Source organism: Sphingomonas sp. GC_Shp_5, from assembly GCF_026540855.1.
Taxonomy (GTDB): domain Bacteria; phylum Pseudomonadota; class Alphaproteobacteria; order Sphingomonadales; family Sphingomonadaceae; genus Sphingomonas.
On sequence record NZ_JALNUP010000006.1, the window covers coordinates 1 to 106,131 of the forward strand.

At 66.6% G+C, this 106,131-nt stretch carries 128 protein-coding genes and 2 tRNA genes (1 of these 130 only partly in view); 79 read left to right on the forward strand and 51 right to left on the reverse strand.

All coding sequences use genetic code 11. The features are described from left to right. The first annotated feature begins 660 nt into the window (after nucleotides 1-660). The 6 genes from OXR60_RS06140 (at nucleotide 661) to OXR60_RS06165 (ending at nucleotide 6,983) form a co-directional block, all read left to right on the forward strand. A complete protein-coding gene (locus tag OXR60_RS06140) occupies nucleotides 661-1,311 on the forward strand; it encodes a peptidylprolyl isomerase (RefSeq protein ID WP_267394903.1) in 651 nt (216 codons plus the stop codon). A 135-nt stretch (nucleotides 1,312-1,446) separates the two neighbouring features. Next, entirely contained in the window at nucleotides 1,447-2,625 is a 1,179-nt protein-coding gene (locus OXR60_RS06145; protein ID WP_267394904.1) for an NAD(P)/FAD-dependent oxidoreductase, read from the forward strand. 2 nt (nucleotides 2,626-2,627) lie between these two features. Further along, complete coding sequence (locus OXR60_RS06150) at nucleotides 2,628-3,305, forward strand: HPP family protein (protein WP_267394905.1); 678 nt, start codon at nucleotides 2,628-2,630, stop codon at nucleotides 3,303-3,305. An 84-nt stretch (nucleotides 3,306-3,389) separates the two neighbouring features. After that, nucleotides 3,390-5,171 carry a DEAD/DEAH box helicase gene (locus tag OXR60_RS06155; protein WP_267394906.1) on the forward strand — a complete coding sequence of 594 codons (1,782 nt, stop codon included), beginning with the start codon at nucleotides 3,390-3,392 and terminating at the stop codon, nucleotides 5,169-5,171. A gap of 130 nt (nucleotides 5,172-5,301) precedes the next feature. Next, nucleotides 5,302-5,781 (forward strand): YaiI/YqxD family protein, encoded by a 480-nt coding sequence (locus OXR60_RS06160; protein ID WP_267394907.1) that lies wholly within the window; start codon nucleotides 5,302-5,304, stop codon nucleotides 5,779-5,781. A gap of 122 nt (nucleotides 5,782-5,903) precedes the next feature. Next, entirely contained in the window at nucleotides 5,904-6,983 is a 1,080-nt protein-coding gene (locus OXR60_RS06165) for a hypothetical protein (RefSeq protein ID WP_267394908.1), read from the forward strand. Nucleotides 6,984-7,297: 314 nt separating this feature from the next. On the opposite strand, the gene OXR60_RS06170 is transcribed toward OXR60_RS06165, so the two are convergent. Continuing rightward, a complete protein-coding gene (locus OXR60_RS06170; protein ID WP_267394909.1) occupies nucleotides 7,298-8,167 on the reverse strand; it encodes a DUF3800 domain-containing protein in 870 nt (289 codons plus the stop codon). A gap of 201 nt (nucleotides 8,168-8,368) precedes the next feature. Between OXR60_RS06170 and OXR60_RS06175 the strand changes: the two genes are divergently transcribed. Both OXR60_RS06175 and OXR60_RS06180 read left to right on the forward strand, forming a co-directional pair. Beyond that, nucleotides 8,369-8,611: a hypothetical protein gene (locus OXR60_RS06175; protein ID WP_267394910.1), complete on the forward strand. Its 243-nt coding sequence runs from the start codon at nucleotides 8,369-8,371 to the stop codon at nucleotides 8,609-8,611. Between the two features lie 193 nt (nucleotides 8,612-8,804). Then, nucleotides 8,805-8,939 (forward strand): hypothetical protein, encoded by a 135-nt coding sequence (locus OXR60_RS06180; RefSeq protein ID WP_267394911.1) that lies wholly within the window; start codon nucleotides 8,805-8,807, stop codon nucleotides 8,937-8,939. A 171-nt stretch (nucleotides 8,940-9,110) separates the two neighbouring features. On the opposite strand, the gene lepA is transcribed toward OXR60_RS06180, so the two are convergent. The 3 genes from lepA to pnuC are packed head-to-tail and all read right to left on the reverse strand — an operon-like array spanning nucleotide 9,111 to nucleotide 12,070. Further along, nucleotides 9,111-10,919, reverse strand: a complete 1,809-nt coding sequence (gene lepA, locus OXR60_RS06185; RefSeq protein WP_267394912.1) for a translation elongation factor 4 — start codon at nucleotides 10,917-10,919, stop codon at nucleotides 9,111-9,113. 57 nt (nucleotides 10,920-10,976) lie between these two features. Then, nucleotides 10,977-11,498 (reverse strand): ATP-binding protein, encoded by a 522-nt coding sequence (locus OXR60_RS06190; protein ID WP_267394913.1) that lies wholly within the window; start codon nucleotides 11,496-11,498, stop codon nucleotides 10,977-10,979. Beyond that, on the reverse strand, nucleotides 11,495-12,070 hold the full coding sequence (pnuC, locus tag OXR60_RS06195; RefSeq protein ID WP_267394914.1) for a nicotinamide riboside transporter PnuC: 576 nt from the start codon (nucleotides 12,068-12,070) through the stop codon (nucleotides 11,495-11,497). The genes OXR60_RS06190 and pnuC overlap by 4 nt, the downstream gene beginning before the upstream one ends. A 108-nt stretch (nucleotides 12,071-12,178) precedes the next feature. On the opposite strand from pnuC, the gene OXR60_RS06200 reads away from it, so the two are divergent. After that, nucleotides 12,179-12,255, forward strand: a tRNA-Pro gene (locus OXR60_RS06200). A gap of 51 nt (nucleotides 12,256-12,306) precedes the next feature. Here the strand turns inward: OXR60_RS06200 and OXR60_RS06205 are convergent. From OXR60_RS06205 to OXR60_RS06220, 4 genes are all read right to left on the reverse strand, one after another. Further along, nucleotides 12,307-12,783, reverse strand: a complete 477-nt coding sequence (locus tag OXR60_RS06205) for a hypothetical protein (RefSeq protein ID WP_267394916.1) — start codon at nucleotides 12,781-12,783, stop codon at nucleotides 12,307-12,309. Nucleotides 12,784-12,854: 71 nt separating this feature from the next. Further along, complete coding sequence (locus OXR60_RS06210) at nucleotides 12,855-12,980, reverse strand: hypothetical protein (RefSeq protein ID WP_267394917.1); 126 nt, start codon at nucleotides 12,978-12,980, stop codon at nucleotides 12,855-12,857. A 75-nt stretch (nucleotides 12,981-13,055) separates the two neighbouring features. Then, on the reverse strand, nucleotides 13,056-13,238 hold the full coding sequence (locus OXR60_RS06215) for a hypothetical protein (protein WP_267394918.1): 183 nt from the start codon (nucleotides 13,236-13,238) through the stop codon (nucleotides 13,056-13,058). Between the two features lie 84 nt (nucleotides 13,239-13,322). Beyond that, nucleotides 13,323-13,916 (reverse strand): isochorismatase family cysteine hydrolase, encoded by a 594-nt coding sequence (locus OXR60_RS06220; RefSeq protein WP_267394920.1) that lies wholly within the window; start codon nucleotides 13,914-13,916, stop codon nucleotides 13,323-13,325. 71 nt (nucleotides 13,917-13,987) lie between these two features. Here OXR60_RS06220 and dinB point away from each other — a divergent pair, with 71 nt between their 5' ends. Then, nucleotides 13,988-15,106, forward strand: coding sequence for a DNA polymerase IV (gene dinB / locus OXR60_RS06225; protein ID WP_267394922.1), 1,119 nt, complete (start codon nucleotides 13,988-13,990; stop codon nucleotides 15,104-15,106). 13 nt (nucleotides 15,107-15,119) lie between these two features. Here the strand turns inward: dinB and OXR60_RS06230 are convergent, their stop codons facing one another. The 3 genes from OXR60_RS06230 to glmU form a co-directional block, all read right to left on the reverse strand. Continuing rightward, nucleotides 15,120-16,034 carry an ROK family protein gene (locus OXR60_RS06230; RefSeq protein WP_267394924.1) on the reverse strand — a complete coding sequence of 305 codons (915 nt, stop codon included), beginning with the start codon at nucleotides 16,032-16,034 and terminating at the stop codon, nucleotides 15,120-15,122. Nucleotides 16,035-16,144: 110 nt separating this feature from the next. Beyond that, nucleotides 16,145-17,968 carry a glutamine--fructose-6-phosphate transaminase (isomerizing) gene (gene glmS / locus OXR60_RS06235; RefSeq protein ID WP_267394926.1) on the reverse strand — a complete coding sequence of 608 codons (1,824 nt, stop codon included), beginning with the start codon at nucleotides 17,966-17,968 and terminating at the stop codon, nucleotides 16,145-16,147. Then, complete coding sequence (gene glmU, locus OXR60_RS06240; RefSeq protein WP_267394928.1) at nucleotides 17,968-19,320, reverse strand: bifunctional UDP-N-acetylglucosamine diphosphorylase/glucosamine-1-phosphate N-acetyltransferase GlmU; 1,353 nt, start codon at nucleotides 19,318-19,320, stop codon at nucleotides 17,968-17,970. The genes glmS and glmU overlap by 1 nt, the downstream gene beginning before the upstream one ends. Before the next feature lie 63 nt (nucleotides 19,321-19,383). Between glmU and OXR60_RS06245 the strand changes: the two genes are divergently transcribed. Continuing rightward, entirely contained in the window at nucleotides 19,384-20,076 is a 693-nt protein-coding gene (locus tag OXR60_RS06245; protein WP_267394930.1) for an HAD-IA family hydrolase, read from the forward strand. Continuing rightward, nucleotides 20,073-20,432 (forward strand): hypothetical protein, encoded by a 360-nt coding sequence (locus tag OXR60_RS06250; RefSeq protein WP_267394932.1) that lies wholly within the window; start codon nucleotides 20,073-20,075, stop codon nucleotides 20,430-20,432. Before OXR60_RS06245 ends, OXR60_RS06250 begins: the two co-directional genes overlap by 4 nt. Here OXR60_RS06250 and OXR60_RS06255 read toward each other — a convergent pair. Genes OXR60_RS06255 through OXR60_RS06270 form a run of 4 tightly spaced genes read right to left on the reverse strand, consistent with a single transcriptional unit; the run spans nucleotide 20,407 to nucleotide 22,862 of the window. After that, complete coding sequence (locus tag OXR60_RS06255) at nucleotides 20,407-21,414, reverse strand: nucleotidyltransferase family protein (protein WP_267394934.1); 1,008 nt, start codon at nucleotides 21,412-21,414, stop codon at nucleotides 20,407-20,409. The two genes, OXR60_RS06250 and OXR60_RS06255, sit on opposite strands and share 26 nt — an antisense overlap. Continuing rightward, the gene (locus OXR60_RS06260; RefSeq protein WP_267394936.1) at nucleotides 21,399-22,253 is read right to left on the reverse strand and encodes an HprK-related kinase A; all 855 of its coding nucleotides are present in this window, start codon (nucleotides 22,251-22,253) and stop codon (nucleotides 21,399-21,401) included. Before OXR60_RS06260 ends, OXR60_RS06255 begins: the two co-directional genes overlap by 16 nt. Next, nucleotides 22,250-22,516: an HPr-rel-A system PqqD family peptide chaperone gene (locus tag OXR60_RS06265; protein ID WP_267394937.1), complete on the reverse strand. Its 267-nt coding sequence runs from the start codon at nucleotides 22,514-22,516 to the stop codon at nucleotides 22,250-22,252. The genes OXR60_RS06260 and OXR60_RS06265 overlap by 4 nt, the downstream gene beginning before the upstream one ends. Before the next feature lie 4 nt (nucleotides 22,517-22,520). Next, nucleotides 22,521-22,862 carry a hypothetical protein gene (locus OXR60_RS06270; RefSeq protein ID WP_267395109.1) on the reverse strand — a complete coding sequence of 114 codons (342 nt, stop codon included), beginning with the start codon at nucleotides 22,860-22,862 and terminating at the stop codon, nucleotides 22,521-22,523. Nucleotides 22,863-23,120: 258 nt separating this feature from the next. Between OXR60_RS06270 and OXR60_RS06275 the strand changes: the two genes are divergently transcribed. The 10 genes from OXR60_RS06275 to OXR60_RS06320 all read left to right on the forward strand — a co-directional run bounded on the left by OXR60_RS06275 (nucleotide 23,121) and on the right by OXR60_RS06320 (nucleotide 32,971). Further along, the gene (locus OXR60_RS06275) at nucleotides 23,121-24,371 is read left to right on the forward strand and encodes an ATP-binding protein (protein ID WP_267394938.1); all 1,251 of its coding nucleotides are present in this window, start codon (nucleotides 23,121-23,123) and stop codon (nucleotides 24,369-24,371) included. A gap of 18 nt (nucleotides 24,372-24,389) precedes the next feature. Then, nucleotides 24,390-25,430 carry a substrate-binding domain-containing protein gene (locus OXR60_RS06280; protein WP_267394939.1) on the forward strand — a complete coding sequence of 347 codons (1,041 nt, stop codon included), beginning with the start codon at nucleotides 24,390-24,392 and terminating at the stop codon, nucleotides 25,428-25,430. After that, nucleotides 25,427-26,803 carry a phosphate ABC transporter permease subunit PstC gene (gene pstC, locus OXR60_RS06285; RefSeq protein WP_267394940.1) on the forward strand — a complete coding sequence of 459 codons (1,377 nt, stop codon included), beginning with the start codon at nucleotides 25,427-25,429 and terminating at the stop codon, nucleotides 26,801-26,803. The genes OXR60_RS06280 and pstC overlap by 4 nt, the downstream gene beginning before the upstream one ends. Next, nucleotides 26,796-28,094, forward strand: coding sequence for a phosphate ABC transporter permease PstA (gene pstA, locus OXR60_RS06290; RefSeq protein ID WP_267394941.1), 1,299 nt, complete (start codon nucleotides 26,796-26,798; stop codon nucleotides 28,092-28,094). The genes pstC and pstA overlap by 8 nt, the downstream gene beginning before the upstream one ends. Then, nucleotides 28,091-28,864: a phosphate ABC transporter ATP-binding protein PstB gene (gene pstB / locus OXR60_RS06295; protein ID WP_267394942.1), complete on the forward strand. Its 774-nt coding sequence runs from the start codon at nucleotides 28,091-28,093 to the stop codon at nucleotides 28,862-28,864. The genes pstA and pstB overlap by 4 nt, the downstream gene beginning before the upstream one ends. A 20-nt stretch (nucleotides 28,865-28,884) precedes the next feature. Further along, nucleotides 28,885-29,580, forward strand: coding sequence for a phosphate signaling complex protein PhoU (phoU, locus tag OXR60_RS06300; RefSeq protein ID WP_267394943.1), 696 nt, complete (start codon nucleotides 28,885-28,887; stop codon nucleotides 29,578-29,580). Beyond that, entirely contained in the window at nucleotides 29,580-30,272 is a 693-nt protein-coding gene (gene phoB / locus OXR60_RS06305) for a phosphate regulon transcriptional regulator PhoB (RefSeq protein ID WP_267394944.1), read from the forward strand. Before phoU ends, phoB begins: the two co-directional genes overlap by 1 nt. Before the next feature lie 103 nt (nucleotides 30,273-30,375). After that, complete coding sequence (locus tag OXR60_RS06310) at nucleotides 30,376-30,705, forward strand: hypothetical protein (RefSeq protein ID WP_267394945.1); 330 nt, start codon at nucleotides 30,376-30,378, stop codon at nucleotides 30,703-30,705. 104 nt (nucleotides 30,706-30,809) lie between these two features. Then, nucleotides 30,810-31,721, forward strand: a complete 912-nt coding sequence (locus OXR60_RS06315) for an SDR family NAD(P)-dependent oxidoreductase (RefSeq protein ID WP_267394946.1) — start codon at nucleotides 30,810-30,812, stop codon at nucleotides 31,719-31,721. Between the two features lie 212 nt (nucleotides 31,722-31,933). Further along, nucleotides 31,934-32,971 carry a hypothetical protein gene (locus tag OXR60_RS06320; protein WP_267394947.1) on the forward strand — a complete coding sequence of 346 codons (1,038 nt, stop codon included), beginning with the start codon at nucleotides 31,934-31,936 and terminating at the stop codon, nucleotides 32,969-32,971. On the opposite strand, the gene OXR60_RS06325 is transcribed toward OXR60_RS06320, so the two are convergent. Both OXR60_RS06325 and epsC read right to left on the reverse strand, forming a co-directional pair. Then, a complete protein-coding gene (locus OXR60_RS06325) occupies nucleotides 32,968-33,309 on the reverse strand; it encodes a DUF2794 domain-containing protein (protein WP_267394948.1) in 342 nt (113 codons plus the stop codon). The genes OXR60_RS06320 and OXR60_RS06325 overlap by 4 nt on opposite strands. Continuing rightward, nucleotides 33,309-33,995 (reverse strand): serine O-acetyltransferase EpsC, encoded by a 687-nt coding sequence (gene epsC, locus OXR60_RS06330; RefSeq protein ID WP_267394949.1) that lies wholly within the window; start codon nucleotides 33,993-33,995, stop codon nucleotides 33,309-33,311. The genes OXR60_RS06325 and epsC overlap by 1 nt, the downstream gene beginning before the upstream one ends. Before the next feature lie 209 nt (nucleotides 33,996-34,204). Here epsC and OXR60_RS06335 point away from each other — a divergent pair, with 209 nt between their 5' ends. From OXR60_RS06335 to OXR60_RS06355, 5 genes are all read left to right on the forward strand, one after another. Further along, a complete protein-coding gene (locus OXR60_RS06335) occupies nucleotides 34,205-34,978 on the forward strand; it encodes a sulfite exporter TauE/SafE family protein (RefSeq protein WP_267394950.1) in 774 nt (257 codons plus the stop codon). Between the two features lie 169 nt (nucleotides 34,979-35,147). Further along, the gene (gene ahpC / locus OXR60_RS06340) at nucleotides 35,148-35,711 is read left to right on the forward strand and encodes an alkyl hydroperoxide reductase subunit C (protein ID WP_267394951.1); all 564 of its coding nucleotides are present in this window, start codon (nucleotides 35,148-35,150) and stop codon (nucleotides 35,709-35,711) included. A gap of 193 nt (nucleotides 35,712-35,904) precedes the next feature. Beyond that, complete coding sequence (gene ahpF / locus OXR60_RS06345; protein ID WP_267394952.1) at nucleotides 35,905-37,491, forward strand: alkyl hydroperoxide reductase subunit F; 1,587 nt, start codon at nucleotides 35,905-35,907, stop codon at nucleotides 37,489-37,491. Nucleotides 37,492-37,785: 294 nt separating this feature from the next. After that, nucleotides 37,786-38,688: a hydrogen peroxide-inducible genes activator gene (locus OXR60_RS06350; protein ID WP_267394953.1), complete on the forward strand. Its 903-nt coding sequence runs from the start codon at nucleotides 37,786-37,788 to the stop codon at nucleotides 38,686-38,688. 64 nt (nucleotides 38,689-38,752) lie between these two features. Beyond that, nucleotides 38,753-39,361 carry a fasciclin domain-containing protein gene (locus OXR60_RS06355; RefSeq protein ID WP_267394954.1) on the forward strand — a complete coding sequence of 203 codons (609 nt, stop codon included), beginning with the start codon at nucleotides 38,753-38,755 and terminating at the stop codon, nucleotides 39,359-39,361. 234 nt (nucleotides 39,362-39,595) lie between these two features. Here OXR60_RS06355 and OXR60_RS06360 read toward each other — a convergent pair whose 3' ends face one another. Genes OXR60_RS06360 through pgsA form a run of 3 tightly spaced genes read right to left on the reverse strand, consistent with a single transcriptional unit; the run spans nucleotide 39,596 to nucleotide 40,870 of the window. After that, nucleotides 39,596-40,045, reverse strand: a complete 450-nt coding sequence (locus tag OXR60_RS06360; RefSeq protein ID WP_267394955.1) for a molybdenum cofactor biosynthesis protein MoaE — start codon at nucleotides 40,043-40,045, stop codon at nucleotides 39,596-39,598. Next, nucleotides 40,042-40,299, reverse strand: a complete 258-nt coding sequence (gene moaD / locus OXR60_RS06365; RefSeq protein WP_267394956.1) for a molybdopterin converting factor subunit 1 — start codon at nucleotides 40,297-40,299, stop codon at nucleotides 40,042-40,044. Before moaD ends, OXR60_RS06360 begins: the two co-directional genes overlap by 4 nt. A 4-nt stretch (nucleotides 40,300-40,303) precedes the next feature. Continuing rightward, a complete protein-coding gene (gene pgsA / locus OXR60_RS06370) occupies nucleotides 40,304-40,870 on the reverse strand; it encodes a CDP-diacylglycerol--glycerol-3-phosphate 3-phosphatidyltransferase (protein ID WP_267394957.1) in 567 nt (188 codons plus the stop codon). A gap of 118 nt (nucleotides 40,871-40,988) precedes the next feature. Here pgsA and OXR60_RS06375 point away from each other — a divergent pair, with 118 nt between their 5' ends. After that, a complete protein-coding gene (locus OXR60_RS06375; protein WP_267394958.1) occupies nucleotides 40,989-42,278 on the forward strand; it encodes an MFS transporter in 1,290 nt (429 codons plus the stop codon). Between the two features lie 4 nt (nucleotides 42,279-42,282). Here OXR60_RS06375 and OXR60_RS06380 read toward each other — a convergent pair whose 3' ends face one another. Further along, nucleotides 42,283-42,450 carry a hypothetical protein gene (locus tag OXR60_RS06380; protein WP_267394959.1) on the reverse strand — a complete coding sequence of 56 codons (168 nt, stop codon included), beginning with the start codon at nucleotides 42,448-42,450 and terminating at the stop codon, nucleotides 42,283-42,285. Between the two features lie 114 nt (nucleotides 42,451-42,564). Between OXR60_RS06380 and OXR60_RS06385 the strand changes: the two genes are divergently transcribed. Then, a complete protein-coding gene (locus OXR60_RS06385) occupies nucleotides 42,565-43,041 on the forward strand; it encodes a GreA/GreB family elongation factor (RefSeq protein ID WP_267394960.1) in 477 nt (158 codons plus the stop codon). Nucleotides 43,042-43,276: 235 nt separating this feature from the next. Then, entirely contained in the window at nucleotides 43,277-43,459 is a 183-nt protein-coding gene (locus OXR60_RS06390) for a hypothetical protein (protein ID WP_267394961.1), read from the forward strand. 52 nt (nucleotides 43,460-43,511) lie between these two features. Here the strand turns inward: OXR60_RS06390 and OXR60_RS06395 are convergent, their stop codons facing one another. The 3 genes from OXR60_RS06395 to OXR60_RS06405 all read right to left on the reverse strand — a co-directional run bounded on the left by OXR60_RS06395 (nucleotide 43,512) and on the right by OXR60_RS06405 (nucleotide 45,931). Further along, a complete protein-coding gene (locus OXR60_RS06395) occupies nucleotides 43,512-44,867 on the reverse strand; it encodes a HAMP domain-containing sensor histidine kinase (RefSeq protein WP_267394962.1) in 1,356 nt (451 codons plus the stop codon). Beyond that, a complete protein-coding gene (locus OXR60_RS06400) occupies nucleotides 44,864-45,565 on the reverse strand; it encodes a response regulator (protein ID WP_267394963.1) in 702 nt (233 codons plus the stop codon). The genes OXR60_RS06395 and OXR60_RS06400 overlap by 4 nt, the downstream gene beginning before the upstream one ends. 102 nt (nucleotides 45,566-45,667) lie before the next feature. Next, a complete protein-coding gene (locus tag OXR60_RS06405; protein ID WP_267394964.1) occupies nucleotides 45,668-45,931 on the reverse strand; it encodes a hypothetical protein in 264 nt (87 codons plus the stop codon). 260 nt (nucleotides 45,932-46,191) lie between these two features. Here OXR60_RS06405 and OXR60_RS06410 point away from each other — a divergent pair, with 260 nt between their 5' ends. Both OXR60_RS06410 and OXR60_RS06415 read left to right on the forward strand, forming a co-directional pair. Then, on the forward strand, nucleotides 46,192-46,677 hold the full coding sequence (locus OXR60_RS06410) for a hypothetical protein (protein ID WP_267394965.1): 486 nt from the start codon (nucleotides 46,192-46,194) through the stop codon (nucleotides 46,675-46,677). A 125-nt stretch (nucleotides 46,678-46,802) separates the two neighbouring features. Continuing rightward, on the forward strand, nucleotides 46,803-47,633 hold the full coding sequence (locus OXR60_RS06415; RefSeq protein WP_267394966.1) for an EF-hand domain-containing protein: 831 nt from the start codon (nucleotides 46,803-46,805) through the stop codon (nucleotides 47,631-47,633). Nucleotides 47,634-47,853: 220 nt separating this feature from the next. On the opposite strand, the gene OXR60_RS06420 is transcribed toward OXR60_RS06415, so the two are convergent. From OXR60_RS06420 to OXR60_RS06430, 3 genes are all read right to left on the reverse strand, one after another. Then, on the reverse strand, nucleotides 47,854-48,915 hold the full coding sequence (locus OXR60_RS06420; RefSeq protein WP_267394967.1) for a glycosyltransferase family 1 protein: 1,062 nt from the start codon (nucleotides 48,913-48,915) through the stop codon (nucleotides 47,854-47,856). Nucleotides 48,916-48,922: 7 nt separating this feature from the next. Next, nucleotides 48,923-49,819 carry a UDP-2,3-diacylglucosamine diphosphatase gene (locus OXR60_RS06425; RefSeq protein ID WP_267394968.1) on the reverse strand — a complete coding sequence of 299 codons (897 nt, stop codon included), beginning with the start codon at nucleotides 49,817-49,819 and terminating at the stop codon, nucleotides 48,923-48,925. 79 nt (nucleotides 49,820-49,898) lie between these two features. After that, nucleotides 49,899-52,301 carry a DUF3772 domain-containing protein gene (locus OXR60_RS06430; RefSeq protein WP_267394969.1) on the reverse strand — a complete coding sequence of 801 codons (2,403 nt, stop codon included), beginning with the start codon at nucleotides 52,299-52,301 and terminating at the stop codon, nucleotides 49,899-49,901. Between the two features lie 83 nt (nucleotides 52,302-52,384). Between OXR60_RS06430 and OXR60_RS06435 the strand changes: the two genes are divergently transcribed. From OXR60_RS06435 to OXR60_RS06495, 13 genes are all read left to right on the forward strand, one after another. Continuing rightward, complete coding sequence (locus OXR60_RS06435) at nucleotides 52,385-53,365, forward strand: amidohydrolase family protein (protein ID WP_267394970.1); 981 nt, start codon at nucleotides 52,385-52,387, stop codon at nucleotides 53,363-53,365. Between the two features lie 255 nt (nucleotides 53,366-53,620). After that, nucleotides 53,621-54,862 carry a site-specific integrase gene (locus OXR60_RS06440; protein WP_267394971.1) on the forward strand — a complete coding sequence of 414 codons (1,242 nt, stop codon included), beginning with the start codon at nucleotides 53,621-53,623 and terminating at the stop codon, nucleotides 54,860-54,862. A 14-nt stretch (nucleotides 54,863-54,876) separates the two neighbouring features. Beyond that, nucleotides 54,877-55,419, forward strand: coding sequence for a hypothetical protein (locus OXR60_RS06445; RefSeq protein WP_267394972.1), 543 nt, complete (start codon nucleotides 54,877-54,879; stop codon nucleotides 55,417-55,419). A 115-nt stretch (nucleotides 55,420-55,534) separates the two neighbouring features. Beyond that, on the forward strand, nucleotides 55,535-55,696 hold the full coding sequence (locus tag OXR60_RS06450) for a helix-turn-helix domain-containing protein (RefSeq protein WP_267394973.1): 162 nt from the start codon (nucleotides 55,535-55,537) through the stop codon (nucleotides 55,694-55,696). A gap of 209 nt (nucleotides 55,697-55,905) precedes the next feature. Next, a complete protein-coding gene (locus tag OXR60_RS06455; RefSeq protein ID WP_267394974.1) occupies nucleotides 55,906-56,196 on the forward strand; it encodes a hypothetical protein in 291 nt (96 codons plus the stop codon). Then, nucleotides 56,193-56,429 carry a hypothetical protein gene (locus OXR60_RS06460; protein WP_267394975.1) on the forward strand — a complete coding sequence of 79 codons (237 nt, stop codon included), beginning with the start codon at nucleotides 56,193-56,195 and terminating at the stop codon, nucleotides 56,427-56,429. The genes OXR60_RS06455 and OXR60_RS06460 overlap by 4 nt, the downstream gene beginning before the upstream one ends. Then, the gene (locus OXR60_RS06465) at nucleotides 56,426-56,647 is read left to right on the forward strand and encodes a hypothetical protein (RefSeq protein WP_267394976.1); all 222 of its coding nucleotides are present in this window, start codon (nucleotides 56,426-56,428) and stop codon (nucleotides 56,645-56,647) included. Before OXR60_RS06460 ends, OXR60_RS06465 begins: the two co-directional genes overlap by 4 nt. After that, entirely contained in the window at nucleotides 56,644-56,910 is a 267-nt protein-coding gene (locus tag OXR60_RS06470) for a hypothetical protein (protein WP_267394977.1), read from the forward strand. The genes OXR60_RS06465 and OXR60_RS06470 overlap by 4 nt, the downstream gene beginning before the upstream one ends. Further along, nucleotides 56,910-57,893, forward strand: a complete 984-nt coding sequence (locus tag OXR60_RS06475) for a CHC2 zinc finger domain-containing protein (RefSeq protein ID WP_267394978.1) — start codon at nucleotides 56,910-56,912, stop codon at nucleotides 57,891-57,893. Before OXR60_RS06470 ends, OXR60_RS06475 begins: the two co-directional genes overlap by 1 nt. A 143-nt stretch (nucleotides 57,894-58,036) precedes the next feature. Then, on the forward strand, nucleotides 58,037-59,452 hold the full coding sequence (locus OXR60_RS06480; protein ID WP_267394979.1) for a DUF3987 domain-containing protein: 1,416 nt from the start codon (nucleotides 58,037-58,039) through the stop codon (nucleotides 59,450-59,452). Continuing rightward, on the forward strand, nucleotides 59,445-59,894 hold the full coding sequence (locus OXR60_RS06485) for a hypothetical protein (RefSeq protein ID WP_267394980.1): 450 nt from the start codon (nucleotides 59,445-59,447) through the stop codon (nucleotides 59,892-59,894). Before OXR60_RS06480 ends, OXR60_RS06485 begins: the two co-directional genes overlap by 8 nt. Before the next feature lie 235 nt (nucleotides 59,895-60,129). Beyond that, nucleotides 60,130-60,954, forward strand: coding sequence for a hypothetical protein (locus OXR60_RS06490; RefSeq protein ID WP_267394981.1), 825 nt, complete (start codon nucleotides 60,130-60,132; stop codon nucleotides 60,952-60,954). 583 nt (nucleotides 60,955-61,537) lie between these two features. Further along, nucleotides 61,538-62,758 (forward strand): DUF4238 domain-containing protein, encoded by a 1,221-nt coding sequence (locus OXR60_RS06495; protein WP_267394982.1) that lies wholly within the window; start codon nucleotides 61,538-61,540, stop codon nucleotides 62,756-62,758. 164 nt (nucleotides 62,759-62,922) lie between these two features. Here the strand turns inward: OXR60_RS06495 and OXR60_RS06500 are convergent, their stop codons facing one another. Next, nucleotides 62,923-63,600, reverse strand: a complete 678-nt coding sequence (locus OXR60_RS06500) for a DnaJ domain-containing protein (protein ID WP_267394983.1) — start codon at nucleotides 63,598-63,600, stop codon at nucleotides 62,923-62,925. A 253-nt stretch (nucleotides 63,601-63,853) separates the two neighbouring features. Here OXR60_RS06500 and OXR60_RS06505 point away from each other — a divergent pair, with 253 nt between their 5' ends. From OXR60_RS06505 to OXR60_RS06530, 6 genes are all read left to right on the forward strand, one after another. Next, nucleotides 63,854-64,195: a hypothetical protein gene (locus OXR60_RS06505; protein ID WP_267394984.1), complete on the forward strand. Its 342-nt coding sequence runs from the start codon at nucleotides 63,854-63,856 to the stop codon at nucleotides 64,193-64,195. Further along, nucleotides 64,192-64,479 (forward strand): hypothetical protein, encoded by a 288-nt coding sequence (locus OXR60_RS06510; protein WP_267394985.1) that lies wholly within the window; start codon nucleotides 64,192-64,194, stop codon nucleotides 64,477-64,479. Before OXR60_RS06505 ends, OXR60_RS06510 begins: the two co-directional genes overlap by 4 nt. 92 nt (nucleotides 64,480-64,571) lie before the next feature. Then, entirely contained in the window at nucleotides 64,572-64,883 is a 312-nt protein-coding gene (locus OXR60_RS06515) for a hypothetical protein (RefSeq protein WP_267394986.1), read from the forward strand. Further along, nucleotides 64,876-65,976, forward strand: coding sequence for a hypothetical protein (locus tag OXR60_RS06520; protein WP_267394987.1), 1,101 nt, complete (start codon nucleotides 64,876-64,878; stop codon nucleotides 65,974-65,976). Before OXR60_RS06515 ends, OXR60_RS06520 begins: the two co-directional genes overlap by 8 nt. 214 nt (nucleotides 65,977-66,190) lie before the next feature. Continuing rightward, complete coding sequence (locus OXR60_RS06525; RefSeq protein WP_267394988.1) at nucleotides 66,191-69,385, forward strand: hypothetical protein; 3,195 nt, start codon at nucleotides 66,191-66,193, stop codon at nucleotides 69,383-69,385. Nucleotides 69,386-70,028: 643 nt separating this feature from the next. Then, entirely contained in the window at nucleotides 70,029-70,208 is a 180-nt protein-coding gene (locus tag OXR60_RS06530; RefSeq protein ID WP_267394989.1) for a hypothetical protein, read from the forward strand. Nucleotides 70,209-70,229: 21 nt separating this feature from the next. On the opposite strand, the gene OXR60_RS06535 is transcribed toward OXR60_RS06530, so the two are convergent. Further along, complete coding sequence (locus OXR60_RS06535) at nucleotides 70,230-70,625, reverse strand: hypothetical protein (RefSeq protein WP_267394990.1); 396 nt, start codon at nucleotides 70,623-70,625, stop codon at nucleotides 70,230-70,232. Nucleotides 70,626-70,961: 336 nt separating this feature from the next. Between OXR60_RS06535 and OXR60_RS06540 the strand changes: the two genes are divergently transcribed. Next, the gene (locus tag OXR60_RS06540) at nucleotides 70,962-72,038 is read left to right on the forward strand and encodes an AI-2E family transporter (RefSeq protein ID WP_267394991.1); all 1,077 of its coding nucleotides are present in this window, start codon (nucleotides 70,962-70,964) and stop codon (nucleotides 72,036-72,038) included. Nucleotides 72,039-72,936: 898 nt separating this feature from the next. Here OXR60_RS06540 and OXR60_RS06545 read toward each other — a convergent pair. Together OXR60_RS06545 and OXR60_RS06550 are read right to left on the reverse strand one after the other, a co-directional pair. Further along, nucleotides 72,937-73,443, reverse strand: coding sequence for a TIGR02594 family protein (locus OXR60_RS06545; protein WP_267394992.1), 507 nt, complete (start codon nucleotides 73,441-73,443; stop codon nucleotides 72,937-72,939). Next, a complete protein-coding gene (locus OXR60_RS06550) occupies nucleotides 73,440-73,715 on the reverse strand; it encodes a hypothetical protein (RefSeq protein ID WP_267394993.1) in 276 nt (91 codons plus the stop codon). The genes OXR60_RS06545 and OXR60_RS06550 overlap by 4 nt, the downstream gene beginning before the upstream one ends. Before the next feature lie 60 nt (nucleotides 73,716-73,775). Here OXR60_RS06550 and OXR60_RS06555 point away from each other — a divergent pair, with 60 nt between their 5' ends. Further along, a complete protein-coding gene (locus OXR60_RS06555) occupies nucleotides 73,776-73,925 on the forward strand; it encodes a hypothetical protein (RefSeq protein WP_267394994.1) in 150 nt (49 codons plus the stop codon). Here OXR60_RS06555 and OXR60_RS06560 read toward each other — a convergent pair. The 3 genes from OXR60_RS06560 to OXR60_RS06570 form a co-directional block, all read right to left on the reverse strand. Beyond that, nucleotides 73,914-74,108, reverse strand: coding sequence for a hypothetical protein (locus OXR60_RS06560; RefSeq protein WP_267394995.1), 195 nt, complete (start codon nucleotides 74,106-74,108; stop codon nucleotides 73,914-73,916). The two genes, OXR60_RS06555 and OXR60_RS06560, sit on opposite strands and share 12 nt — an antisense overlap. Before the next feature lie 182 nt (nucleotides 74,109-74,290). Further along, nucleotides 74,291-76,687: an EAL domain-containing protein gene (locus OXR60_RS06565; RefSeq protein WP_267394996.1), complete on the reverse strand. Its 2,397-nt coding sequence runs from the start codon at nucleotides 76,685-76,687 to the stop codon at nucleotides 74,291-74,293. 93 nt (nucleotides 76,688-76,780) lie between these two features. Further along, nucleotides 76,781-76,927 (reverse strand): hypothetical protein, encoded by a 147-nt coding sequence (locus OXR60_RS06570; RefSeq protein ID WP_267394997.1) that lies wholly within the window; start codon nucleotides 76,925-76,927, stop codon nucleotides 76,781-76,783. A gap of 559 nt (nucleotides 76,928-77,486) precedes the next feature. Between OXR60_RS06570 and OXR60_RS06575 the strand changes: the two genes are divergently transcribed. Then, nucleotides 77,487-77,861, forward strand: a complete 375-nt coding sequence (locus tag OXR60_RS06575; protein ID WP_267394998.1) for a hypothetical protein — start codon at nucleotides 77,487-77,489, stop codon at nucleotides 77,859-77,861. Nucleotides 77,862-77,925: 64 nt separating this feature from the next. Here the strand turns inward: OXR60_RS06575 and OXR60_RS06580 are convergent, their stop codons facing one another. The 4 genes from OXR60_RS06580 to OXR60_RS06595 form a co-directional block, all read right to left on the reverse strand. Next, nucleotides 77,926-78,168 (reverse strand): hypothetical protein, encoded by a 243-nt coding sequence (locus OXR60_RS06580; protein ID WP_267394999.1) that lies wholly within the window; start codon nucleotides 78,166-78,168, stop codon nucleotides 77,926-77,928. A 349-nt stretch (nucleotides 78,169-78,517) separates the two neighbouring features. Beyond that, nucleotides 78,518-78,853 carry a hypothetical protein gene (locus OXR60_RS06585; protein ID WP_267395000.1) on the reverse strand — a complete coding sequence of 112 codons (336 nt, stop codon included), beginning with the start codon at nucleotides 78,851-78,853 and terminating at the stop codon, nucleotides 78,518-78,520. Between the two features lies 1 nt (nucleotide 78,854). Then, nucleotides 78,855-79,154, reverse strand: coding sequence for a hypothetical protein (locus OXR60_RS06590; RefSeq protein WP_267395001.1), 300 nt, complete (start codon nucleotides 79,152-79,154; stop codon nucleotides 78,855-78,857). After that, complete coding sequence (locus OXR60_RS06595; protein ID WP_267395002.1) at nucleotides 79,151-79,351, reverse strand: hypothetical protein; 201 nt, start codon at nucleotides 79,349-79,351, stop codon at nucleotides 79,151-79,153. Before OXR60_RS06595 ends, OXR60_RS06590 begins: the two co-directional genes overlap by 4 nt. 115 nt (nucleotides 79,352-79,466) lie before the next feature. Between OXR60_RS06595 and OXR60_RS06600 the strand changes: the two genes are divergently transcribed. Beyond that, nucleotides 79,467-79,874 carry a hypothetical protein gene (locus OXR60_RS06600; protein ID WP_267395003.1) on the forward strand — a complete coding sequence of 136 codons (408 nt, stop codon included), beginning with the start codon at nucleotides 79,467-79,469 and terminating at the stop codon, nucleotides 79,872-79,874. Between the two features lie 15 nt (nucleotides 79,875-79,889). Here the strand turns inward: OXR60_RS06600 and OXR60_RS06605 are convergent, their stop codons facing one another. Beyond that, nucleotides 79,890-80,615: a hypothetical protein gene (locus tag OXR60_RS06605; protein WP_267395004.1), complete on the reverse strand. Its 726-nt coding sequence runs from the start codon at nucleotides 80,613-80,615 to the stop codon at nucleotides 79,890-79,892. A 439-nt stretch (nucleotides 80,616-81,054) separates the two neighbouring features. Between OXR60_RS06605 and OXR60_RS06610 the strand changes: the two genes are divergently transcribed. Next, nucleotides 81,055-81,363: a hypothetical protein gene (locus OXR60_RS06610; protein ID WP_267395005.1), complete on the forward strand. Its 309-nt coding sequence runs from the start codon at nucleotides 81,055-81,057 to the stop codon at nucleotides 81,361-81,363. 168 nt (nucleotides 81,364-81,531) lie between these two features. Here the strand turns inward: OXR60_RS06610 and OXR60_RS06615 are convergent, their stop codons facing one another. Further along, nucleotides 81,532-81,771: a helix-turn-helix transcriptional regulator gene (locus OXR60_RS06615; RefSeq protein ID WP_267395006.1), complete on the reverse strand. Its 240-nt coding sequence runs from the start codon at nucleotides 81,769-81,771 to the stop codon at nucleotides 81,532-81,534. A gap of 175 nt (nucleotides 81,772-81,946) precedes the next feature. Between OXR60_RS06615 and OXR60_RS06620 the strand changes: the two genes are divergently transcribed. The 9 genes from OXR60_RS06620 to OXR60_RS06660 all read left to right on the forward strand — a co-directional run bounded on the left by OXR60_RS06620 (nucleotide 81,947) and on the right by OXR60_RS06660 (nucleotide 86,526). After that, nucleotides 81,947-82,333: a hypothetical protein gene (locus OXR60_RS06620; RefSeq protein WP_267395007.1), complete on the forward strand. Its 387-nt coding sequence runs from the start codon at nucleotides 81,947-81,949 to the stop codon at nucleotides 82,331-82,333. Next, nucleotides 82,330-82,635, forward strand: coding sequence for a hypothetical protein (locus OXR60_RS06625; RefSeq protein WP_267395008.1), 306 nt, complete (start codon nucleotides 82,330-82,332; stop codon nucleotides 82,633-82,635). The genes OXR60_RS06620 and OXR60_RS06625 overlap by 4 nt, the downstream gene beginning before the upstream one ends. After that, complete coding sequence (locus OXR60_RS06630) at nucleotides 82,628-82,867, forward strand: hypothetical protein (protein WP_267395009.1); 240 nt, start codon at nucleotides 82,628-82,630, stop codon at nucleotides 82,865-82,867. The genes OXR60_RS06625 and OXR60_RS06630 overlap by 8 nt, the downstream gene beginning before the upstream one ends. A 4-nt stretch (nucleotides 82,868-82,871) precedes the next feature. After that, the gene (locus tag OXR60_RS06635; protein ID WP_267395010.1) at nucleotides 82,872-83,264 is read left to right on the forward strand and encodes a hypothetical protein; all 393 of its coding nucleotides are present in this window, start codon (nucleotides 82,872-82,874) and stop codon (nucleotides 83,262-83,264) included. Between the two features lie 2 nt (nucleotides 83,265-83,266). Further along, nucleotides 83,267-83,686: a hypothetical protein gene (locus OXR60_RS06640; RefSeq protein WP_267395011.1), complete on the forward strand. Its 420-nt coding sequence runs from the start codon at nucleotides 83,267-83,269 to the stop codon at nucleotides 83,684-83,686. 2 nt (nucleotides 83,687-83,688) lie between these two features. Continuing rightward, nucleotides 83,689-83,922, forward strand: coding sequence for a hypothetical protein (locus tag OXR60_RS06645; RefSeq protein ID WP_267395012.1), 234 nt, complete (start codon nucleotides 83,689-83,691; stop codon nucleotides 83,920-83,922). A gap of 104 nt (nucleotides 83,923-84,026) precedes the next feature. Beyond that, nucleotides 84,027-84,197: a hypothetical protein gene (locus tag OXR60_RS06650; protein ID WP_267395013.1), complete on the forward strand. Its 171-nt coding sequence runs from the start codon at nucleotides 84,027-84,029 to the stop codon at nucleotides 84,195-84,197. A gap of 112 nt (nucleotides 84,198-84,309) precedes the next feature. After that, entirely contained in the window at nucleotides 84,310-84,777 is a 468-nt protein-coding gene (locus tag OXR60_RS06655; protein ID WP_267395014.1) for a hypothetical protein, read from the forward strand. An 87-nt stretch (nucleotides 84,778-84,864) separates the two neighbouring features. Continuing rightward, entirely contained in the window at nucleotides 84,865-86,526 is a 1,662-nt protein-coding gene (locus OXR60_RS06660) for an IS630 family transposase (RefSeq protein WP_267395015.1), read from the forward strand. 88 nt (nucleotides 86,527-86,614) lie between these two features. On the opposite strand, the gene OXR60_RS06665 is transcribed toward OXR60_RS06660, so the two are convergent. The 5 genes from OXR60_RS06665 to OXR60_RS06685 all read right to left on the reverse strand — a co-directional run bounded on the left by OXR60_RS06665 (nucleotide 86,615) and on the right by OXR60_RS06685 (nucleotide 89,725). Beyond that, nucleotides 86,615-87,082 (reverse strand): DUF5615 family PIN-like protein, encoded by a 468-nt coding sequence (locus OXR60_RS06665; protein ID WP_267395016.1) that lies wholly within the window; start codon nucleotides 87,080-87,082, stop codon nucleotides 86,615-86,617. Next, complete coding sequence (locus tag OXR60_RS19960) at nucleotides 87,079-87,771, reverse strand: DUF433 domain-containing protein (RefSeq protein ID WP_267395017.1); 693 nt, start codon at nucleotides 87,769-87,771, stop codon at nucleotides 87,079-87,081. The genes OXR60_RS06665 and OXR60_RS19960 overlap by 4 nt, the downstream gene beginning before the upstream one ends. Nucleotides 87,772-88,303: 532 nt before the next feature. Beyond that, nucleotides 88,304-88,996, reverse strand: coding sequence for a helix-turn-helix domain-containing protein (locus tag OXR60_RS19965; protein WP_267395018.1), 693 nt, complete (start codon nucleotides 88,994-88,996; stop codon nucleotides 88,304-88,306). Between the two features lie 193 nt (nucleotides 88,997-89,189). Beyond that, a tRNA-Ala gene (locus OXR60_RS06680) sits at nucleotides 89,190-89,265 on the reverse strand. Nucleotides 89,266-89,404: 139 nt separating this feature from the next. Then, nucleotides 89,405-89,725, reverse strand: a complete 321-nt coding sequence (locus OXR60_RS06685; RefSeq protein ID WP_267395020.1) for a TIGR02300 family protein — start codon at nucleotides 89,723-89,725, stop codon at nucleotides 89,405-89,407. 112 nt (nucleotides 89,726-89,837) lie between these two features. On the opposite strand from OXR60_RS06685, the gene aroA reads away from it, so the two are divergent. Both aroA and cmk read left to right on the forward strand, forming a co-directional pair. Beyond that, nucleotides 89,838-91,181: a 3-phosphoshikimate 1-carboxyvinyltransferase gene (gene aroA, locus OXR60_RS06690; RefSeq protein ID WP_267395021.1), complete on the forward strand. Its 1,344-nt coding sequence runs from the start codon at nucleotides 89,838-89,840 to the stop codon at nucleotides 91,179-91,181. After that, nucleotides 91,178-91,795 (forward strand): (d)CMP kinase, encoded by a 618-nt coding sequence (gene cmk, locus OXR60_RS06695; protein ID WP_267395022.1) that lies wholly within the window; start codon nucleotides 91,178-91,180, stop codon nucleotides 91,793-91,795. Before aroA ends, cmk begins: the two co-directional genes overlap by 4 nt. A 13-nt stretch (nucleotides 91,796-91,808) precedes the next feature. Here the strand turns inward: cmk and OXR60_RS06700 are convergent, their stop codons facing one another. After that, complete coding sequence (locus OXR60_RS06700) at nucleotides 91,809-94,337, reverse strand: TonB-dependent receptor (RefSeq protein WP_267395023.1); 2,529 nt, start codon at nucleotides 94,335-94,337, stop codon at nucleotides 91,809-91,811. Between the two features lie 484 nt (nucleotides 94,338-94,821). Between OXR60_RS06700 and rpsA the strand changes: the two genes are divergently transcribed. The 6 genes from rpsA (at nucleotide 94,822) to OXR60_RS06730 (ending at nucleotide 99,530) form a co-directional block, all read left to right on the forward strand. Next, nucleotides 94,822-96,540: a 30S ribosomal protein S1 gene (rpsA, locus tag OXR60_RS06705; protein ID WP_267395024.1), complete on the forward strand. Its 1,719-nt coding sequence runs from the start codon at nucleotides 94,822-94,824 to the stop codon at nucleotides 96,538-96,540. A gap of 134 nt (nucleotides 96,541-96,674) precedes the next feature. Beyond that, nucleotides 96,675-96,953: an integration host factor subunit beta gene (gene ihfB, locus OXR60_RS06710; protein WP_267395025.1), complete on the forward strand. Its 279-nt coding sequence runs from the start codon at nucleotides 96,675-96,677 to the stop codon at nucleotides 96,951-96,953. Nucleotides 96,954-97,082: 129 nt separating this feature from the next. Continuing rightward, nucleotides 97,083-97,256 carry a hypothetical protein gene (locus OXR60_RS06715; RefSeq protein WP_267395026.1) on the forward strand — a complete coding sequence of 58 codons (174 nt, stop codon included), beginning with the start codon at nucleotides 97,083-97,085 and terminating at the stop codon, nucleotides 97,254-97,256. Nucleotides 97,257-98,028: 772 nt separating this feature from the next. After that, nucleotides 98,029-98,337 (forward strand): glycine zipper 2TM domain-containing protein, encoded by a 309-nt coding sequence (locus OXR60_RS06720; protein WP_267395027.1) that lies wholly within the window; start codon nucleotides 98,029-98,031, stop codon nucleotides 98,335-98,337. 90 nt (nucleotides 98,338-98,427) lie between these two features. Then, entirely contained in the window at nucleotides 98,428-98,853 is a 426-nt protein-coding gene (locus OXR60_RS06725; RefSeq protein WP_267395028.1) for an OsmC family protein, read from the forward strand. A 140-nt stretch (nucleotides 98,854-98,993) separates the two neighbouring features. Next, nucleotides 98,994-99,530, forward strand: coding sequence for a glycine zipper 2TM domain-containing protein (locus OXR60_RS06730; RefSeq protein WP_267395029.1), 537 nt, complete (start codon nucleotides 98,994-98,996; stop codon nucleotides 99,528-99,530). A gap of 215 nt (nucleotides 99,531-99,745) precedes the next feature. On the opposite strand, the gene OXR60_RS06735 is transcribed toward OXR60_RS06730, so the two are convergent. Further along, nucleotides 99,746-99,967, reverse strand: coding sequence for a hypothetical protein (locus OXR60_RS06735; RefSeq protein WP_267395031.1), 222 nt, complete (start codon nucleotides 99,965-99,967; stop codon nucleotides 99,746-99,748). 94 nt (nucleotides 99,968-100,061) lie between these two features. Between OXR60_RS06735 and OXR60_RS06740 the strand changes: the two genes are divergently transcribed. The 6 genes from OXR60_RS06740 to OXR60_RS06765 all read left to right on the forward strand — a co-directional run bounded on the left by OXR60_RS06740 (nucleotide 100,062) and on the right by OXR60_RS06765 (nucleotide 103,992). Beyond that, nucleotides 100,062-100,808 (forward strand): hypothetical protein, encoded by a 747-nt coding sequence (locus OXR60_RS06740; RefSeq protein ID WP_267395032.1) that lies wholly within the window; start codon nucleotides 100,062-100,064, stop codon nucleotides 100,806-100,808. Between the two features lie 120 nt (nucleotides 100,809-100,928). Continuing rightward, complete coding sequence (gene crcB, locus OXR60_RS06745) at nucleotides 100,929-101,312, forward strand: fluoride efflux transporter CrcB (RefSeq protein ID WP_267395033.1); 384 nt, start codon at nucleotides 100,929-100,931, stop codon at nucleotides 101,310-101,312. Continuing rightward, the gene (locus OXR60_RS06750; RefSeq protein WP_267395034.1) at nucleotides 101,309-102,418 is read left to right on the forward strand and encodes an RluA family pseudouridine synthase; all 1,110 of its coding nucleotides are present in this window, start codon (nucleotides 101,309-101,311) and stop codon (nucleotides 102,416-102,418) included. Before crcB ends, OXR60_RS06750 begins: the two co-directional genes overlap by 4 nt. A 10-nt stretch (nucleotides 102,419-102,428) precedes the next feature. Continuing rightward, nucleotides 102,429-103,082, forward strand: a complete 654-nt coding sequence (locus OXR60_RS06755; RefSeq protein WP_267395035.1) for an HAD-IA family hydrolase — start codon at nucleotides 102,429-102,431, stop codon at nucleotides 103,080-103,082. Then, nucleotides 103,079-103,315, forward strand: a complete 237-nt coding sequence (locus tag OXR60_RS06760) for a hypothetical protein (RefSeq protein WP_267395036.1) — start codon at nucleotides 103,079-103,081, stop codon at nucleotides 103,313-103,315. The genes OXR60_RS06755 and OXR60_RS06760 overlap by 4 nt, the downstream gene beginning before the upstream one ends. Continuing rightward, nucleotides 103,312-103,992: an ATP12 family protein gene (locus OXR60_RS06765; protein WP_267395037.1), complete on the forward strand. Its 681-nt coding sequence runs from the start codon at nucleotides 103,312-103,314 to the stop codon at nucleotides 103,990-103,992. Before OXR60_RS06760 ends, OXR60_RS06765 begins: the two co-directional genes overlap by 4 nt. Before the next feature lie 185 nt (nucleotides 103,993-104,177). On the opposite strand, the gene gmk is transcribed toward OXR60_RS06765, so the two are convergent. The 4 genes from gmk to fumC form a co-directional block, all read right to left on the reverse strand. Next, nucleotides 104,178-104,828 (reverse strand): guanylate kinase, encoded by a 651-nt coding sequence (gmk, locus tag OXR60_RS06770; protein WP_267395038.1) that lies wholly within the window; start codon nucleotides 104,826-104,828, stop codon nucleotides 104,178-104,180. Between the two features lie 244 nt (nucleotides 104,829-105,072). Continuing rightward, nucleotides 105,073-105,270 (reverse strand): hypothetical protein, encoded by a 198-nt coding sequence (locus tag OXR60_RS06775; RefSeq protein ID WP_267395039.1) that lies wholly within the window; start codon nucleotides 105,268-105,270, stop codon nucleotides 105,073-105,075. Then, on the reverse strand, nucleotides 105,267-105,479 hold the full coding sequence (locus OXR60_RS06780; RefSeq protein ID WP_267395040.1) for a hypothetical protein: 213 nt from the start codon (nucleotides 105,477-105,479) through the stop codon (nucleotides 105,267-105,269). Before OXR60_RS06780 ends, OXR60_RS06775 begins: the two co-directional genes overlap by 4 nt. Before the next feature lie 64 nt (nucleotides 105,480-105,543). Further along, a protein-coding gene (fumC, locus tag OXR60_RS06785; RefSeq protein WP_267395041.1) for a class II fumarate hydratase crosses the window boundary here: on the reverse strand, nucleotides 105,544-106,131 show its end. It continues 804 nt past the right edge of the window; only the last 588 of its 1,392 coding nucleotides appear in the window; its start codon lies off the right edge, out of view; it ends in the stop codon at nucleotides 105,544-105,546.

The window sequence follows — 106,131 nt, forward strand, 5'->3', positions numbered from 1 at the left end:
AGACTTGGTCCTTGTGAGCCACCCTGCCCCGCCTCGTGACGGCGCTGCGCAGCGGGGAGCATCGTTCAGGCGGAGAGAATAACAGTGGCTGGCGCGGAGGACGCAGAGTTGCCGCATGCTGATATAGCATGCGGCAGGCCAGCGGCGGCTGGCTATCGTAGCCGCCCTCCCTCGGTTCACGTCTTCTCCGCGCCTCTGCGCGAAAACACCCTTCTTGCTGATGGCGTCGGAGGATCGCGTCAGTTGGGTGGCGATGTCAGATGGATCGTGCCGGAAGGCCGGCAGCGGGGGAGAGACCGACAAGGCCTCGATCCCCCGCGCCGACATCGTGCCGGTTGCCGGTCGTACCGGCGGCTCCGCTCCGTATGATTATCTACGGCGCGACGAAGGCAGCCATTGCCTAGCGCCTCGCGCGGACAAAAAAAAGGCCGGTCAGAGACCGGCCGAAAAGTTTTAGGAGAGGATGCCTGAAAGGCGGGTTCCTTTTGCGTCGCAGCATGGATCGACGCAAGTGCAAAAAGCGCAACCGTCATTTCGTTAACTGCATTCGCGCTTTCGCTTCCACGTTCGCCCGCCGTTAGACCCGCGCTTGCCAAGCCGTGTCCCTGTGCCTAGCCCCGGCTTCATCACCCGGCGGCCGCCATGATCACGAGTAAGCCCATGCGTTTCGTTTCGTCTTTCGCCAGCTTCGCCCTCATTGCCGCCAGCGCCCCGGCCCCAGCGGCTACTGCCGCCCCCGCGCATGGCGGTGGGCTGGTCCGGGTCCGGTTCACCACCTCCGAAGGGCCGGTCGTGATCGCGGTCGATACCCGCCACGCCCCCAAGACCAGCGCCAACTTCCTCGCCTATGTTGATGATGGCCGGTTCAACGGCGTCACCTTCTATCGCTCGGCGCGCAGCCGCAACGAACAGACCAAGGGCTTCGTCCAGGGCGGGATCCGCACCGACGCGCGGCGGATCCTGCCGCCCTTCCCGCTCGAGACCACCGCGATGACCGGGCTGCATCATCTCGACGGCACCATCTCGATGGCGCGCCGCGCCGAGGCGGGATCGGCCGGGGGCAACTTCTTCATCACCGTCGGTCCGATGCCGACGATGGACGCCCATCCCGGCTCGCCCGGTTATGCCGCGTTCGGCCATGTCGTCAGCGGCATGCCGACCATCCACCGCATCCTTGCCAAGCCGACCGGTGGGGGCATGGGTGGGCAATTGCTGCTCCACCCGGTGCAGCTGGTCAGCGCGGTGCGGCTCGACGGCAAGCCGCGGCCGACGGGCATGGTCAAGCCGTGGCTGATGAAGACGCATTCGTAAGGCTGGCGGACGATGCATGCGCGGCTTCCGGCTCGTCTCAATCATAAGGGCCCAGCCTGCGCTGGGATGACGATCCGAGGTGAACGACCATTTACGTCGTTGGACGCCTGCCCAGCCGTCGGCTAACGCGCCGCGATGCCACGCGACACCTTTGATGCCATCATCCTCGGCGCCGGTGCGGCCGGGCTGATGGCCGCCGCGGTTGCCGGGCAGCGCGGGCGGCGCGTGCTGCTGGTCGATCATGCCGACGAGCCCGGCAAGAAGATCCTGATCTCGGGCGGCGGCCGCTGCAACTTCACCAACCTCCACACCCAGGCCGACCGCTATCTGTCGGCCAACCCGCATTTCGCCAAGTCGGCGCTCGGCCGCTACACCGCCGCCGACTTCGTCGCGCTGGTCGAGCGCCACGGCATCGCCTGGCACGAGAAGACGCTGGGCCAGTTGTTCTGCGACGGCTCGGCGCGCCAGATCGTCGCGATGCTGCTCGACGAGTGCCGTGCCGGCGCGGTCGAGATCGCGCTCGGCCAGCCGCTCGGCGAGGTCGCGCATGACGGCAACGAGTACCGCGTCGCGATCGGCGCGCGGCAGGCGAGCGCGCCGCGCCTCGTGATCGCCACCGGCGGACCATCGATCCCCAAGATGAGCGCGACCGGCCTTGCCTATGATCTCGCCCGCCGCTTTGGGCTCAAGGTGGTCGAGCCGCGCCCGGCGCTGGTGCCGCTCACCCTGGGGGGCGAGGAGACCTTGTTCCGCGAACTATCCGGCGTCGCCGCCGAGGTGGTGGCGCGGGTCGGCAAGATCGCGTTCCGCGAGGCGGCCTTGTTCACCCATCGCGGCCTGTCCGGCCCGGCGATCCTGCAGATCTCCTCTTACTGGCGTCACGGCCAGCCGATCGCGGTCGATTTCGTCCCCGATGCCGCGCCCGACTGGCTCGCCGCCGCCAAGCGCAGCCAGCCGCGCACCACGGTGCGCCGCGCGCTCGCCGCCCGCCTGCCCGATCGCCTTGCCGAGGTGCTGGCCGATCGGCTCGGTCTCGCCGGCGAGCTCGCCAACCTCGCCGATCGCCGGCTCGACGAGGCGGCGCGCCGGTTGGGCGGTTGGGCGTTCAACCCCAATGGCAGCGAGGGCTTTGCCAAGGCCGAGGTTACCGCCGGCGGGATCAGCACCGCCGAGTTCTCGTCGCAGACGCTCGAGGCGCGGCGGGTACCCGGGCTGTATGCGATCGGCGAGGCGGTCGACGTCACCGGTTGGCTCGGCGGCTATAACTTCCAATGGGCCTGGGCGAGCGGCTGGGCGGTGGGCCAGGTGCTGTAGCGATGACGATCCCAACCCGCCTGTTCGCGCCGCTGCTCGCCGGCGCCACGTTGCGCGACCGCGTCGTCGCCGGCCTCGCCGCCGGCATCGGCATCGCGCTCACCAGCCTCGTCTCGAGCTGGCTGCTCGGCTGGAGCAGCTTGCCGCTGCTGGTCGCGCCGGTCGGCGCCTCGGCGGTGCTGCTGTTCGCGGTGCCGGCGAGCCCGCTTGCCCAGCCCTGGCCGCTGCTCGGCGGCAATGTCGTCTCGGCGCTGGTCGGCGTGACGATCGCGCAGCTGCTTGGCCATGGCCCGCTGGCCGCAGGCGCCGCGGTCGGCGCGGCCATCGTAGGGATGGCGCTGTGCCGCTGCCTCCACCCACCCGGTGGCGCTGCGGCGCTGACCGCGGTGATCGGCGGCCCGGCGGTGACCGCGGCGGGGTTCGTCTTCCCGTTCGCGCCGGTCGCGGTCAATTCGCTGCTGCTGCTGGGCACCGGTTGGGCGTTCCACCGCGTCTCGGGCCACCGCTACCCGCACCGCGCCGGGCCGCCGGTCGCCGCGCCCGGCCTGCTCCGCGCCGACATCTACCGCGCGCTCGCCGAGGCGCATGAGAGCTTCGACATCGCCCCCGAGGATCTCGAACAGCTACTCCAGCGCGCCGAGCGTCACGCTGAAACCCGTCGAGGCCAGCGGCCCGCCTGAGCCACCGCCCCGCGGCGGGACGGCGTGCCCCTATCGTTCGGGCCCCCTTGCTGCTATGGCACCGGTATCCCATTTAGGACCTTCATGCCTTTTTCATCGCTTCCCCCGCTTCTCGCCGAGGCGCTCACCGCGCGCGGCTATGCCGCCCCGACACCCGTCCAGGCCGCCGTCATCGAGCCTGAGGCCGCCGGGCGCGACCTCGTCGTCTCCGCCCAGACCGGCTCGGGCAAGACCGTCGCCTTCGGCCTCGCCATGGCCGGCGAGCTGATGCCCGAGGGCGCGCTGCCGCCCCCGGCGCAGCCGCTCGCCTTGATCATCGCCCCCACCCGCGAGCTCGCGCTCCAGGTTAGCCGCGAGCTGATGTGGCTGTACAAGGAGGCGCATGCCCGCATCGCCACCTGCGTCGGCGGCATGGACGCCTCCAAGGAGCGCCGCTCGCTCAGCCATGGCGCGCATATCGTCGTCGGCACCCCCGGGCGGCTGCGCGACCATCTCGAGCGCGGCGCGCTCGACCTGTCCAACCTCAAGGTCGCCGTCCTCGACGAGGCCGACGAGATGCTCGACATGGGCTTCCGCGAGGACCTCGAGCAGATCCTCGACGCCTCGCCCACCGAGCGGCGCACGCTGATGTTCTCGGCGACGATGCCCAAGCCGATCGTCGCCCTCGCCAAGCGTTACCAGCGCGACGCGCTGCGCATCTCCACCGTCGGCGAGGACCGCGGCCATGGCGACATCGCCTATCAGGCCGTCACCGTCGCCCCTGCGGATATCGAGCATGCGGTGATCAACCTGCTGCGCTTCCACGAGGCGGAGACGGCGATGCTGTTCTGCGCCACCCGCGACAACGTCCGCCACCTCCATGCCAGCCTGGTTGAGCGGGGCTTCGCCGCGGTTGCCTTGTCCGGCGAGCACAGCCAGAACGAGCGCAACCAGGCGCTCCAGGCATTGCGCGATCGCCGCGCCCGCGTCTGCGTCGCCACCGACGTCGCCGCGCGCGGCATCGATCTGCCCAGCCTCAGCCTCGTCGTCCATGTCGAGATGCCGCGCGACGCCGAGACGCTGCAGCACCGCTCGGGCCGCACCGGCCGCGCCGGCAAGAAGGGCACCGCGGTGCTCATCGTGCCCTACCCGCGCCGCCGCCGTGTCGACATGATGCTGAAGCAGGCCAAGATCGCCTGCGAGTGGATCCCCGCCCCCTCGGCGGACGACATCCGCGCGCAGGATCGCGAGCGGCTGATCACCACCTTGCTCGCGCCGATCGAGTTCGACGACGAGGATCGCGAGCTCGCCACGCGCCTGATCGCCGAGAAGAGCCCCGAAGACATCGCCGCCGCGCTGGTCCATGCCCATCGCAGCGTGATGCCGCAGGCCGAGGACCTGCTCGATTCGTCGTCGGCCGCCCCGCAGTCGACCGATCGTACCCTCAATGGGCCTGGGGGCCATCGCCCCGGCTTCGACGACACCGTCTGGTTCCAGATGGACATCGGTCGCCGCCAGAACGCCGACCCGCGCTGGTTGCTGCCGCTGATCTGCCGCCGCGGCCACATCACCAAGGCGGAGATCGGCGCGATCCGCATCAACCCCAACGACACGCTGTTCGAGGTGCCGCGCGCGGTTGCCGATCGCGTGCTCGCCTCGGTCAAGCGCACCGCCAACCCGGAGAATGACGAGGGCAGCCTCCAGATCATCCCGTTCACCGGCAACCCCCGCGAGGGCCGCGCGCCCCGCGGCGACGGTGACGGCCCGGCCCGCGCCCCGCGCGCGCCGCGTGACAACGCCGGCCGCCCGCCGCGCAGCAACGGCCCCGCCGGCGGCCCGCCGCGCCACCAGGCCAAGCCGTACAAGCCGCGCGGTCCCCGCCCCTGATCCCCGCGGCGCGATCCGTCACCCCGGCGCGAGCCGGGTTCTCGAGCGGCGCTGTCGGGGCATCGGCCTCACCGCACCCCGGCGGTCGCCGGGGTGACGGCGCGACGCAAAGGCCGGGATAGGCCGCCGCATGACTGACCCCGCCCCAACGCCCGTCACCGGCGGCGTCCGCATCCTGGTCGATGCCGACGCCTGCCCGGTCAAGGACGAGATCTACAAGGTCGCCTGGCGCCGCGCGGTGCCGGTGACGATCGTCAGCAACAGCCACTTCCGCATCCCCGCCCACCCGCTGATCGGCCGCGTCGTGGTGAGCGACGGCTTCGACGCCGCCGATGACTGGATCGCTGAGGCTGCCGACGCGCGCGCGGTGGTGATCACCGCCGATATCCTCCTTGCGGACCGCTGCCTCAAGGCCGGCGCCACGGTGCTCGCCCCCACCGGCAAGCCCTTCACCCCCGCCTCGATCGGCGGCGCCATCGCCACCCGCGCGATCATGGCCGACCTGCGCGCCGGCGGCGACCAGCTCGGCGGCCCGCGCCCGTTCGCCGCCGCCGACCGCAGCCGCTTCCTCCAGGCGCTCGACACCGCGCTCGCCAAGCTCCAGCGCTGATTTCCTTGCCCGGCGGGCAGCGGCGCGCACGTCGCGCTGCGCCACGCATCGCCGCCAAGGCCGCAAAGCTCATGCAAATAGCGCTGTCCTACAGCGAACCATATGGGTTAGCTCTGCGACTCATGAAGAACCTCACCCCCACCCCGCCCGAGCAGCGACCCGCGCCGGCTTCCTTCACCCCGGTGCCGCGGTTGCGTGACCGCCATGACGGCTGGACGCCCGAGCGCCAGCGCGCCTTCATCGCCGCGCTCGCCGACACCGGCTCGGTGCGCACCGCGGCCAACATGGTCAACATGTCGCCGGAGAGCGCCTATGCGCTGCGCCGCCACCCGGCGGCGGCGAGCCTGCGCGCGGCGTGGCAGGCGGCGCAGGGCATGGGGGTGCTCCGGATCAAGGACGAGGCGTTCGAGCGCGCGCTCAACGGCCAGCTCGTTCCCGTCTTCTGCGCCGGCAAGCTGATGGGCTATCGCCGCAAGAAGAATGACCGGCTGCTGATGTTCATCCTGCGCCATTATGGCGCGACGCCCGAGCAGCCTCGCCACACCATCCGCCACATCACCGCGCGCGCCAGCGCCGCGGCGATCGCCACCACCGGTGACGATGCCGCCACCCCGCTCCAACCGCTCGCTACCACCACCGGCGGCGACCAGCCTGCCCTCGCTGCCGGCATGGCTATGGCCGGCACCAACATCTCTCGGACCGCTGCCGCGGCGGCCCAGGCCACCATCACCACCGCCGCAGCGGGCGATGCGGCAGACGACGCCGACAGCCACGCCGCCACGCTTGCCGCCTTCGCCGGCGTGCCGCTCGACGCCGCCGCGCGCGCCGAGGTCCTCGCCGCGCTCGCCGCCAACGCGGTCCGCGCCGCCGAGACCCTGCCCGAGGACAACCCCGACGTCGCCTTCGTTCACCGCGGCGATGCCGAGGGCGAGTTCATCGGCGAATTCGTCGGCGACACCGACGACGAGCTCGACGACGAGGCCGAGCTCTTCAACCCCGGCGAACCCGGCTGGCGCGCCCTCGCCGACCCCGCCCGCCTAGACGCCATCGACGCGGCCGCCGCCCGCGTCCGCGCCGCTAAGGAGAGCGGCGAATGGGAGCGCCTGCCGGTACCGACCCCCGCGCCGCTGCTGAGCGTGGAGGAGCGTCAGGCGATGATGGCGAAGGCGGAGAAGCCGTATGATCCGGCTGATTGGGAGTGAGGGCAGTTGATGCTCGCTACGAAGCACAATTAGGTTGCTGCCAACAAATAGCACAGACGATGATGTTTACCGACGTGTTCGCGTTCGAGCCGCTGCGACGAACCGAGTCACTTGCACGCTGAGCCGAGACGTGCCGTCGCCACGTTGAATTGAGTTTTAATGTTGGCCTTTTACAGTGTTCTCCGGCGGGATGCGCTGGAACACCCCTCAGCCTGATCGCTTCGCGCGTGAAGGCAGCTGCACGGAAGGTTGCCCGTAGGATGGTGGCCTATCGCCCGTGAGGTGGACCGAGGGCCAGGGCCCGCCACTCTTCTTCAATAGCCAAACATTTCAAACAGCGGTTCATCATTTTGAGGGATCTGAGCTTGATGTGGAAAGGGCAAGCGCAAGAGCCCATAGCCCGCGGGATCTCTCTTGCCTTTAGCGATGGCAGTACGCGCCTTAAGTTCCTGTACCGACGTCAGCGAATAGTTTGCCTGCAGCGAGTCAGACGCCTGAAAGAACGAGCTAGCCACAATGTCGACCAACTGAAGGCCAGCTATCTTACTGTCCGGCATAACCTCACAGTATTTGGTCTGCAGTACACCCGGAACAACCTCCCTAGCCTTGAGAAAGGTTGTTTTAGCCTCAGCTTGCATGACAAGCGTATCTAGATAGCCATAAAGATGGCTATAGTCATGGCCACCTCTCTTTGAGAACACAACCTTGGCGACCTCTGACTGCCCTGATAACCTTAATGATCTCCTGCTGCACCAGTCCGAGACGCGTTCCAGCAGCAGACGAAGACACCAGTTGTAGAACTCTCCGCGCCCAAAGCCATTTCCGATGCGAGTATTCTGATAGCCCCGCATATTGGTTTTGTGCGACGCCACAGTAAACAGCCGTACCTCTTTGCGCGCAAGCATTCGCGCCACTCGCACTTGGTTAGAGGTCGAAAGATTTCTATAATGAAGCCGTTCAAGTGCCGGCTTCCGAACGGCGTCTCGCATGTCCGCCGCCCACCCCGGAACGTCGCCATCCCTCGCGCTGCTAACGACCATTGCAGAAAGGACGAACCATTCAGAAGCCTTTGCGAGAGCGTTTGGATCCTTCTGTTTGATCCCGGGATCGCCAGCCTCGTCGATGTATACTACGTACCCTATTTGTGTGGGAAGCATGCGAAGATCATTGAACAGACCACGCACAGAGTCTAGCCTCATCAAGCTGTTCAGGACGCCGACCATCCAAGCACATGGCATACCCTGGACTGACCACACCGTGGTCAATGTTGCAAAAGGGTCCTAGATGAGGACAGATCGACCCTAACCCTACCGTCTAAGTCGAGGACGATCTATAATTTTGCTCGCGTGACTCGCATCCGGCATATTCCCAGAGAGGAGCCGATGATGGGCATCGTCGAAGGCAAGACCTTTGCGAGCGATCATGGCGTCGTGGTGGAGCTTCCTGCGGAGGTGGCATTCGGCCCCGGCATCGACGTCACCGTCGAGCGTAACGGGGAAGTCATCACCCTCAAGCCGGCGGTGACTGCAGACGACGCCGCCGAGCGGCTAAAGTACTGGCGGACCATGCTGGCCGAACTCGACGCTCTGCCTAGACCGCCGCACGTGCGGCCCCGTGAACGGATCTAGTTCCCGGAACGTCCGCGCCGGTAGATAGGGCCCCTGCCGAACGCCAGCGTAGCCACGACGGTTCGTGATAGTGACGTCTTTGTCTATTGCCTCGCTGAAGCTGAGGTGCTCGCAGTGCTCAAATGGCCTGCCATGTCGCCCGGAACAGATGGTGATCAAGCACGTTTCAGCTGTAGTTGGATAGGAGGGTGAAATGCCTGACAAAAAGACCAGCGACAAAGCCGCGCACTCGGCGTCGGAAGTTTTGAACGACGGCCGCACCGGCAAAGATTCCAAAGCCGCCGCAGGCTCTGCGCTGTCGCAAAAGGAAGGCAGCAAGAAGAAGTAGCGCCGTAGCGACCAGCGTCCGAACAGCCGCCCGCCTCCGGTCCCGTCGCCCCGGACTTGTTCCGGGGTCCACCCCGCCACTCGCGCATGCCGCCGTTGCGGCGCCGTGGATGCCGGACCAAGCCCGGCAGAACGACGGAAGAAGCGCGGCCGCAGCCGCCGCCCCTCAACCCTACCCCTCATCCCCCATCCGCAACGCCGCGATGAACGCTTCCTGCGGAATGCTGACGCTGCCGTACTCACGCATCTTCGCCTTGCCCTTCTTCTGCTTGTCGAGCAGCTTGCGTTTGCGGGTGGCGTCGCCGCCATAGCATTTCGCGGTCACGTCCTTGCGCATCGCGCTGATCGTCTCGCGCGCGATCACCTTGCCGCCGATCGCCGCCTGGATCGGGATCTTGAACAGGTGACGCGGGATCAGCTCTTTCAGCCGCTCGCACATGCCGCGCCCGCGCACCTCGGCGGTGCCGCGGTGGACGATCATCGACAGCGCGTCGACCGGCTCGTCGTTGACGAGGATGCTCATCTTGACCAGGTCGCCCTCGCGATAGCCGATCTGGTAATAGTCGAAGCTCGCATAGCCCTTGGACAGCGATTTGAGCCGGTCGTAGAAGTCGAACACCACCTCGTTGAGCGGCAGCTCATAGGTCGCCTGGGCGCGGCCGCCCACATAAGTGAGGTTCTTCTGGATGCCGCGGCGGTCCTGGCACAGCTTGAGGATCGAGCCGAGATACTCGTCGGGCACGTAGATCGTCGCCTGGATCCACGGCTCGCTGATCATCGCGATCTTGTTGGGGTCGGGCATGTCGGCCGGGTTGTGCAGCTCGATATGGCCGCCATCGTGGCTGAGCTCGATCTCATAGACCACCGAGGGCGCGGTGGTGATCAGGTCGAGGTCATATTCGCGGGTCAGCCGCTCCTGGATGATCTCGAGGTGCAGCAGCCCGAGGAAGCCGCAGCGGAAGCCGAAGCCCAAGGCCGCGCTGGTCTCCATCTCGAACGAGAAGGAGGCGTCGTTGAGCCGCAGCTTGCTGATCGATTCGCGCAGTTTCTCGAAGTCGTTGGCGTCGACCGGGAACAGCCCGCAAAAGACGACCGGCTGGACTTCCTTGAAGCCCTCCAGCGCCTGCGCGGCGGGGCGCTTGGCATCGGTCAGCGTGTCGCCGACCCGCGCCTGCGCGACGTCCTTGATCTGCGCGGTGATGAAGCCGATCTCGCCGGGGCCGAGGTCGGCGAGCTGCTCGATCTTGGGGCGGAAGCAGCCGACACGGTCCACCAGATGGGTGGTGCCGGCGTTCATGAACGCGACCTGCTGGCCCTTCTTGAGCACGCCGTCCATCACGCGGACGAGGATGACGACGCCGAGATAGGGGTCGTACCAGCTGTCGACCAGCATCGCCTTCAGCGGCGCGTCGATGTCGCCGGTCGGCGCCGGGATGCGGGTGACGATCGCCTCGAGGATTTCGGCGATGCCGATCCCCGATTTGGCGCTGGCGAGCACCGCGCCCGAGGCGTCGATGCCGATCACATCCTCGATCTCCTTGCGCACCTGCTCGGGCTCGGCGGCGGGAAGGTCGATCTTGTTGATCACCGGCACGATCTCATGGTCGTGCTCGATCGACTGGTAGACGTTGGCGAGCGTCTGCGCCTCGACGCCCTGCGCGGCGTCGACCACCAGCAGCGCGCCCTCGCAGGCGGCGAGGCTGCGGCTCACTTCATAGGCGAAGTCGACGTGGCCGGGGGTGTCCATCAGGTTGAGCGTATAGGTCTCGCCATCCTTGGCGAGGTACGACAGGCGCACCGTCTGCGCCTTGATGGTAATCCCGCGCTCCTTCTCAATGTCCATGTTATCAAGGACTTGGCTCGACATCTCACGCTCGGTGAGGCCGCCGGTCTGTTGGATCAGCCGGTCGGCCAGGGTCGACTTGCCATGGTCGATATGCGCGATGATAGAGAAGTTACGGATCGTGGAGAGCGGAGTCATGCGCTGCCCCTAGCAGCCCTGCCCGCCGTCGTCATCATGGCCCTCGCCTGTCGCAGCTCAGTCCCGGCTCGAGCGCTCGATCGCGGCAAGGGTGGCGAGATAGCGGGCATGGCCGGTGCCGCTCACCAGCGCCCAGCGCACGCCGCGCCGCTCGAGCTCGGCGCGCGACAGGTCGAAGAAGCGCTGCCGCTCGGCCGCGGTGCCGAACAGCCGGGTGCCGTCCTCCACCCAGGGCAGGTCGATGTCGTAGAGCAGGTAGAGGTCGGCGGTGTTGTGCCAGGTGTCGAACCAGGGGTCGCGCCGGCCGAACATCATCAGCCCCCACACCGCGCTCATCAGCGGGTCGGTGTCGAGGATCACGGGGAAGCGGCCGCGGGCGAGCGCGGCGCGGGTCTTGGCGTCGTGGCCCTTCCCGATCTCGACCAGGTCGGCCATCGTCAGGTCGGTGCCGAACGCCTCGCAATAGGTACGCCCAAACTCGGCGACGCACGGGGTGTCGAAATGCTTGGCGAGCTGCGGCGCGATCGTCGACTTGCCGGTGCTCTCGGGGCCATGCAGGCAGATCGAGCGCGGCGTCATGCGGCGGCGGCGGCCTGACGCCGGCGGGCGCGCATCCAGTCGATCAGCCCGATCACCGAGAGCAGCAGCAGGACGACATACACGCCCGTCGTGAACCACAATTGCTTGGCCGCGTACAGCGGCACCGCGGCGCAATCGACCGCGATCCACAGCCACCAGCTCTCGATCGCGCGGCGCGCCTGCAGCGTCTGCGCAGCGATGCTGGTGATCGCGATCGCCGCATCCCACCACGGGTAAGCGGCATCGGTATAGCGGTGCATCAGCAGCCCCCAGCCGATCGTCGCACCCACGCAGCCGATCGCCCAGCGCGCGCGCGCTGCGGCGGGCAGCCGTTCGACCACCAGCTCGCCGGCGGCGGCGCGGTTGCGGGTCCAACTGGCCCAGCCGTAGATGTTGACCGCGAAGAAGAAGCCCTGGAGCAGCGCGTCGCTGTACAGCCGCGCCTCGGCGAACACGACAGCATAGACCGCCACCGCGGCGAGCGCGAACGGGTAGTTCCACACGCTCCGCCCCGCCACCAGCGCGACGTTGACGATGACCAGCAGGGCGGCAAGCGCTTCAATCCAACTCACGCCCGCGGGCCTAGCATCGCGGCGGCGCGGGTAAAGGCGAAAAGCCCGGTGCTTTTAGGGCTTGATGCGCGCCGGCACTGCGGCTAGGCGCTCCCACCTGCAATGTGTCGGGGCGTGGCGCAGTCTGGTAGCGCACTGGTCTCGGGGTCCAGGGGTCGTAGGTTCGAATCCTATCGCCCCGACCATTGCAGCGTTGGGGCTATGAGGTCCCTTCCCCCCGAACACCCGCTAGTCAGCTAGAGCATCACCGGCGTGTGCACCTCGGCGCGCGGCGCCTTGGGGCTGATCCGCTCCTGCCGGCCGAGCAGTTGCAGGATCGAGACGCGCTCGGCGACGACATGCGCGCGCAGGCTGGCGGCTTGCGCGGTCGCGCGCAGCCGATAGCCCCGCCAGTCATCGAGCGGCCCCGCCGCCGCCGCGGCGCGGGTATAGCTGCGGAAGTCCTCACCGGCGACGATGCAGGCGATCTTCAGCCGTCGCGCCTCCTTGGCGCGCTCGCCGCCGGCAAAGATCGCCGGCTCGAAGATGTCGCGATGCTTGAACAAGGCATATTCCATCAGCAGCCGCGCCATCTCCTGGCGGCGGTCGACCAGCATCGCGGCATCGGCGGCGAAGATGCTCTCCCTGCCGAGCACCGGCGACACCCGCGACAACACCGCGATGATCGCCCGGTAATGGCCGTCGAGCCGTACGGAGACAGAGGGTTCTCGCATGGCCCCGCCATAAGCGGGCCCGAGTTACGGCAACCTCCAGCCCACCCCCCGTACTTCTCGCAGGAGGCGACTCAGCGCCTGAACGCAAACCACAGCATGATGAGGATCGCCAGCACCGCGATCAGCGCGGTGTAGCGCAGCATGTGCGGCACCGCCTGCCGCTGCGGCTCGGCGTTGTTGTTGTCGTGATCGGCCATGGGCAAGCTCCGCTCGCGGAAGATGCGAGGCCGGTTCAACGCACCGCCCGCAACAATGGCCACGGCCTTATGGCGTCAGGCAGCGCGCAATTGCGGTTGGTGACCGAGTACCGCGCCACCGGGCCGCTCGAAATTCTCCGCCGTCGCGAGCAACCGCGCCGCGCTCAGCCTCAGCTCCACCGCCTGTTCGGGAGAGGCGCCATGCTCGGCCTCGTGCAGGCGGATCAGCGCCTCGTTCCGCAATTCATCGACATCCATGCTATCCGCTTAGTCCGATCATCTATCCACGGTGCTCACAGGAATGGTGAAGGCGGACTCAATGATCGTCCTCCCGCCGCCTGTTCACCCGGCGGCATCGATCCACTCGGCTAGGCTCAGCGCGCCGGTTTCGCTGATTTCGGCGCTCATGCTGTTACGCATGATGTCGAGCGCCCAGCGGGTCCGCTCGGGGTGAGAGCCTGCGACGCCGTTGCTGGGGATCCACAGCTCGTACTGCCGCATGTGCGCGTCCGCCGCGGTGAACAGCACGCAGATGTCCGCGGCAATGCCGGTGATGATCAGCCGGCTGACCGCGAGCTGCGGCAGCAGCACCGGCAAATTGGTGGCGTAGAAGCCGGAAAACTGCGGCTTGACGATGAAATAGTCGTTGTCGCGCGGGCGCAGGCGCTCGGTCAACTCATGCCCGGGCCCGCGCTTCGCCAGCGCCGCCTCGACGAGTTTGCCGCGTTCGGCATGCCACTGCCCATCATTGTCGTTGACGTAGATCACCGGCACGCCCGCGGCATCGGCAGCCTCGCGGAGCGTCAGGATCGCCGCCGCGGCCGAGTCGGCCGAGGGTTTCAGCTCGTCGCCTCCCTCAAAGTCGAGGGCATTGATCATGTCGATGATCAGCAGGGCGGTGTGTCCGACGGCGGGAGGGGGCGTGGCATCAGTCATCGCGCGACATTAACGCACCGATCGCAACTCGGCCTTGATCTGCAGCGATTTAGCGGCACAAAAGGGGAACCATGGTCGAGCCAGCCACGATGATCGATGCCGACAGCGATGCGCCGCCGCCGCAACGCAAGGTGATCCACGTCGACATGGATGCCTTTTACGCGAGCGTCGAGCAGCGTGACGATGCCACGCTGCGCGGACGCCCGGTCGCGGTTGGTGGATCGCGCGCACGCGGCGTGGTCGCAGCGGCGAGCTACGAGGCGCGGGCGTTCGGCGTGCGCTCGGCGATGCCGTCGGTCACTGCGCTCAGGCGCTGCCCGGATCTGGTGTTCGTGCCGCCGCGGTTCGAAGTTTATCGCGCGGTGTCGCAACAGATCCGGGCCATCTTCGCAGACTACACCGCGCTGATCGAGCCGCTGTCGCTCGACGAGGCCTATCTCGACGTCAGCGAGGATCGCCACGGCCTCGGCTCGGCGCAGGCGATCGCCGAGCAGATCCGCGCCCGGATCAAGGCCGATACAGGGCTCACCGCGTCCGCTGGCGTGAGCTATAACAAGTTCATCGCCAAGCTCGCCTCGGACCAGAACAAGCCGGATGGCATGTGCGTGATCCCACCGGCCAAGGGCGCGGCCTTCGTCGCCTCGCTGCCGGTAAAGCGGTTCCACGGCGTCGGCCCCGTCACCGCGCAACGCATGGAGCAGCTCGGCATCCTCACCGGCGCCGACCTGCGCGATCGCCCGCGCACCTTTCTCCAGGCGCATTTCGGCTCTTACGCCGATTATTTGTACGCCGCCGCGCGCGGCGAGGATCATCGCCCCGTGCGCGTCAACCGGCCGACCAAGTCGGTGGGCGCCGAGCGGACCTTCGAGACCAACTTGTCCGATCCCGCCGAGCTGCACGCCGCGCTCGACCGCGTCGCCGAAGCCGCCTGGGTGCGGATCGAGCGCAGCGGTGCGCGCGGCCGCACGGTGACGCTAAAGCTGCGCCACGCCGATTTCCGCACCATCACCCGTGCGCGATCGTTGACGGGCGTAGTGGCAAGCCGCGACACCCTGCTCGCGACCGGGATCGAGCTGCTCGACGCACAACTGCCGGTACCCGGCGGCATCCGGCTGCTCGGGCTGACCCTGTCGGGCATCCTTGGCGAGGATCCCGGCGAGGACGAGGATCAGCCTGCCCTGCCGCTGTGAGCGCGGAAGCCGTTCAGCCGGCGTTATAGGATCGCAGCTGGCCCTCGAGCGCCTGGCCGCCGAGCACGATCGCGCCGAGCGGCCCCGCATTGCCGCCAAGCGCGGGCGCGACCACGAAACTGTCCTCGCCGATCTCGGGCAGCGCGATATAGCCTGCCAGGCTCTTGACCATCGCCGCGCGCACCCGCGGGAACAGGTGCGGGTTGCCCACCATCACGCCGCCGCCCATCACGATGCGGCGCGGTACGCCCGTCAGCACCAACGTGTGGCAAAGCTGTCCGAGTGCCTGAACCACACCTTCCCACACCGGGTGATCGGCCGGGATCTCCTCGCCCTTCAGCCCGGTGCGCGCGCCGATAGCGGGGCCGGACGCCAACCCCTCGAGGCATGCGCCGTGGAACGGGCAGACGCCCACCCAATCGTCGCCCGGCTGGCGGACCGGGCGGATGTGGCCGAATTCGGAATGGGTGAGGCCGTCGACCGGCCGACCGCCGGCAATCAGCCCAACGCCAATCCCGGTGCCGACGGTTGCATAGGCGATGTCGCGCAGGCCCTCGGCAGCGCCCCAGCGGGCCTCTGCCAGCGCGGCGCCGACCACATCGGTGTGGAAACCGGTCGGCACCTTGTAGCGCGCCTCCAGTCGCCGGGCGACATCGGTGTCCGCCCAATGCGGCTTGGGCGTGGAGGTGATGAAGCCATAGTGGCCGGCATGGTGATCGATCGAGATCGGGCCGAAACTCGCGATCCCCAGCGCGTCGAACCCGCGCCAGCCATCGAGCACCGCCTCGACCGCCGCGAGCGTCTCGGCCGGCGTGGTCGTCGGCAATTGCACGCGATCCTCGATCTGGTCGGGGCCGCGCGCCAGCAGGCACACGATCTTGGTGCCACCCAGTTCGATCCCCGCCACCAACGGCGGCACACTTATCAACGCATCATCCAGTCGCTCACTATCGTCTCCCGACCGCGCCCACGGGGCACGGCTTCATGCCGTCACCAGCTATTCCGCTGTCCTAGCCGGCGGCGTGCCGGCCGGCCACGCTATTCGACAGTGACCGACTTGGCGAGATTGCGCGGCTGATCGACGTCGGTGCCCTTAGCGACGGCGACATGGTAGGCCAGCAGCTGCACCGGTACCGCATAAACCAGTGGCGCGATCAGCGGGTGAACCTTGGGCATGGTGATGGTGGCAATGCAGCCCTCGCCGGCAGCCTGGATGCCGTCATAGTCGCTGATCAGCACCACCTTGCCACCGCGTGCCATCACTTCCTGCATGTTGCTGATCGTCTTGTCGAACAGTGGGCCAGACGGCGCGATCACGATCACCGGCACATTCTCGTCGATCAGCGCGATCGGGCCATGCTTCATCTCGCCCGCGGCATAGCCCTCGGCGTGAATGTAGCTGATCTCCTTGAGCTTGAGCGCGCCTTCCAGCGCCAGCGGGTAATCGGTGCCGCGACCGAGATACAGCACGTCGCGCGCGCCCGCGATCACGCCCGCCATCTCGGCGATCGCCTCGTCATAGGCGAGCGCGGCGTTGAGCGCCGCCGGCGCCTCGCCGAGATGCTTGACGATCTGCTTCTCCTCGCCGTGCTTGAATTGGCCCTTGGCGCGCGCAAGGTTAGCCGCCAGCGCGGCGAGAACGGCGAGTTGGCAGGTGAAGGCTTTGGTGGAGGCGACGCCGATCTCGGGGCCCGCATGCGTGGGAAGCAGCAAATCCGCCTCGCGAGCCATGCTGCTGGTGGGCACATTGACCACCACCGCGATCGTCTGGCCCTCCGCCTTGGCGTGGCGCAGCGCGGCCAGCGTGTCGGCGGTCTCGCCCGACTGGCTGATAAACAAGGCGAGCCCGCCCGCCTCCATCACCGGCGCGCGATAGCGGAATTCGGAGGCGACATCGAGGTCGACCGGCACACGGGCGAACTGCTCGAACCAATATTTGGCGACCATCCCGGCATAGAAACTGGTGCCGCAGGCGACGATCGTCACCCGCTTGATCTGCGACAGATCGAACTCGGGGATCGGCAGCGTCACCCGATCCTCCATCCGCTGCAGGTAGGAACGCAGCGTCTGCGCGACCACGATCGGCTGCTCGTAGATCTCCTTGAGCATATAGTGCCGATGGTTGCCCTTGGAGATCAGCTCGCCGGTGACGCCGGAAATGGTGATCGCGCGCTCGACGGCGTTGTTGTCGCGATCATAGACCTGCGCGCCATCACGGGTGCAGACCACCCAGTCGCCCTCGTCGAGATAGGCGATGCGCTGGGTGAGCGGTGCCAGCGCGAGCGCATCCGAGCCGAGATAGGTCTCGCCGTCGCCATGGCCGACCACCAGCGGCGAGCCGAGCCGCGCGCCGATCAGCAGATCCGGATGCTTGCGGAACAGGATGGCGAGCGCGAACGCGCCGTGCAGCCGCGGCAACACCTCGCGTACCGCGCCGATCGGATCGAGCCCGGCCTCCACCTTCTCGCTGATCAGATGCGCGACCACCTCGGTATCGGTCTCGCTGGTGAACACCCGACCGCGCGCGATCAGCTCGTCGCGCAAGGATTTGAAATTCTCGATGATGCCGTTGTGGACCACCGCCACCTCGCCGGTGGCGTGCGGATGGGCGTTGTTGGTGGTGGGGCCCCCATGGGTCGCCCAGCGGGTGTGGGCGATGCCGGTGGTGCCGGGCAGCGGGTTGGCGGCAAGCTCGCGCGCAAGATTGACCAGCTTGCCCGAGGCGCGCCGGCGCTCGATCGCGCCATCGTGATCGGTGGCGATGCCGGCCGAATCATAGCCGCGATATTCCAGCCGCTTGAGCCCGTCGAGCAGCCGGTCAGCAACGTCGTCCGTGCCGACGATTCCAACGATTCCACACATTATTTGGCTTCCTTCTTGGCACGCGACGCAGCTTGGAAATGGGTGGCCCAACCCGGCTTCTCGACCTGCGGTGGCCTGACCAGCGCCAGCGCGCCCGGTGCGACATCACGGGTCAGCACCGATCCTGCCGCGACGATCGCGCCATCGCCAACGGTGACCGGCGCCACCAACGCACTGTTCGACCCGATAAAGGCCCCCGCACCGATCACGGTCTTATACTTGAAGAAACCATCGTAATTGCAGGTGATGGTGCCCGCACCGATGTTGGCCCCCGCTCCCACCTCGGCATCGCCGATGTAGCTGAGATGGTTCGCCTTGGCTCCCGCGCCGAGCACCGCTTTCTTGATCTCGACGAAGTTGCCGACCTTCGACGTCGCGCCCAACACCGCGCCGGGCCGCAGCCGGGCGTAAGGCCCCACCTCGGCGGCCGCTCCGATGCTCGCCCCTTCGATGTGGCAGAAGGCACGGATGGTGACCTTATCGGCAACGCTGACGCCGGGCCCGAACACCACATGGGGCTCGATCACCACATCGCGGCCGATCTGCGTGTCATGGGCGAACCACACCGTCTCCGGCGCGATCAGCGTCGCGCCCTCGGCCATCGCCTCGGCGCGGCGGCGGGCCTGCCAGCCGCCTTCCACCACCGCCAGCTCGGCGCGGCTGTTGACGCCGGCGACCTCGTCGGCATGGGTCTCGATCACCCGGGCGAAGCCCCCTTCGGCACCGGCGAGCATGACGATGTCGGGCAGATAATATTCGCCGGCCGCATTGTCGTTGCCGACCTCGCCGAGCAGGCGCCACAGATCGGCGGCGCGCACCGCCATCAGCCCCGAATTGCACAGGGTCTCGGCGCGTTCGTCGGCGCTCGCGTCCTTATACTCGACCATCTTGGCGATCCGCCCGTCGGCACCGGCGATCACCCGGCCATAGGCGCCCGCGTCGGCAGGACGGAAGCCGAGCACCACCGCGGTCGGGGTCGGCTCGGCATGGAGACCGTCGATCATCCGCCGCATCGTCGCCGCGCTGACCAGCGGCACGTCGCCATAGAGGATTAGCACATCGCCGGCGAAGCCTGCCAGCGCATCACGCGCCTGGAGCACGGCATGGCCGGTGCCGAGCTGTTCGGCCTGGAGCGCGGTGTGGATCCCGAGCGGCGCGACTGCCGCCTCCACCTGCTCGCGGCCGGCGCCGGTGACCACCACCACCCGTTCCGGCGACAACGCCGAGACGCTGTTGACGAGGTGGAGCAGCATGGGCCGGCCGGCGATCGGGTGGAGCACCTTGTGGAGATCGGATTTCATCCTGGTGCCCTTGCCGGCGGCGAGGATGATCACTGCGAGAGGTGTCGTCATGCGGCCGGTGACTGCCACGGAAGAGTTGCCATTTCCATAGCATCGGGCCAACCGCGTTGACCTATGACGCAGAATTCATTGCTCCGTTCGCCGTTCGCCATCGTCGGATTCGACCTCGACGGCACGCTGCTCGACACCAGCGGCGACCTTGCCGCCGCGGTCAACCACGCGCTCGCCACGGTCGATCGCGCGCCGCTCGGCGTCGATCAGGTCAAGCCGATGATCGGTGGCGGGGCGCGCCACATGCTGGCGCAGGGCATGGCGGCGACCGGGGGTTGCGACGAGGCGACGCTCGACCTCCTCCACCGTCGGCTGCTCGACTATTACCAGGCCCATATCTCGGTGCTGACCCAGCCCTACCCCGGCGCCTTGGCGGCGCTCGATGCGATCGAGGCGGGCGGCGGCACGGTCGCGATCGTCACCAACAAGCTCGAGGGCCTCGCCCGCACCCTGCTTGGTGACCTCGGCCTGCTTGATCGCTTCGCCTGCGTGATCGGCGGCGACACCATGGGGCCCGGCAACGGCAAACCCTCACCCAAGCCGATCGAGGAAATGATCCGTCGTTGCGGCGGTGGCAGCGCCGCCTTCGTCGGCGATTCGATCTACGACGTCCAGGCCGGCCAGGCGGCGGGGCTGCCGGTGGTGGCATGCAGCTTCGGCTTCCTGATGCAGCCCGTCGCCGAACTCGGCGCCAATGCGGTAATCGACCATTATGACGAATTGCTCCCCACCCTCGAGCGATTGGCCGCCCGATGACGATCTTCCGCTCCGTGCTCTTGTTCCGCGTGCTGCTCGCGCTGGCGCTGATCTTTGCGGTGACGATGGCGCTGGTGCCCCACCCGCCGCACATCCCCGGCAATCCGATCGACAAGGTCCAGCACATGACGGCGTTTGCGACGCTGGCGCTGCTCGCCGCGCTTGCCTTCCCGCTGATGCCGCTCGGGCGGATCGGCGAGCGGCTGTCGTTCATCGGCGCGCTGATCGAGGTGCTGCAGGCGATCCCCGCGCTGCACCGCGATTGCGACATCATGGATTGGATCGCGGACACGGCGGCGATCGCGATCGTGCTGGTGATCGTCGCGCTGGTCAGGCGGCGCCGCGCCGCCATTTGATCCACAGGTGTCGCGCCAGCATCGCCGGCGGCATCCGCAGCCAGTGCGAGCGGATGTAGAAGGCGAGCCGCGTCACCGGCCGGATCGGGCGCCCCCAACCGTCGCGCGCGAGCAGCCGGCGCTGGAACAGCCAGTCGCCGCCGCGCGAGCCCTGCCAACCAGCGGGGATCGGGGTGCCGAACAAGGCGGCGGCCAGGCGCATGGCGCGCATCATGTGGCGCTGCAGGCCATGATGATGTGCGCGCTCGGCGAGCCCGTCGGTGCCATGTTCCTCGACGAGGCAGTGGATGTCCCACAGGTTGCGCAGCCCGCCGGCGAGGTCGCCGTCGGCGAACAGATGCGCGGCGGCATGGACGATCATGTCGTTCGGGCAGAGCACCTTAAGGCCGTTCTCGAGCGGCATGCTCGCCGCGATCAGCGCCGCCGGGTCCGGCCGCACCCGGGCGGTCAGCGGCAGGATGGTATGATGGACGTCGATCATCCGATCGCGCGCGGCATGGATCAGCGGCGGCAGCTCGTGCATCCAGCGCCGATAGTAATCGTCGTCATAGGGATCGGGCTTGACCCATTCCCACCCCGCCGCGAGCAGCGCCGCCTCCACCGCATCGAGCCGGTCGCGCGGCACGAGGATATCGAGATCGCCGATCGAGCGCCCGCGCGCGGCGAGCAGGCCCGCGGCGACGAAGGCGGTTCCTTTCAGGAGGATCACCGAGCAGTCGAGCGGCGCCAGCGCCCGCCGGGCCATCTCGGCCTCCCACAGCGCCGCGCGCCTGCCTTGCGCCGAGGCGGCGCGGGCGTCGGCAAGGATTCCGGCGACCTCCTCGGGTACCGGCAGCGACTCGAGCCGGCGCGCGAGCGTGCCGATCAGCTGCTCGGCACGCGCCATGGTAATCAGCGCGGTCCAGTCGGTGTCGAGCGCAAGGTCGGTCGGCTCCGCCAGCGCCCGGGCGAGCAGCCGCGCATCGGTCACAGCCTTCGCCACAACGCCTCCACCTGGTCGATTGCGGCGGCGCCGTCGGGATAATCGATGGCATGGGCCGACACCGTGCCGACGAGCCTGGTCAGCGCGGAAAAGCCCGCCTCGCCGAGCCCGACATAGTTGGTCGAGGCCTGGGTCAGCCGCACGAACGCCTCGCTTGCCGGCATCGGGCGGGTCGCCGTGGCGGCACCGAAGCGCGGGAACAGCAGCAGCGCCGGACGGGCCGGCAGGTCCATCGCGGAGATCGCAGCGGCATCGGGGACCATGTGGCGGATATCGCCCTTGGGCGTGGCCGCCAGCAGCGGGCCGAACCGGGCGGTGGGCCACGCCGTGTGCGCGGCGGCGATCGCCTGATTCTTGAGGCTGATCAGCCGCGGAAAGGCATGAACCAGCCCGGTGGCGGGATCGATCAAGGCGAATTCGTCACCCATGAACCGCCAGCCCCGCGCGGCGAGCAGCGTCGCCAGGGTCGATTTGCCCGCGCCCGATTCGCCGCTCATCACCAGCGCGAGCCCGTCGCGCTCGACCACCGAGGCGTGGAGCAGCAGATAGCGGCGGCCGCCCAGCGCCAGTTGCAGGTTCATCGCCATCTCGGCCGCGAGCAGGCCGAAGGCGAGCGGCAGCGGCGCGGCATCGGGCAGGGTATAGTCGCCGCCGATCGTGACCGCCGGGCGCAGCCACCTTCGCCACGGCCGGGCCGCGTCCAGCCGCACGGTGAAGTCGGGCACGTCGGGCGCAGGATAGTCGCGGTAGAGATCGTCCAGCAGATCGATCGGGGCCCGCCATGCCGAGCCGATGCGAAAGCCGATCGGCCCGATCCTGACCGCCGTGCTGTATCTCATGCCGCCGACAACAATCCGGCCTCGACCAGCTCGTCGACCCGCGCCGCGAGCGAGGCGATGTCGGCATCGGCGAGCTCATAGTCGTCGCCGAGCCGCTCGAGCAGCGCCTCGATCGACAGCGCCTCGCCGGCGAGGATCGCCAAGATCTCGGGCGCGGGGCTCACCAGCAAATGGGTGATGCCGGACGGCCGGTGGAGGATCGCGGTGAACGCGTCGAGCTCGGCGATCAGCAGCGCGTCGCTCGCCGGCGCGCGATATCGCATCCGCTCAGCCGCGCGGCATCTGCAGCGAGGCGTAACAGGTGAAGCCCCCCTGCCCGCGCTGCAACCGGCGGATGTAGTTCACATAGGCTCGATTGCTGTCGTAGGTGGTGCCCGGCAGCTGGCCGCCGGCGAGCGCCTGCTTCACCTCGTCACCCTTGAACGGCCGTGGCGCCGGCGCATAGGCCCCCTTGGTGCCGGCCGGCACTACCGCGCCGCCGGCGTCGATATAGCCACCGGCACGGGCGCGCTCGGGCACCGCGATCTCGCAATGCATCACCGATCCCACGGTCTGCGCCAGCGCCGGGCGGATCGAGACCACCGCGCCTGCGGTGACGGCGCCCAGCATCAGCACCCGGCGGCGCGTGGCCACGCCATCGGCGAGCACGTTTTCGCCGGGCGCGGGGGCATGCGCCGCCGCTGCGCCATCGGCACCGCGCACAACGCCGTCGTCGGAAGCCTTGTCGTCGCTCATGCTGCCCCTGCTACCGGCGCATGCCTTTCACATTCGCTAACCACAGGCAAGCCATGGACCGGGGCCGCCGGCCAAAGGTGCCGTTCCGGGACAGACTGTCGCCACCGGCGAATTACGTTAACATGGATGATCATGGCCTCCCGATTCGTTCAGCGCCTCACCGGCGCCCTGGTGATTGCCGTGCTCGCGGCGATCGCGGTGTATCTGGTCGACGGGCGCCCCGATGGCGCGGCGGTGACGCTGGTCGGCGCGGTCGCCGCCGCGCTGGCGGCGATGGGATTGCGCGAACGCCGCCCCGCCGTTGCCAACCCCGACGTGCCCGATGCCGATCTGCTTGTCGCCGAGGTGCTTGACGCCATCCGGGAGCCGGTGTTGCTGGTCCGGGCCGGCATCGTCACCTGCGCCAATGCCGCGGCCCGCTCGCTGCTTGGCGGGCATATCGTCGGCGAGGATGTCCGCGTCGCCATCCGCCACCCGGCCGCCGCGGATCGGCTGGCGTCCCCCGCAGCGCTGCCCGATCGCCCGGTCGAGCTCGTCGGGCTCGGCACCCGCGAGCAGCGCTGGGAAATGCACACCGGCGAAACCTCGCACGGCGTGCGCATCGTCCACCTTGTCGACCAGACCGGCAACTATGCCGCCGAGCGGATGCGGATCGATTTTGTCGCCAATGCCAGCCACGAGCTGCGCACGCCGCTGGCGTCGATCCTCGGCTTCATCGAGACCTTGAGCGACGAGGCGGGCGAGGATCCCGGCATCCGCAACCGCTTCCTCAAGGTGATGTTCGACGAAGCCCGCCGGATGCAGCGGCTGGTGGAGGATCTCATCTCGCTGTCGCGGATCGAGGCGGAGAAATACCGGCTGCCGGGCGAGACGGTCGACCTTACCGAGCTGCTCGAGGAGGTTCACGGCGAGCTGCTCGCCGCCGGCGGACCGCGCATCGGCCAGGCGGCAATCACGATCGGCGACGATCTCCCGCCCGTGGTCGGCGACCGTGCCCAGCTCTCGCAGCTGCTCCACAATCTGATCAACAACGCCATGAAATACGGCAAGGCCGGCACGCCGGTAAACGTGACGCTGGCGCTGGATCGATCAGGGATGGTCCGCTTCGCCGTCGCCGACGAGGGCGAGGGCATAGCGCCGCAGCACATCCCGCGCCTCACCGAGCGCTTCTATCGGGTCGATGCCGGGCGCAGCCGCAGCGTCGGCGGCACGGGCCTCGGGCTCGCCATCGTCAAGCATATCGCCGAGCGCCATCGTGGCCGGCTCGATATCGCCAGCAAGGTCGGCGTTGGCACCACCGTGGCGATCACGCTGCCGCCGGCGGAGCCCGTGTCATCAAAGGGTAACGCGGCTGTCACACAGGCCGTCACGGGCGGCAACTGAGTCGCTGGCGGGGGCCTGATGCGCGTTCTTCTTCTCGGCCTCGGGCTGCTGCTCGCGGGCTGCCAGGACCAGGCGAACGGCGGCGGCGCCGGTGCGCGCGACTGGATCACCGCGGTCGGCTCGTCGACGGTCTATCCCTTCACCACGCTGGTCGCCGAGCAATATGTCGCCGCCAACCCGGGCGCGCGCGCGCCGGTGATCGAATCAACCGGCACCGGCGCCGGCATGAAGCTGTTCTGCGCGGGGGTCGGCGCCGGGCATCCGGACATCGAGGACGCCTCGCGCCGGATCAAGCGCAGCGAATATGCCGCCTGCCAGCGCAACCGGGTCGGGCCGGTCATCGAAATCCAGGTCGGGATCGACGGCATCGCCTTTGCCGAGGCCAACAACGGCGCGCGGATGGCACTGACGCCCACCGATCTCTACCGCGCGCTTGCCGCCACGCCCGGCGGCCGGCCCAACCGCGCACGCACCTGGCGCGACGTCAACCCGGGCCTCCCCGCCACCCCGATCCAGGTCTATGGCCCGCCCTCGACCAGCGGCACCCGCGACGCGCTCACCGAGCTGATCCTCGCGCGCGGTTGCGAGGAGAGCATCCCCGCCGCCAAGGCGCTCGCGACCAGCAACCCCGATGCCCATGCGGCGCTGTGCACCCGCATCCGCGAAGATGGCGCCTATATCGACGCCGGCGAGAACGACAATCTGATCGTCCAGAAGCTCGCCGCCAACCCACAGGCGATCGGCGTGTTCGGCTACAGCTATCTCGAGGAGAATGCCGCCACCGTCCACGGCGTCGCGATCAACGGCATCGCGCCGACCTATGCGACGATCGCGAGCGGCGCCTATCCGGGTTCGCGGCCGCTATACCTCTACGTCAAGAAGGCGCATCTGATCGCGGTGCCGGGTCTCAAGCAGTTCCTCCAGCTCTATGCGCTCAATTGGGGCGCGGGCGGCCCGCTGGTGCGCCGCGGGCTGATTGCGGCGCCGGCGGCGATCCGCGCCCGCGCGGCGGCGATCATCATCCACGATACCGCGCTTGATCCGCGGGATCTGCGATGAGCGGTCTAGCGATCTTCTTCGTCGTGCTCGGGCTGGCGCTGATCGGCTGGCTGTCGGCGCGGATGCGCGCCTCGGGGTTCCGGCGCAGCCCCTCGGTACGGTTCAGTTCGCTGCCCGCGCATTACGGCTGGTTCGTCGCGCTCGCCGCTTTGGTGCCGCCGCTGCTGTTCCTCGCCGCCTGGGCGCTGTGCTCGCCGGCGCTGGTCACCAATGCGGTGCTCGCCACGCCGTTTGCCACGCAATTGCCGCCGCCGGGGTTCGAGCGCGCCTCGATCCTGTCGGAAGCGCGGGCGTTGGGCGCCGGGCACAGCTTTGGCGCCTTCCACGATCTCGCGCGCAATCTTGCCCCCGCCTATGCCGCCGCCCAATCGCGCTACGACTGGATCGCCACCGCGCTGGCGCTGCTGCTCGCCTTTGGCTGCGGTGCCTTCGCCTTCGTCCAGGTCCGGCCGGGCTTTGCCGCACGTACCCAGGTGGAGCGCGGCATCATGGCGCTGCTGCTCGCCGCCTCGCTGCTTGCGATCCTCACAACCGTCGGCATCGTCGCCTCGTTACTCTATGAATCGGCGCGGTTCTTTTCGATCGTGCCGCTCGGCGACTTCCTGTTCGGCACCCATTGGAGCCCGCAGGTGATCGACGGCCGCGATCCCGGCGCCAACCTTGGCGCGGTGCCGCTGTTCTGGGGCACCTTCTTCATCGGTGCGGTTATCGCGATGGCGGTGGCGATCCCGTTCGGGTTGATGAGCGCGATCTATCTCACCCAATATGCGCACCCTACCACGCGGCGCTGGATCAAGCCCGTCCTCGAGATGCTCGCGGGCGTGCCCACCGTGGTCTACGGCTATTTCGCCGCGCTCACCGTTGCGCCGGCGGTGCGCGACCTCGGCGTCACCCTCGGTATCGCCTCGGCCTCGTCGGAGAGCGCGCTGGCGGCGGGGCTGGTGATGGGGATCATGATCATCCCGTTCGTCTCGTCCATGGCCGACGATTCGCTCGCCGCCGTGCCCGCCGCGATGCGCGACGGCAGCCTGGCGATGGGCGCGACCAGTTCCGAGACGATCCGCAAGGTGATCCTGCCTGCCGCCCTGCCCGGCGTGGTCGGCGGCATCCTGCTCGCGATCAGCCGCGCGATCGGCGAGACGATGATCGTGGTGATGGCCGCGAGCGGCGTTGCCACCCTCACCGCCAACCCGTTCGCCAGCACTACCACCGTCACCAAGCAGATCGTCGACCTGCTCACCGGCGAGGCCGAGTTCGACAGCGCCAAGACGCTCGCCGCCTTCGCGCTCGGGCTCACCCTGTTCGTCATCACGCTGCTGCTCAACATCGTCGCGCTGACGGTCGTCAAACGGTACCGCGAAGCCTATGAGTGACACGCTGGTTCCCGAGCTGCCGGTGAGCAACGCCGAGCCGCCAGCCCGCGCGCCGACCGACTGGCGCACGCATGCTCTGCAGCGCCGTATCCGGCGCCGCTATGCCGCCGAGCGCCGCTTCCGGCTGATCGGCCTGGCGGCGGTGTGGCTGTCGGCAGGCTTCCTCGCTTTCCTGCTCGCCTCGATGCTGTGGCAAGGCGTCAGCGGCTTCCGCCAGACGCGCGTCGCGGTGCCGCTCGATTTCGCGGCGATGCGGCTGCAGCTCGATCCGGCGCGGCTCCAGGGCCGCGGTGCCGATCTCGCGCTGGCGGGTGCCGGGCTGGAGGGCGCGGTCGACAGCGCCGCGACCCAGGCGTTCGGCAAGGATGGTGCCGATCTGCTCGCCGACGATGCCTGGCTGGTGGTTCGTGACCGGCTCAAGGCCGATCCGATGCTGCTGCGCCGGCGCGCGACGATCGACCTGCCCGTTTCCAGCCCGATCGACGTCGCCGCCAAGCATGACGGCACGCCTGCGGCCGAGGCGGTGGTGGCGCGGCTCGGTGCCCGCGGCGTGCTTTCCAGCGGTTTCGCGACAGGCTTCCTTACCGCGGCCGACGCCACCGACCCTGGCCGGATCGGTATCTGGGGCGCGTTCAAGGGCTCATTGCTGACGATGCTGGTGACGCTCGGCCTCGCCTTCCCGGTGGGCGTCCTCGCGGCGCTCTATCTGGAGGAATATGCGCCGCGAAACCGCTGGACCGACCTCATCGAGGTGTCGATCAACAATCTCGCCGCGGTGCCCTCGATCATCTTCGGCCTGCTTGGGCTGGCGGTTTTCCTCAACACGCTGCACCTGCCGCGCTCGGCGCCGCTGGTCGGCGGGCTGACGCTCGCGCTGATGACCATGCCGGTGATCGTCATCGCCGGGCGCAACGCGATCAAGGCGGTGCCGCCGTCGATCCGCGACGCCGCGCTCGCGGTCGGCGCCTCGCCGGTCCAGGTGGTGTTCGACCATGTCCTGCCGCTCGCGCTGCCGGGGATCCTCACCGGCACGATCATCGGCATGGCGCGCGCACTCGGCGAGACCGCGCCGCTGCTGATGATCGGCATGCGCGCCTTTATCGCCGCGCCGCCGGGCAAGCTCACCGACCCCGCTACCGTGCTCCCCGTCCAGATCTTTCTCTGGTCCGACGAGGTCAGCGCCGGCTTCGTCGAGAAGACCTCCGCGGCGATCATCGTCCTGCTCGCCTTCCTGTTGGCGATGAACGGCCTCGCCATCTACCTCCGCAACCGCTTCGAGACCCGCTGGTGACCCCTCCCAACCGACAGGCCAAGATTTCGGCCCGCCACGTCAGCGTCCATTACGGCGCGAAGCGGGCGATCGACGACGTCTCAATCGACGTCGATCAGGACAATGTGCTTGCGTTCATCGGCCCCTCCGGCTGCGGCAAGTCGACCTTCCTGCGCACCCTCAACCGGATGAACGACACCGTCGCCAGCGCGAGGGTGGCGGGCGAGATCCTGCTCGACGGCGAGGATATCTACGCCTTGACGATGGACGTGGTGCAGCTGCGCGCCCGCGTCGGCATGGTGTTCCAGAAGCCCAATCCCTTCCCCAAGTCGATCTACGAGAATGTCGCCTACGGGCCACGCATCCACGGCCTGGCGGTGGATCGCGGCGACCTCGACGACATCGTCGAAAGCTCGCTGCGCCGCGCCGGCCTGTGGGACGAGGTCAAGGATCGGCTTGCGGACAGCGGCACCGCCCTATCGGGCGGCCAGCAGCAGCGGTTGTGCATTGCCCGCGCGATCGCGGTCGATCCCGAGGTTATCCTGATGGACGAGCCGTGCAGCGCGCTCGATCCGATCGCCACCGCCAAGATCGAGGAGCTGATCCACGAGCTGAAGGGCCGCTATGCGATCGTGATCGTCACCCACAACATGCAGCAGGCGGCGCGCGTGTCGCAGCAGACCGCCTTCTTCCATCTCGGCACGCTGGTGGAGTTCGGCTCGACGTCGGACATCTTCACTAACCCGCGCGAGGAACGCACCCGCGATTACATCACCGGCCGCTACGGCTGAGCGACGAACAGGACAGTCATATGGTGGACCATACCGTCAAGGCGTTCGACGCCGATATCGGCCAGCTGCGGGGGATGATCTCGCAGATGGGCGGGCTCGCCGAGGATGCGATCGGCCTGGCGATGCAGGCATTGCAGCGGCCAGATCCCGCACTCGCCGCAAAGGTGCGTGCCGACGACAAGGCGATCGATGCGATCGAGGCGGAGGTCGAGCGGCTCGTGGTGCGCATCATCGCGCTGCGCGCGCCGATGGCGGTCGACCTGCGCGAGGTAGTCGCCGCGCTCAAGATCGCCGCGGTGGTCGAGCGGATCGGCGATTATGCCAAGAACATCGCCAAGCGCGTGCCGCTGATCGAGAGCGAGCACCGCATCGAGCCGATCTCGGTGCTACCGGCGATGGCCGACATGGCGGCGCGGATGGTGCGCGACGCGCTCGACGCCTTTGCCGCGCGCGACGCCGAGGCGGCCGTCCAGGTCTGCCGCAGCGATGCCGCGCTCGACGATTTCTACGACAGCATCTTTCGCACGCTGGTGACCCACATGGTCGAGAATCCGCGTACGATCAGCCAGGTCGCGCATCTGCTGTTCGTCGCCAAGAACCTCGAGCGGATCGGCGACCACGCCACCAACGTCGCCGAGATGGTCTATTTCGCCGCCACCGGTACCCAGCTTGCCGAGCATGAGCGCGGCGGCGCACGTTTTGAGGAGCAACGCTGATGGCCCGTGCACGCATGCTGCTGGTTGAGGACGACGCCGCACTGGCCGAACTCCTCGTCTATCATTTCAAGCGCGAGGATTTCGACGTCGCACACACCCCCGACGGCGAGGAAGCGCTGCTGCTCGCCAAGGAGAAGGCGCCAGACATCGTCCTGCTCGACTGGATGGTCGAGGGCCTGTCCGGCATCGAGGTCTGCCGCCGGCTGCGGCGGATGCCGGAGACCGCGAACGTTCCGATCATCATGCTCACCGCGCGCGGCGAGGAAGAGGATCGCGTCCGCGGGCTGGAAACCGGCGCCGACGATTATGTCACCAAGCCCTTCTCCCCGCGCGAGCTGGTCGCCCGGGTCGGTGCGGTGCTGCGCCGCGTCCGCCCCGCGCTCGCCGGCGAAGCGCTTACCTATGGCGACATCGAGATGGATACCGTCGGCCACAAGGTTCGCCGCGGCGGCGAGGTCGTGCCGCTCGGCCCCACCGAGTTCCGGCTGCTCAAGCATTTCCTCGAGCATCCCGGCTGGGTGTTCAGCCGCGAGCGGCTGCTCGACGCGGTATGGGGTCATGACAGCGACATCGAGAGCCGCACCGTCGACGTCCACATCCGTCGGCTGCGCAAGGCGATCAACATCGGCGATCTGCCCGATCTGATCCGCACTGTTCGTTCGGCAGGTTATTCCCTCGATTCAGGAACTTGACCATCGATCGGTAGAATCGGCAGCGAAACGAAGGAGCCAAGTCGGAAATCGGGCGTTGGGCGGGGGCGCTGACGCTTCTGCGCTTCAGATCAAGGAGACTTTCATGAAGCTCATCCTCTTGGCCGCTGTCGCTGCCATCGCCACCCCGGCTGTCGCCCAGCAGACCACCACCGACACCACCACATCGCAGACGACCACCGACACCACCACGGCCGCTCCCGCGCCGGTGACCACCGGTTCGGGCGATCCCGTCGGCGGCTACCAGCCGAGCGCGCCGGCTGTCAGCGGCGGCACGCCCGGCGCGTCGGTGCCCCCGACGTTCCAGCCGGCGCCAAGCCCGGACCAGGCCTATCCCGCCCCGGCTCCGCTCGCCAAATATCCGGTCTGCAAGAAGGGCCAGTACGACAAGTGCATCCAGCGCGGCGGCAAGTAAGCCCCCGCTGAGCATCCGGAGAGGCCTGCCGGCAGCGGCCGGCTTGCCCTCGCGTTCCGGTTGAGAGAAGGCGCTCCTCGATAATAGAGAGGAGCGCCTTTTTCATGTCTACGCCATCCGAGATCCGTTTCGACGGCCGCGTCGCGATCGTCACCGGCGCCGGTGGAGGCCTCGGCCGCAGCTATGCGATCGAACTCGCCAAGCGTGGAGCCCGCGTGGTCGTCAACGATCTCGGCGGCGCGCGTGACGGCACCGGCCAGTCCGATGCCGCGCTCCAGGTGGTCGACGAGATCAAGGCAGCGGGCGGCGAAGCGATGGCCGATGGCGGCAACGTCGCCGAATACGAGCAGATGGCCGCGCTCGTCGACCGCGCCAAGCGCGACTGGGGCAGCGTCCACATCCTCATCAACAACGCCGGCGTGCTCCGCGACAAGACCTTCGCCAAGATGGATCCGGCCGACTTCGAGTTCGTGGTTCGCGTCCATCTGCTCGGCTCCGCCTTTGCCACCAAGGCCTGTTGGGACACGTTCCGCGAGCAGCAATACGGCCGAGTGCTGATGACGACCTCGTCGAGTGGGCTGTTCGGCAATTTCGGCCAGGCCAATTATGGCGCGGCCAAGCTCGGTATTGCTGGGCTCGCCAAGACGCTCCACCTCGAAGGCGCCAAGCACAACATCCGCGTCAACAGCATTGCGCCCACCGCCGGCACGCGGATGACCGAGGGGCTCCTCCCCGACGCCGCCTTCCATGCCTTCGCGCCGGAGAAGGTCACCCCCGGCGCCTTGTTCCTGGTCAGCGACGAGGCGCCGAGCAACGTCATCCTCGGCGCCGGCGCAGGGGCATTCCAGACGTCGTATGTCACGCTGACCCGCGGCGCATTGCTCACCGGCGAGGCGCTGTCGCCCGAGGGCGTTGAGGCGGAATGGAACGCGATTGTCGATCGCCACGACGAGCTCGTCCCCTCCAGCGGCGGCGAACAGGCGCTGGCAATCGGCAAGCTGCTCCAGGGCGGTTGATCGTCGACGGCTCCCGCAACAAAGCGCGTCATCCGGCAAACGCTGGGATCTTTCGCGGTTGGCGTTGGACGAGAGGCGCTTGAGGCCCCAGCCCGCGATGGGGTGACGGCCGGTGGCAGTGCTCAGCCGCGATTCGGCGTTATCACCAAACCCGGGTGTATTGCTCGAGTAATTCACTTATGGTATCGCGACGCAAACAGGGAGGGAACCGCATGTACAGCGAAAGCGACATCGATGGCGCCGTGACCGCGGGGGTGCTGTCGCCACAGGCAGCCGCCGCTTTCCGCCAGCATGTAGCGGCGACACAGGCTGCGCCGGCGGTGGACGAGGAGCATTTCCGCCTGCTCACCGGGTTCAACGACATCTTCGTCTCGATCGCGGTGGTGCTGCTGCTGCTCGCGCTCGGCCAGATCGGCAGCTCGATCGCGCGGCCGCTGGCAGGCGTGCTGGTCGCCGGCGCGGCCTGGTTGCTCGCCGAATATTTCACCACGCGGCGGCGGATGGCGCTGCCCAGCATCCTGCTGCTGCTCGCCTTCGTCGGCGGCGTGGTCTCGCTTCCGTTCACGGTGGCGACGCTCGCCGATCATTCGCTGTCCACCGCCGCCGGCAGCCTGGTCGCGGCCGGGGCGGCGCTGCTCGGCGTGATCGCCGCCTACATCCACTGGCGCCGGTTCATGGTGCCGATCACCGTCGCCGCCGGCGCGGTTGCCGCCGTCGGGGTCGCGATCGGCCTTGCTCATGCGGCCTGGCCGACGATCGATCGCTTCACCTGGCCGTTGCTGCTGATCGGTGGGCTGATCGTCTTTGCGGTCGCGATGCGCTGGGACATGTCCGATCCGCAGCGCCAGACCCGCCGCGCCGACGTCGCCTTCTGGCTGCATCTCGCCGCCGCGCCGATGATCGCGCACCCGATCTTCCAGACGCTGGGGGTGTTCGGCAACGACATCGGCATCGCCACTGCGCTGGTGGTGCTCGCGCTCTACCTGCTGTTCGCGTTCATCGCGCTCGCGGTCGATCGGCGCGCGCTGCTGGTGTCGAGCCTCGTCTACGTGCTCTACGCCATGTACGCGCTGTTCCGCAGCGCGGGCGCGATCGAGCTCAGCGCCGCCTTCACCGCCTTGGTGATCGGCTCGGCGCTGCTCAGCCTGTCGGCCTTCTGGCACCCGATGCGCAAGTTGGTGGTGGGCACGCTCGGCGCGCTCGCCACCCGGCTGCCACCGGTGCAGATGACCCCGGCAACCGCCGTCTAGTCTTCCACCAGCTTCATCAGCCGGCGCTCGACGGGCGCGAGCACCGGGCCGAGCTCATGGCCCCGCTTGATCACCGCGCCATGCTCGCCGATCAGCGCCCACATGCCCTGCTTGTTGCGCAAGGCGGGGCGCTTTTCGATGCGGAACTCGGGGCGCTCGGCGGCGCGGCGGAAGGCGGCGAACACCGCCGCGTCGCGACCGAGGTCCATCGCATAGTCGCGCCAATGCCCGGCGGCGACCATCCGGCCGTAGAGATCGAGGATGCGGTTGAGCTCGAGCCGCTCGAAGCCGATCTGGCTGGGCCGACCGACCTGCGGAAACGGGGTGACGCTACCCATCAGGCGCGGTCACGGTCCTGTGCAGGCGCGCTCTCGGCGAGCAACGCGTCGAGCCGCTTGCGCATCGTCTCCAGCTCGCAGCGCATGATCTCCATCTTCTGGGTCTGCGGATCAAACATATCGCTGCACGGCGTGCCATAGGGGACGAAGCGTGACGGCACCGCACCGCCCTCCACCATCGTCGCGCGCGCGGGGATGCCGACCATCACCGCGCCATCGGGTACGTCGCGCGTCACCACCGCGTTAGCACCGACCCGCGCGCGCGGCCCCACCGTGATCGGCCCCAGCACCTGCGCGCCCGAGCCGATGATCACGCCATCGGACAGCGTCGGGTGGCGCTTGCCGGCGACGCCATTGTCCGGGCTGGTGCCGCCCAGCGTCACGCACTGATAGATGGTCACGTCATTGCCGATGTGTGCAGTCTCGCCGATCACGGTGAAGCCATGATCGATGAAGAAGCGGTGGCCGATCGTCGCACCGGGATGGATGTCGATCGCGGTGAGGAAGCGCGAGATGTGGTTGACCAGCCGGGCGAGGAAGAACAGGCGGGCGCGGAACAGGCGGTGCGCCACCTTGTGGAAGCCGAGCGCCCAGACACCGGGATAAAGCATGATCTCCCAACGCGACCGCGGCGCCGGATCGCGCGCCTTGATCGAATCGAGATATGCTACCAGCCGTCCGATCATCGCTCGCTTCCCCGTTCCGGCCCCCGATTGGCGTTACCGGCCGCGTTCCTGCGCCGCTATTTAGGGACAGTTCGGCGGCAATGCCATGCCCGCCGCCGTGCTACTTTCGCCGCACAAACCCCAGCTATGTTGTCGGGATTGCCGTTAACGTGCATCCATCGGCCCTCGGCCGCTGACCGGCCCGTGACATCATCCGGAGAATGCTGCCGATGTTCGAGTTCTTGGCCGCCGTTGACTGGGCGCATCTGTGGCCGTTCATCGCCATCGGCTTTGCCGCCCAGGTGGTCGACGGCGCGCTCGGCATGGCGTTCGGCGTGATCAACTCGACGCTGCTGGTGACGGTGATGGGGCTGCCGCCGGCCCTCGCATCGGCGAGCGTCCATGCGGTGGAGACCTTCACCACCGCCGCCTCGGGGATCAGCCACGTCGCGCACAAGAACGTCGACTGGAAGCTGTTCCGGCGGCTCGTCATCCCCGGGATGATCGGCGCGGTGCTCGGCGCGACCCTGCTCTCCAAGATCGATGCCTCGGTGGCGCGGCCGTTCGTGATGGCCTATCTCGCCTGCATCGGCGTCTACCTGCTGTTCCGCGCCTGGCGCGGGGTGGTCGAGCCCAAGAGCCCCAAGGTGATCGAGCCGCTCGGGCTGGTCGGCGGCTTCCTCGATGCCGCGGGCGGCGGCGGCTGGGGGCCGGTGGTCACCTCCAACCTGCTCGTCCAGGGCGCGACCCCGCGCCACACCATCGGCACCGTCAACACCGCCGAGTTCTTCCTCACCGCGACCGCCTCGGCGACCTTCTTCGTCCAGCTCGGCTTGGCGGCGTTCACGCTGCAGACCGTCGGGCTGCTGATCGGCGGGCTGCTGGCCGCACCGTTCGGCGGCGTGCTCGCCAAGCGGATCCCGACCCGGCCGCTGATGGCGATGGTCGGCGTGCTGCTGACGCTCACCAGCGCCTGGTCGATCTACACCGTGCTGTCGCGCTAACTTCGCTAAGGTCGCGCATATCGCGCTGGCTTTGAGGCCTTTCAGCGCTTCCGTCGATCACCCGGATACGATTGATCGACTCTATCGATTGACGCGATGCAGCATCTAAATTTCCGCACCGCAGCATAACACCCTATATCTCCGTCGCACCCTTTCCACGGAGAATTCCATGACCCTCATCGGCAGCCAGCTGAAGCCGTTCACCACCCAGGCCTATAAGGAAGGCAAGTTCGTCTCCGTCAGCGACACCGACGTCGCCGGCAAGTGGGCGGTGTTCTTCTTCTACCCGGCCGACTTCACCTTCGTCTGCCCGACCGAGCTGGAAGATCTCGCCGACGTCTACCCGACGCTGCAGAAGATGGGCGTCGAGGTCTATTCGGTGTCGACGGATACCCATTTCAGCCACAAGGCGTGGCATGACAGCTCGCCGGCGATCGGCAAGATCAACTATTACATGCTGGGCGACCAGAACCATGTGATCAGCAACAACTTCCAGATCCTGCGCGAAGGCCAGGGGCTGGCTGATCGCGGCACCTTCGTGGTCGATCCCGAGGGCGTGATCCAGCTCATCGAGATCACCTCGGAAGGCGTCGGCCGCAACGCCGCCGAACTGCTGCGCAAGATCAAGGCCGCGCAATATATTGCAGCGCACCCGGGCGAGGTCTGCCCCGCCAAGTGGGAAGAAGGCGAAGAGACGCTGGCACCGAGCCTCGATCTCGTCGGCAAGATCTAACCACCACCGCCCCTTCGGGAGCCTCAAGCGGCCCGGGGCGGACCATCCGTCCCGGGCCGTTTGCTTCCCGACGTCCGTTCGCCCTCCGCTTGTCGAAGGGCATTCACCGCGGGCTCACCGCGTCCGGCCAAGCCCCTCGACGGGCTCAGCGCGAACGCGCGGTGGACGCCCGCGGCCATTGCAAGGATTACCCATGCTCGACGCCAATCTGACGCAGCAGCTCAAGGCCTATCTGGTCAACATCCGCGAGCCGATCGAGCTCGTCGCCAGCCTGGGTGATGACGCCAAGTCGCGCCAGATGGGCGAGCTGCTGAACGAGATCGCCATCCTGTCCGACAAGGTGGCGGTCGTCGCCGGCCAGGATCGCCGCACCCCCAGCTTCATGATCCGTCGCGTCGGCACCGACATCGGCGTGCGCTTTGCTGGGCTGCCGATGGGCCATGAGTTCACCAGCCTGGTGCTGGCGCTGCTCCAGGTCGGCGGCCACCCGTCAAAGGCGGCGCAGGAACTGCTCGATCAGGTGCGCGGGCTGGAGGGCGAATATGTCTTCGAAACCTATTTCTCCCAGTCGTGCCAGAACTGCCCGGACGTGGTCCAGGCACTCAACCTGATGGCGGTGCTCAACCCCGGCATCACCCATACGTCAATCGACGGCGCGCTGTTCCAGGACGAGGTCACCGAGCGCAAGGTGATGGCGGTGCCGACCATCTTCCTCAACGGCGAGACATTCGGCCAGGGCCGGATGGAGCTCGAGCAGATCGTCGCCAAGCTCGACACCGGCGCGGTGGCCAAGGCGGCGGCGAAGATCGCCACCAAGGAGGCGTTCGACGTGCTCGTCGTCGGTGGCGGCCCGGCCGGCGCCGCGGCGGCGATCTACACCGCGCGCAAGGGCATCCGCACCGGCATCGCCGCCGAGCGGTTCGGCGGCCAGGTGCTCGACACGATGGCGATCGAGAACTTCATCTCGGTGCCGCACACCGAAGGCCCCAAGCTCGCCGCCGAGCTCGATCGCCACGTGCGCGACTATGAGGTCGACATCATGAACCTCCAACGCGCCGAGAAGCTGATCCCGGCGGCCACGGAAGGCGGGCTGCACGAGATCCGGCTGGAGAATGGCGCCTCGCTCAAGGCGAAGACCGTGATCCTCTCCACCGGCGCGCGCTGGCGCGAGATGAACGTGCCCGGCGAAGCCGAGTATAAGAACAAGGGCGTCGCCTATTGCCCGCATTGCGATGGCCCCTTGTACAAGGGCAAGCGCGTCGCGGTGATCGGCGGCGGCAATTCGGGCGTCGAGGCGGCGATCGACCTCGCCGGCATCGTCGCGCACGTGACGCTGATCGAATATGACAGCGAGCTGCGCGCCGACGCGGTGCTCCAGCGCAAGCTCGCCTCGCTGCCAAACGTCAAGATCATCACCTCGGCACTGACCACCGCGGTACATGGCGATGGCAACAAGGTGATCGGGCTCGCCTACAAGGACCGCAACCACGACACCGCGCATGAGGTGGAGCTCGAGGGGATCTTCGTCCAGATCGGGCTGGTGCCGAACACCGAGTGGCTGAAGGACGCGATCGCGCTGTCGCCGCGCGGCGAGATCGAGATCGATCATCGCGGCCACACCTCGCAGCCGGGGATCTTCGCGGCGGGGGACGTGACCACGGTGCCGTTCAAGCAGATCGTGATCGCGATGGGCGAAGGCTCAAAGGCGGCGCTGTCGGCGTTCGATTATCTGATCCGGTTGCCGGCGGAAGAGACGCGGGACTGGGAAGAGGCGGCGTAAGCGGCGCTGCTGCTCTTACTTCTACACGCAGATGATCGTCACCCCGGCGCAAGCCGGGGTGACCAGCGGCTCTTGCATTGCCCTTGTGGCTCGAGACCTTAGCCTTCGCTGGGGTGACGACTGGGCGGGACAAGCCGCCCATTCCTTCTTCGTCCTGAAACAAGTGCAGGATGACGACGGAAGGAGCCGTCTGCTCTTTTCGCGAACGAGCCTGCCACACCGGTCGTGACCAACCGGGCTAGCCTAATCGCCCGGATCCGTTACTGCGCGCCCTACCATCGACAGGAACGATCAATGGCGCAGACCTATCTCCCGACCCTCAAGCAGCTGCAATATCTGGTGGCGCTGCGCGACCATGGGCATTTCGGTCGCGCGGCTGAGGCGTGTTTCGTCACCCAATCCACGCTATCGGCCGGCCTGCGCGAGCTGGAGACGCTGATCGGCGTCGTGCTGGTCGAGCGGACCCGCCGCGTGGTGCGCTTTACCCCGCTCGGCGAGCGGATCGCCGAAAAGGCCCGGCGGGTGTTGCGCGAGGCGGAGGAACTGGGCGATCTGGCGCGCGCCGCCGGCCGGCCGCTGTCGGGCGAGATGCGGATGAGCGTGATCCCCACCATTGCGCCGTTCATGCTGCCGCGCATCCTGCCGCGGCTGCGGCGCGACTATCCCGATCTCAAGCTGTTCCTGCGCGAGGAGCCGAGTGGCGCCGCCTGCGAGGGGCTGCACAACGGCCGCACCGATTGCGTGCTGCTCGCGCTGCCCTATGCCTGCGGCGAGGTCGCGTCGCAGGTGTTGTTCGACGACCGATTGTTCGTCGCCTTCCAGCCGCAGGACATGCCGAGCGACCCGCCGCGCGTGTCCGCCGACCTGATCGACGAGACGCGGCTGCTGCTGCTCGAGGACGGCCATTGTCTCAAGGATCATGCGCTCGGCGCGTGCAACCGCCCCGAGCTGCGCGCCGAGGCGACGATGCTCGGCACCTCGCTCCACACCATCGTCCAGATGGTCGACAATGGCCTTGGCATGACGATGCTGCCGGAGATGGCGATCGATGCCGGCATTCTCGAGCATACCGGCATCGTCGCGCGGCCGCTCGATGCGGACAATGCGGTGCGCCGGATCGCGCTGGTGTGGCGGCGCGCGTCGCCGCGAGAGCGCGATTTCCAGCTGCTCGCCGATGTGCTCGCCGAGGCGCATTGAACCCGCGGGGGAAACCATTAGGTCTGCCACGCGTCGTCAACCTTGGATAAGGAAGGTCAACCGTTTGAAGTCATTGTCGCGCCTCGGGATTGTCGCCGCCACCTTGTCGCTGGCGGGGTGCGTAGCGCCCGGCGACGCGCCGCCCTCACCCGCGCCGCGGTCGCTGCCGGCGGCCACCCCCGCGGGCTCGCCCGCCGACGATGCCGAGCGGATGCTGCCCGATGCGACGATCCTCGCCAATGTCGCGATCGCGCCGAGCCTCGCGACCCTGTCAGGCGCGATCCGCGCCGCCGGGCTTGGCGCGACCCTGTCGGGATCGACCCCGGTGACGCTGTTCGCGCCGTCAAACCCGGCGTTCGGGCGGTTCGGCCCCGGGGTACTCGAACGGCTGATGCAGCCCGCCAACCGCCCCGCGCTGATCGCGCTGCTGCGCTATCATCTCGTCGCCGGGCGGCTCAGCGCGCAGGACCTGATGGCGCGCATCGCCGCGGGCGGCGGCACCACGACGCTGACCACGCTCGCCGGCCAGCCGATCACCGCGACGCTGACCGGCCAGGTGATCACGCTCACCAGCGTCACCGGCAATCGCAGCTATGTGGAGGTGGGCGACCTCGCCCAGGCCAATGGCGTGATCCATATCGTCAACGGCGTGCTGGTGCCGACGCTGCCCTGACGAGGTGGGCAGCCGATCTGCGGGGAAGCGGTTCATCCGGCCTGCAACCCCCGCCATCGTCATCCCAGCGAAGGCTGGGATCTTTGTGGGGCCGGGCTGCCCGGCGCCGCAAAAGACGCCAGCTTGCGCTGGGGCGACGGCGACGGTGATCCATGGTCCGGGTGTGCCTAGCGCCTAGCGCTGGCGATGGATGCCGACACGCGTTCAGCATGACGGCGGGAAGAAGGCAGCGCCCTATTCCCAGCGCGCCGCCGCGGCGTGGTCGGTGTCGCGGGGTTCTACCCAGGTCGCGGTGTCGCCGCGGGTCTCGCGTTTCCAGAAGGGCGCGTCGGTCTTGAGCCGGTCGATCAGATAGGCGCAGGCCTCGAGCGCGGCGCCGCGGTGCGCGGCGGCGGCGGCGACGAAGACGATGCGCTCGCCGGGCTGCATCGGCCCGACACGGTGGACGATGGTCACCGCCGCCAGCGACCAGCGTGCGACGGCGCCTTCGGCGACCTGGCGCAGCGCGGCCTCGGTGGCACCGGGATAATGTTCGAGCTCGAGCGTCGCGACGCCGTCGTCGGCGCGGACCAGGCCGGTGAAGGTCGCGATCGCGCCGGCGTCGGTGGCCTCGATCAGCAGGGTCTCGGCGGCCAGATCGATGCCCTCGCGCTGCACCGCCACCCGGATCGGCGCCGCGTTCATCCGCCGGTCACCGGCGGGAACAGGGCGATCTCGCGGGCGCCGGCGATGCTCGCCTCGAGCCCGACGAACTGCTGATCGACCGCGGCGCGCAGCCGGCCGCGATCGGCGAGCGCGGCGGCATCGTCGCCGTGGCGCGCCGCCAGCCAGTCGACCAGTGCGCCGACGGTGGCGACGGTGGCGGGCGGGTCGATCACCTCCTCGGCACGGCCCATGCGCTCGCGCACCCAGGCGAAATACAGCATCTGGATCGCCACCGGATCAGTCCATGTGCCTGAGGCCGACGCGCAGATAGTCCCAGCCGGTGACGAGCGTCAGCACCGCCGCCGCCCACAGGCAGGCGAGCCCGACCGACTTGATCCACCACAAAGCGGGCAGCGCCCCAGCGAGGATCAGCGCACCGAAGGCGACGAGCTGCAGCGTCGTCTTCCACTTGGCGAGCTGCGACACCGGCAGCGACACCTGCAGCCCGGCGAGGAATTCGCGCAGGCCCGAGACGGCGATCTCGCGCAGCAGGATGATCAGCGCGGCGATCAGGTGGATGCCGGTGATCAGCGCCTGATCGTCATGCCGGGTGCCGACCAGCATCAGGATCACCGCGGCGACCATGATCTTGTCGGCGATCGGATCGAGGAACACGCCGAGCTTGGAGACGGTGCCCTGGGTGCGGGCGAGATAGCCGTCGAAATAATCGGTGATGCCCATCAGGCAGTAGAGCACGAAGGCCAGGCCGAAGCCCGCCTCCCAGCGCGGCCACCACAGCAGCCCGACGAGCAGCGGCAGGGCGACGATCCGCGACAGCGTCAGCAGGTTGGGCAGGGTCAGCATCGCCCCCCTCCTACCCTGCGATGGCGCCGGGGGGTAGCCGGGATTAGCGTTGGCACCGCCCCGCGCGCTGGGCTATGCCTGCCGCCCTCGTTGCCACGATCCAAGGCCGTGCGTTGTTATGCTGAATGCGTTGGGGTTGCTGAAGCAACGCCGCTTCCTGCCCCTGTTCACGACGCAATTCCTGGGCGCGTTCAACGACAATCTGTTCAAGACCTCGATGGTGCTGTTCGCCACCTACACGATCTTCAACGATCCGCGGATGGAGGCGAATTTCAACGCGCTCGCCACCGGCCTGTCGATCCTGCCGTTCTTCCTGCTCTCGGCGCTCGCCGGGCAATTGGCGGACAGCCACGACAAGGCGCGGATCATCCGCATCGTCAAGACCGCCGAGATCGGGATCATGCTGCTCGGCGCGGCCGGGCTGATGGTGGCGCGCGCGGGCTATCCCGGCGTCGGCATCGGGCTGATGCTCGGCGCGGTGCTGTTCCTCGGCGTCCATTCGACCTTCTTCGGCCCGATCAAATACGCCATCCTGCCCCAGCATCTCGGCCCATGCGACGTGCTCGGCGGCACCGGGCTGGTGGAGGCGGGTACCTATCTCGCGATCCTGCTCGGCACGGTGGTGGCGGGCTGGGTGTCGATCGAGGGCGCGGCGGCGCTGGTGCTCGCCATCGCCATCCTCGGCTGGTTCGTCGGCCGCCAGGTGCCCCCTGCCCCGCGCGAGGGGCCGCGGCTGGTGCTCAACTACAATCCCTTCACCGCCTCGTGGCGGCTGATCAACGCGACGCTGCACATCCCGCGCCTGTTCCTGGCGATCTGCGCGATCAGCTTCTTCTGGACGATCGGCGCGGTGCTGATCATCGTCTTCCCGCCGCTGGTGAAGAACGTGCTCTCGGCCGACGAGCGGGTGGCGAGCGGCGCGATCGCGGTGTTCTCGGTCGGTGTCGCGATCGGCTCGGTGGTGATCAATTCGATGCTCAAGGGCCGCGTCAGCGCGCGCTTCGCGCCGGCGTCGGTGATCGCGATGGGCGGGTTCGTGGTGCTGTTCTCGTTCCTGTGCCGCGATTGGACCCCGGCGGCGGCGGGCCATTATTACGACTGGACCGAGTTCGTCGCGCAGTCGGGCGCGATCCCGATCATGCTCACCCTGCTCGCGATCGCGACCACCGGCGGCATGTTCGTGGTGCCGCTCTACGCCTTCCTCACCACCACGGTGGAGAAGGACCAGACCGCGCGGACGGTGGCGGCCAACAATGTCGTCAACGCCGGGGCGATGACGATCGGCTCGATCGCGGTGTTCGGGATCAGCGCGCTGGGGGTAACGCCGGTCAACATGCTGTTCCTAGTGGCGGCGATGTGCCTCGTCTCGGCGTGGATCGCGCAGCGGCTGCACCTCGCCTGCGACTGAGGCGTCAGAAGATCAGCATGTAGAAGCAGACGAAGAAGGCGCCGAAGCTGAGCATGAACAGCTTCCAGTCGGAATCCTGATCGACCTGGGCCGGCAGCCGCGGCGCCGGCGGCAGGCTCTGCCGGAAAGGATGACGCGCTGCTTCGTTGGTGAGAACTAATCGTCTGGTCATGGCGAAAACGTTAACGCCGCGTTTACGATTCCGACCAGAATCTAAAATGCCCGGAATCGGGACTGTCCACACGCGGGACAGCCGCGGGGGCGGGCAACAGGCAGAGGATGAGTGATGAGCGTCGCCTTCCGTCGCGAGAGCGACGAGGAACATCTCGAACCCAAGTTCGAGCTACCAATCCCCGCCGGGCCCAATCTGGTCACGCGCGCCGGGCAGCAGCTCATCGAGGAGCGCATCGCCGAGCTCGAGGCAAGGCTCGCCGCGACCGACGCCGGCGACAAGGAGGCGGTGGACCCGCTGCGCCGTGACCTGCGCTATTGGCAGACGCGCCGCGCGACCGCGGCGGTGACGCCCGCGCCCGCCGATGGCAGCGCCGGCTTCGGCGCGATGGTGACGATCCGCCTGACGGGCAAGCAGCGCGTCATCGCGATCGTCGGCGATGACGAGGCCGACCCGCGCGGCGACCGCATCGCCTTTTCCGCCCCGCTCGCGCGCGCGCTGTTCGGGGCCGAGCCGGGCGACCTGCTGCCGTTCAACGGACGCGACGATGCGATCGAGGTGATCGCCGTGGCGGCGATCGACGAAGGCTGATCGCATATCGGTCTGAGCTACGGGACTCCCCCCGGGGGGTCCCGTAGCTCAGGTTTGCCGGGTGCCGGGGAGCACCCGATGTCGATGGCGTCATGATTGGGAGAGAACATCACCGACACCGCCACGGTGCCGGCGCCATGTTGCGGCGAGATTTCCGCAGCGCCCTGCCGGGGCTCATGCCGGACATTCGCGGGCAACGTGCCGGGTGCAGCAGAGGGCGACAAGGAGATTCCCGATGCACCTCGCCTCCCACGCCCTCTCGCCGGCCTGCACGCGTGGCGTTGCCCGTCACCGGCCGAACCGCCCCCAGCCCTGCGACCAGCCCGGGGTGCTGCGCGCGCGCTGCCGTGGCTGCGGGCTCAAACTGATGCGCACCGCAATCAGCCGGCATTGGATCATCGCGGATCGGCTGGGCTGAGACCAAGGCCTTGCGGCAGACGGGGGCGAGGCACCGGCCTCGCCCCCGCCCCTCACACCGGCAGCGTCACCGTCGCCAGCGCGCCGCCGTCGGGATGATTGATGATGGTGGCATCGCCGCCATGGGCGCGGGCGACGCCGCGGACGCTGGCGAGGCCGAGGCCGACGCCGCCGGTATCGCGGTTGCGCGAGCGCTCGCCACGGAAGAACGGCTCGAACACATGCTCTAGATCGTCTGGGTCGATGCCGGGGCCATGATCGCGCACCTCGATCACCGCATGGCCATCCACCCGCGCCAGCGTCACCTCGGCATCGCCGGCATATTTAAGGGCGTTGCCGATCAGGTTGGAGAGCAGCGCCTTGAGCCCGGTCGCATCGCCCTCCATCACCAGCGCATCGCCATCCTGCAGCACCACCTTCTCGCCATGATCGGTAAGATCGTCGGTGACGCTCTCGACCAGCGAGCGCAGGTCGAGCCGGCGCCGGTCTGCTGCCTGGGTGGCATCGCGGAAGAAGGCGAGGCCGGCGGTGATCATCACCTGCATGTCGTGGATGTCGGCGGCGCTTGCGGCGCGGATCGCCTCGGGCGCGCGCTCGAGGCGGAGGCCCAGGCGCATCAGCGGCGTGCGCAGGTCATGCGCGATCGCCGCCATCATCGTCGTGCGATCCTCGACATAGCGGTTGAGCCGCGCCTGCATCCGGTTGAACGCGGCCGCCGCCTCGGCGATCTCGGCAGGGCCGTCGATCGGCACCGGCGCCGCGCGCGGATCGCGGCCGAGCCGCTCGGCGGCGCCGGCGAAGATCGCGATCGGCTTGGCGAGCCGCCGCGCCAGCGCCCAGGCGAAGGGCGCCACCACCAGCATCGCCACGACCAGCCAGAGCAACGCCCGCCAGCGCCAATTCTCCAGCCCCGTGCGCGAGGCGCGCGCGAGCCGCCAATGACCGTCCGGCTGCTGCACCGACACTTCGAAACTGCCGAACAGCACCTGGCTGCGCGCGTCGGGCGAGCCGCGCGGCATCATCGGCGCCATCCGCCCCATTCCCAGCGTCCGCACCATCATCGGCGGCGGACCGCCGAACGACACCCGGACCTGCTCCAGGGGCACGCCCATCTGCGCCGCGATCTCGGCGCGCGCGCGCACCCCGTGGTCGGGATTCTGCCGCGGCACGCTTTCTTCCTGCGAGAGCAGGATTTCGCCGCTGGTGTCGCGGCCGCGCCGCAAGGCCGCCACGACCTGTGCCATCGAATAGACCCGCGGCGTCGGCGGCCCGACATAGACCACCAGCGCGAAGTTGAGCAGCTGCACCGCCGCAACGCTGGCGAGCATCACCAAAAAGATGCGCAGGAACAGCGGGGTGCCCGCCCAACGCTTCGAGGTGCGCGAGGCGCTGCCGGACGCGGTCGTCATGCGCGGCTGACCGCGGGCACGAACAGATAGCCCTCGTTGCGGATGGTGCGGATGATGTCGTCGCCGTGGCTGCGCAGCTTGCGGCGCAGGCGGCTGATCTGGACGTCGATGGCGCGGTCGAACGCCTCCGAATTGGGGCCGCGCGCCGCCTCGAGCAGCAATTCGCGCGACAACACCCGGCGCGGCCGCTCGACGAACGCGCGCAGCAGCGCGAACTCGCCATCGGTCAGCGCCACCAGCACGCCCTGCGGATCGAACAACTCATGGGCGACGACGTCCATCTGCCAGCCGTCGAACGCGAAGCGGACCTGCGCCACCGGGCTAGCAAGGTTGCGGCTGCGCAACGCGGCGCGGACGGTGGCGAGCACCTCGCGGGCGCTGCACGGCTTGGGGAGGTAATGGCCCGCGCCGACCTCGAGGCCGACGATCCGGTCCCGCTCCTCGCCGAGCGCGCTCAGCAGGATCACCGCCGGGCCGTTGTCGCGGGTGATTCGCTGGCAGGCGGAGATACCGTCCTCGCCCGGCATCATGATGTCGAGCAGCACCACGTCGATCCGCTCGCGCGCCAGGATCGCATCCATCTCGCGCGTATTGGCCGCGGTTTCCAGACGATAGCCGCGATCGCGCAGGCTGTCCGACAGCAAGGTGCGGATGTCGCGATCGTCGTCAACGACCAGAATGGCAGCGGTGGTATCCATGGGGCGATGAAACGTCATGCCGGCAACTTTGCCAAGTCTTTGTTGCCGCTAGATATCAGCGGCGCGGAACGCCGCCGACTGTGGCCCTGCGGCCACAGCCCGTCATCCTATCGCGGGGCCGATCGGTGGGTAGGCGCGGCGCAACTGTACGCCCGCCTCGCCGAGCGGGCTCCGCCGCGCCGGATAGCCGCCGAGCGCGCCCGAGGCGCGGGTGGCGTGCATCACCGCCAGCGAGGCATGAGCGGCTGCCGCGACCGGGTTGACGGCGTTGATCGCGAGCACCGCTTCCTGTTCGGAGCGGCGCGACGCGCGCGCGAATTCGCTGGGTGCCGGTCGCGGCGCTTGTTGATGCTGCTGATGATCCACCGGTCATTCCTCGTCGTTCGCCGCCATCATGGCGATCGACCGTTGCAGCGGTATGTCGCGCCCGTGTCATCGCCGCTCACATCGTGTCGAGCGGCGCGGCGCGCACGGAAATATTGCGGCTACATGCGCGGGCTATCGCGCCCGCTGGCGAGTCGCGCGACCTTGTCGGCGGGAAAGTGCATCGGATATACTCGATGCTAACCTTCTCCTGCCCATCGGGTGCGGCCGAGATCGTCGGAACCAAGGCCAAGCAGTTTACCATGACGTCGATTTCCTCCCTTCCCGTGATCCGCAGCGTCACCGCCGACGACGGTGCGCAAGCAGCCGCGCAGGCTGCGGCGCAAGCGGCCGCCACGGCGGCGGCGGCTGGGCAGGATGCGGCCGCGCCAGCCGACAAGACGATCGATTCGGACGCGAGCCGCAGCGCCGCCCACCGGTCGATCGATCAGCGGATCGATGCATTGGTGGCGCGGCAGCGCGGCGACCATGCGATCACCGCCGATCAGGCCGACGAGCTCAAGCGACTGCTCGCCGGCGGCGCGACAGCCCCAACGTCGACTGATGCTGCGGGCGGCGACTCCGCGGCACCGACCGCCTCGACCGGCACCGCGCCCAGCTTCGGCGATCAGCTCGATGCGCTCAGCAAGTCGCTCGACAAGCTGCGCACCAGCCTGACGCGACACGCCGCTTACGGCGCAGGCAGCACCGCGGGCGATGGCGGCCTGGTGTTCGACCGGCTCGCCTGAACCGTTACCGTGGCGGCGGTAGCCGCATTTTCGCGCGCAGACATATCGCGGCAACATCGCGCTGGTTGAGCTTGCTCCCATCGACCGTCGCGCCTGCCGGGCGTGGCACAGGGGGAGTTTCGTCCATGCGCCGTTCCATTCGTTTCGCGCCTGCCGTGCTGGTGGCGCTGATGCTCGCCGGCTGCGCGACCACGCCGCACCCCCGCCCCGGCGATCACGCACACGGCGGCCACGGCCATCATCCGGGTGGACCCGGCGGGCCGGGCGGCCCTGGTGGACCAGGCGGCGGCGGCCACGGCCGGGTGTTCATCAGCCCGATGGGCGAGCCGTTTCACGGCAGCGAGACGCAGCGTGATCCCGAGCGGCAATGGTTCGACGCCGCCGACACCAACCATGACGGCAAACTCTCGCCGGCGGAATTCCAGGCCGATGCGACGCGGTTCTTCGCGGTGCTCGATCGTCACCACGACGGCGAGATTGATCCCGACGATATCGATTATTACGAGAGCACGCTGGCGCCCGAAGTCCGCTCGGGCCAGGGCGGTGCTTTCCAGGCGCCGCCCTCCGACAACGGCGGCACCAGCAAGGCGCCCGCCTATGACGCCGGCCAGCTCGGCGCCTCGCGCTACAGCTATTTCGATCTGCCCGAGCCGGTTTCGGCCGCCGACCGCAACCTCAACCGCGGTGTCGATCCCAGCGAATGGGCCTATGCCGCCGACCATCGCTTCGCCTCGCTCGATCGCGACAAGGACGGCTTCCTGACCTTTGCCGAACTGCCGCACCCGAGCGGGCGCAGCAGCCGGCCGAGCGGCGGTGGCGGCAGCGGCCGGCCAAGCGGCCATGGTGGTCACGGTGGCGGCCACGGCGGTGGCATGGGTGGCGGCGGCGGCATGGGTGGTGGTGGCATGGGCGGCGGCAGCATGGGCGGCGGTGGCGGCTTCGGCGAAGGCGGCTGATCCGCCGCTGTTAGCCTCACGATGGTCGCCAGCGGCAACGTTCCACGGCCATCTGGCTCACCCGACTCACCAACGCTGCCAAGCCGTCACCCCAGCGCAAGCTGGGGTCTTCTGCGGCTCCTTCGCGGCGCTCCCCAGAAAGATCCCAGCTTGCGCTGGGATGACGGGGTAGGGCCAGCCTGTGACCCGCGGCTTAGGGCTTATCGCCGTCAGCCCCTCGCTACGCCGACGCCGCGGCGCTCCCCGTCCACGTGCCTGCCCCGCCCGGCCGCGCCGTGCGGATGCCCGGCGCGAGGTTGCCGAGGAACTGCCGGGCGCTGTTCGCCCAGGTGAAGCCGGCACCATAGGCCGCGCACGCCGCGCGATCGAGGCGCAGCGCCGCGGCAATCGCGCGATCGAGGTCGTCGTGCATCGCGCCGACCGCCGGATCGAGCAGATCGCGCGGGCCGATCGCGGGTAGCGCCGCCACCGGGGTGCCGCACGCCAGCGCTTCGATCATCACCAGCCCGAAAGTGTCGGTGCGGCTGGGGAAAACCAGCACGTCGGCGGCGCGATAGGCGGCGGCAAGGTCCTCGCCGAACCGTGCGCCGAGGAAATGCACCTGCGGGTAGCGCGCGGCGAGCTCGGCGCGGGCCGGGCCGTCGCCCACCACCACCTTGCTTCCCGGGTGGCGCGCCGCGAGGAACTGCTCGATGTTCTTCTCGACCGCGACGCGGCCGACATAGAGCTGCACCGGCCCAGGCAGCCCGCGGATCTGCACATCCCTCGCCCCTTCCGGCGTGAACAGCGCGAGATCTACCCCGCGCCCCCAGCGCCGCGCCTGGCCGAGGCCCTGGCCGGCGAGCACGGCGTCCACCGACGGCGTCGAGCTGAGGATCGCCTCCGACGGGCGGTGGAACCAGCGGATATAGCGCCACGGCCAGGCCGGATCGATTCCCGTGCGCGCCGCGACATAGGCGGGAAACTGGGTGTGGTAGGCGGTGGTGAAGCGCTGGCCGCGACGCAGGCACCAGCGCCGCGCGGCAAGGCCGAGCGGCCCCTCGGTGGCAATATGGACCGCGTCGGCGGCGAACGGCTCGAGCAACCGCGCCACCCCGCGCCGCCCGGTCAGCGCCAGCCGGATTTCGGGATAGCTGGGGCATGGCAGCGAGCGGAACTGCTCGGGCGAAACGATCAGCAGCTGGTGCCCCATCGCGATGAGCTCGCGGCTCACCGCGGTCAGCGTCCGCACCACGCCGTTGACCTGGGGCGCCCAGGCGTCGGTGACGATCGCGATCCGCATGGGGCGCTCAGGCCGCGATCGCGGCGGCGCGGGTGGCGGCGGCCTCGGCAGCGTTCCGTGCGGCGATCTCGTCGCCCCAGTGGAGCAATTCCATGGTGCCGTCGTGCTGCTCGACCAGCGCGGTGCAGCCCTCCACCCAGTCGCCGTCGTTGTAATAGGCAACCTTGCCGATGGTGCGCATCTCGGCGGTGTGGATATGACCGCAGACCACGCCGTCGACGCCGCGCGAGCCGGCGGCATGCGCCACCACTTCCTCGAAATGCGAGATAAAGGCGACCGCGTTCTTGACCTTGGCCTTGGCGTGCTTGGACAGCGACCAATAAGGCATGCCGAGTCGCCGCCGGGCGCCGTTGACCCAGCGGTTGAGCACCATCAGCAGCGTGTAGGCGGTGTCGCCGACATGGGCGAGCCAGCGGTGCGCGAGGGTGATGGCGTCGAACTCGTCGCCGTGGAGCACCAGCAGGCGGCGGCCGTCGGCGGTGCGATGGATCGCCTTGCGGCGGATCGCGACGCCGCCGAAGTTCATGCCCGCGAACTGGCGGAACACCTCGTCATGATTGCCGGGGATGTAGATCACCTGGGTGCCGCGCTTGGCGCGCTTGAGCAGCCGCCACACCACGTCGTTATGCGCGGCGGGCCAGTAGAAGCGCTTCTTGAGCTGCCAGCCGTCGATCATGTCGCCGACCAGATAGAGGATGTCGCTGTCGACATGGTCGAGGAAGTCGATCAGCATCGCCGCGTTGCAGCCGCGGGTGCCGAGGTGGACGTCGGAGATCCAGATCGTCCGGTAGTGCCGCCGCCGCTCGCCGTCGGCGTGGAGCGGCGTGGTCGGCCTGGCCGGCCGCGGCAAGGTGAAGCCGAGGATGTCGGCGCCGGGCGCCTCGAGATCCGAACCGTTCTTCATGGCAATGCACTCCCGTTGGTGCGCTTGCCCACGGGTGATGACCGCTTAGTGTGACGGGTGCATCACCGCGCCGTGACGATCAGGTTGCAGCGGCTACCGTAGCCGTCGCGGGGAGCGGCGCGCCGACCAGTTCAAGCCGCTGCGCGACGGTGCCGATCTCGACGCCCTCCTCGTTGAACCGGCCGAGCAGCGTCATCAGCACGTTGCTGCGCGCGCCATAGGCATCGCGCTGGGTGGCGACATGGGCGAAGCAGTTGAACAGGATGCGGCCGTCGACGATGCTGTCGATGAACGCCTTGGGCGCCGGCTCCGCAAGCACCGCGGGCTCAGCCGCGAACGCCTCGAACACGATGCCGCGCACCTGCGCGGGATCGGTGCCGAGCGGCACGGAGAATTGCAGCTGCACCCGCCCCATCGCGTTCGCCAGCGTCTTGTTGAGCACGGATTTGGTGATCAGCTCGGAATTGGGGACGATCAGCGTCGAATGATCGGCAAGCTCGATCTCGGTGGAACGCACGCTGATCCGCCGGACATCGCCCTCGTCGGCACCGACGCGGACGAGATCGCCGATCTTGATCGGCCGCTCGGCGAGCAGGATCAGCCCGGAGACGAAATTCTGGGTGATCGCCTGGAGACCGAAGCCGATCCCGACCGACAGCGCCGAGAGCAACAGCGCAATCCGCTCCATGCCGATGCCGAGCGAGGCGAGCGCCCACAGCCCGGCAAGCAGCACGCCCACATAGCGCGCGACCAGGCTCACCGAATTGCGCGCGCTGCCGTCGAGATCGGTGACCGGCAGGTAGCGGCCCTCCAGCCAGCCCATGAACAATCGCACCAGCGTCAAGCCGACGAACAGCACGATCACGCCGCGCAGGATGGTGCCGGGCGAGATGCTCACCCCGCCGAGCTCCACCCCTTGCGCGAGCGTGCCCATCCGCCCGAAGATCGAGCCGATGTCGGCACCGAACGGGCTCAGCGTCAGCCCCACTGCGACCATCACCAGCACCAGCCGCAGCACCGCCGACAGCAGCAATCCGAATTGGTCGACCGCGCTGCCGCGCAACCCCAGGCCGTGAGTCAGGCCGACGCCGAGCCGGCTGGTACGCAGGAACAGGCTGGTGGCGACATCGTCCGCCCCGATCATCAGGATGTAGGTCGTCGCGGCGACGATCGCGGTCCAGGTGACGGTGCGCACCAGGAACAGGCTGAGGCTGACATAGCCGAGCAGCAGCGCGACCAGGGCGATGCCGAGCACCAGCCAGGCGGCGAGCGTCGCCAGCGTCAGCCCGGCGCGCGTGACGACGAGATTGTCGGGATCGGCCTCGGCCGCCCCAGCCGCACGAATTCGCCCAATGGTGAGCAGCACGCCGCCGGCGAGCACGCAATGCAGCAGCGTCTCGGCCACCTCCGCGAGCACATGCATCGCGGTGCTCACCCCGATCGCGAGGTTGAACGCGTCGAGCAGCACCGTGATCAGCGCCAGCGTCGCCAGCAGCCACGTCCACGGCCGCATCCGCTCCGCCGTCTCTGTCGAGATGGGGAGCAGCCGCCACGACGGCTGATGGCGCATCAGCAACGCGCCCCCGAGTGCGCCGATAAAGCCGCACAGCCCCACCGCCTGCGCCAGGCTGTCGAGCAGCCCGCTCCACATCGGCGGCTCCATCCCGGACCAGCGCAGCGTCTGCACCAGAGTCATCCCGCTCAGCCAGGGCAGCAGTGTGCCGATCACCAGCCGCCACAGCGCGTTGGCGGACCGGCGCAGGCGATGCCCCGGCGCGCCCTCGATCAAGAACTTTTGCCCGGCCTTGCGCGCCGCGACCCGCACCGGGAACAACAGCGCCAGCGCCGCGAGCAGGCCGAGCAGCGCCAGCACCGGCCGGCCGGTCTTGAGATTGGCGCGGGCCTGGTCGGCACCTCCTTCGACGAAGCGCATCACCCGGCGGGTGTCGCGCGGCACCGCGGCGAACACAGCGCGCCAGAAATCCGGCTCGACCGGCGAATAGACGCGGGTCGACACCCGCTGGCCGAGCTGCTGCGCCTGGCTCTGGTCGATCTCGGTAACCAGCTGCCCCGCCTCCACCGCGAGCAGACGGCCGCGTTTGGCGCCCGAATCGAGCGCAGAGCGCTGCTGCGCGAGCCGGCTACGCTGGAGGCGGATATCGGCGGTCTCCACCACCCCTGCAGCGACCGGCCCGAGCCCGGCGATCCGGGCGTCGACCAGCGCCAGTTGCTGCTCCAGCCCTGCCACCGCATCATTGGCCGAGCCTTGCGCCGCCGCGGCCCTGGCGCGCAACGCGCGGCGCTGGTCGCTGTCGATCCGCGTATCGAGCGCGGTATCGACCGCCTTGATATCGGCATCGGCCTGGTTGAGTTGCGCCGACAGCGCCACCATCGGCACCGGCTGCACCTGCGCGGCGAGCGGTAGCGGCAGGATCAGCAGCAGCAGCAGCGACAGCAACAGGCGGAGATGACGGATCGGCATCCGCCTCGCCTAGCGTGTCGGCGGCGTGGCGCCAAATCGGCGATCGGGCGTTGATCCGCGTGCAACACCCACAGGAGCCGCTGGTGAAGCTGATCGGCATCGAAGAACATTATCTCACCCCCGAGATCCGCGACGCCTGGACCGCGATGAGTCTCGAGGCGAGCGATCCCGGTGTCGGCATCCATTCGAGCGAGATCGAGCGCCGGCTGCACGATCTTGCCGATGAGCGACTGGCGCTGATGGACGAGACCGGGCTTGACGTGCAGGTGCTGTCGCTGACCACGCCGGCGCTGCACGACCTTGGGCCCGAGAGCGTCGAACTCGCGCGGCGCGCCAACGACGCCGTGGCCGCGGCAATCGCCCGCCACCCTACCCGCTTCCAGGCGTTCGCCGCGCTACCGGTATCGATGCCCGACGAGGCGGCGCGCGAACTCGAACGCTGTGTCAAGGAACTGGGCTTCAAGGGCACGATGCTGTGCGGCCGGGTCGGGGAACGTAACCTCGACCATCCGTCGCTGGCGCCGGTGCTGGAGAGCGCCGCCGCGCTCGGCATGCCGATCCTGCTCCACCCGCGCACGCCCACCAAGGCGGTGCGCGACGCTTATTACTCGGGGTTCAGCCCGCAGATCGACGCCGCCTTTTCGATGTTCGGGCTCGGCTGGCATTATGATGCCGGCATCCAGTTCGTCCGGCTGGTACTCGGCGGCACCTTCGATCGCCTGCCCAACCTGCAGCTGATCCTCGGCCATTGGGGCGAGGTGGTGCTCTTTTATGCCGAGCGGCTGGCGGCGATGGACCGCTTCGCCGGGCTCGCCCAGCCGATCGCGCATTATTTCCGCAGCAACCTCTATGTCACCGCCAGCGGCATGTTCATGTCCGACTATCTCGAGCGCGCGCTGGCGATCGTCGGCCCCGATCGGCTGCTGTTCTCGACCGACTATCCCTATCAATATCGCCCCGGCGGCGACGCGCGTCGGTTCCTCGCCGAATGCGGGCTGGACGATGACGCCAAGGCGGCATTCGCGCACGGCAACTGGCAGCGCCTCACCGGCGACAGCTCATGACGAGCGGTCCTGTATCAGGGCTGGGGAAATGAGGTGAAGTCGGTCCCGATCGACCAAGGATAACTGCCTTCGATCAGGCACTTTTCGCGGAAATGGTGGAGCCGAGGGATACCTAACTTTAAATCGCTGACGATCGTCGGCAGTCGCGAATCGCCGGAAAACGGCAGAATTGCCCGCCTTGCATTTCGCCGAGCATCGTTGAACACCGCCCACAATCGCGGTAGTGTGTGGGACACGGTGAGGGACGGACACGCGATGGGTAAGCTGTCGGCATTGAAGATCAAGTCGGCGCCGCCAGGGCGCCACCCTGATGGCGAGGGGCTGTATCTGATCGTGCGCGACACCGGTTCTCGGCAGTGGTTGTTGCGCATCCAATCTGGTGGCGTACGCCGGGACCTCGGTCTCGGCACCGCGGAGACGACGCCCAGGACGAAGGAAGCCGCCGCCGCCGCGGAGCGGATCCCCGTCATCGATAGACGCTCCCTCACACTGGCCGAGGCTCGCGATAAGGCGGAAGCGTACCGCCGGATGATCATGGCCGGCCTTGATCCCGCTGAGGAGCGCAAGAAAGCCCCGGCCACCACGCCTACGTTCGAGCAGGCAACCCGCGACTGCCACGAGGAGATGAAAGCCGGGTGGCGAAACGACAAGCACACCAAGGTGTGGCTGGCCTGCATGGAAACACACGTCTTCCCGGTGATCGGGGACAAGCCGGTCGACACAATCGACAGCGTCACCGTGCGTGACCTGCTCGCGCCGATATGGATGGGTAAACAAGAGACATCCCGGCGGGTGTTGCAGCGCATCGGTGTGGTCCTCGACTTTGCGCACATCAAGGGCTGGCGGCCGACTGAGACGAGCTTGAAGTCTGTGCGCAAGGGCCTGCCGCGGCACAAGCGCGACGACAGCCACTTCAATGCAATGCCCTACCAGGATGTGCCCGCCTTCCTGGCGAAGCTGCGTGACGAGGTTCATACGTCCGGCCGTGACGGACTGGAGTTTACAATCCTCACCGCCGTGAGATCGAACGAGACACGGTTCGCGCGATGGCCCGAGATCAACATGAAAAAGGCTACTTGGACCATCCCTGGGGAGCGGATGAAGACCGGCGTGACCCATGTGGTCCCTCTTGCGCCAGCGGCTATCCGAATCCTTGAGCGGCGGTGGGAAGGCCGAACCGAGAATGATGGCTTGGTGTTCTTCGCCAGTCCCAAGAAGCCGATGTCCGACATGACGATGACCAAGGCGTTGCGAGACATGGGAGAGAAAGCTGCTCATGTGCACGGTTTCCGCAGCACGTTCACCGACTGGGCTGCTGAGACAACCAGCACGGCGAAGGAGGTGGTTGATAAGGCCCTCGCCCACAAACTCCCCGACAAGGTCGAAGCGGCATACCGGCGCACAAACCACCTCGAGAGGCGGCGCGTGCTGATGACGATGTGGGCAGACTATCTTTCCGGCGAGAAGAAGGTTGTTCGCCTGGCCGCATCGTCGTGACGGGACCGGTCGGGATGACGCCGGATGAGCAGCGCGCCGACGACCTCAATGTGCGCGCTTACCTCGCAATGAGCCGTGTCGAAGCAAACATCGTGAAGCACCTTACTGCCCTGCTGCGTTCGGACGTGCCGATCGATCCTATGGTTCGGCGAGCGCTCGCCGACGCGTTCGAAGGAAGAAACGTCGCCGATAGAGTCACGTTCAAGGTGACGGACCTTAAAGCCGGACCGCTCGGAGACATCGCTGAGCGCCGCTACCGGTTTCAGCGCGACATGGCGATCGCCCGCTACATCGAAGAACGCAGATCAGGGCCCGACCACCTCACCCTCGACGCAGCTGAACGCGCGGCAGAGTCGATCTTCGGGATTGGCCAGAAGACGTGTCACGCGGCCGTGGGCAAGGCGCGCAAGATGGCAGCATGGGTCGCGCAGCGTTATCCTGAACGCCCTGCCCTGCTCCGCCACCTCACGCCCGAACAGTATCGTCACCAGCTCGAGTGCGAGTACTTCCTCTTCCTTGATCAGGGCGGGTCCAAATCCGATGACCAGAGCAGCTAATTCCGCATCCGCAATTAGCTGCTAATTCTGGTTCTCGTATTGGTTCGATCACGCGCAGTGGTGCTGACATTTCGTAGACCACCGCTGGCCACCGCCAAGCGTTGGGAGACGACAAATGCAGCCCGAAGCTGTTTCAGTTGCAGACGCCGCCAAGATCATCGGACTTGGCATGACCAAAACGTACGAGCTGGTGAATGCCGGCACGCTCCATTCGATCAAGATTGGTCGTCGCCGGCTCGTCCGCGTCGATAGCATCCGCCAGCTGGTTGCCGCGTGAGCAACAATGGCAACAGCAACGGCTCGGGCGCCGAAGCCCGGAAATAAGAAGGGCCGCCCTGCCAGGCGACCCGTCTCAAAGCTCAATATTCACAGCAACAGCGTCATTACAGATACTGCTTCGCTCCTCCGCTTGCAACGGCTGTTCTCACTCGGGATCAGCGGTACACGCGCCAACGTCATCGCCAGCATGGCCTGGGAGGCGGGCGCATGATGGGCCGCACCGACACCAGCGCCGCAGCTTACGCCGGAATCGCGCCGATGGCGGATCACCTGCGCGCCATCGTGCATAGGGTCTTGTGCAGCCACCCGGCTGGGCTGACCGTTGACGAGACGTGCAGCATCGCCGGGTACGCCAGGTACTCGCTCCAGCCGAGATTCACCGAGCTGCGGAAAAAGGAGATGATCCGCGACGCGGGCATCCGCCGCCGGAACGTCAGCGGCGCAAACGCGATCGTCTGGCGCGCGACCGTCCTTGATCGACAGGAGGCGTCGGCATGAACATCCGCAAAGCCACAGCCGCCGACTTCCTGTGCCTGTTCGCCGGGCAGGCCGGCGTCCTCGCCAACGATCCGCTTCGCCGTTTCGCATGGCGTGAGCGCGCCGAAGACCTCGCCGCCTTTCTCGCGGCACATGAGGAAAGCATCTCAAACGCGTCGTTCATCACGCTGCTTCAGGTCGGCGGCCTGCTGATGCTTGAAGCCGAGCGGCTGGAAAAGGAGACCCAGTCATGACGGCCATCAACATGCATAGCGAGCGGATGCCGCTGGGTGATGGGTTCACCGTCTCCTTCACGTTCCGCGATCAGAAGCTCGAGGCGGATTGGCAGCCCCGCCTCCCGTACGGGCGCAAGGGTCGCAAATACCTGCCGGCCTACAAGCGCGCCCGTGACGAGTTCATTGCCCGCCTGGCTCGCCGGACTGGCCTCACCGTGCTGGTGGTGGACCTATGAGCGCCGTGATCCTCGGCCGCGAGCACTGGTATGCCGCCGTAGCCCGCCGCTGGAACCGCGCTTGGGGTGACCCCAGCGATACTCCGCCCGTCATCTACTTGCGTCAGGCGAATGGCGCAGCGACCTGGGTTGTGGTGGAGCCAACCTGCGGCATCGATAGCGTGTACTTCCCGTCGCACAGTGCTGCGGCGGACCATGCCCACCACCTGCAAAAGCTGCACGGCTGGATCGTCATCAACGAGAAAGCCGGGGGAGCACTGTGATGGCTCGCATGGAAAGCGCCGACCTGACGCGCATCGTCAGCGGCATCCGCGATCGCTTTCCCCTGTCGGGTGTAGCATCGAAAGCTGGCGTGAAGCTGCATCGTGCAGGCAACGAGCTGAAGGCGTGTTGCCCCTTCCATGCGGATCGCACGCCGTCGTTCACGATCTATGCCGACGACCGGCGAGCACATTGCTTCGGCTGTGGCTGGTCGGGCGACGTGCTCGACTTCGTACAGCAAGCCTATGACGTGAAGCTGCCCGGCGCGATCGAGATGCTGGACGGCGGCGCATTGCGGGAACTGGAACAGCAGCGGGCGCCCGCAAAGCCCAAGGCTGACATGCGGCCTGTGGCACAGCGCATCGTCAACGGGTCCGTCGCCATCGAAGGAACGCCGGCCGAGGTGTACCTGCGGTCGCGCGGGATTACGATGGACTTGCCGCACACCCTGCGGTTCGCCCGGATTCCGCCGCCTCAGATTGACGGCAACGGCGTGCTGGCGGCGAACGGCCCCGGTCTGCTGCCCGCACTGATTGCGATCGTCGCGGACGCGGCAGGCGAGCTGCTCGGGCTGCAGCGCACGTATTTGACCAAGGACGGGCGCAAGGCCGCCACCAAGCCGACCGACACCGACCGCAAGCCGAAGGTGAAATACAGCCTCGGCAACGTAATCGGGGGCTCGGTTCAGCTCGGCCCGGCGGCGGCGAGCATGCTGGTGACCGAAGGACTCGAGGATGGACTCACCTTGGCACAGGCGCTTGGGCGGTCGGTCTGGGTGGCGGCGGGCACGTCGATGCTGCCGGCGATGTCGTTCCCGGCGTCGGTGCGTGCGATCGTCATCGGCGCCGATGGTGATGCGCCCGGCGAGGTGGCGGCGCAAAAAGCGGCAGAGGCGTTCACCGCCACAGGCCGCGCGGTTCGCATCATGCGGCCGACGCCGCCGTTCAAGGACTTCAACGCCGAGCTGATGGGGAAGCGGCCTTGAACGCGGCAGCTTTCCAGGCGCACTATGATGGTGCTGAACCGTTCCGCCCGAGCAGCCCGCTGGTTGCTCCCCGGCGTGGCCCAAGCCCGTGGCCAGCGCCTGATAGGTCGATCCTCACCGGCGGGCGCACCACGCCTCCGGTGATGCCGACCGAGATCTTCGGTCCAATGTGGCCGCTGATCCGCGACCTTGCGGCGGGCGCAGGTGCGCCGGTCGACTATGTGGCGGTGGGCGTTCTCGGCGTCGTTGCCTCGCTGGTCGGCGCCAAGCGGCGGGTGCAGCCCTATCCCACCACCCCGCAGTGGCAGGAGCCGTGCGTGCTCTGGGTGGCGCCGGTCGGTGATCCGTCGTCGAACAAGTCACCTGCGATCGACGCCGCTACCAGCCCGCTGCGCGGCATGGAAACCGAGCTTGCCGAGCAGCATAAGAACCGGCTGATCGGGTGGCAGACCGAGAACGAGCGCGCCAAGGCGGAGCGTGCCGAGTGGCAGGCACAGGTGAAGGCGGCGACCAAGGACGGGGTGGCAACACCGTCGATGCCCACCGCCGCGGTCGAGCCCGACGAGCCACAGCGTCCGCGCCTAGTAGTGCAGGACGCCACTCCCGAAGCACTGGGCGAGATCCTGGCGGGCAACCCGAACGGAACGCTTCACCTGCGCGACGAGCTTGCCGCTTGGTTGATGAGCTTCGACCGGTATTCGCCTGGCGGTCGCGAGTTCTGGCTTGAGGCTTACGGCGGCCGGACGCACGTGATCGACCGCAAGAGCAACAAGGCGGGCCCGCTGTTCGTGCCCTTCAACGGCGTCACCGTCCTTGGCGGCATCCAGCCGGAGAAGCTGCGCGAGTGCCTGCTCAAGACGGCGGATGACGGCCTGGTTCCCCGCTTCCTGTGGGTATGGCCCGATCCGATCCTCTACCAGCGTCCCCGGCACATCGCCGACACCGCGCAGTTAGAGCGCATGTACCGGCGGCTGCAGCAGCTCGACGCCGGGCGGCTTGATGATGGCCGGATCGATCCGCGGATCCTGCTCCTAGCGGACGATGCCGCGGACGTGTTCGAAGCATGGGTCCGCGACAACGATGCCGCGGTTCGTGAGGCGTCGGCGCTCTATAAGGGCTTCGTCGGCAAGTTGCGAGGCATGGTGCTTCGGTTATGCCTCGTCGTCGAGCTGATGAACTGGGCGGCGAACGGCGATCGCGAGCCGACCACGATCAGCCTCGGCACCCTCGTCGCCGTGCTCGGGTTCGTGGATGACTATGCGAAGCCGTCTGCGCTGCGAGTGTTCGGCGATGCCGCCCTTCCCGAGGAGGAGCGCAATGCAGCTGCACTCGCGCGGCATGTCCTCAAGACCGAGGCGCAGCGGATTAACGCCCGCGAGATCCAGCGCAACAGCGGCATCGCCACCTTGAAGGCGGCCGCGGACGTTGAAGCCGCGACTGAGCTGCTGATCGAGGCGGGCTGGTTGCGGTCGGCGCCAGGACGGGATGGTGACACGCCCGGCAAGGCCCGCAAGGACTTCCTGGTCAACCCGGCGGTGCATGAGGTGGCCAATGGGTAGCTGGCGCGACGTGGCGGCAGCTGTTGCCCAGCGGCAGCCGCTCGCTGCGGTGGCTGTCGATGACTTCGGCTTGCCTGGTACTTTAGCCGCCTCGCTACGGCACCTAGAAGGACTGCCGCCGCCGCGGAAGCTGGAGCAGCCGTCCGGCTGGGCAGGCGTGGTAGCCGATGCTCTAACCCTCGCCCGAGACGGTTGGGCTGCCAAGGCGCTGGCGCTCGGCTGGACGGCCGGTGACCTGTTCGGGATCGGCCGGCGCGATGATTGGGACTTCCAGGGGCTCGCTGTCTGGCTGGATGGCCGGCGGATCCTCATGCTCGACGAGAAGCACGCCATCGTCGCCGGCAACCCCGCTGACTACCGATCGGCCTTCATCCGTGGCGGCATGCGGCACGGGACGCACCCGACCGTCACACCCGTGATGCTGTGGGAGTTCGGCCGGTGAGTGCGGGGCTATTGTCACTATTGTCGCTATTGTCACGGGCTCCCGCGTTCACTCTGACGCCCTCAGCCCTCGCGCGGCGTAGGCTAAAAAAGTCATCTATCTATCTATTTCGGAAAAGAATTCCGGCGAGGGCTGCCGTGGGCGCGAGACCCTCTGACAATAGTGACAATAGCGACAATAGGTCGGGGGCAGATGCCCCCATCGAACCGAACCGCGGCAATAATGGAGGCGCACAGTGACCGTCAAAGAGATCGCCACGGCAGGCGTTAAAGACACGCGCCCGGAGCCGTTCGACAAGGAGAAGCTCCGCATGGCGGAGGCTCGCGAGCGCTGGGTCGACCGCACGCCTCCGGTGCAGGTGGCTTTTCCTGAGGACGGCACCCGCACGATCCGTGCGCCCCACAACGACGACAGTGGGCACACCATGCGCCTGGGCGACACGTTCGGCACGCGCTCGCAGGAGTTTCTCGCGATCCAGCTGACCGAACTCAGCGCGGCCGTCCGAACGAGGGGGCACAGGGACGCTACCGCTCAGCAGCTGAATGCTGGCATCGCATTCGTTGCGGCAGTGGCACCGCAAGACGAGCTGGAGGCTGCCCTGGCCGTGCAGATGGCGGGATGCCATTTCCTGGCTACCGACCTCATCGGCCGGGCTGTCGGCGCCGATAATCTGGCGCACGCGCAGGCGTTCGGAAACCTGGCCGTGAAGATGCAGCGCACGTTTACTGCCCAGATCGAGGCGCTGGGGAGGATGCGCGGCAAGGGCCAGCAGACCATCCGCGTGGAGCATGTGACCGTCGAGGCGGGCGCCCAGGCCATTGTCGGCGACGTCCACCACCACGGCTCCGGGAGGGGCGGGTACCACCAGCAAAGCAAGGGACAACCTCATGCAACCAGTGAACCTACGGAACGCGCCGCGCTGCTTAGCCCGGACCCGCTCGGCAACGGCGTGCCAGTCCCCGGCGATGCCGAACGGCCGGTGTCGGCTCCACGGGGGCCTAAGCCCAGGCGCTCCGCTCGGAAACAAGAACGCGTTCAAGCACGGCCTGTACAGCCGTGACTACCTGGCCGCCCGGCGAGCGTCGGCAGCCATCCGGCGCGAGTGGCGTGATCTCGCGGATGAGATCCGCACCGATTAATTGCGGGTCACTACGCGAGGAGAAAACGGGAGCAGTACGCGCGCCCAGGCGCGGGCGCATTGGTGGGGTTCCGAACCCCATGAAGGGTTGAGGAATGTTGACTTACGACCCTGATGTGGCGGCTCGGCTGCGTCGTCTTTGGCGCGCCTATCATGAGCAATGCTCGTGCATTTCGCTGGCCTATGATGCGGCCGTTGCGGCGTTCATCGCCAGTCGCGGTGGCACAGCCAACCCCCGCCCGCCCCGCTATCCTGCCTTCCCCGACGAACTCCGCGGCCTGGCCTGTGGCGCCCGCACGCGCCGCGGTGAGCCCTGCAAGCGCACCGACCTGATGATCAGCGGGCGGTGCAAGTTCCATGGCGGCATGAGTAAGGGTCCGACCAGTAGGAGCGGAAAAGCGACCGCGATGGAGAACCTGGAGAAACGGCGGCAAAGAGCGGACTGTTAGGGGCCTCGAGGGCGATCTGGCAGCGATGCCACCTTCGCGGTAGCCTCCTCCGCCTCATGCCTGATAACAAGAATCAGCACTACGTACCGAGATGCCACCTCAAGCCGTTTTCGCTGGGACGAGACGGGTTGGCCATCAACATGTTCAACCACCCGCGAGACATTGTGCGCGGTAACGTCGCCATCGCCGGCCAGTGCGCTAAATCCTACTTCTATGGCGAGGATCTAGTTATCGAGCGCGCCCTGCAGAAGCTCGAGGGGCGGTACGCGGCGCTGATTCGTCATGCAGAAGAGGACGGCCTGATGTCCCCCGACGATCTGGCGTTCCTACGCGACTTCGTGCTGCTTCAGTGGTGTCGGACAGACGGCGCTCTTCGACGGCGGCGTGAAGTGATGCAGGCTATGGACGATCTTGCTCACCGAGGGCTCGAGCACCTCCGCCGCGATCATTCGGATATGTCGCAGTCTGCGCTAGTCGCTGGTTCGCTGCGAATATGGACAAGCGCCGGCAAAGATGTGGAGGATCTGCGCGTGTTAATCCTGCGGAACCGTAGCAGGGTAGACTTCGTCACGTCCGACGATCCCGCCATCGCTACGAACAGGGTATTTCTGCAGCGAATGCATGATCCTAATTTCGGCCTCGTCAACATCGGAGCGATGATGGCTATGCCGTTGGGGCCGCGTCATGCCGTTATCTGTTATGATCACGAAAGCTACGCACCGGTTGGGCGGTCGGGATGCTATCTCGACGTCATACGCGATCAGGATGCGATCGCGCTGAATGAGCTTCAGCATCTTAACTCTATATCGAACATCTACTTCGCCGGACCGATCGCGAACGGTGAGCGGGTGCGCGCTGCCTTCGCGGCAGTTGCTCATCGCCGGCCAGCTGATCGGTTCAAGATGTGGCAGGGTGCGAGCGAGGGGATCGAGGGAGAGTACGAGTGCTTCAGGAGAGTCGGGGACAGTGAGATACTGGATCCCACGGTTACGCGAATACAATCGTTCTCCCCGATCTATCCTAGTCCGCTGCACTGGATGTCCGTGCTGCCGATGCGGGCAAACCTGCAGGGTTGGGTAACCCCCGGTTCGGTTGGGGGACCTGTCCGGCTAAGTCGCGCGAAGGGGCGCCGGGGCATGCGAAGGGTGAAATTAGGCCACTATCCCATGCCGCATCGAGGAGGAGAGCTTCCCGATCGGATGTATCACCGTTTGTCGCCGGACGAGCTTCAAGAGGTTGCCGCAAGAACTAGACGGATCATTTTGCGGAAGGAATGATCCGACCAACTTTGTCAAAGCCAGGCTGGCTCGCTCACTTGGTGGGCACCCTCTTCTATCTGCGGTTGATCACCAACTTCGGCCGACGCTATGAGCATCCCCGCCGACCGTCACATGATCGGCAGCGCCTCGTCCTGGAATTTTGACGACCATGGCGAGGCGCTTCACTGTAGGACAGTCGCAGCCCGTTTGGTCTCGGCCTCCTGCCTTAGCCGCTCCAATTCCCTTCGGTTCATATCTGCCACATCTTGATTGCTGCTGGATCTCCGATGAACCCTCCCAGCAACACTGACTTTCCTCCTCGCCTTCTTCGATGCCAGCTTGGAAGGCCCTCTCTTCAACGCTGGCGCTTCTGCCGTCGCAACAGGAGCTGGTGGTACAGTTGAGGGATTTGGCTTCATCAACGACGCGAAAATGTAGATGGCACCGACTGCCGTTCCCAGTTTCCAAATAGCGGAGGAGGTTGACTTTGCGTGGCCGCGGCGCGGTGCAACCTTCCGCCTTGGCTCGCTGTGAATGGTTGCGTCTTCTTCGACAGGCCGACGCTCAGGCTTCGGCGGTGGCGGTGGCGGTGGCGGAGCTTCCGGTTTCGCTGCAGCTGCTTCTTCACGCTCGCGTTTGGCTTTCTCGGCGCGGGTTAGTTCCGCATCATGATCAGCTTTCCGCTCAGCGATTTTGAGGATGTCCCAAGCGGCGTTGATCCTGACCAGCCGCTCGGTTTGAGCACGTGTGGGCCGCTTGAGCGCGGCATAACGTTTCCGAAGATCATAGTAAGCGAGCTTTATCGCCTCCTTGTCGGCATCTCGACCTACGCCCAACGTCTGGTAAGCATCTTTTGCCAAGCAGCTCGCTTCTTCTGTATCTCTATATGCCACTAAGGACCGCAGACCCAGAACTGTCAACCGTTGCTATCCTTGCGGAGTTACGATCACGGCTGTCCGCATTTGCCCGTTAGCGCCGGAGCATTGTGCAAGTCGTTATAGCCTGCCGCTCCTCGCAAGCCAAAATGGCCACCTCCATCAGCCGTAATAGCTCCGCACTGGCGGCGGTAACCTGCTCCGACCTCACTGATTAAACCGGTGGTGAAGGAGCGTGATGCTGCCTACAGATCTTCCAACCCGCCAGCGCAAGGGAACACCAGGCGCCCCATACCGTGCCAAGCCTGCTGACTTCCGCGAGCAGTTCGTCCGGCGCGGCTGGGATGTCGTCGATCACTATGCCACCGGCTGGAAGGTAGTTGATCGCTGGGTTGAGGAAGAAGGTCGGGAAAGCCTGCGGAGAGCACGCAAGGCATATCGTCAGATCCAGTGCCTCCAGCGCCGGGTTGCGGCGGCGGCGAATGCCATGCCGAGCCTAGCCCCCTCATCGTTCGTGTCCGAGATGCTCGCTATTGCCGACCGGCAGGCTGCGATCGTTGCTCAGCGGGCGGCACAATGACTGGCCCCCTCACCGCGAACGCCCGAGACCCGCTGCAAATGGCGCTGTGGGTTGAGATGTCCGACATGGCGGAACGGTATGACGCTGCCACCCTGGATCTGCTCGGGGGAGTGCCGATGGAGCTGATCCTAGCCCTCCTGGAAGCAGGCCCTGCCCTGTCACCGCAGCGCCGTGTGCAGATGCTTGCCGCTGGCGCCCTGATCCTTCGCCTGGTGAACGGCGAGGCGCGCGGTCATAACGAAGCCACTGCCCGGATGCTGGCTCGGTTAGGACTTCCGCAGTGATTGGGACGCAAGCACCGGCATTGACGCTGGACGCCCTCGACACCTTCATAGCTGCACGCCGTGGCAACACTGCGCCTTGGAATTGTTCGTCTATGCCGGCGGACTGGGTAGTTGCTCGAGGCTGGCCTGACTTCGCCGCGCGCTGGCGGCTTACGGTCGGCATGGTCGAGTGCAACGCTGCCGCACCAATGGCACGGGATCTCGTCGACCTGTGGACTCGCGACATTGGCGAAGGCCTGCCGGCGACCACTCAGCCAGCGCGCGGTGACATCGGCGTGGTCCAAATCGCGATGGGCTTCGCCGGTGCCATCTACACCGGCTTGCGGTGGATCATCCAAGGCCAGCGCGCCCTTCATTTCGTCGGCGCCGAAGCGGTCGATGTTCTGGGAGCCTGGCATGTCTAAGACGCTCGGATCTATTCTGGGGACCTTTTACGGTCCAATTACTGGGTTTGCGGTCGACGGATCGAAGGGCGCCTTAAAAGGGGTGGCGAACGCGGCTGCCGCCCTATCAGGCCCAGCCACCTTCGCAGTGTATGTTGGCGCGGCCATCATCGGCAGCCTGCAGAAGTCGGAGCGGCCTCAGCAAGCAGAAACGTCGACCAAACCCCCAAGCTCGAGCCGGGCTCTGTGCATGGGCGCGATGGAGATGATCGCCGGCACCATGACGAACTGTTCGAGATCGATCGTGCGGGCACGGTGTACCGGTGAAATGACTGCAATGAACCTCATCGTGCAGCCAAGGGCTGGAGGGGCATATCTCCTCACCGACACCGCCTGCTATCGCCAGGACGGTAAGGTGGTCGACTTTCGATCGAAGGTTCTGGCAGTGGTGGCGCAGCGTCGCTTCTCCGTGGCCATAGCGACAACCGGTATGGCGATGCAGCAGGACCACCTGCGCCGCCACCTCGCGGGAACTCGGGCAATTACTGCCGCCGCATTCTTTGCCAGCTACCCCGCAATCTTCAGGCACGTAGAAGCCGAGCTGATCGACGCAGGTGTGCCGGAGCGCTGCGGCAGCGGGCACATGTCGGCGGTGCTGGCGCTGTACGATCATGAGACCGACACGGTGAGCGGATATGGGATCAGCAACGACCGCAGCTTGTTCACGACGGCGCCGATGGCGAAGCCATACCAGCCTTACTCGCTCCAACCGCTGCGCAAGTACCTAACCCGCTATGCAGGGACCCCGATCTTGCCTGGTACCGATATGAGCGACCCGCAGCAGTGGTCTCCTTCACGTGACTCTGCGGCACTTATTGAGGCTCAGCGCGCCGACGACTTCGGCCTTGCACCGAACACCTACCCGGCGGTGGGCGGGCAGGCAGTGCTGACGACAGTTGACGCGAGCGGCGTCCGGCAACGAACGGTCGTGGCTTGGGCCGATAGGCTTGGCCGACCGATCCGCCGCGGTCCTATGCGTGGCGTGCTTGCCAGAGGTAGGGCCGCTTTGCGCGAGGCTGTCATGCCGCGGCTGCCCACCTTGGTGCTCGGCTGATGGCCATGGCGGATCCCCCGTCCGCTTACCGGCATCCCGCACGCCAGCTTTCCTGCGGCCTCGCAGCCTCACAAGCACGGCAGCCTTACCACGCCACCCATACCAGCATGGAAGGCCAGCAACATGGCTGAAGTTGTAGATAGCATCGTCGTGATCCTGGCGCGGAAAGTAACGCGCCAGACTGTGCCGGTCTCTGAGCAGAAGGACGAACGTCGTGGCTGAGGTTGTAGACTCGATCGTCGCGAACCTTGAGGTTCGGTACCAGCAGTATGTCGACGGGTTTGAGAAGGCGACCAAGGCCCTCCGCAGCCACAAAGATGCCCTCACTGAACTCGCCGCGGTCGACGCCACCTTTAGCAGGCGGGACGGCGGCAAGCAGGCGGGTGACGCGCAGGTACAGACCAACGCGAAAGTTGCCCGTTCAGCCAAGCAGCGCAGTGCCGAGGAAATTGCCGCCGCCGACGCCGTGAAGAAGGCCGCAAAGGCAGCACGTGACGCGGAAAGAGCCGCAGCCAAGGCGGCTTCCGATGCGGTGAAGGCTGCCGAGCGCGAGAAGCAGGCCGCGCTCCAGGCCACCCAGCGCGAGCAGGAGAAGGCGGCCAAAGCAGCGCAGGCCAAGGCCGAGGCGGAGCGCGTTGCTGCTGCCGCTGCTACGGCTGCGGCTGAGCGCGAGACGGCTGCACGAGCACGTCTCGCTGCTGTCGTGGACCGTGCTGCTGCCCGGTCAGGCGTGGTTCCTGCTGCTGGTGGTGGGCGCATCGGCGCCACAGTGCCGCGTGAAAGCACAGGCCAACGTTCAATCCCGGCCGCCGCATTGGATAGCGGCGCCGCCGCCGAGGTTACCGCCGAGACGCAGATCAACCACCTGCTGGCGGATCAGGCAGCGCTGCAATCGCGCGTCGGCACCGCGACGGGCAAGACGAAGCAGCAGATCCAGGACACGATCGCCGAGCTTCAGCTTGAGAGCCGGCTGCGCAAAGCTGGCCTCGCCGATGAGGAGATCCTGCTTCAGATCGAGCAGCGCCGAACGTTCGTGGCGTCCGCGCGGGCGGAGACGGAGCGGAAGCAGACGACGGCCGGGCTCAAGCGATTCGCTGAAGGGGCTGGGATCGGTCGCAGCTTCGGCTCTGGTGCGACCGTGACGGGCGTCGCCACTGCTGTCGGTGTGGGCGTTGGGGTTGAGGTGATCCAGAGCGCCGTCGATTACGGCAAGGCGCTCGACAATCTGTCCAAGCAGCTCGGCATCACCGTCGAGGATCTCCAGGCGTACGAGAGGATCGCTCGCGACACCGGGGTGTCGACGGAGCAGATGACGTCGGCCTTTGGTCAGTTCGCCAGCAACCTTGGTCGCGCCCAGGAAGGCGGCCAGGAGCAGGCGAAGGTCTTCAAGGCGCTCGGCGTCGACATCAAGGACTTCGCATCCGCCGGCGATGCGCTGCCGACCGTGATCGACCGCATTTCATCGATCAGGGAACCCGCCTCCCGCGCAGCCATCGAGACCAGGTTGTTCGGCGAGGAAGGGCGTAGGCTGGATGCGCTGCTGTCGGGTGGCGCTGCTCGGGTGAGTGATCTTGCCGCTTCTCTGCAAGCGACGGGGCAGGCCTTGTCGCAGAAGGAAATTCAAGAGCTGGATGACACGGCGCGCAAGCTGGCCGACGTGAAGAACCAGCTGCAGGTCGACCTCTCCAAGGTGGTGGCAGGCAACGCGGCATCGATCATCGGGCTGGCTAACAGCTTCGAGATCCTGGCGAAGGCGCTGCTGAACCTCAACGCCTCCAAGTCCCGCACAGCTGATGCATCGCTGTTCGATGTGGAGCGGTCGCGCCGGGATGTACCGACGCTGCTGCTCGGGCGTGCCGCCGGGAAGACCGACGCGCAGACCGAGCAAGAGGCATTCGCGCGGCAGTCGACCACTGCGGAAGGCCGCGCCGCTATCCGGGCAACGATCACCCAGAGCCGTGCTCGGCTGAATGGGCAGAACGGCCTCCTCAGCTCGGTCACCGGCCCCGAGACGTTCTACTCGGCGGATCAACGCAAGAAGGCGCTGGCCTACTATGACCGGCTCGAGAAGCAGCTGGCACAAGCCGAGCGCACACCCGCAGCCGCGCCCCGTGCCACCGCTCCGGTGCAGGCGGGCAGCGTCAATTCCAGGCTCCTGGGCAGCCTCGGCGCCCCCAAGCCGCCTAAGGGCAAGTCTGCCGAACAGAAGGAGCGAGAGGCTGAGCAACGCGAGCGGCAGTTCAACGACCAGCTTGCGTCTGCACAAGCCGATTACCTTCGCGCCCAGGAGCAGATGACCGGCAGCGTGGATCGGCGTGCCGAGATCGAACAGAGCCTTCTGGAATCCTCGTACAAGACCCGGCTGCTCGACATTGAAAGCCAGCGCAGCCGAAACGTTCTGGCAGGTGCGGACGCGAAGCTGGAGGATGCTCGCGCGGCCGAGCTGAAGGCTGCTGAGAAGAAGGCTCACGACGCGAATGCGGCAGCGGTCGAGCAGGATCGCCGCCTCGAAAAGGAGCGGGCCCTCACCGCCGCCACCGATAGCCTGTTGGACGTGCAGAACACCCTGCTCTCGGCGCAAGCCTCGCTCGCGACAACGGCCAAGGATCGCCGCGCCGCTCTCCTCAAGGTGGTCGATAACGAGCAGGCGCGGGAGAGCAATCGGCTCGGCGGCATCATCAGCACGTCGAAGCCGGGCGACCCAGCCCAGGTGCAGGCGCTTACCGACTTCCAAAGCGTTCAGACCCGCTACGATGCCCAGCGCCGCAGTGTTGTCGACCAGACGCTGAGCCCGCTCGAACAATACAAGAAGGACCTGCACTCGGCGACCGACGACACCAACGCCGCCTTGCAGGGCGTAGAGGTGAATGCCCTGCAAAGCTTGGAGGATTCTATCTCGCGGTCGATCGGCAAGGTGCTCGGGCTCAAGGGGGCGTTCGGCGATCTGTTCGGCAGCGTCCTGAGCGACATCGCCAAGATCGAGCTAAAGAAGGGCATCCTTGCCTTGCTCGGCGGCAGTGCCTCCGGTGATGGTGGCGGCGGAAACACTGCCGGGGGGATCGGCAAGCTGATCGGCAGCGTGATCGGCGCATTCAGCCATCACGCTGGCGGCGGCAACGTCGTGGGTGGCGTCCCGATTGAGGTTGGCGAGAACGGCCGCGAGGTGTTCGTGCCTTCGCAGTCGGGCAAGATCGTTCCGAACAATGCTCGCGTGGCCACGCCCGGCGGCGGGACCGTCTTGCACCAGACCTTCAATGTCGACGCTAGCGGCGTGAACCCCGAAGGCTTCGCAGGTGGTATCATCAGCGCCGTTCGGCATGAGACGACCCAGGCGATCCGGGCGTCCAGTGCCGCAACGCTGGATGCGGCGCCGGCACGGGTGAACCGCCTCTCGGTATTGGGTGGGTAGACGCACGCGCCGATGTTCATCGCACCTGCGCCGGCGCCGAGCGTTACGACCGGGATCGTGGCCAAGAAGTAAGAGGAGGGCGCGGGCTAGTGCGCTCGCGCCTCTTTCAAGTAGGCCGGTCCGACGACGCTCAAGCGCCCACTCCAGCCCTTCTCGTCGGGGTAGAAGGCGTGCGGATCGTACGGCTCCGATCCACGTGGTGGCAGCGCAGTGAACAGTGGTGCGTTTCATCTAATCGGATTTTAAACCCGCTGTCCCATTTACCGCCGCTGCCGTGGCGACGGACACATTCCACGTTGCGGTAGGTTAAGGCGCCATGCCAACAGATCCCCGCCTGCGTGCCGCCTATGATGCGGGAATGAAGGTGGGGAACACGACGGCTGGATTACCCGCAGAGTGTCCGTTTCACAGTGGCGAGGGTCCTGCGGAGCGGTTTGCGTGGTTGTCCGGCTTCAGCGTCGCCAGGCTTTCAAAAAAGACCCGGTAGAAGGTCGGCTTGCCGAAGGGCATCCGTGTTCCCGCCCCGAGGCAAGGCCTAGCTGTCGCGACGCACCGTTCCACTGTTCTACGTAGGTCCGATCCATGCTAAGCCGTTGGCACAAGGCGGAGCGAACCTCGGTTCCGTTGTTCCAACGAGATCACCATGGCTGATGCCAAAGACGTCGCGACCGCAGTGCAGGCCGCGCTCGACGAGATCGGCGTGACCGGAACACTCGACGTCGCGAAGGATGGCGCGGAAGCCACCAAGACGATCGGCACGCCAAGCGGTGACGACGTTCACGTCAATGTGGATGTGGAGAATGCTGCCAAGGGCGACGTATGACGTCGCGATTGCCAGCCTAGCTCACTGCGGTGCGAGGCGCTCCAGTGGCAGCGAATGCCCCGCGGGGGTCGATCCTGTAAGCTGCGGATCGAGTTCGCCGGCGTTGATTGCCGCTTCAAACGCATCAAGTACCGCCGGGAGTTCGCCGACCTGCCAGAACGTGACCGACTGCCCGCCTATGACCATGGGCTGGCCGTCCGGACGGGTTGGTGTGAAAGCCACACGCCCAGCGTCGTCAGCCGCCAGCCACTCTCCGCCGGGCTGGGTGGACTGACTCATGTCAAATGCTGTTCGGGCCTGACGCAGCTTGTCGAGCAACGCCAATCGTTCCGCGTTCGGATCGACCGGATCAGCGGCGACCGCAGCAACAGAGCCAACAGCGTTGGCAGCACCTTCAACGAGATCCTTCAGTGACATGTCCTGGCTCCGTCTCCGCGCGCATGATCGCACTGGGATGGCTTAACGGTCGGTCAGCTACATCGGACCCGGACAACTCGAATGGCTTCAAGCCTGCTCGGGAGGGCGATAAATCAGCGAAACCAGGAATTGCGACAGTGCTATGCTCTTGGGCTCGGGCACCAGCTAGCCCGGCAGGGTCATCAGTGCCTCGGACAAACCTGATTGCTGCCGTCGGCGTTTGGGAAGTCGATGCCGACGACGGCAAGCGTGAGTTCCTGCATGGCTCACTCTGTAAGATCGTTGGCTGCGCTGATCCACATCCCTAGAACGCAATGATTACAAGAAAGGGGATTGATGCCAGCCACCACCACGCCGGCCCAGATACGCGCTCGGGTTGCTCTCGCTGCAGCCGTGGCCCTCTCCGCCCTATGGATCGGCGCAGCATTCGTTCCTGCCATCCTGTGGGCTGCTGTCGTCAGCATCGCCGTCGAGCCGTTGCGGCTGCGTCTACTGCGCCGCTGGCCCGGCAGTGACATGCTTATGGCCGGACTGATCACGCTCGCAGTCATTCTGATCGTGGTGGTGCCGCTGGTGATCGCTGTGACCCGGGCGATCGCCGAAGTGGATGGCATCACCCATTGGATCAACGGTGCCCGTGCGCACGGCGTGCCGGTCGCCGCATGGGTGGCCAACCTCCCCGTGGGGTCAACGCAGCTTACCGCATGGTGGACGAACCACCTGGCGACGCCTGAGGGCGCTGCTGAGCAGATTGCTCACTTTGACATGGGTACAATCATCGAGAAGTCGAAGTCTGTCGGGCACAACATCGTCGAACGCGCCGTGGTGTTCGCCTTCACGGTGCTCATGCTCTTTTTCATGATTCGCGACCATGATGCCGTTGGAGCGCAACTCACTCGAGCCATAGATCGCGCGTTCGGGGACGCCGGGCAACGGATCGGCCGCCAGATCACGCTTTCCGTGCGTGGCACCGTAGACGGGGTCGTTCTCCTCGGCCTTGCCCAAGGCGTGTTCATGGCGACGCTCTATGCCTTCGCCGGCGTGCCGCACCCGATCCTGCTCGGGCTTCTGTCCGGCGTAGGTGCCATGGTGCCGTTCGGCTTGATGGCAATCATGGTAATCGCGCTTGGGTTGCTGGTGATCAAGGGCTCCGTCCTTGCGGCGATCATCGTCGGCGTTATTGGCGGCACCATGTCGTTCGTGGTGGATCACACGGCCAAGCCTGCCTTGATCGGAGGCGCCACCAAGCTTCCATTCGTCTGGGTTCTGATCGGCATCATCGGCGGCGTAGAAACCATCGGCTTGCTCGGTCTGTTCGTCGGCCCGGCTGTGATGGCGGCGCTGGTGCTTATCTGGCGTGAATGGGTTGCAGACGATGCCCCGCTGGGAGACGGGACGCCGGTCGGTCGATGAGCCAAACCAACGAGGGACTCAGCCTTGGCCATCACTCTCGCCGCGAGTCTCAATGCGCCACGCCGTGACCTCTAGATCGGCGGCCAGGGCGTCTAACGCGCGCCTCACGGCGATTTGCTCTGGGCCTTCGGGTATGCCGGCATACCCCGGCAAGCGCGCTCTCATCCTCGCAAGGCGGGCAGCCACCCTTAGCGTCTCGGGATCCATGTGCTGACGTTACCACGCGCCGCAGCCGCCGTCGTAGATTCTCACGTGATGGTTGCCCGATTGGATGGCCTGATTAATCGCCGGGTGCCAAAATGCCACACAACGGAGGAATGACTTAGTTGGCGCCGATCAGGGTTGATCGCGTGACCATCTTAACTCCATGCTCGCTCAAAGACCGCCGGCAGTTGAACGGCTTCCATGGGGGATTTATGGCAGACGTGCTGATCGGCTGGACGATCCTCTTGGCAACGGCCGCAGTCCTGTGCGGTGGCGCCTTCTTGGCTGCAGGGTCTGTCCGCGGCGGACGCCGCTAAGGCTTGCCGGACCGTCATGCCGCAGCTGTGGGTTCCAGGGCGTAACTTAGCGCGATCTTTGCCATGAAGTGATTATCCGCTGGCGCTAGTCGAGCCATGAGTTGCCTATCAATATGGTTCTTTCATCTACCGGTAAGCCTCAGCGCCGAGGTTGCGCGAATAGGTGGGGAAGAGTCATGTCGCGCGACGAAGCTGAAGGATTGCGGATCTACCATCAAGCCAGGTGCGAACAGCAGAGGCGCCGGGTTGCCGAAGCGCGATCACCACGTGCTGTTGCAGCGCACGCGGCACTGCTCCGCCTGCATGAACTTGCGGCTGCCGAGCTGCCCCTGTCAGTGCCTGACAGCGAAGCAACGCTGGTACTCGCCTAACCCGTCCTAAGCCTCCGCGCTGGAGATCGGCTTACCCTTCGCCGCCATCTGTACTGGCCGGCCGATCACCGATCGATCCGTGGGCCACCTTCGCGCGATGCATCTGCTCTTGGCGATACGGGCAATGGTGACGGCATCACCTTGGTTGCCGCCGAGCACGTGATACGCGGCTAGGTCCTCGCCGACGTAAAAGCCGACATGGCCGCCGCCTGCACGCTCGAACACGAGCACAGCGCCTGGAGCGAGGCGCTCGGGACGAAGCAGCTGGCCCCATGTTGCCCAGGACGTCGCCCGCACTGCGATCGGTGGCGCATCAATGCTATCCTCTGCTAGGCAGGTGGCGACAAAGACACCGCACCAGGGCACGCTGTCGGCGTTGTAGATCATGCCAAGCACCTTGGTGCCGAGTCGTTTCGCCCACCCCAGGATCGTCGAGCTGTTCGCCGGGCCCGGTGCCTCGCGGGTTCCAATCTTTGTCCTAGCGGCGGACAACCATGCGGGGTCTTTTGTCACGAAGACGCTTCTTCCACCCCCACTGCCGGTCGATGGAGGTTGATGCTGTCATATAGTTCGAGCAGCGCATTGACCTCGGAGATGATGACCTCCTGCTCACTCCGCCACCGTGCGCTCGCATCGGCCGTGGGCACGCCGTTTCTGCCATCATGGACAGTGAATCCCTGATCCAGAAGCCATAGGGCATCGCGCGCCCGTGCTCGCTGGCGGCGAAGGTGGTACACCCATTGTTCAACAACGCTGGACGGGACCAGCCTCTCTATCTCACCCATATTGGGTGCTTACCGGCTAGCGTGTTGATGGCAAACCGCGGCCAGCTTAATGGAAACGATATGATTACCCAAATCGGGAAATTGCTCGAACTCAAAGAGCTGCTCGCAGAAGCTCTCCATCTGCTCGAGGAGTCCTGCCAAGCGGGGGCGGCTAGCGAGATCGCCCAGGCGCTGGAACACGTGAACTGGTTGATAGCGTCAATGCATTGAGCTTTTTGGATCGCCGCAGGGCTTGGGGGCTGCGGCCGGATCTTCATCCAGCTCGGCTTCCAGCATGTCGATAGCGTGGGCGATGTGAGCGGCAACGACGGCCCTGCCGTGTTCGTCCTGCATCTGGAGCACTTGCCTCAGCAGCTGCAATGAGTGATCTCGAATTGTCATCTGCACTCCCATGGGGCGATGGTATACTCCTGCCCCAGAAAGGACTGTAATGTAGGTTACTCGCCGGCGGAAACAGCCTGTCCCGGCATAGCGACCTGCCGCGTCCGGTGAGGCTGATACCCGGGGCCAGCACTTACAGCTTGGGATCGCTTATGCTCCAGAGCTCCATTACCCACGCGACAGGTGGTGTTGGGTCAAGCGGCGTCCGCCTTGGGAACGTTGATCCAATGAGGTTCGGCCCTTGTCGCGAGGATGAAGCTCTCTTCCAGATCCGACTTACTGAGCGGCGCACTGAATAGGTAGCCTTGAAGGTGGGTGCAGCCGGCTTCCACCAGCATGCGCAACTGGTCCTGAGTCTCCACGCCTTCGGCGACCACGCCCATGCCCAGTGTCTCGCCAAGGCCGACTACCGCCTGGATTATCGCGCGAGCGGCACGCGAAGTTGTGATCTGATCAACGAATGACCTGTCAATCTTCACCTTATCAAATGGAAAGCGCTGAAAATAGCTGAGTGAAGAGTAGCCGACGCCAAAGTCATCCATCAGGATTTGGATGCCGATCTTCCGCAGTCTTTCAAGTTCAGAGAAGGTTCGCTCTACGTCACGAATGACAAGGCCTTCGGTGACCTCGAGTTGGAGTCGGTCGGGAGCCAGTCCCGTCTCGCTGAGGACGGCAGCGACAGTCGCGCAAAGATCTCCCGACTGGAACTGCAAGGGGGACAGATTAACCGCGACCCTGATGCTGGACGGCCATGACGCCGCGTCCAGGCAGGCCTGCCGCAGCAGAGCCTCTCCAAGCGGCACTATAAGGCCTGACTCCTCTGCCAACGGAATGAATAGTTCAGGCGAGATTGGACCTTTGTCTCGGTGTGTCCAACGAGCCAGAGCTTCGACGCTCGTGATCAGGCCTGCCTGGGCGGACATCACCGGCTGGTACGCCAATCCTACGTCGCCATCCCTGATGGCGCTTCGAAGATCGCTTTCAAGGCTCAGGCGGTCGCGTGCGGCCGCATCCATCTGCGGATCGAAGAAGCAGACGCTCCCTCGTCCTTGCTCCTTCGCACGATAAAGCGCGAGATCCGCACACTGGCGTAGTTCAGCCGTGGTTGTCGCATCATTGGGCGCCAACACGATGCCGACGGTGGCGCCACTGTATGCCAGAATCCGACCAGCGGAGAAGGGCTCCCCCAGCCTTGCAGCAATTTGCTCCGCCACCCTGATAGCGCGGGCTTTTGTGTTTTCACCGACAAGGATCACGGCAAACTCATCGCCACCCGCGCGAGCAATGACCCCGTCTGAGCCGACGATCGATTTTAGACGCGCGCCAACCTGCCTGAGGACTTCGTCGCCAACGAGGTGACCGAACTGGTCGTTCACGGCTTTGAAGCGATCAAGATCGATGCTGAGCAGTGCCAGCGGCGTTTCCTCGTCCATGTAGCGGCGCAACCGATCAACATAGCTCGCGCGATTGAGGAGGCCGGTCAGAGCATCGCTGAAGGCGAGCTTGCGGATTTTGGCCTCGGTACGAAGCCGCTCTCGCTGATCCCGGATGGCGATCACCGTCTGCACTTTGTGGCCGAGCGCCATCTCAGCGCGTAGAATCCGCACAGGGACGACCTGCCCGGCATTGCCAGCGAGGTTCGTTTCCCGTTCTTCGCGTTCGGGGAGGTCGGAAAGGTCCACGCCCGGAAGCAGCGAACTCACGCTGGCGCCGACGAGCTGACCCTGACCGTAGCCGGCAAGTCGCTCGGTGCTACTATTCACCGTCACGATCATACCGTCCTGGCAGATGACCAATCCCTCGAGCGCGACATCGGTCAGCTCCCGCAGGCGCTGTCGATCCTGACGCAAGCGGGCTATGGCCGCGAGGTTGAACCGCCACCCTAGCATAGCCAAGGCGATCAGGCTCAGCGATATGCCGGCAACTACCGGTGTAATTGTAACGGGAGACACCGCGTTCGCCGGGAAGGTATCTTCGGGGTCGAAGCGCAGGTGCATGGCTGCCATCCCGCAGAAATGCAGAATGCCGATAGCAAAAAGCAGCAGCGGCGCGGCACAACGTCGAACGTTCCGGGACCGATTGGAAGCTGCGACCATCGCCAATCCGCAAAGCGGCAAGCTGACGATGACTGATGGTACAACCAGTTGCAGGTTCCAGGCGATGCTGCCTTGGACGAGATACGCCGCCTGACCAACATAGTGGAGCGCTGCGATCCCGACCCCAACAATGAGGCCCGCGCAGAATTGAGTCCGGAAGCCGCGAGACCTGATTGAGATCCACACGCCGCTCCCGATCCCGGCGATCGCCAACAGCAACGAAGCTGCCGTCAGCACCGGCTCGAATTCAGCTGGCATGCCTGGGCGGAATGCAAGCAGTACAATGAAGTGGGTTGCCCAGGCCGTGCATCCGCTCGAAACGATGCTAACGACGCCCCAAAGCGTCCGGGACCTGCCTTTTGCACGGGCGGCATGGTGCGCGACTGCGAATGACGCATAGATACCGACGGCGCAGACGACCCCCGCCAGCAACAAAAGGTGACCATCATGCATGTCCCACATGCAGGTCAGGACGGAGACGAAAAGGCCAGCCACCTGAGCAAATTAGCCGAAGAGTCTTAACAAGCTCGCGCTTGCCTTCGATCTGCGTACCTTCTGCAAGGCTCGCGCAAGCGACGGGCTTGCCCCTTACGGCAATGGCGATGCCGATACGGCCATCGGCTTCAGCAGCGTCTTGGCATGGCAGGTCAAAGCAGTGGAGGTGGCGACCGGCGTCGAGAGCCGCTCAGTGCTCCCGTTCAGTCGTGACGACGCGCGCAGAGCAGTTGCGTCCATCGGTCGCTTGTATGAGTTATATGCAAAATTCCTGGCGGCGATCGTATCTACGCACGCCATTGAAAGAGCGGAACCATGAATGGCGAATTTGAACGGCGGGCAAAGCCAATCCCGAACGTCCCGGGCCACCGGCTAGACCCTAGCCGCCTTTGGATGCTTCCCGATTTTGAGTTGGAGGCCGAATATTTCGCACTAGCGCCGGAGCAGAATGGGCCATGGGCGCAGGGTATCCGGGATGAATACGAGCGTCGCGGACTCGGCACCGCGAAGAGTGAAGATCCGACAGAGTAAGAGGTGGGCAGCGCCTTGGCTCGGACCGGCTTCGGATCTTTATAGAGACGTCAGACACCTGGAAGCGTAGAATGCCGACATGGACACGATCGAACGTGCGGCAAGAACCTTCGCGGGATGGGAGCTGGGGCTCCCGGCGACTAAATCGACCGGCTGCCGTATGGTGCCGCATCGCCCAATCGGCGTGCTCTGGTCGACAAGCTGCTGCCCGGCAAGGTGAAGCGAGCCAGGCATGTACTGCGCGCGATCAATCATCCACAGTCGTTATATGCGTGATCTGCTCCTACGTCTAAGCCAAGCGCTGAACGATCTCGCGGCATCTGTTGGCACGCCGGCATCGACGCCAAAATCCGCACCGACCAGCAAACGCGCTGGCGGTCGACCAAAGGGTTCGATTGGAAAACGCTGGCGTGATTGCCTTCGGGCAGTGTGCGGCCCTGACGGCGCCGGCACCTTCGGGATCAGCGACATCTCTCGAGCGTTTGGCAAGCCGATCACGGAAGCAAAGATCCGGCGGGGGTTGGGAACGCTGATCCGGGCTGGGCATGTCGTGCCCCGAGCGGGAAGCAGCTTTCAGCTGACCGAGCAAGGATTGGCGATGCTGCACGCTACCAAGCCGGCAGACGACAAACGCGTAAAATAGGCGCGATTGAACGGCCCAAAGCCCACGGCGCGGTAGCTATGAAGCCGGTACGGAGGCGCACATCTTAGACGATCGCAAGATGACCGAGTTCCTCCGCCGTGATGCCGTACGTCTCGCATATGTGCTGCCGTAATGCGTGTTTTGCTTCCGCCATTTCGTTGAAGGCAGCTTCTTCGCTGGCTTCCGCAGACCAGTCGACCACGTCGCGGCTGGGTACCAAGGCGTTCCAGGCTATGTTGTGTTTCTCGGCAGCGGCACGGACTTGAGCAACCAGAGCCCTTGCGGTCTGTCGAAGATCATCCATCACTATCTAACTCTACATCAAGAAGCCGCTCACTAGGGCACACGAGATGCCACCGGCATCGGGAGCTAGCTGGTGGGCTGCGGGCCCGGGACGGCACCGTGGCCGCGCGCGACTTGGCCAGGTAGAACGTCGCTGCCTACAACCGCGCCATGCGGCTCTTTTTGCAGCCCGCGCATCGAGAACCAAGCCAACGCGGCAATGATCAGGATGATAAGCAGGAACAGGCACTTGGCTACTCCGCCCGGCCTCTTGTTGTGTCGGCCTACCATGGTTCACCCCTGTCTGACTGGATCGTCCTACAACCTCAAACCTGAACGTGACATGGTAAATGGCAGTGCCATCAAGCTGGAGATCATGACCGATACCGCGACACCATCTTCCGCCAATTGCGCTGATCAGGGTGCGGTGGCTGTTTCTCGTCGGGCTGGTGGCGGGTGATCTCCACCTCGGGACGAACAACCTTGCCGGTGCTGGCTCTGCAACCCTCGCAGTACAGCCGCCAAAACGCACCCGCCAGCCGATCGTCCCAGCCCTTGCACTCGTACATCCACCACAGTGCCACCGCATCGAACCGGCGCTCGCGCTTGCAGGCCGGGCAGGTCAGCTTGATGGTACGCCGATGTAGAGCGCAGTGCTGCAGCGTCCGTAGCCGCTGGCCGACGTGGGTCAGCTCGTCGCCTGGTGCCACTTCAGTCGACCACGACAGTGCTGCCGCCGATCGACGCGATCAGATCGCCAGCGCTAATGCTCCAGGCTCGAGCAAGCGCGTCCAGCTCGGCGCGGGACAGGCGGTCGCCGGCGGCGATGGTCATCAGCCGGGCGCCGGTGATGCCGGTACGCTTCGACAGCATCGCGATCGGCGTCGTCTTCTGCCCCAGCCAGGCGTCGAACCAAGGCGTGCCCGAGGCGATGACGTCAGCTACCGGATGGTCGGCATACCACGTGTCCAGCCGCACCGCGACCGCGCGCTCGCCCTTTCGATAGGTCAAAGCGCGGCGACGAGTAGCAGCCGCTCCTTGGTGGTGAGGACCTGCGCCGCCTGCTGAGCGGCACCGATGGCCTGCCGGTAGTGCACCGTTCCAAATCGCTCGGCCTCGTCGAACGTACACGGCGCCCATTCCTCGCTCGGAAAGCAGGCACCGTAGATCGCGCGCGCAGCCGCACGCAGCCGGAGATCATGCTCCATGCTCAAGCTCCATCCATGTCGAGGCACCATCAGCGGCGCCCGCACAGCTAGGCGCATGGCGCTGTGATTCGCAAGAACATTGCGAGAACATAGGAAGGGTGCCATTGGGCCGCGGATGTTCGTTGCCCTGCTTATTGCCGCTGCCGCTCCCCAGTTCTCCTGCACCGTAACCCGCGTCCACGACGGCGACGGGCCGCTGTGGTGCTCCAACGGTATCAAGGTGCGAGTGGCCGGCATCCAGGCGCCGGACTTCACCAGCGCCGAGCCTTGCCGCCGGCCTGATGCACGGCGGGTGAACTATACGTGCGACGATCGGGCTGCCCATCGCAGCCAGCAGATCGTCGAGCGGCTGGTGCTCAACCGCACGCTGGCCTGCCAGCCGATGGGCAAGAGCTACAAGCGGGTGGTTGCTCGCTGCACCTTGCCGGACGGTCGCTCCTTGTCGTGCGCCGCTATCGCTGCGGGTGCGGCTGTTCGGTGGGATCGGTACTGGCGGCAATATAGGATGGGCGCGTGCACCTGACAGGCCGGGTGCGCTTCAGGCATCCTGCTCAGCTGGCGGGGGCAGCACAACGAAGCGGACGAAGCCGTTGGGATCCCAAGGCGAAGCCATCTCCAGGCCGTTCAGGCTCTTTAGGTCGGAAGCATCGTTGCGCAGTCGATGGGCTAGCAGCATTGCCCAGGCGGCGACTTGCATGCCCGTCAAATGAACACTGTGCTTTTTGCACCAAGCCTTGATGCTGGGTGACCATGCAAGGAGCGTTTCCCGGCGGGTGCTTAGCGGTTCAAGCGGTACCTTACCGTTGGTGTAGTGAGCGCTATTTGGGCTTGGCGGCAGCGGGCACGGGGTGCTGTCGATCACGTCATCTCGAGCGACATCCTCGAGCTGGATACCGGCAAAGGTGCGCGGTAACTCATGCCACGCATTGAGCGGATAGTCGTCGCTGCCGCGCCGGCCGCTGTTCCCCTTGGTCGTCCTGTACGCTCTGATGGCAGTAGCCACGACCTTCGCCAGTTCGCCTGACACGGGATGGAGATCAGGCTGGCCAATACCCTCGGCTTCCAAGCGTCGGATGAATTGGCGCTGGTACTCGGCTATTGGATCACCCTGGGCCAGCGTTGCTGCTAGCTCGGCATGTAAGCTGCGCACCTCGGCCTCGATGACGCCAAGGGTTTCCCGTACTCGCCTCTGTAGGTGGCCGGCCGCGACCAGCCGCGCAGCAAGCGCCGCGACCTTCTCCGACCGGGTCATTCCTTCCGTCAACTGCGTAGGGCCTATAGCTCGGTCGTCCTGCTCCAGCAGAGCTAGAGCCTGGGCCAGCTGTGCTGCATCCCCATGATCACGCCAGCTCAACGCCGCTGCGTGCAGCGCTGGAAAGTCCGCCTGAAGCTGGGCATCAGCCTTAGCAGATCGGATCGCTCGATAGGCGTTTGGAGGGCGAGCCAAGTCAATCTCCGTTGAGAATAGCGAATTAATCGCCTTCGATGATAGTTCATAACTCCCCCACTCGGAAGTAGGATTGACGTGAAGCACACCGCTTTCGCGTTATGAATAGGACCGTGCGCGCATCAGCCGGCAATCTCAACGGCACATTGTCGCCCTTTGAAACAGGCGCAATACCGCTGATGTGTGGCACAGCACACGCATCAGCTGGAGGCGCAATACCGTAGTCGTTACGCGAGCGCGGTAGCGACTACGGGCGGTGAAGGCGTTCCGCTGCCTGTTCGTCAGCGGTCGCGCCAGCAGGCGCTCTGGGCGGCCCGCGGTCCGCGCGCCTTGGGTCGCCACCTTCGGGGCTCTTGGATCATCGACGTTCCTGCACATCGCGCCGGTACCCGCGGATCCGGATCTGCCGGACGGCTGCACGCCGCCATACTGCCCTGCCGACGGCAGGCCTGTTGCCCATGGTGGGCAGGAGGAAAATGAAGATGTCGAACACAAAGGCATGGCGCTCGCGGAAGCGCACCAGCAAGCCGAACTCGCGCCAGAAGCGGAATGGCTTATATCTTGATGCCAATCCCGGCTGTCAGCTGTGCAAGAAGCGGAAGGCTGTCGAGGCGCACCACGATCTGCCCCGCGGGCATCCTGACCGCTACCTCTGGCGCTACATGCGTGCACTCTGTCGCAAGTGCCACGTCATTGTCCATAAGCCCAAGACGAAGGTAACGATCCGGATCCGCTAGCTGCTGGCGAGCCGCACGCCAGGACCGCCGGTGACGGCTTCACCATCTGCCAGAAATATCACGCCGGCCGCCTCCAGCGCCTGCTGGATGGCGGTCAGGTTGTTGCCGATCGGCACCGATCGTCCTGCCTCGAAGTTGCGGACGGTCGAGACCCCTACCCCGCCTCGTTTCGCGAGCTCGGCCTGGTCCAGTGAGACGAGCGCTCGGGCGGCACGGCAGGTCGAAGGCGTCAGCATACCGACCACCTTAACCATCAACAATATTAGATCAAGCTAACGCTGAGCGTTGACATAGCTACAAGCGTTCGCCATAACGCTCAACGTTACCCGCTACCAACGGGAAGCAGCCCGGCGAGGTGCTACCAACACCTCCGCCGGGCCTGACCACAACCGATCGAGAAAGGATCGAACCATGGCTACCGCACCCCTTATCACCGTTGAGGAACCCGCCGCCACCATGTTGGTCGGCGCCGATCCTGCCAACGACAATTTCCGCCGCTGGACCGCCGATCCTCGCGCTCAGCGTCTGCTCGCGTCCTGCGCCGAGCGCTCGCCAGCCGGCCAGTGGCACAACGAGCGCACCGGCTGGGGCGGCGGCCAGTGGTTCGCCTATGTCGGCTATCGCGCCGAAGCTCTCCAGGCGATCCGCGACGAGCACGGCGCCCGCGTCCATGCCGCCTACATGGAACATGGCGACGAAGCTTACCCGGCGTTCGACGCCTGGTGCCGTTCGCCCAGCATGACCGACGCGATCGAAGCGGCGATGCCTGCTGTCCTCCCCGTCGCGATGGAGGCATGATCATGGGCGAGAGCTTTACCGTCACTCACAGGGTCAACGACCCCATTGCGGTCGTGAACGACATGGCCCTGTCGCTGGACCGGGTCACCTCGATGCTGGCAACAACGAACAACGACTACATGGAGCATGTGGTCGGCCATCTGAATGACCAGCGATCGTCGATCCACCGCATCGCCTACAACGTCTGGTGCATCAACCAAATCGCGGTCGAAAAGCTGCAAGAGATTACCAAGCTGCTCGATGAGGCCGAAGGGCAGCTGTTGAGCCTTCGCCCCAAGACGGAGGACCGCCAACATGGCTGATCACCGGGACCGTCAGCACGACCTGCTGCAAGAGGCAGTATCGTGCGCCTCCGCCATGCTCTTCGCCATCGAGGCGTCCGACATGTTCAAGGCGCTCCCCGCCGATGCGCATGATCGCGATCAGCACAACCATGGCTGCTTCCTGCTCGGCATGCTGAGCGACCACCTGCGGCAGATCCAGGCACAGGTCGATGCGCTCGACCCTGTCGCTGCCACCAAGATGGAGGGCTGACGAGATGCAGACCGACACCACACGCCGCGCCCTCCTTGGCGGTGCTAGCTTGGCCAGCGTTACGATGATTGCGCCTGCTCTTGCCATGTCCAACACCGCTGAGTCGATCGGTGGCAGGACCGCCTTTCGCGACGTCCTTGAAGCCGCGGACGCAGCGCGCGAGCGTTTCAACAGCCTCCCCGCTGATCTGGAAACAGCCGATGAGGCGCAACACGAACGAGAGATAGAGCACATGCTCGCAGCCTCGCGGCGGGCGGATGCTGCCGTGCCAGCGACGTGGGAAGAGTTCGCCCGGTGGGTCGAACATGTGACGGACGACGGGCATTCATGCATGAGCGAGCTGAACGCCGACCGCATGCTCGCGCACACGCGCCGCCTTGTCTCGAAGGAGGCATGAGAATGGCTAGGTTGACCAAAGCCGCCCGTGCCGCCGGCAATATCGCCGTCCTCCCCACGGCTGCCGGCCGCAAAGTGGACAATTACCGATTCGCCGAGCAACGCCGGGCGTCTATGCAAGCGCGCCAGTCCAGTCGGTTCGCGGGCCTACACAAGCCGCATTACGATCGTGCCGCCGATCGACTAGCGACCGACTTGGCCGCCATCGAGCAGACGCCCGCGCTGCTGATCATATCGGCCATCCTCCGCACTATGGAGAGCGACGCCGTAACGAAGGTGCTGGAGCAACTTGCCCCGGGAGCAGTGGGTGGCAGCTCCGCCCATTGCCAAGCTGTTGCAACCGTCAAGGCGAGTAGGCTTAACCTTGGCGAGCAGTTCGACCTGATGCGCGCCTTTGACCGCCTCCACAAAGGGGAGGCATGATCATGGCGACGCAGACCCATAGCAGCCCCTTCTTCAGCCCCGCCGCCTGGCTCCACAACCTTGTCCAGATCGGCGGCGGCTATGCCCTGACCACCGAGCGCAAGCTGTGGCTGGTGGTTGAGCATTGCCCGTCCGACGAGCTGACGCCACTGATGGCTCAGATCGTGAGCAATCATGATCGCGTCGAAGCAGTCCGGCTCATGATCGAGCGGCGGCAGATCGGGGAGGCAGCGTGATGCGCTCACCATCGACCGGCCACACCCGCGCGCCGTCGCCCCGCCGTCCTTGGCGCCGCCGGGCTGCACGTGGGGCATGGCTCCGCAGCGGCGATGTCGCTTCCGTGCCGCGGCTCCTGGCCGTGCTGCCCTCGCTGCCCCGCGCCGAACTGGCCCGGCTCACCGAGCGCATGATCGATCGCATGGACGAGATCGACGGCGACCCTGACCTCGAGGATCTGCGCGAAGCCTGGGAATACACCCACGACCGAGAACAGGAAGAAGCACACGAATAATCTAGCATCATGGGAGCCGGCTTCGCCCCGGCCGCTGAAGCACCAGCCCGTCGCCCGTAGAACCCGGTCGGCGGGCTTCGGTCGCGTCCACCGCTTCCAGGAAAGCCACGACTTGGCGGCCGAGTACGGGCCTGACTGGTGGGTGCCGATCTATCGCCGCGCCTTCCCGACGCTCATGTCTGCTGTCGCTGTGGAGCATGACGGATGGGCTCAGCGCGGAGGTATCGACCGGCTGCTGACGCTATCGTGCGGACGGACCTATACCGTCGACGAGAAGATCCGCACCCAGGATTGGCCTGATGTGCTGCTCGAGCGCTGGTCCGACGAGGCACGGCAATCGCCGGGGTGGGTGCAAAAGCCGCTGGCCTGCGACTTCATCGCGTATGCCCATGCCCCGGCGGCTACGTGCGTCCTGCTGCCCGTGCCGGCGCTACAGCGTGCTTGGCGTCAGCACGGGCGGTCGTGGATCGGGCTTTACGGGCAGCGGCGGGCGGAGAACCCGGGTTATACGTCGGTCAGCGTGCCAGTGCCTCGCGGGGTGCTGATGCAGGCGATCGTCGAAGCCATGTTCGTAGCCTGAACCGATGCGCAATCAGCCGGGCTGGCCAGCCATCAATTGGCGGATCATAATCCCTAATGCGCATGCGAGTCGCGAGGCGAGCCGCCGATGTACACAGATCCGAACCGCTGGACCGCTATCCGGAAACGGATCGTCGACGGCGGAGAGTCGATCCGCAGCATCGCGAGAACCGAAGGCCTAAGCCGTCCGACTATCCGCAAGATCATCCGCGAGGCGCGTCCTAAGCCATACGCGCGCGTCCCCTCGCGGAAAGCGATCGACGATTATGCCCCCTTCATTGAAGCAATCCTGATTGAAGACAATCCACGGCCTCAGGCGGAGCGGCGATGCGTAGCGGCCATATTCCGACACCTGCGAGACGAGCGCGGGTATAATGGATCGTACAGCAGCGTGCGCAGGTGTTGCCGCTCCATGCTCCTACCGCGTGTCATCCTCGAAGTGCGACCGACCGTTGGAGCGGGGATGATTCAAAGCCTTGCTATTTCGCATCTGTCGAAAACTTACATGCTTACCTGCGACAGCACCGGCAGTTCGCAGCTTAAGCTGCAATTGCATCGCGACGGCAGGACTGAACGTAGGGCTGAGGTGCATAAATGGGTTGATGACCTTCGTGCAGATCGCCTGCCGAAGCCGCCGACAGGGGATCGCGAGACAGTGGGTCGCCTCCTCAGCATCGTACGCGGATCAGATGCCCGCCGTCGCAACAAGGCAATTGCCGCATTGGCGCACGGTCAGGGTTTTCCAATCAGGCAGATAGCCCAAGCTCTCGACATTGGCCGCAACACGTGTCGGCGATACGTTCGGGCCTACCTGGAGGGCGGGGTTGAACAATTGACTGAGCGCTCGCGCACCCCGCTAAAGGCAACCAACGAGGAGCTGAAGGCCGCCGTCTTCCGCGTCCTGCATGAACCGCCGATCAATCATGGGTTTAATCGAGCGTCGTGGATCATGCGCGACCTCAGGGCAGCGCTGGCCAAACAGGACCATCCCGTTGGGTTGCATGTCCTCCGCCAGATCATTCACGAAGCTGGATGGAAATGGCGTAAGGCGCGGATCGTCCTCACGTCTCAAGACCCCGCCTACCGGGATAAACTAGCTGCCGTGCAAGCGATCCTGTCCAATCTCGCGCTAGACGAAGCTTTCTTCTCTATCGACGAATTTGGCCCGTTCGCCGTCAAGATGAAGCAAGGCCTGATGCTTGATCCGCCGGGCCGCCACCGTGTTGTACCGCAATGGCAAAAGTCGAAGGGCTGTATGATCATGACTGCGGCGCTCGAACTAAGCACCAATCAGATCACCCACTTTTACAGCGAACGGAAAAACACAACTGAAATGATCCGAATGATGGACGTTCTCGTTGATCAGTACGCCAACCGCAGGACTATCTATCTGTCGTGGGACGCCGCGTCTTGGCACGTGTCGAAGAAGCTGATGGCGCGGATTGAGGAGCACAATGCGACCGCTGAAGCGTACCACCGGCCTCGCGTTGCGACGGCACCTCTGCCCGCTGGAGCACAGTTCTTGAACGTAATAGAGTCTGTGTTCAGCGGGATGGCGCGTGCGGTGATCCACAATAGCGACTACGCCTCGGCTGACGCCGCCCGGGCCGCGATCGACCAATACTTCGCGGACCGTAATCAACAGTTTCGCGAGAACCCAAGGCGCGCCGGGAAGCGCATCTGGGGCGATGAGCGGGTCGTTGCAGAATTCTCCGACAGCAACAACTGCAAAGACCCGCGCTGGCGCTGAAACCAGACGGCATCGGGCGGGCTGCACAGTCATCGGCTGACGGCGTGCTGATGCGAGCAATCATCGAGGCGAAGTTCTTCAGCTGACCTCACCTACCGCTACTGCGCCTGCCCGCCTTCTTTGCCTTCTTGCCAATGCCTTGAAAATCCAGCGGCACCCGCTTCATCCCAGCGTCTTCGGAAACGTTGAACGGCATCGTAAAGCACTCCCGCGGCTTCATCACGGTCAACTGCACTTCAATACGCCGCCACCACATGAGCAGGTGCCCCGCTTGCAGCGCTCGTTTGGCGTTTGCCCAACTGGAAGGAAGGTGAATAATACGGACGCCTGTACGCTGAACCGCCATCACCTGAGGTGGCAGCTTAAGAAAGTCAGTGTCGGCGGTCAGGATCGCGTCGCCACCATCTTCGGCAAAGGCAGTGATCCAGTGGACGTCTGACGCTCCGGAAAAACCGGCGTTCATCACAGAAGTAAGCTGGAATCCCTCACCGAGGGCGATGTCATTCACCGCCTGAACAATCGCTGGTGCGACATGCTCGTCCGCTCGGATCCTCAACTGCCTATCGTGATCTCATACTCGACAGCCGATCGAACGGCGTCGTGACCTATACCGTATGCGTCCGCTACCCGGCCGATGTTCCCTCCCTCAGCCCGCCACATCCGATGGAGCGCGGCTGTCGGGATCCGCTCTGCTGACAGTGCTGGCTTACCGAAGGCGATTGCAGGATCAATGCTTATGCCTGGGAACTCGGCCGGCAAGGGAAACCAGCGCGTCGCAAGGTCAGATCCAGGATCGAACACAATGCCCTTGGCAATCGTAGACTCGATTACGTCCCACATTTCGTGCTGGCCGGACGCCATGTCCCAAGTAACCCGATCTTTCTCCTCATCGGCGACCTGCGCAAAGACGTGGCGGCGATCGGTCAGATACTTGGCCTTGGAGAGGGCAAAGGGGTGCGACGTTTTCCAATCGTCACGGGCGCGGGCCGCCGCACGACGGAGCGTCTGCATCGGCACACCCTGCTTCCGAAAAGCCTCAATGAACCGAACCTCGATCAGGTCCAAGAAGCTAACGGTACGCCCGTCTTTGAAGTCGCGATCGATAATGGGTCCGGCGCTGTTCTTGCCCCAGCCGTTCAACCATCCGCGCAGCTTGGGTGAAGCGACCTGGAGCAGACGCGCGACATCGCCCGGGCTATAGAAGCCGGCGAGCAGCGGGTCCGCCTCGATGCGCTTGTGCTCCACTGAGGCTCCTTCTGCCGTTGGCGGTTTGAATCGTTGATCATGACCGCGGCGTCAAGCATCGGGACGGCTAGGACCCACCGGAATCGCACTTGGATGCTATGCTAGTAGCACGCCACTTGCAGCGGGCATGCTCAAGGGCGCAGGCTTCCCCCCCCCAATGGCTGATTAGCAGGCGCTGCAGCGGAGGCTGCGAGGATGAGCGAGTCCGTCGACTGGAGGGGCGAGGCAGGCAGGATGGACCTCGCCAACATGCGCAGCCTCGGCGTGCGATCGGTGCAGCTGCACGCTCCTGCCATTATTGGGCGATCGTCAATGTCGATCACCTGACCGACCGCGTGAAGGTGCCAAATGTGCGGCTTTGGTTTCGCTGCTCCCACTGCGGCAGGCGTCCGTCGTCATCACGCCCCAACTGGCTTGAGCGCTAGCGCCGCGCCGCGTTACGGCTTTCGACGTCTTGGATATGTGTTCAATGCACACCCTTGGAGGCGGCCAGGACACCGCAATGGCGTTGCCAACGCAAGCAGGCTTCTCCTCACGCCATGTATGCGCGGACGCTTTCGGCTTGCACCAGAACCCGACGACCGATCTTCTTGTAGGCTAGCGTGCCGGCGCTCATCAAGTTGTTGACCGTGCCGATCGAGACTCCAAGAACCTCCGCGGTTTCCTGTTTGGATAACGCTATGGTGCCGGGCGCTAGAGCAGCGCGCTCGGACTTCGACCGGCCGCCAAGGCGCACCACCGCTTGATCAGCCCCCATTGCATCCTGATCGTCCGTTGGATCTAGCGCGAGGGTTGGCTGCCCTGGATCTGCCTTTGATGAGCGTCGTGGACCGTGTTTGCCGGCCGCAGGTGCAGGTGCAGGCGCAGGCGGCGCTGCACCATGTTCGCTCGCGGCCGTTGTTACCGAGGTTGCATCAAAGCGGATGCCAATCACGCTGATCCGCTCCACGTATCCCGGGCTACCCAGATGAACAGATCCCGCGTCATAAACATCCGCGACCTTGCCCTCGGCGATAATGCGACGCCAAAGCGACCGAGCGATGCGGCTGTCGCGAACCTCTTTGGGTGCGGAACCCGGAGCCTCAGTCTCGATGATCCTCGCGTAGCCCTTCACCAAGCCGCCCATCGCCAGATTAGCTAGAAGCTGATGCTGGTCGACACCGACGTCGGCCGCCTCAAGGATGCGGGCCGCGGAATGCGGAGAGATTGGGCGAAAGGCAGTCACGTGTTCCTCGGCGTCAGGTCCGAGTGGAGCATGGCTTAAGAAGGGTGAAGATAGGCCTACTACGTCCCGCATCATCACTGACGATCATGGGCGAACACCGACAGCCAACGCTAGGTGTGGGACACCATGTGGGACGCGGGTCTGAATATCTGACTGCTTTTTAAGCGATTACAATCGCTTACAGGGAACGAAATGGTGGAGCCGAGGGGGATCGAACCCCTGACCTCTGCAATGCCATTGCAGCGCTCTCCCAGCTGAGCTACGGCCCCATTCCGTTTCCGGAGGCGCGTCCCTAGCGGGAGGCGTCCGGCTTGGCAAGCGACCGATGCGCCCTGCCAACCATTTTTTTGCCGGCTGCCCGTGCGCGCCGCGCCATCATGGCGCAGCGGCACGGGCACCCGTGCCGTCTTAGTGCTCGTCGTCCTCGTTGGACGTCTCGACACCCAGGTCGTCGTCGCCGCCGAGATCCACCTCGTCGTCGGCCGAGGGCTCCTCGTCGTCGGCGGGAACCTGCAGATCCTCGTCCTCGCCCTCGAGATCGCGATCCGCCTCCTTGGTGTCCGGCTTGGCCTGCTCGAACGGGAGCGGCTGCTTGGACTTCAGGATCGGTTCGGGATTCCAGTGCGACCCGCAGTTGATGCAGGTGACGGGATCGTCCTTTTCGAGGTCATAGAAACGTGTCGCGCATTTCGGGCACGTGCGCTTCGTGCCCCATTCCGGCTTGATCATGCCGTGTCGTGCCTTTCGGAATTGGGTTCTTGGAAGAGGGACGGATCCCTTGCTTCGGCGAAGTGGGGCGCGCCTTGCCATAGCACAAGGTGACTGTCAAAGCCCCACCCCGATGTCACACTCGCTTCCCCAGCCCTTTGCCGCCGGATCGCGCGGCCCGTTGACCGGCCGGATCACCGTCCCGGGCGACAAATCGATCAGCCACCGCTCGCTGATGCTCGCCGCGCTCGCGGTCGGCCGCAGCCGCATCAAAGGCCTGCTGGAGGGCGAGGACGTGCTCGCCACCGCCGCCGCGATGCGCGCGATGGGCGCGACCATCACCCGCGACGACCATGACGGCGAGGCCGTCTGGCATGTCGACGGGGTCGGGGTCGGTGGGCTGCTCCAGCCCGAGACGGCGCTGGAGATGGGCAATTCGGGTACCTCCACGCGGCTGCTGATGGGGCTGGTCGCGAGCCATCCGATCACCGTCACCTTCACCGGCGACGCCTCGCTGTCGAAGCGGCCGATGGGCCGCGTGATCGAGCCGCTCGAGCAGATGGGCGCGAGCGTCACCGCCTCCCCCGGCGGCCGGCTGCCGCTGATGATCCGTGGCCTCTGCCCGGCCGTGCCGATCAGCTACACGCTGCCGGTCGCCTCGGCGCAGGTGAAATCGGCGATCCTGCTCGCCGGGCTCAATACGCCCGGCATCACCACGGTGATCGAGCCGGTCGCCACCCGCGATCACAGCGAGCGGATGCTGCGCGGCTTCGGCGCCGCGCTCACCGTGCGCGAGAGCGACGAGGGCCGGGTGATCGAGCTCACCGGCGAGGCCGAGCTGACGCCGCAGCACATCGTCGTTCCCGGCGATCCCTCGTCGGCGGGCTTCTGGCTGGTCGCCGGCTCGATCGTGCCGGGCGCCGATCTCGTCGTCGCCAATGTCGGGCTCAACCCCACCCGCACCGGGCTGATCGCGGCATTGCGGCTGATGGGCGCCGACATCACCGAGCTCGACCGCCGCGAGGTCGGCGGCGAACCGGTCGCCGACCTGCGCGTCCGCCATGCCGCGCTGACCGCGATCGAGGTGCCGGCCGATCTCGCGCCGAGCATGATCGACGAATATCCCGTGCTGTTCGTCGCCGCCGCCTTCGCTGCCGGCCGCACGGTGGCGCGCGGCGCGCACGAGCTGCGTGTCAAGGAATCCGATCGGATCGCCGCGATGCTGGCCGCGCTCACCGCCTGCGGTGTGCCGTGCGAGGAATTTGACGACGGCCTCGCGGTCACCGGCAGCGGCGGCACCGCGATCCCCGGCGGCGGCGCGGTCGCGACGCTGCTCGACCACCGCATCGCGATGAGCATGGTCGTCGCCGGCCTACACGCCACCGCGCCGATCGCGATCGACGATATCGCGCCGGTCGCCACCAGCTACCCCGCCTTCTTCCAGTCGCTCGACCAGCTAGCCGGAGCATCCGCGTGATCATCGCCGTCGACGGCCCTGCCGCCTCGGGCAAGGGCACCATCGCCAAGGCGCTCGCGCGCCATTACGGCCTTCCCCACCTCGATACCGGGCTGCTCTACCGCGCCGTCGCCGCCACCGTGCGCGCGATGGAGCTCGACCCCGAGAAGGAAGCCGATGCGGTCGCCGCGTGCAGCTTCGACGACGGCCTGCTCGCCGATCCGGCGCTGCGCTCCGACGAGATCGGCCAACTCGCCTCGGTGATCTCGGCGCACCCGCTGGTGCGCGCAGCGCTGCTCCACCGCCAGAAGCGCTTCGCCCATCAGGCCGGTGGCGCGATCCTCGACGGCCGCGACATCGGCACGGTGATCGCCCCCGACGCGGACGCCAAATTGTTCGTCAAGGCGACCCCGCAGATCCGCGCCAAGCGCCGCCACGCCGAATTGCAGGCCAACGGCTCGGCGATCAGCTTCGACAAGGTCCTCGCCGACATCCGCGCCCGCGACGAGCGCGATTCGAGCCGCTCGACCGCGCCGCTGGTGATGGCCGACGACGCCGCGCTGCTCGATACCAGCTTCCTGTCGATCGACGCCTCGGTGCAGAAAGCGGTGGCGCTGGTCGAGGCGCGGCGCTGACGGCGCCCGCCCGTCAGAACAATTTGCGCACCGAGAATTTGATGATCCGGCCATAGGGCGTGAGGAATACCCGCTGGAAGCGATAAGGCGTTGCGCCGCTGCGGTCGCGCACCGTGATGCGGTCGTTGAGGATATTCTGCACCTGGAGCTGGAAGGTGATCTTGTTCGCCCAGGCGGCGCGCGGCGCGAGCCGGGCGGCGTCGATCGTCGAATATAGCCCCACATAGCTGCGCCCCGAAAAGCGCAGGTCGGCCGCCGCGATGTCGCTGCGGATGCGCGTGGCCGTTTGCCACAGCGCGTAGAAGCCGCCCTGCACCGGGCCGATCGATCCGCCGATATTGCCTTCGGCTTCGTAGCGCGCCCGCCCGCCGGTGCCGTCGAGCGAATCGCCGCCGAGCAGGTCGAGGCTCGGCTGCCCTGGCTGCAGCACCAGCCGGTCGTCGAGCCGCCCGGTCAGCGTGAGCGAGGAATAGAGCATCGGCCGCGGCTTGGGCGGCGGCGGCGGTGGCGCACCGGCTGCCGCGGGCGCCGGCGGCGGCTCATGACCCAATTGGGTCCACAGCGATGCCTTGCCCTGCACCTTGCGCTCCCGCTCGCGGTAGATGTTCACCGGGCGCAGGTCGGCGCTGAGCAGCAGGCCGTCGGCGCTGCGCACGAACCGGTCGGGGAACGCCGCCTGCAACGCCGCGGTGACGCTGCCGAGATTGCCGGTCTGGTCGTCGATCCGCGTCTCGCTATAATTGAGGTTGAGGCGCAGTTCCTTGTCCTTGATCGGCTTCCACGACACGCCGGCGGTGCTGATCCGGCGCCGCTCGGGCGCGAGATCGGCATTGCCGCCCGCGGTCACCGTGACGAGCGCGCTGCTGCCGGTCAGGAAATCGAACAATGGCGCATTGGGCAGGGTCAGCGCCGGGTTGGTGAGGAGCGCGATTGCCGGCGGCGTCTGGGTGCTGCTGATCGAGGCGGTGACCTGGAGCGGCGTCACCGGGGTCCAGGTCAGGCTGAGGTTGCTGTTGGTGAGGCTGCCGTAGCGCGACACCGCGGCGATGCCGATCGTGCCGTTGGCCGACAGCGTGCCGATCGCGGCGAGCACGCCCTGGTTGGCCGAGGCGATCGGCACGTCGATGTTGACGCTCGCCGCCTGCGTTATGCGGCGCAGGTCGAGCTCGGCCGCGGTGCCGCCGGCGAGCGTGCCATGGCTGGTGGAGCGCGCGTAATCTGCGCTCAGCGTCATCTGCACATCGCCCGCCGGCAGCCGCAGCAGCGGCCCGTTGGCGGTCGCCTTGCCGGTCACCGTCGTCGTCGCCGTGCGGCTGCGCGCGACGAGCCGGTCGGCGGTCGCGGCGGCGGCAAGCGGACCGAACGGATCGCCGCCGGCATCGATCGCGGCCTGGACGGGCGCGAGGTCGAGGCCCTGCTCGGCCGCGGCGCGGACCCGCGCGCGATCGGCGCTGCCGGTGACGGTCCACTGCCAGCGGCCGAGGCTGCCCTGCACGGTGCTGCCGGCGTGAAGGTTGAGGCTGCTGTTGTGCTGGCGCAGCACGCCTGCCTCGCCGAGATAGCGATAGAGCAGCGTGTCGCCGGCGAACGGCGAATAGGGGTTGCCGCCCGGCACGCGCAGCGCCGCGCTCGCCAGCCCGACCAGTCCCGAGCCACGCTCCGCCTCCATCGTCAGGTTGAGCGAGGCCATCACCGTGCGGCCGATCGGCACCGCCTGGGTCGTATCGACCTTGAGCGTGTCGCGCCCGGAGATCGATTGGTAGGGCGAGAGATTGGTCACCCGCGGCGTGCCGGCACCTGCCACATAGCCGGCGAGCGAGCCCTGGGCGGCGGGGTCGAGCGGCACCGGTGCCACCGTCACCGCGCGGCCGGCGAGCGCATCGAGTGCCGGATCGATGCTACCGCCGCCGATCCCGGCAAGGTTGCCGGTGAGATCGAACAGGCTGCTCGTGTCGGGGATCGTTCGCCGCTCGGTGCCGAGCAACGCGTCCTGGTGATCATAGTTGATCGTCAGCGACGATCGCTTGCTGCGGTCGATCCGCGTGGAGCCGAGCGCCAGCGTGCTGGTGTCGGCGCCGCCCTCGGTGGTGGTCCCCGCCCCCTGCTCCACCGACAATGCGCGGAAATGGCGCTTGGTGATGAAATTGACCAGCCGCACCGTGGACGGGAAGCCGAACCGCGGTGCATCCGTCTCGGGCAGCACCTCGGTGCGCTCCAGCGCCTCGGGCGGCAGCGTCTGGATCTCGCCATAGCCCGACACCCGGCGGCCGTTGAGCAGGAACACCGGGCCGGCGCCGCTTGCCGCGGTAACCAGCGGCTTGAGCAGGCGCAGCATGTCGTCGAGATTGGTGACGCCGAGCGCCTGGATCGATGCCGCATCGAGCACCGCGACGGGCGCGATGTCGCCGAGCGCCGAGCCGGGGAGCCGCTTGGTGGTGACCAGGATGTCGTCCCGGTCGCGCGGCGCGGGCTGCTCGTCCTGCAGGGCGCCGTCCTGCGGCTCATCTTGCTGGGCAAGAACAGCGGTGGGGATGACAAGCAACGCTGCTCCCGCCAGCCTTCGCCATCGACGCCCGTTCCTTGCCCGCACCCCGCGCTCCCACCCCGCTGCCGTGCCGGCATACTGTATCGCCGGGCCATGTCGCGATCTTTGTTCCGGCGCTGCTTCGGCACGTCGCCACACCACTTCTGCGACCAGCCGTGATCGCCGCGCGAGCTCGCATGACGGATGCTGGGAGCGGAGCGGAACACACCCTTGCCTGCCTCTGGCGCCCCCCGCCCCGTCCACCTTGCCGTTACCCCCGTTTTCGGCTATGTCCCCACCGTCCGGCGAGCAGGCGCTCGCGGAGGTAGGCGCGACTGGTTATCCTCTCGCGCCCTTTTCGCATCCAACGCGCATCGTATTCCTCCGCTGCCCTGAACGACGGATGCCGCGACCGGCACGGGGCCGCCGCGGCGTTTTCAGCCAAGACCATCGGAACCAACCGATTGGCCGGAAACGATTTTAACTAGGACACTCTAACCCTATGGCTACCCAGCCCACTCCTACCCGCGACGATTTCGCCGCCATGCTCGATGACATGTTCGGCGGTGCCGACAGCTTCGAAGGCCGCGTCGTCCATGGTACCGTCACCGCCATCGAGAACGACCTTGCCGTCATCGACGTCGGCCTCAAGTCGGAAGGCCGCGTGCCGCTCCGCGAGTTCGCCGCGCCCGGCCAGAAGTCGGACCTCAAGGTCGGCGACGAAGTCGAGGTCTATGTCGACCGCGTCGAGAACGTCCACGGCGAAGCGATGCTCAGCCGCGACCGCGCCCGCCGCGAAGCCGCCTGGGACAAGCTCGAGCTCGAATTCTCCAAGTCGGCCCGCGTCGAAGGCGTCATCTTCGGCCGCGTCAAGGGTGGCTTCACCGTCGACCTGTCGGGCGCCGTCGCGTTCCTGCCGGGCTCGCAGGTCGATATCCGCCCCGTCCGCGACGTCACGCCGCTGATGGACATCCCGCAGCCGTTCCAGATCCTCAAGATGGACCGCAAGCGCGGCAACATCGTGGTGTCGCGTCGCGCCGTGCTCGAAGAGACCCGCGCCGAGCAGCGTTCGGGCCTGATCATGAGCCTGGCCGAGGGCCAGATCATCGACGGCGTCGTCAAGAACATCACCGATTACGGTGCGTTCGTTGACCTCGGCGGCATCGATGGCCTGCTCCACGTCACCGACCTCAGCTACAAGCGCGTCAACCACCCGTCCGAGATGATCAACATCGGCGACACGGTGAAGGTGCAGATCATCCGCATCAACAAGGACACGCAGCGCATCAGCCTCGGCATGAAGCAGCTCGAGTCTGACCCGTGGGATGGCGCATCCGCCAAGTATCCGGTCGGCGCCAAGCTTTCGGGCCGCGTCACCAACATCACCGAATATGGCGCGTTCGTCGAGCTGGAAGCGGGCATCGAAGGCCTGGTTCACGTCAGCGAGATGTCCTGGACCAAGAAGAACGTCCATCCGGGCAAGATCGTCTCCACCTCGCAGGAAGTGGACGTCGTGGTGCTCGAGGTCGACGAGGACAAGCGTCGCATCAGCCTCGGCCTCAAGCAGGCGCAGAACAATCCGTGGGAGGCGTTCGCCGCCTCGCATCCGATCGGTTCCACCGTCGAGGGCGAAGTCAAGAACGCCACCGAGTTCGGCCTGTTCATCGGTCTCGACAACGATGTCGACGGCATGGTCCACATGTCCGACATCGCCTGGGGCGTGTCGGGTGAGGATGCCCTCAACCTGCATCGCAAGGGCGAGACCGTCCAGGCGATCGTGCTCGACATCGACGCCGAGAAGGAGCGCATCAGCCTCGGCATGAAGCAGCTCGAGCGTGGCGGCCCGGCAGCCGGCGGCATTGCCGCAGCTGGCGACAAGCTGAACAAGAATGCGGTCGTTACCGTGACCGTGCTCGAAGTCCGCGATGCGGGCCTCGAGGTTCAGCAGGGCGACGATGGCGCGACCGGCTTCATCAAGCGCACGGATCTGGGTCGCGATCGCGACGAGCAGCGTCCGGAGCGTTTCCAGGTCGGCCAGAAGTTCGACGCGATGGTGACGGGCTTCGACCGCTCCAAGAAGCCGACCTTCTCGGTCAAGGCGATGCAGATCGCCGAAGAGAAGCAGGCCGTGGCGCAGTACGGTTCGTCCGACTCGGGCGCGACCCTCGGCAACATCCTGGGCGAGGCTCTCAAGGCCCGCTCGGACGCCGAGAAGAAGTAAGCACCTACCGGGGGCGTCTCGCAAGAGGCGCCCCTATTACCTCCGCGGTGGAGGTAGATGCCAATTCGGACCTATACGGCACGCCGTTAGGTCGCTATAGAGCCGGCATTGCACCAGAAGCCGGGGGGCTTGCGATGATCCGTTCCGAACTGATTCTTAAACTGTCCGAAACCAACCCCGATCTGTCGGCGCAGGAAGTGGAGACGATCGTCACCGCCTTCTTCGACGAGATCACCCGCCGCCTCGCCGCCAATGGCCGAGTGGAGCTGCGTGGCTTCGGCGCCTTTTCCACCCGCGCCCGCGATGCGCGCACCGGCCGCAACCCGCGCACCGGCGAGACGGTGGATGTCGACGCCAAGCGCGTCCCCTATTTCAAGCCCGGCAAGGAAATGCGCGCGCGCCTCAACGTCTGAGCCGGTGCGATCCGCACCGCGCAGGCATGATCGCGGCGTCGGCCTGATAGGTCGCGCCCCATGCCGCCGCTGCTGCGTCATCATCGATCAGCCATGCCGCGTTCAGCTGCCGCCGGTTAGGCGCCGGTGATGCGCACTCCTTGGGGCAAGCTTGGTCTTGCCGCGGTCATCCTGTTCGCCCCCGGGGGCTTCATCCTCGGCGCGACGCTCGCCGCCAACCACTATCGCAAACGCGCGACGGCAGGTCGCGACGACCTGCCGGAGTCGCCACCGTCTGAGCCGCCCGAGCCGCCGGTAGCCTGAGCGACACGCCAGGCTGGTCGGTCACACCGGCGTTAGCCGGCAAACAGTGGCTCGCGGGTAAGCGCGGAGCAGACAATCGCTTGCTGCCCCGGTAGCCGCTGCCCGCAGAAAGCCACCTCTGCGCCTCCGCGCCTCTGCGCGACCTTAAGCTTGCCATTTTCACAAAGGCTGCGACGCCCCCCCCATGTCACCCCAGCGGAAGCTGGGGTCTCCCGCGGCTCCTGCCCCGCCCTTGCGGATCGAGATCCCAGCTTCCGCTGGGATGACGGTGATAGGCGAAAAGAAGTGGATTCGCGCAGAGGCGCAGAGGACGCAGAGAAGAAAGAAGAGGCCTTCACCCGTCCGCACCGACCGCGACCAGCTCGACGCAGGGTACCTCTCCGCGTCCTCCGCGTCCTCCGCGCCTCCGCGCCTCCGCGCGCCAACCTCATCGCGCTGGGCACGGCAGGCGTTGCGCAGGACGACACCCTATCCACAAACGTCACCCCAGCGAAAGCTGGGGTCTCTCGCAATCTGTCCCTGCACCATTGCCTGAAATCCCAGCTCCCGCTGGGATGACGGTTGTGGATAGGGTGTCGTCCTGCGTCGTCAGCAGCTGATCCCGCGGCGTCCCACGCCAGCCTCATCCTCAAATGCGACCAGCCGACCTACAGCATCCACCAGCCGCACACCCGCATGGAACCTGAACGCGAGGTTGTTTCAGGTTCATGCAACCCCTGCCATCACCATCTCGTTTTGATGACATCGAGTTCATGAAACGGGAGTGATTGTAATGCGTAAATTGATGCTTGCCCTGGGCTGTTCCGCGATGGTGCTGCCGGCGACGATGATCGTGCCGGTCAGCGCCGCCGGCGCGCGCAACCACCATTATCGCGAGTGGCGCGACGATCGCGGCCGTGCCCGTTGCCGCAAGGCGGACGGTACCACCGGCCTGCTGGTCGGCGGTGTTGCCGGGGCGTTGCTCGGCCGCACCATCGACACCCGCGGCGATCGTACCGTCGGCACGCTCGGCGGCGCCGTCGCCGGTGGCCTGCTCGGCCGCGAGATCGACCGTGGCGGCAGCTCGCGCCGCTGCCGTTAAGCGTGAATTGACACGGCAAGGAGCGTCGCGAGGGATCGCGGCGCTCCTTGTTGCGTTCGCCTTCATTCAATCCAGGATGGAGAATGATCGATGGTGACCCGCAGCGCTTCGGCGAGCTACGAAGGCCTCGGCAAGGACGGCAAGGGTCATGTCTCGACCCAGTCGGGCGTGCTGTCCAACAATCCGTACGGGTTCAACACCCGCTTCGAGAACGAGCCCGGCACCAACCCGGAAGAACTGATCGCCGCTGCCCATGCGAGCTGCTTCACCATGGCGCTGAGCTTCGCGCTCGCCGGCGCCGGCCATTCGGTCGGCACGCTCGAGACGAGCGCCAAGGTCACGCTCGATAAAGACGGCGATGGTTTCACCATCACCAAGTCGGCGCTGACGCTGAAAGGGCATGTCGAGGGCATCGAACAGGACGAGTTCGAGCGCATCGCCGCCGAGGCCAAGGCCGGCTGCCCGGTGTCCAAGGTGCTCAACGCCGAGATCACGCTGGAGACGACCTTCGGCTGATCGGCATGGCGGAGGGGTGGATTGGCGGCCCCTCCGTCGCCGGCGGTTTCGCCCGCCAGGATGAACGGCTCGTTGTTTTCGGTTCACGCAACCGCGCCGTCCCGCCACCCGTTCACGTCACATCCCAACAGGAGAGTGACATGCGGATCGCAATACTCACGGCGGCTTTGGCCGCCAGCGTCTTCGCCACCGTGCCGGCGACGGCGCAATATAACGGCGGTGGCGCCAACCAGGATTATCGTGACGACGGCCGCGGTGATGGCCGCGGCGACGATCGCGGTGACCGGCGCGGCGATGATCGTCGGGGCGATGGCCGCCGCAACGACAATCGTTTTGCCGGTGGCAACCGCGATTGGCGCCAGTATCGCAACTATGATTACAACCGCGTCGAGAATGGCCGCCGTGGCTATTTCGCCGACAATTACTATCGCGATGGCCGCTATTATCAGGAGCGCCGTCTCGGCCGCAACGATCGGATCTATCGTGGCTCCAATGGCCGCTATTACTGCCGCCGCAATGATGGCACCACCGGCCTGATCCTCGGCGGCGTCGCCGGCGGGTTGCTTGGCAATTCGCTGAGCTACGGCCGCTCGTCGACGCTGGCGACCCTGCTCGGCGCCGGCGGCGGCGCGCTGCTCGGCCAGTCGATCGACCGCGGCAACGTCCGCTGCCGCTGAGCGATAGGCTTGGCCTAAAAAGCTGACTGGAAAGGCCCTGGCGCAAGCTGGGGCCTTTTCGTTGACGAGCTTTACCTTCGGTCACCTCACCACCGTTCGTGCTGAGCCTGTCGAAGCGCGATGAGACGCATGCCCCCTTCGACGCCGCCTGCGGCGTCGCTCAGGACAGGCTTCGGCAAGCTCAGGGCGAACGGTGGAAAGGGTGGAACGGGGCTCTAGAAGATCCCGCCGCCCAGCATCAGCCGCACCGCGAAGATCACGATCAGCACGAGGTTGAGGTTACGCCCGCCGTTGGACGATGACAGCGCCCCGACCGCGGCACCGACGATGCCGATCGGGATCACCAGCCAGTTCATCCAGCCGAGCAGCGGCACGAAGGCGACCAGCCCCAGCACCAGGGTGACCAGGCCGATCAGGATGGAGATGATGTTGAACATCGCCTAGATGTGGCGCCGACCGCGCCGGGCTGCAAGCATTGCGATGTTGATCCCGTGCACGACAATCTTAACCCTGTTCTGCGATGATGCGCGGATGGACCGCTCACGCCCCTCGCTCGTCTTGCTCGCCGCGCTCGCGGCAGGGCTGTCGCTCGCCGCCTGCTCGAAGCAGCCGACGCCGCAACAGGATCTCGACAGCCTCGACCAGGAGCTGACCGATGCGGCCAAACCGGCCAACCAGGCCGATCCCGCCGTCACCGCGGCGTTGCGCGACCAGATCATGGTCGATCCGGCGCTCACCCAGTCGGCCAACACCAACGTCATCCGGCCGCCGAGCCGCCCGGCCTCGGCCGCGGTGCCGCCCGACGGCATCGGCGCCCGGGCCGACGGCGTCGCCCCCGGCGATCTGCGCGCGGCCCCGGCCGCCAAGGGCGGCTGCCCTGCCTGCCGCAAGGCACAGGGCGCGCTGACGCTCGGCGAACTCGCCAGCCGTCAGGCCGGTGGCGCCGCGTGCACCGCCAATCTCACTTATTCCGCGACCTGGGCCAACCGCCTGCCCGCCGGCGTGCCGCTCTACCCCGACGCCCGCGTCGCCGAAGCCGCGGGTGGGCCCGCCTGCGGGCTGCGTGTGGTCAGCTTCGCCAGCGCCGCGCCGGTCGGCCGCGTGCTCGACTGGTATTACACCCAGGTCACCAAGGCGGGCTATTCGGCGGATCACCAGGCCGACGGCGCCCAGCACGTGCTCGGCGGCACCCGCGGCGACGCCGCCTACATGCTCTACGTCACCCCGCGCAGCGGCGGCGGCAGCGACGTCGACCTGGTCGCCAACGCCGGGCACTGAGCGGGCGCGCTGCAGTCGGCAGTGGCCGGGCAGCGTTGCCGGCCAGCTTTGCCGGGCAGCGTCCCACACCCATCACCACAGGTGGTTCGCGCGGGCGGCAAAACGCGCTAGGGAGGTGACATGCCTCTTTTCCTCGTCATGACCGGCGGCGCCATCGGCTCCGGCGCGCGTTACCTCACCGGCCGCCTCGCGCTTGCGCTGTTCGGCCCGGCCTTTCCTTATGGCACGCTTGCCGTGAACCTCGTCGGTGGCCTGGCGATGGGCCTGCTAATCGGCACGCTCGCGCGGGTCGCCGGTGGCGGCGAAGCGTGGCGGCTGTTCGTCGGCGTCGGCGTGCTCGGCGGCTTCACCACCTTTTCCTCCTTCTCGCTCGACGTCGTCACCCTCGCCGAGCGCGGCGCACTCGCCACCGCGCTGGTCTACACCCTCGTCTCGGTGATCGGCGCGATCGTCGCGCTGTTCGCCGGCCTCACCCTCGCCCGCAGCATCGGCGTCGCGGCATGAGCGGCGGCGCGACGATCAGCGCCGGGGTGCGCGAGTTCACCGTCGGTTTCGACGACGACGACATCCGGCTAGACCGCTGGTTCAAGCGGCACCTGCCCGACACCAGCTTTACCACCGTCGCCAAATGGGCGCGCACCGGCCAGCTCCGCGTCGACGGCAGCCGCGCCGCGCCCGGCGACCGGATCAAGGCCGGGCAGATCCTGCGCGTGCCGCCCCCCGAGGCGCCGCGCCCCGAGGGCGAGAAGCCGCAGCGCGAGCGGGTGCCGCTCACCGATGAGCAGACCGAGTTCGTCCGCGAGATGGTGATCCACCAGGACGCCCAGGCGATCGTGCTCAACAAGCCGCCGGGCCTCGCCACCCAGGGCGGTACCAAGACCCATGAGCATGTCGACGGCCTGCTCGACGGGCTGCAGTTCGACAATGAGGGCCGCCCCAAGCTGGTCCACCGGCTCGACAAAGACACCTCGGGCGCGTTGCTCGTCGCGCGCACCAGCCGCGCCGCGGCGTTCTTCGCCAAGACCTTCTCCGGCCGCACCGCCAAGAAGGTCTATTGGGCGCTGATCGTCGACGTGCCCTCGATCGAGGACGGCATGGTCGAGCTGCCGATCGCCAAGCAGCCGGGCACCGGCGGCGAGAAGATGCACATCGACGAGGAGAACGGCCAGGCCGCGCGCACCCGTTACCGTGTCATCGAGCGCGCCGGCAACCGCGCCGCCTGGGTCGAGCTGCAGCCCTTCACCGGCCGCACCCACCAGCTGCGCGTCCACATGGCCGCGATCGGCCATCCGATCGTCGGCGACGGCAAATATGGCGGCGCGGCGGCGTTCCTCACCGGCGGGATCAGCCGCAAGATGCACCTCCACGCCCGCCGCATCCGCGTCGACCATCCCGATGGCGGCGAGATCGACGTCCAGGCCGAGCTGCCGACGCATTTCGCCGAGAGCCTCAAGCAACTGGGCTTCGACGAGATGCTCGGCAACATGATGCCGCTCGACGAAAAGGCGCCGCCGAGCAAGGCCGAGAAGAAGCAGTTCGCCAAGCAGCACGCCAAGACGGTGCGCAAGGCGCGCAAGGGCGAGCGGCGCGGCCGCGGCAGCCGCGATTGAGCGCGGCGGCATGATCCGGCTCGCCGTGTTCGATTGCGACGGCACCCTGGTCGACAGCCAGGCCAACATCTGCCGCTCGATGGAGGAGGCCTTCACGGTCGCCGGTCTCGTCGCGCCGCCGCGCGCGGCGATCCGTCGCATCGTCGGGCTCAGCCTGGTCGAGGCGATCGCGGTGCTGCTGCCCGAGGCCGACACCGCGCAGCACCGGCGGATGGCGCAGGATTACAAGGACGCCTTCTTCCACCTGCGCACCACCGGCGAGATGGAGGAGGAGCCGTTGTTCGAGGGCATCGTCGAGGTGCTGACCACGCTCGCCGACGACGGCTGGCGGCTTGGCGTCGCCACCGGCAAGTCGGATCGCGGGCTCGCCCATATCCTTGCCCACCACGGCCTCGCCGACCGCTTCGTGACGCTGCAGACCGCCGATCGCCATCCCTCCAAGCCCGATCCGGCGATGCTGCTCGCCGCGATCGCCGAGGCCGGCGCGACGCCCGACGCGACGGCGATGATCGGCGACACCAGCTTCGACATGGCGATGGCCAAGGCCGCCGGCGCCCGCGCGGTCGGCGTCGCCTGGGGCTATCACACCGTCGGTGACCTCGCCGCGGCCGGCGCCGATGTCGTCGCCGATCGCGTGCCGGCGCTGCGGCACCTGCTCGCATGACCCGCCTCGCCACCAATGCGGCCGACCGGCTCGCCCGCCGCCGCTATTTCGCGATGACCGCCACCCGCATCGCCGGCGCTGCGGGCGCGGTGTTCGGCGTGTTCCTCGCGTTCAAGAGCCATGGCCTGCCGGTGAAGATCCTCGGCATCGCCATCGTGCTCTCGGCGCTGCTGATGATCGCCACCGTGCCGCGCAGCCTCGCCCACCGCTGGCGGACGCCGCCGCAGCGATGAAGCGCTTCTGGACCGACGTCGGAATCGACGAGGCCCGGGTGGTGACGCTCAACGGCCGCCCGGTCCGCACCCCCGGCCGCGTGCCGCTCGCGCTCCCCACCGCGGCACTGGCCGAGGCGGTCGCCGCCGAATGGCGCGCGGTGCCCGAGACGATCGACCCGCGCCGCATGCCGCTCACCGGCCTCGCCAATGCCGCGATCGACCGGATCGGCCCCGATCCCGCCAGCTTCGCCGCCGGGCTCGCGCGCTACGGCGAAAGTGATCTCTTGTGCTACCGCGCCGATGGCCCCGACGATCTGGTTGCCCGCCAGGCCGCTACCTGGGATCCGCCGCTCGCCTGGGCGCGCGCGCGCTACGACGTTCACCTCGAGCTCGCCACCGGCATCATCCACCGTGCGCAGCCGGCCGCGACGATCCGCCGGCTCGGCGACGCGGTCGCCGCGCTCGACGCCTTCACCCTCGCCGGCCTGTCGCCGCTGGTGACGATCAGCGGCTCGCTGATCCTCGGCCTCGCGCTGGTCGAGCGCGCGATGGAACCCGCCGACATCTGGGCCGCCGCCAATCTCGACGAGGACTGGCAGGCCGAACGCTGGGGCCACGACCCGCTCGCCGCCGACGCGCGCGAGGCACGACGGCGCGATTTCGACGGCGCGGTGAGGTTCCTGGAGGCGCTCTAGAGCTGCCGACCACCTCGGCGTGCGCCCTGAGCCTGTCGAAGGGCATGAGCCTCACCGTGCTTCGACAGGCTCAGCACGAACGGGCTGGTAAGGCTGCCCCACCACACCGTTCGCCCTGAGCCTGTCGAAGGGCCTGGGACTCACCGCGCGTCGACCGGTCCTGGTCAAACGGCAGCCTTACCCCCTCAGCGCGTCAGGCGGCGGATGAAGCCGATCAGCCCGGTCTGGCGCGAGCGCTTGAGCCGTTCGGCGGCGAGGATCGTCTTCACCCCGGCGATACACTGGTCGACATCGTCGTTGACCAGCACGTAATCATAGCCGTCCCAGTGGCTTACCTCGTTGGCGGCACGCGCCATGCGGGCGTCGATGACCTCCATCGTGTCGGTGTTGCGCCGCTCGAGCCGCGCGCGCAGCTCGGTCATCGACGGCGGGAAGATGAACACGCGGACGACATCGCCACCGGCGATCTGGAACAATTGCTGCGCGCCCTGCCAGTCGATGTCGAACAACACGTCCTTGCCGGCGGCGAGCATCGCCTCGACCTGCGCGCGCGGGGTGCCGTAGCGGTGGTTGAACACATGCGCCCATTCGAGGAACTCGTCCTCCGCAACCATGCGGCGGAATTCCTCGAGATCGACGAAGTGATAGTCCTTGCCCTCGACCTCGCCGGGCCGCATCGGCCGCGTCGTCGCCGACACCGACATGCCGAGTTCGGGTTCGTCGGCGAGCAGCTTGCGCGCGATGGTCGACTTGCCTGCGCCGGACGGCGAGGACAGCACGAACAGAACGCCGCGGCGCTTGAGGCTGTGGGGATCGGGGTGAGCGGTGGCGTCCATGCGCGCTACTGGCGTGGCGCCCCCCCGGGCGTCAACCCCGCGCTGGGCCGGACTGTCCCGCCACGCGCCGCACCCGACCCACAACCGTCATCCCAGCAAAGGCTGGGATCTTCCGGAGGCGCGCTATCCGCTCATCAACGACGAGGCCCCAGCCGTCGCTGGGGCGACGGACATGGAGCTGTTGCTGGAGCGGCAAGTCTACCTAGCGACGTCGAGCAACGACAAGCCCGGGCTCAACCTAGGCTCAGCCCCGCTGCGTCTCGCGATGCCGGTCATAGGCCTTCTTGGCGACGTAGCCGCCGCCGATCAGCAGCCCGAGCGGCCCCATCCGGCGCAGCGCCACCGCGGCGATCGTGCCCATCGCGGCACCCTTGAATCCGCCCGAGCCATCGCGGCGGTTTATCTCGCGGCCGACCAGCGCGCCGATGATCTTGCCGATCATGCCTCGGCCTCGCCGAATGCCGCATCCTTGAGCGCACCCGCGCCGCGCAGCACCGCCCAGCCGACCGCATAGGTCACCGCCAGCGGCAGCACGACCTTGAGCACGTTGGCGGTGATCGCGCCGACCACCGCGCCATCCGCGGCGCTGTCGTCGCCGGACATTGAATCAACCGCGCCGCCGATCAGCGCACCGATGGTTGTAGCACTCACGTCATGATCTCCTCTTCGCGGGGAAGAGCGTTTGGCGACCCGGCGGGTTCCCGGGCCAGCCCGATCAGCGCCCGATCATCGTCTCGGGCCGCACCACGCGATCGAACGTTTCCTCGTCCACCACCCCGAGCTCGAGCCCCGCCTGCTTCAGCGTCTGGCCATGGGCATGGGCGTGCTTGGCGATCTTGGCGGCATTGTCATAGCCGATCTCGGGCGCGAGCGCGGTGACGAGCATCAGCGAGCGATCGACCAGCTCGGCGATCCGCTCGCGGTTGGCGGTCATCCCCTCGACCATCCGCTCGGCAAAGCTCTCCATGCCGATCGAGAGCAGGTCGATCGCGCGCAGCACGTTGGCGCCGATCAGCGGCTTGAACACATTGAGCTCCATATGGCCCTGCAGCCCGCCGATCGTCACCGCGACGTGATTGCCCATCACCTGCGCCGCGACCATCGTCAGCATCTCGGCCTGGGTGGGATTGACCTTGCCGGGCATGATCGAGCTGCCGGGCTCGTTGGCGGGCAGGTCGAGCTCGCCGAGCCCCGAGCGCGGCCCCGAGCCGAGCAGCCGGATGTCGTTTGCGATCTTGGTCAGCGCCACCGCCAGCGTGTTGAGCCGGCCGGAGAAATCGACCAGCGTGTCGTGGCTCGCCAG

Excerpts from the sequence above, each read along its gene's own strand:
- OXR60_RS06730 (WP_267395029.1), top strand. The coding sequence starts at position 98,994 with ATGCGGATCGCAATACTCACGGCGGCTTTGGCCGCCAGCGTCTTCGCC.
- OXR60_RS06390 (WP_267394961.1), top strand. The coding sequence starts at position 43,277 with ATGCACCTCGCCTCCCACGCCCTCTCGCCGGCCTGCACGCGTGGCGTT.
- OXR60_RS06620 (WP_267395007.1), top strand. The coding sequence starts at position 81,947 with ATGGCTACCGCACCCCTTATCACCGTTGAGGAACCCGCCGCCACCATG.
- OXR60_RS06480 (WP_267394979.1), top strand. The coding sequence starts at position 58,037 with ATGCCGACCGAGATCTTCGGTCCAATGTGGCCGCTGATCCGCGACCTT.
- OXR60_RS06635 (WP_267395010.1), top strand. The coding sequence starts at position 82,872 with ATGCAGACCGACACCACACGCCGCGCCCTCCTTGGCGGTGCTAGCTTG.
- ahpC (WP_267394951.1), top strand. The coding sequence starts at position 35,148 with ATGACCCTCATCGGCAGCCAGCTGAAGCCGTTCACCACCCAGGCCTAT.
- epsC (WP_267394949.1), bottom strand. The coding sequence starts at position 33,995 with ATGATCGGACGGCTGGTAGCATATCTCGATTCGATCAAGGCGCGCGAT.
- OXR60_RS06470 (WP_267394977.1), top strand. The coding sequence starts at position 56,644 with ATGAGCGCCGTGATCCTCGGCCGCGAGCACTGGTATGCCGCCGTAGCC.
- OXR60_RS06740 (WP_267395032.1), top strand. The coding sequence starts at position 100,062 with ATGGACCGCTCACGCCCCTCGCTCGTCTTGCTCGCCGCGCTCGCGGCA.
- OXR60_RS06210 (WP_267394917.1), bottom strand. The coding sequence starts at position 12,980 with ATGGCCGATCACGACAACAACAACGCCGAGCCGCAGCGGCAGGCGGTG.
- OXR60_RS06600 (WP_267395003.1), top strand. The coding sequence starts at position 79,467 with ATGTTCGTTGCCCTGCTTATTGCCGCTGCCGCTCCCCAGTTCTCCTGC.
- OXR60_RS06575 (WP_267394998.1), top strand. The coding sequence starts at position 77,487 with ATGCGTGATCTGCTCCTACGTCTAAGCCAAGCGCTGAACGATCTCGCG.
- OXR60_RS06190 (WP_267394913.1), bottom strand. The coding sequence starts at position 11,498 with ATGACGCCGCGCTCGATCTGCCTGCATGGCCCCGAGAGCACCGGCAAG.
- OXR60_RS06350 (WP_267394953.1), top strand. The coding sequence starts at position 37,786 with ATGGCGCAGACCTATCTCCCGACCCTCAAGCAGCTGCAATATCTGGTG.
- OXR60_RS06755 (WP_267395035.1), top strand. The coding sequence starts at position 102,429 with ATGATCCGGCTCGCCGTGTTCGATTGCGACGGCACCCTGGTCGACAGC.
- OXR60_RS06660 (WP_267395015.1), top strand. The coding sequence starts at position 84,865 with ATGTACACAGATCCGAACCGCTGGACCGCTATCCGGAAACGGATCGTC.
- gmk (WP_267395038.1), bottom strand. The coding sequence starts at position 104,828 with ATGGACGCCACCGCTCACCCCGATCCCCACAGCCTCAAGCGCCGCGGC.
- ihfB (WP_267395025.1), top strand. The coding sequence starts at position 96,675 with ATGATCCGTTCCGAACTGATTCTTAAACTGTCCGAAACCAACCCCGAT.
- OXR60_RS06145 (WP_267394904.1), top strand. The coding sequence starts at position 1,447 with ATGCCACGCGACACCTTTGATGCCATCATCCTCGGCGCCGGTGCGGCC.
- glmS (WP_267394926.1), bottom strand. The coding sequence starts at position 17,968 with ATGTGTGGAATCGTTGGAATCGTCGGCACGGACGACGTTGCTGACCGG.
- ahpF (WP_267394952.1), top strand. The coding sequence starts at position 35,905 with ATGCTCGACGCCAATCTGACGCAGCAGCTCAAGGCCTATCTGGTCAAC.
- OXR60_RS06725 (WP_267395028.1), top strand. The coding sequence starts at position 98,428 with ATGGTGACCCGCAGCGCTTCGGCGAGCTACGAAGGCCTCGGCAAGGAC.
- glmU (WP_267394928.1), bottom strand. The coding sequence starts at position 19,320 with ATGACGACACCTCTCGCAGTGATCATCCTCGCCGCCGGCAAGGGCACC.
- OXR60_RS06215 (WP_267394918.1), bottom strand. The coding sequence starts at position 13,238 with ATGGATGTCGATGAATTGCGGAACGAGGCGCTGATCCGCCTGCACGAG.
- OXR60_RS06375 (WP_267394958.1), top strand. The coding sequence starts at position 40,989 with ATGCTGAATGCGTTGGGGTTGCTGAAGCAACGCCGCTTCCTGCCCCTG.
- phoU (WP_267394943.1), top strand. The coding sequence starts at position 28,885 with ATGGTGGACCATACCGTCAAGGCGTTCGACGCCGATATCGGCCAGCTG.
- OXR60_RS06450 (WP_267394973.1), top strand. The coding sequence starts at position 55,535 with ATGCAGCCCGAAGCTGTTTCAGTTGCAGACGCCGCCAAGATCATCGGA.
- OXR60_RS06445 (WP_267394972.1), top strand. The coding sequence starts at position 54,877 with ATGACGCCGGATGAGCAGCGCGCCGACGACCTCAATGTGCGCGCTTAC.
- OXR60_RS06280 (WP_267394939.1), top strand. The coding sequence starts at position 24,390 with ATGCGCGTTCTTCTTCTCGGCCTCGGGCTGCTGCTCGCGGGCTGCCAG.
- OXR60_RS06760 (WP_267395036.1), top strand. The coding sequence starts at position 103,079 with ATGACCCGCCTCGCCACCAATGCGGCCGACCGGCTCGCCCGCCGCCGC.
- OXR60_RS06535 (WP_267394990.1), bottom strand. The coding sequence starts at position 70,625 with ATGTCACTGAAGGATCTCGTTGAAGGTGCTGCCAACGCTGTTGGCTCT.
- OXR60_RS06180 (WP_267394911.1), top strand. The coding sequence starts at position 8,805 with ATGCCTGACAAAAAGACCAGCGACAAAGCCGCGCACTCGGCGTCGGAA.
- OXR60_RS06765 (WP_267395037.1), top strand. The coding sequence starts at position 103,312 with ATGAAGCGCTTCTGGACCGACGTCGGAATCGACGAGGCCCGGGTGGTG.
- OXR60_RS06400 (WP_267394963.1), bottom strand. The coding sequence starts at position 45,565 with ATGGATACCACCGCTGCCATTCTGGTCGTTGACGACGATCGCGACATC.
- OXR60_RS06310 (WP_267394945.1), top strand. The coding sequence starts at position 30,376 with ATGAAGCTCATCCTCTTGGCCGCTGTCGCTGCCATCGCCACCCCGGCT.
- OXR60_RS06155 (WP_267394906.1), top strand. The coding sequence starts at position 3,390 with ATGCCTTTTTCATCGCTTCCCCCGCTTCTCGCCGAGGCGCTCACCGCG.
- OXR60_RS06555 (WP_267394994.1), top strand. The coding sequence starts at position 73,776 with ATGATTACCCAAATCGGGAAATTGCTCGAACTCAAAGAGCTGCTCGCA.
- OXR60_RS06325 (WP_267394948.1), bottom strand. The coding sequence starts at position 33,309 with ATGGGTAGCGTCACCCCGTTTCCGCAGGTCGGTCGGCCCAGCCAGATC.
- OXR60_RS06645 (WP_267395012.1), top strand. The coding sequence starts at position 83,689 with ATGGCGACGCAGACCCATAGCAGCCCCTTCTTCAGCCCCGCCGCCTGG.
- OXR60_RS06385 (WP_267394960.1), top strand. The coding sequence starts at position 42,565 with ATGAGCGTCGCCTTCCGTCGCGAGAGCGACGAGGAACATCTCGAACCC.
- OXR60_RS06715 (WP_267395026.1), top strand. The coding sequence starts at position 97,083 with ATGCGCACTCCTTGGGGCAAGCTTGGTCTTGCCGCGGTCATCCTGTTC.
- OXR60_RS06260 (WP_267394936.1), bottom strand. The coding sequence starts at position 22,253 with ATGAGATACAGCACGGCGGTCAGGATCGGGCCGATCGGCTTTCGCATC.
- phoB (WP_267394944.1), top strand. The coding sequence starts at position 29,580 with ATGGCCCGTGCACGCATGCTGCTGGTTGAGGACGACGCCGCACTGGCC.
- OXR60_RS06560 (WP_267394995.1), bottom strand. The coding sequence starts at position 74,108 with ATGGGAGTGCAGATGACAATTCGAGATCACTCATTGCAGCTGCTGAGG.
- lepA (WP_267394912.1), bottom strand. The coding sequence starts at position 10,919 with ATGACTCCGCTCTCCACGATCCGTAACTTCTCTATCATCGCGCATATC.
- OXR60_RS06515 (WP_267394986.1), top strand. The coding sequence starts at position 64,572 with ATGCCGGCGGACTGGGTAGTTGCTCGAGGCTGGCCTGACTTCGCCGCG.
- OXR60_RS06420 (WP_267394967.1), bottom strand. The coding sequence starts at position 48,915 with ATGCGGATCGCGATCGTCACCGACGCCTGGGCGCCCCAGGTCAACGGC.
- OXR60_RS06250 (WP_267394932.1), top strand. The coding sequence starts at position 20,073 with ATGACGATCTTCCGCTCCGTGCTCTTGTTCCGCGTGCTGCTCGCGCTG.
- OXR60_RS06275 (WP_267394938.1), top strand. The coding sequence starts at position 23,121 with ATGGCCTCCCGATTCGTTCAGCGCCTCACCGGCGCCCTGGTGATTGCC.
- OXR60_RS06530 (WP_267394989.1), top strand. The coding sequence starts at position 70,029 with ATGGCTGATGCCAAAGACGTCGCGACCGCAGTGCAGGCCGCGCTCGAC.
- OXR60_RS06425 (WP_267394968.1), bottom strand. The coding sequence starts at position 49,819 with ATGAAGAACGGTTCGGATCTCGAGGCGCCCGGCGCCGACATCCTCGGC.
- OXR60_RS06640 (WP_267395011.1), top strand. The coding sequence starts at position 83,267 with ATGGCTAGGTTGACCAAAGCCGCCCGTGCCGCCGGCAATATCGCCGTC.
- OXR60_RS06685 (WP_267395020.1), bottom strand. The coding sequence starts at position 89,725 with ATGATCAAGCCGGAATGGGGCACGAAGCGCACGTGCCCGAAATGCGCG.
- OXR60_RS06440 (WP_267394971.1), top strand. The coding sequence starts at position 53,621 with ATGGGTAAGCTGTCGGCATTGAAGATCAAGTCGGCGCCGCCAGGGCGC.
- OXR60_RS06625 (WP_267395008.1), top strand. The coding sequence starts at position 82,330 with ATGATCATGGGCGAGAGCTTTACCGTCACTCACAGGGTCAACGACCCC.
- OXR60_RS06265 (WP_267394937.1), bottom strand. The coding sequence starts at position 22,516 with ATGCGATATCGCGCGCCGGCGAGCGACGCGCTGCTGATCGCCGAGCTC.
- dinB (WP_267394922.1), top strand. The coding sequence starts at position 13,988 with ATGGTCGAGCCAGCCACGATGATCGATGCCGACAGCGATGCGCCGCCG.
- OXR60_RS06735 (WP_267395031.1), bottom strand. The coding sequence starts at position 99,967 with ATGTTCAACATCATCTCCATCCTGATCGGCCTGGTCACCCTGGTGCTG.
- OXR60_RS06495 (WP_267394982.1), top strand. The coding sequence starts at position 61,538 with ATGCCTGATAACAAGAATCAGCACTACGTACCGAGATGCCACCTCAAG.
- OXR60_RS06160 (WP_267394907.1), top strand. The coding sequence starts at position 5,302 with ATGACTGACCCCGCCCCAACGCCCGTCACCGGCGGCGTCCGCATCCTG.
- OXR60_RS06150 (WP_267394905.1), top strand. The coding sequence starts at position 2,628 with ATGACGATCCCAACCCGCCTGTTCGCGCCGCTGCTCGCCGGCGCCACG.
- OXR60_RS06550 (WP_267394993.1), bottom strand. The coding sequence starts at position 73,715 with ATGGGTGAGATAGAGAGGCTGGTCCCGTCCAGCGTTGTTGAACAATGG.
- rpsA (WP_267395024.1), top strand. The coding sequence starts at position 94,822 with ATGGCTACCCAGCCCACTCCTACCCGCGACGATTTCGCCGCCATGCTC.
- pgsA (WP_267394957.1), bottom strand. The coding sequence starts at position 40,870 with ATGCTGACCCTGCCCAACCTGCTGACGCTGTCGCGGATCGTCGCCCTG.
- OXR60_RS06245 (WP_267394930.1), top strand. The coding sequence starts at position 19,384 with ATGACGCAGAATTCATTGCTCCGTTCGCCGTTCGCCATCGTCGGATTC.
- OXR60_RS06615 (WP_267395006.1), bottom strand. The coding sequence starts at position 81,771 with ATGCTGACGCCTTCGACCTGCCGTGCCGCCCGAGCGCTCGTCTCACTG.
- OXR60_RS06570 (WP_267394997.1), bottom strand. The coding sequence starts at position 76,927 with ATGGACGCAACTGCTCTGCGCGCGTCGTCACGACTGAACGGGAGCACT.
- OXR60_RS06320 (WP_267394947.1), top strand. The coding sequence starts at position 31,934 with ATGTACAGCGAAAGCGACATCGATGGCGCCGTGACCGCGGGGGTGCTG.
- OXR60_RS06775 (WP_267395039.1), bottom strand. The coding sequence starts at position 105,270 with ATGATCGGCAAGATCATCGGCGCGCTGGTCGGCCGCGAGATAAACCGC.
- OXR60_RS06220 (WP_267394920.1), bottom strand. The coding sequence starts at position 13,916 with ATGACTGATGCCACGCCCCCTCCCGCCGTCGGACACACCGCCCTGCTG.
- OXR60_RS06720 (WP_267395027.1), top strand. The coding sequence starts at position 98,029 with ATGCGTAAATTGATGCTTGCCCTGGGCTGTTCCGCGATGGTGCTGCCG.
- pstC (WP_267394940.1), top strand. The coding sequence starts at position 25,427 with ATGAGCGGTCTAGCGATCTTCTTCGTCGTGCTCGGGCTGGCGCTGATC.
- OXR60_RS06540 (WP_267394991.1), top strand. The coding sequence starts at position 70,962 with ATGCCAGCCACCACCACGCCGGCCCAGATACGCGCTCGGGTTGCTCTC.
- OXR60_RS06465 (WP_267394976.1), top strand. The coding sequence starts at position 56,426 with ATGACGGCCATCAACATGCATAGCGAGCGGATGCCGCTGGGTGATGGG.
- crcB (WP_267395033.1), top strand. The coding sequence starts at position 100,929 with ATGCCTCTTTTCCTCGTCATGACCGGCGGCGCCATCGGCTCCGGCGCG.
- OXR60_RS06750 (WP_267395034.1), top strand. The coding sequence starts at position 101,309 with ATGAGCGGCGGCGCGACGATCAGCGCCGGGGTGCGCGAGTTCACCGTC.
- pstA (WP_267394941.1), top strand. The coding sequence starts at position 26,796 with ATGAGTGACACGCTGGTTCCCGAGCTGCCGGTGAGCAACGCCGAGCCG.
- OXR60_RS06395 (WP_267394962.1), bottom strand. The coding sequence starts at position 44,867 with ATGACGACCGCGTCCGGCAGCGCCTCGCGCACCTCGAAGCGTTGGGCG.
- OXR60_RS06455 (WP_267394974.1), top strand. The coding sequence starts at position 55,906 with ATGATGGGCCGCACCGACACCAGCGCCGCAGCTTACGCCGGAATCGCG.
- OXR60_RS06485 (WP_267394980.1), top strand. The coding sequence starts at position 59,445 with ATGGGTAGCTGGCGCGACGTGGCGGCAGCTGTTGCCCAGCGGCAGCCG.
- OXR60_RS06175 (WP_267394910.1), top strand. The coding sequence starts at position 8,369 with ATGGGCATCGTCGAAGGCAAGACCTTTGCGAGCGATCATGGCGTCGTG.
- OXR60_RS06460 (WP_267394975.1), top strand. The coding sequence starts at position 56,193 with ATGAACATCCGCAAAGCCACAGCCGCCGACTTCCTGTGCCTGTTCGCC.
- OXR60_RS06520 (WP_267394987.1), top strand. The coding sequence starts at position 64,876 with ATGTCTAAGACGCTCGGATCTATTCTGGGGACCTTTTACGGTCCAATT.
- aroA (WP_267395021.1), top strand. The coding sequence starts at position 89,838 with ATGTCACACTCGCTTCCCCAGCCCTTTGCCGCCGGATCGCGCGGCCCG.
- OXR60_RS06595 (WP_267395002.1), bottom strand. The coding sequence starts at position 79,351 with ATGGAGCATGATCTCCGGCTGCGTGCGGCTGCGCGCGCGATCTACGGT.
- OXR60_RS06505 (WP_267394984.1), top strand. The coding sequence starts at position 63,854 with ATGCTGCCTACAGATCTTCCAACCCGCCAGCGCAAGGGAACACCAGGC.
- OXR60_RS06630 (WP_267395009.1), top strand. The coding sequence starts at position 82,628 with ATGGCTGATCACCGGGACCGTCAGCACGACCTGCTGCAAGAGGCAGTA.
- OXR60_RS06165 (WP_267394908.1), top strand. The coding sequence starts at position 5,904 with ATGAAGAACCTCACCCCCACCCCGCCCGAGCAGCGACCCGCGCCGGCT.
- OXR60_RS06270 (WP_267395109.1), bottom strand. The coding sequence starts at position 22,862 with ATGCTGGGCGCCGTCACCGCAGGCGCGGTGGTCTCGATCCGCCCGGCG.
- OXR60_RS06430 (WP_267394969.1), bottom strand. The coding sequence starts at position 52,301 with ATGCCGATCCGTCATCTCCGCCTGTTGCTGTCGCTGCTGCTGCTGCTG.
- OXR60_RS06360 (WP_267394955.1), bottom strand. The coding sequence starts at position 40,045 with ATGAACGCGGCGCCGATCCGGGTGGCGGTGCAGCGCGAGGGCATCGAT.
- OXR60_RS06335 (WP_267394950.1), top strand. The coding sequence starts at position 34,205 with ATGTTCGAGTTCTTGGCCGCCGTTGACTGGGCGCATCTGTGGCCGTTC.
- OXR60_RS06315 (WP_267394946.1), top strand. The coding sequence starts at position 30,810 with ATGTCTACGCCATCCGAGATCCGTTTCGACGGCCGCGTCGCGATCGTC.
- OXR60_RS06140 (WP_267394903.1), top strand. The coding sequence starts at position 661 with ATGCGTTTCGTTTCGTCTTTCGCCAGCTTCGCCCTCATTGCCGCCAGC.
- OXR60_RS06410 (WP_267394965.1), top strand. The coding sequence starts at position 46,192 with ATGACGTCGATTTCCTCCCTTCCCGTGATCCGCAGCGTCACCGCCGAC.
- OXR60_RS06380 (WP_267394959.1), bottom strand. The coding sequence starts at position 42,450 with ATGACCAGACGATTAGTTCTCACCAACGAAGCAGCGCGTCATCCTTTC.
- OXR60_RS06510 (WP_267394985.1), top strand. The coding sequence starts at position 64,192 with ATGACTGGCCCCCTCACCGCGAACGCCCGAGACCCGCTGCAAATGGCG.
- OXR60_RS06415 (WP_267394966.1), top strand. The coding sequence starts at position 46,803 with ATGCGCCGTTCCATTCGTTTCGCGCCTGCCGTGCTGGTGGCGCTGATG.
- OXR60_RS06205 (WP_267394916.1), bottom strand. The coding sequence starts at position 12,783 with ATGCGAGAACCCTCTGTCTCCGTACGGCTCGACGGCCATTACCGGGCG.
- OXR60_RS06475 (WP_267394978.1), top strand. The coding sequence starts at position 56,910 with ATGGCTCGCATGGAAAGCGCCGACCTGACGCGCATCGTCAGCGGCATC.